Genomic DNA, 84021 nt, shown 5'->3' with positions numbered 1-84021 from the left:
AGCGCCCGGGGCCGGAAGGCCTCGGTGGCCAGGGCTTCGTTGATGCGGTCGAAATAGTCGTCGGCGTTGTCGGGGCCGAAGAACTGCGTGAAGCCGAACACCTGGCTGAACACGTGGTTGAGCCACATCCACGAGGGCGTGCCGCGGAAGAGATAGAAGTTCTCGGCCAGCTTGCGCCACGCTTCGCGCGGGTCGGTGCTCGGGACCCCGGCCTTGGAGCGGACCTTCAGGGCGTCCAGGCTGATCCCCTGGCTGTAGAGCATGCGGAACAGGTAGTGGTCGGGCGCCAGCAAGAGATCAGTGGCGTCCTCGAAGGGCGCGTTGGTGGCGAACCAGGCCGGATCGGTGTGGCCGTGCGGGCTGATGATCGGCAGGGTCTTGACCTGGCCGTACAGCGCCCGCGCGATCTCCCGCGTGCGCCCATCGGCCGGAAACAGGCGGTCGTCGTGAAAAACCAGAGGCCGGGTCATGGGTGTGGTCATGGGAGCAAACCGGGAAAGAGGCGGGGAGGAGGTCGAGACGGTGGGGCGTCACGGTCGGATCAGGGCAGGGGCTTGAGACCCTCTGCGCGGACGGTCCAGCCCGACTTCGGGAAGCCGGGGGCGGGGCCCTTTGAGCCGTCCCAGCCGCCGGCCATCATGCCGACCGCCAGCAGCAGCGAGCCGTTGGACGGGAAATAGGTCTCGGCGGCGCGCCGATAGCCCGGTCCGTCCGGGCCGGCCCCGGCCGCGCCCGGCGTGAAGGCGATGGCGTGTTCGTCGGCATGGACGCGCGGGGTCATGCCGGTGACGCCCCACTGGTTGTTCTTCAGGTCCTTGAACAGCCAGTCGACCGCGTCCTCCGGCTCGCCCAGGCGGGCGGCGGTCATGGCCACCATCGGGAAGTCCCAGCCCCAGGTCTGGCGCAGGTCCCAGTGGTTTTCGGTGGCGCGGAGGGTCCGGCGCATCGTTTCAGGATCGATCCGGTCGCCGCCGATCAGGCCATAGGCCATCAGGAACGACGGGTGGTCGCGGTTCTCGCAGGTTCCGGTCGCGTGGCCGTCGCAGGCGGGCGAGGCGGCCTGGCGCCAGAGGTCGGGCGAACTTTCGGTCGCCAGATAGAGGCCGTCGCGCTCGGCGACCTTCGACATCTTGGCGATCACCTCGTCCCATTGCGCGTCGCGCGGCAGGCCCCGGCGCACGCGCCAGGCCTGGGCCGTCTGCAGGCCGCGCCGGAAGTACTCGACCTCGAAGGTCGGATTCACCGTGGTCAGGGGATCGTAGTTCTCCTGCACCGGGATGATCGGCGGACCCAGCACGTAGCGGCCGGTGGCGGCGTCCCAGCGCGGCCAAGTCGCCAGCAGGCGGGCGGTCTGGTCGACCAGCTCGCCGTAGCGCGCCAGGGTCGCCTGGCCGGGATGGGCCCGGAAGGCCAGCTCGGCCATCAGGATCGGGTGCGGCTGCTGCCACATGATGAAGGGCGAGATCGAGCTGGGGCTGTTGCGGCCCTCGGGCCCCGCCATCTTCGGCCACCAGGCGCCCTCGACCTTGTGCCGGCGGGCCTCGGCCTGGGCCTTGGACAAGTGGGTGAGGTACCAGTCCAGGCCGCGCTCCAGCTCGGCCGGGCGGCCCCAGGTGGCGAAATGGGCCGAGTGCCAGGGGTGCATTTCCAGGTGGAACTTGCCGTTCCAGCTGTTGGAGAACAGGCCTTCCTCCTGGGGCGGCGTGTCGCCAGCGCCGTTCAGGGCCTGCAGGTACTGCGACAGCACCACCCGGCGCTCCAGCTCGGGGGCGCGCGGATCGGTGCTGCCGGTGAAGTCGACGACCCCGCCCTTGGACCAGTAGTCCCGCCAATGGGCGGTGACGGCGTCGCGGGCTTTGGCGTAGTCGAGGGGCGACGGGGCCTTCGCGGTCCTCGAGAAGCCGACCATCACCACCAGCCGGTCGCCCGTCGCGGGGCGCACCGTGAAGGCGTGGGGGCCGTCGGCCGCGATCGTCGCGCCTGGAGCGTCGATGCTGGAGCCGTAGACAGTGCCGTCGAGGCGGCGCGACAGGACCAGCCGGCCCGGGGCGCGGCCCACCACGGTGGTTGTGTGGCGCTCGGGATGGGTCCAGTCGGACGGGTCGGGGTTCAGGTTCGCCGACACGCCGGGATAGCGCACCGTGACGCCCAGCCGGCCGGCCGCCACCAGGGGCGAGGTGATCTCGACCAGGACGACGTCGCGGTCGGACTGGACCCGGGTCTCCACGCTCACCGGCTGGCCGTCATAGACGAAGGTGCTGGTCAGGGCGCCGGTCCACAGGTCAAGGGTCTGGCGGGTCTGGGACAGGTCGGCGAAGGCGGCCGGTTTGCCCTGGCCGTCGCGCAGGTCCAGGGCGATGCGGCCGAGGGAGAAGTGGTGCGGGTTCTCGCGCAGCCAGGCGTCGGCCGGGTTGGGTTTCTCCAGCCCGCCCTTCATCCAGGCATAGGGCTGGCGGCCGCGCCCGGGCACGTCGACCGGCGTCAGACCGTCGGCCTCGGTATAGCCCTTGGGGTTGGGGAAGCTGTGCCACGACCACTGGGCCATGGTCAGCAGCGGGGCCAGGGGCGAGTACGGTTCGGGAAAGGTCTGCAGGCCGGTGATGTCGGCGGTGAACCCCAGGCTGCCGTTGCCGACCATCATCGGCGCGTGCGGATCGACGGCGGTCAGGGTCGGGGCGTGGCGCGAGACCAGGGCGAGGCGGTCGATCGGCTGGGCAAAGGCCAGGCCGGGGGCGACGGCCAGGGCGACGGCGACAGCCAGGGTCCGCAGGCGGATCACGGGTTCACCGCCTTGACCGTCACCCAGTCGAAGTCCGCGACGCCTGGTTTCGCCTGGTTCGGATCGTTGTAGGTGAACAGGGCCGGGCGGGCGCCCTTCCACCAGCTGAAGCGCAGCGGGGCCGCCGCGCCCAGGGTGGTGAAGGTCTTGCCCCCGTCCAGGCTGTAGCTGTAGCGCGCGGTCTGGTCGGCGACCTCGACCCGCAGATCCAGGGCCTTGGCCGGCAGGGTCGGACCGGGGGTCTCCACGCCGGCCGATGAGAAGGTCACGCGCGAAACGCCGTCCCGCCGCGCGACGCCGATCCAGCTGATCCCCTGGCCGAACATCACCAGGCCCGCGCGCTGGCCGTCGACCAGGCCGCCGGCGTCGATGCGCGCGGTGACGATCGAATGCTCGCTCTGCAGAACCTGGGTCAGGGTGTTGCGGGCCGAGACCAGGTTCGGCGCCGGAGCCGAGGTCAGGCGCAGGAAGCCGGGGCGTTTCGTCAGGCTCCAGCGGCGATCGTCGGGATTGTGGTTCCACTCCCACTGCGGGCCCAGCGCCTTGGCCGAGAACGTGTCGGAGGTTTGGGGCTGGACCGGCGGGAAGCGCCCACCGACATCCGGCATGGCGTGCCGCGCCACCGGCTGGCCAGCGGTCTCGTCGGGCCCGGCGCCGGGGATCGGCTCGCCCATCACCGGCCAGTCGTCCTTCCAGGACACCGGCTGCAGGTGGACGATCCGGCCATAGGCGCCGGCGCTGTTGAAGTGGATGAACCAGCCCTGGCCGGACGGGGTCTCGACCCAGCCGCCCTGGTGCGGGCCCTTCCAGGCCGTCTTGCCCGGCGCCAGCACCGTGCGGTGCTCGTAGGGACCCCAGATGTTCCGCGAACGGAGCACGGCCTGCGGGCCGGTCTCGACCCCGCCGATCGGCGCGAAGATGTAGTACCAGCCGTTGCGCTTGTAGAGCTTGGGCCCCTCCAGCACGGGCAGGGCCTTGGCGTCCTCGACGATGACCTTGCCGCCAGACAGCACCGACTTGCCGTCGGGCGCCATGCGGTGGAGGACCAGCGGCCCGGCTCCGACCTTGCCGTGGACCAGATAGGCCTGGCCGTCGTCGTCCCAGAAGGGGCAGGGGTCTTCGAGACCGGCTTCGGCGATCACCGCCACGGGCGCGCTCCACGGCCCCTCGGGCTTGGTCGCCGTCGACATGAACACGCCCTCGTAGGGCGTGGCGAAGTAGACGTAGAACCGCCCGCCGTGATGGCGGATCGACGGGGCCCAGACGCCGCCGGCGTAGCGCTGGCCGAACGTGCGCTGGTCGCGCGGCATCCGCGCGCCGGTGTCGTCGGTGGGGACGGGGCCGGGCAGGTCGTATTCGGGCGCGAAGGTCAGCTTGGGCAGCACGTGGCCCAGGATCGTCCAGTGGACCAGGTCCTTGGACTGCAGCACCGGCAGGCCCGGCGAGAAATGGAAGGTCGAGGCGACCATGTAGTAGCTGTCGCCGACGCGGATCACGTCAGGGTCCGAATAGTCGGCGTGCAGGATGGGATTGCGATAGGTCGCGGCGGGTTGCGCGGCCTGGATCGTCGCGGGCGCGCCGGCCCAGCCCAACGCCAGGGCCGAAAGTCCCGTCAGTCCCAGCTGTTTCACGCGCATCGCACAGACCTTGTCAAAGCGGTCGAACTCAAAGGCGGCTTTCGGGCGCGCGCAGGGCGGGGAAGGACCGCCGAACGCGCGCGCCCGCGCCAGGAGGAAGCGTCGAGCGGTTCCGGGTGATCACGCCCGACGCCGCCCGAACAGAAACACACGCTTCCACCAGACATCTCTAGAACTTCAGCTTGCCGCCCAGGAAGAAGGTGGCGCCCAGCACGTCATAGGTGGCCGCATAGGTGTTGGCCGACGGGGACGAGCTGCCCAGGACGGGCGGATCCTTGTCGGCGATGTTGTTGGCGCCGCCGTACACCTGGACGTTCTCGAGGATGTCGTAGCTGAACGACATGTCGAAGTAGTTCTGGGCCGGCAGTTTCGGGTTGGTCAGGGTGTCGAGGCTGGGAACGGTCCCGCCCGCGCGCTTGGGCAGGAGGTACTTGTCGCTCATGACCTCGCCGACATAGCGGTGCCGCAGGCTGAGGGTCAGCGGTCCCGTGCGCCAGGTCACCCGCGTGCCGCCCTTCCATTCGGGGATCGGCTGGCCGCAGGTCGGGCCGTAGGCGCCCGCGCAGTAGTTCTTGATGTTCGGGAAGGCCTGGACCGGCGTCGAGGTGAACTCGTCGGTCCAGGTCCATTCCGTGCCGATCTCGAAGCGGCTGTCCTGGCTGAGGCCCGGAATGCCGAAGTCCGTGCTGAACCTGTAGTTGGCCACGAAGTCGACGCCGGCGGTCTTCAGGCCGCCGGTGTTGGCGTTGGTGATCGTCGCGTAGTAGGGCGGCGCGATCTCGCCGGTGATCGGGTTGCGCTTGATCGCCTGGCAGAACTCGCTCGAGGCGTTCTGGACGATGTTGTAGCAGAGGTTCAGCGTGTTGTTCAGACCGCCGCCCAGCGCCGAGATCGCGCCGTCCAGGTCGATGTTGAAGTAGTCGACGCTGATCGCCAGGCCGGGGATGGCCCGCGGCGTGATGACCGCGCCGAACGTGTAGGTGTCAGACTCCTCGATGCCGACGTTCGGATTGCCGCCCTGCAGGTTGCCGATGATGGTGTTGGACTGCACGCCGGGCGTGAAGACCGCCGCGGCCGGCACGCCGGTGGCCACGCAGATGGCGCGGACGGCGGCGGTCTGCTGAGCGGTGGGGGCGCGGCTCGAGCACGGATCGGTGGCCGCGTCGAAGCTCTGGGCCAGGCCGCCATACAGCTCACCGACGTTCGGCGCGCGGATGGCGTGCTGGAATTGGCCGCGGAAGTTGACGTCCGAGGTCACCTGCCAGGCGCCGCCGACCGAATAGGTCCAGACCCCGCCGACGCCCTTCAGATTGTAGTCCGAGTAGCGGAAGGCGCCGTTGGCGCTGAGGTTCTTGACGAACGGCAGGTCCGCCAGGATCGGCACGCGGGCTTCGCCGTAGATTTCCTTGACGATCGTGCTGCCGCCGGTGGGCAGGCCGGGGTTGAAGCCGACCACGTCGCCCGAGCGCAGGAACTCGTCGGGGGTGTAGCGGGCGGAGTTGTAGCGCCACTCCGTGCCGGCCGAGAAGTCGACCGGCCCGGCCGGCAGGCTGAAGAGCTCGCCCGACAGTCCGGCCGAGGCGACCTGCTGTTCGGCCTCGGTGATATTGGTGGCCGCGATCGAGATCGCGCTGATCCCGGCCGCCGAGATGTTCTCGCCGAACACGTTGAGCACCGGCGGTGCGCCGCCCACCGAGAGCAGGTTGGCCTGGAAGCGGCTGCGCGAGGCGTTGCCTTCCTGGTGGTCGGTCTCGGAGGTGCGGGCGTAGGTGTAGTAGGCGTCGTAGCTGAGGTTGCGCAGGAAGTTGTCGGAGACGCTGCCCAGGTCGCCGCGCAAGCCGGCCGCCACGCGCCAGACGTTGCGCTCGGCGTTGTTGCGGCGCAGGCCGATCTCGCGGAGGCGGCGCCCGACGTTGATCACGGCCAGGCCGTCGCCGGCCACGGTGGTCCGCGACGCGGTGCCGGTGGTCACCGTCGTGGTCCCCACCTCTTTCAGGTCCATCTGACGCAGCACTTCCTGCATCGGGGCCGAGAGATAGGGGTTGTTGGTGTTGAGCAGGAACGGGCCGTTGATGTTGGTCGGCGCCAGCTGCATGTCGACGACGTTGTTGCTGAAGTGGCCTTCCAGATAGCCGGTGACCTTGCTGTTGAAGTCGTAGTGGCTGAAGGCGTTCATCATCCAGCGCTTCTGCGGGATGATCAGGTAGTTGTCCGGGCCGAGGTTGAAGTCGTCCTGCGGGGTGAGGGCGGGGCGGGCCGTCGTTCCGGCCTTGTCGAAGGTGAAGCCGCGCGAGCCCATCGCGCCCAGGCCCGCGGCGATCAGCGCCGCGTCCAGGCCCGGGGTCGAGCCCGCGCCGCCGACGCTGGGCACGCCGGTGAAGCGGCCGTTGGGGATGTCGCCGCTGCCGCCGGCGATCAGGCCCATGCGGCCGCCGGCCGCCGCGCAGGTCGAGCCGCCTGGAACGGCCAGCGGAATGCCGGCCTTGCTCTTGCTGAACGAGGCGGAGGTGACGCAGCCGTCGGACAGCGAGTCATAGGTCCAGTCCCCACGCATCCCGCGCGAGATGGCGCCGCGATCCAGGTAGTTGACCGAGACGACCGCGTTGCCGCGACCCTCGGCGAAGTTGCCGCCGACCGTCAGATCGAGATTGTAGGTGGGGGTGGTGGTGTGGCTGTCCCAGCTGGTCTGGCCGTTGATCTCCACGCCTTCGAAGTCGTCGCGCATGATGAAGTTGACGACGCCGGTGATGGCGTCCGAGCCGTAGACCGCCGACGAGCCGCCGGTCACCACTTCGGTCTGGCGGATCAGCGAGACGGGGATCGTGTTGATGTCGGTGGTCTGATCGGCCCCGGCGATGGCGAAGCGTCGGCCGTTGACCAGCACCAGGTTCCGCTGGGCGCCAAAGCCGCGCAGGTTCAGCGTGGCGGTGCCGCCGGGCACGGTGTTGGCCGTCTGGCCGTTGTTCTGCGAGCCCACGAACTGCGGCGAGGTGCCCAGCAGCTGTTCGGCGTTCACGGTGCCGGAGAGCTTGAACTCCTCGGCGCTGACGACCGCCACCGGCGTCGGGGCGCTGAAGCCCCGCGAGGCCAGGCGCGAGCCGGTCACGACCACGGTCTCGACCGTCGAGGCCTCGGCGCCCGACGGCGCCGGGGGCGCGGTTTGAGCTTGTGCCAGCGCTGGCACAAGCAGCAAAGCCGCGGCCAGGACAGCGGGCGAAGCCGCGCCGAAGTAGTGTTTGGTGTTCATGTCGTTCCCTCCTGAGGCGGCTCTTTGGGCCGCTCGTTGCGCGCAGTGAGTTTTAGAAAGTCTGGCTGACCGTCCCGTCGAAGCGACGGTCCTCGAGCCAGCGGCTGCCGAAGCTCCGGAAGCCCGTGACCTGGTCCAGCATGAAGGTGGACGGAGCCTTGGGCAGGCGGAGTCGGAAGAGGTCGATGTCCTGGACGTCCCGCATCCAGAAGGCGGGCCGGGCGTCGGCCGCCTCGGCCACGATCTCGACGTTGCTCATCTCGATGTTGCGGGCGTGGCGGATGAAGAAGCCGGTGGCGGGCAGGTCGCCGAACATGTCCGGATCCGGATAGGCCTTGTCGGCCTCGGGCGGCTGTCGCCTGGCCAGCTCGGCCGAGCCGCCACCTAGCTGGTGGAAGTAGACGTCGCTGATCTTGACGTCCTCGACCGGGTGGCCGGCCACGCCCGCGATGATCGACGGCTGCGGCGTGGCGCCGTGGCTGACGATGTTCTGGATCGTGATGCGCCGCAGCTTGCCCACCGGGATCCCGGCCGGGCCGCGCATGCGGCTGCCCAGGCGCAGGAACAGGGGCGGGAAGCCCAGGCCGCGCATGGTGATGTTGCTGATGGCGATGTCTTCGGTCAGCGCCCCGTCCATCGTCTCCAGCGCGATGCCGTAGCAGTGATCGAACACGCAGTTGGTGATCGTGACGTTCTTGAAGCCGCCGTTCGACTCCGTGCCCAGCTTGATGCGGCCATAGCCGTGGAAGCCCGGCGGCATGGTCTTCCACGTGCMGTCGATCACCGAGCCCATCTCGTAGTTGCCGGTCAGCAGGCAGTCGGAGATCGTCAGGTTCTCGGTCGGCCGCGCATAGCCCAGGGCGAATGAGCTCTTGGGGCAGATGCCGTCGTCCCACGGCGAGTTGATCGTGCAGTTGGTGACCCGCACGTTGCGGCAGCAATCGATGTCCAGGCCGTCGCGGTTGGTGTCGACGATCAGACTATCGATAATCAGATTGTCGACGCCGGTGGCCAGCAGGGCGAACCAGCCGCCTTGCAGGACCTTGAAGTCGCGCAGCAGCACGTTGCGGCAGTTCTTCAGGGCGATGGCCTTGTCGCCGACGCCGGGGCCGCTGACGTCCGGCGGATCGTCGGGGAAGCGGTGGCCGCGGGTCAGGCCCTTGCCCCAGATCAGGCCGGTCCCGACGATGGCGATGTCGTGCAGGCCCTCGCCGAAGATCAGGCTGTTGGTCCAGTGGCTGTGGCCGTAGTCCTGATAGGCGTTGCCGGCGCCCGCGCCCGGGTCGTCATAGCCGTTCGGGGCCACGCCGGTAGGGGCGGCGGCCAGCAGCACGGCGCCTTCGCCCAGGTGCAGCGTGACCCCGCTCTTCAGGCGAAGGGTGTAGCAGGCGTAGGTTCCGGGCGGAAAATGCACCACCCCGCCGCCCTGGGCCGCGGCGCGGTCGATGGCCTTGTTGATGGCGGGGGAGTCGATGGCCGCGCCGTCGCCCACGGCGCCGAAATCGCGGATGTTGAACCAGTGCGCCGTCGGGTCGGTCGGCTTGGGCTGGGCGCTTGCCGAACCGGCGGAAAGCGCCGACGCGCCGGCCAGACCCGCGAACACGAGGCCTCTTCGATCCAGTCTCATCCTGCGCGCCCCCTCTTGAAGGCCTGTCTTCCGCAGGCCCGTTGCAGGCAGGAAACATTCGGCGACCAAGGGTGTCAAATGAAATTGGTACCGGTAGCATTCTATTTGCCAGCGCTGGCACGATGGATGCTAGCGCTAGCAACGTTGTCGCAGGCGCGTTATGCCATATCGTGGGAAATGGGAGGGCTTCGGTGGCTCAGGGCGAATTCGGCGCGGCGCTGTCGGTGACGATCGACGATGTGGCCCTGGCGTCGGGCGTTTCGATTCGCACCGTGTCGCGGGTCCTCAACAAGGCCCCCAATGTCGGCGAGGAGACCCGCAAGACGGTCCTGGAGACCATCGCCCGGCTCGGCTACAGCCCCAGCATCCGCGCCCGGGCCCTGGCCTCGGGACGCTCGTTCCTGATCGCGGTGGTGCAGGACGATCCCAACGCCCACGTGATCAGCGCCCTGCAGCGCGGCATCGTCGAGACCTGCTCGCGGCACGGCTATGAACTGGTGGTCCACCCCGTGCGGTTCGGCGACCCCGAGGTCGCGGCCGACGTCGAAAGCTTCGTGCGGCGCTCGCGGGTGGACGGGCTGATCGTCTTGCCGCCCACCTCCGAAATCGCCGCGATCCCCGCGCGCCTGACCCAGCTGGGCGTGCCCTCGGTGGGCATCGCCTCGGTGTCGCTGCCGGAATACCCCTGCATGCTGGTCAGCGACGAGCGGGCCGCGACGTTCGAGCTGGGCCGGCGCCTGATCGAACTGGGCCACCGCCGGATCGCGCTGATCGAAGGCCCGCCCCACTTCCGTTCGGCCCAGGAACGCAAGGCCGGCTTCCTGGCGGCGCTGCCCGAGCCGATGCCGCAGGCCTACCTCCAGAAGGGCGACTACGGGTTCGAGAGCGGCCTGGCCGCCGCCGAGGCGCTGCTGTCCCTCGACCAGCCGCCGACCGCGATCTTCGCCTGCAACGACATCATGGCCGCCGCCGTGCTCAAGGCGGCCCGCGAGCGCGGCGTCCAGGTGCCGGACCAGCTGTCGGTGGCCGGGTTCGACGGCAGCGATCTCGCCGCGATGATCACCCCGGCCCTGACGACGATCCGCCGTCCGCTGACCGAGATGGCCCGGCTGGCGACCGAGACGCTGCTGGCCATGATCGAAGACCGGACCGCCGCCCAGCCCCACAGGCCGATCGGCTTGGACCTGATCCAGCGGCAGTCCATGGGCGCGGCCCCGAAGGCTTGAGGCCCGCTAGAACCGCATCTCCAGGCCGAGACGGAACTCCCGGCCGGTGTGGTGCTGGTAGTTGGCCAGGTCGCTGGTGTCGGAGAACTGGCGGTTGGTCGTGTTCAGCAGGTTGCCGCCCGCCGCGGTCACCCACCATCCGGGCGCGACCCGATAGCGGGCCGAGAGGTCCAGGTTGGTGTAGGCGTTGACGCCGTCGACGTCGGCGCCGGTCGGGGCGGGGATGGCGGTCAGATAGCGGCCGCGATGCGACAGGGTCGCGCGCACGTCCAGGCCGTTGCGGCGATAGGCGGTGGTGATCGTCCCCACGATGCGGGGCGAGCCCAGGCTGTCGTGGGCGATGAACGGCTCGCCCTGCAGGTTCCAGAACCGCATGCGCGAGCGGCTGTAGGTCACGCCGGCGCGGACGTTCCAGCCCCGTAAGGCTGGCGAGGCCAGGTCCAACGGCGCCTGCAGCGCCAGTTCCAGCCCGTCCAGATGACCCCCGCCTTCGTCGGTCCGTGTCAGGAATTGCCAGATCGGCAGGTCCGGCGCGCATCCCGGCAGGCGTCCGCACGCCGCCGTCGCCACGCTGTCGGGCAGGCCGAACGGATTGGCCGAGAACACCGAAGGTGCGGTGGCGGTGACCTGGACGGCGGAATGGATGGTCTTGTGGAAGAACGCGGCCGACAGGACCGCGCCGGGGGCGAAGTACCACTCGACGGCGGTGTCCAGGGTGTCGGCTCGCGCGGGACGCAGGAACGCATCGCCCGCCGAAACGGCCCGCAGGCCGCCGGTCGAGACATTGACGCCGGGGCGCAGGCTGCGCAAATCCGGCCGCGACATCACCCGCGCGGCGGCGAACCGCAGCACCAGGTCGTCGCGCGGTTCGAAGGCCAGGTTCAACGAGGGCAGCAGATCGTCATAATCCCGGGTCGCCGAGATCGGGGCCACGAACCCCGGCGCGTCCGGATCGGTGGTGAAGCCCCGCGACGCCTGGCGGGTGTGGGCGTAGCGCAAGCCGAAATCGCCGCGCGGCGACCAGGGCGCGGACAGCGTGAAGGCAGCCTGCAGATAGGCGGAAGTATCGTGTTCCTCGACCGCGTAGTTGAGGCCCAGAAGCGGTTCGGGGCCCAGCTCCAGCGTCTCGCAGGCGCTGGACCAGCAGGCGGCCCGGAAAAGGGCGGCGGCGGTGGCGACGTCGGGCGCCAGCCAGGCGTCGGGCGTCCCGGCGGCGGTGGTGAAGCGGTTGGACCAGGCCTGGCGCAGATAGCCGGACGGCGCGATCGCCGCGAGGGCGGCCGGGATGTCGGCGTTGAGGTTGGCGATCGAGCCGTCCGAGCGCGCCATGGCGACCGCGTCGGTGCGGTAGATCTTGTGCTGCACCCCGCCGCGCAGGGTCAGGCTGTCCCATGGCGTCCATTCCAGGTCGAGGCCGGCGGTCTTGAAGCTGTTGTCGACCCAGTTGGGTTCGGACCGAAGCTCGGCCAGGGTCCAGTTCGCCGGGCTGGCCAGGTCGGCCGAACCGAAGTCGATAAGCGGCCGCCGGCGGTCGCTGAAGTCGTAGGCGAAGCCCTGGACGTCGTACTGGTCCAACTGAACGGTGGTCTGCAGCGGGTTGCTGAAATCGGAGCGGCTGTAGCCCGCCAGGGCCTTCAGCGTCAGCCGATCCGAAAGACGCTGGCTGACCGACAGGGTGGTCTGGCGGAAAATGGTCTCGAGCCGGTCGAACCGCGACTCCGTGCGGACGTCGACATTGTCGAACCTCCCGGCGATCAGCACCGGCAGGCCCGGCCTGGGCGTGATGATCGTGGCGTTGTTCACCCGGACGGCGGCCAGGCCGCAGTCGGGATTGATCGGCGCGCGGCAGACTCCCGCCGTGCGGAAGGTGAAGCTCTCCAGCAGGTCCTCGCGCCGCTCCGAGGACAGTTCGGAATAGAGGACGTCCAGCGCGACGTCGGTGCGCTCGGACGGTCGCCATTTCAGGCTGCCGGTCAGGCCCAGGCGCTTCTGCTCAATGCGGAACGCTTCCAGACGGGGGATGCGAGGGTGCAGGGCGGCGTTCAGCGTCGCCAGGTCCGGCCCGCCCGAGGCGGCGCTTCCAAAGCCGGGATAGACCGTGGCGCCGGCCTGCCACTGCCCGGCGTTGGTGCCGACATCGTCGACCATCCGCTCCGAATAGGCGCCCGAGATCAGCACCCCGAACCGATCGTCCTGGGTGCGGCGCGACAGGATCGCCGAGACGCGTGGGACCGCCTTGCGGCTTCCGAAATTGTAGGCGCCCTCGACCGTCAGCTGGACCCTGGAGCGCGGGCCGTCCAGGGGCGAGCGGGTCTGCAGGTCGACGGTCGCGCCTAGGGAGCCCTCGTCGATATCGGCCGACGGGGTCTTCTGCACGCGGATTTGGTTGAAGAGGTCCGCCGCGAAGACGTTGAAGTCGAAGGCCCGTCCGCGATTGGTTCCGCCGCCGGCGTTCGAGCCGCCGAACGTCGCCAGGGTCTCCATGCCGTTGATGCGCACGCGGGTGAATTCGCTGCCGACCCCGCGCACGCTGACCTGCCGTCCCTCGCCGCCGTCGCTGGTCACGGCCACGCCGGGCAGTTGCTGCATGGCGCTGCCCAGGCCCGGATCGGCCAGGCTGCGCAGATCGTCGCCCAACAGGATGTCGCTGCTCTCGGCGGACAGGCGCTTCATCCGCAGGGCCTCGCTGCCGGTGTCGCGCGCGACGACCTGGACCGTGCTCAAGGCGGCGGGCTCGCTGTCCTCCGGGGGCAGGAGCCGGGGGCGGGACGGGGCGATCGCGGGGAGGGGCGCGGGCGCCCGGATGCTGATGACCCCGTCGGCGCTGACCGACTGGTCCAGGCCCGAGCCGCGCAGCAGGCGCCGCACCGCCTCGGCCGGTTCCAGGCGGCCGCGCACCGCCGGGGCCGTTCGTCCCCGGACAAGGCCGGCCGGCGCGATGATGATCGCCCCCGTCTGGCGCGACAGGGCCAGCAGGGCGGTCGAAAGAGGTTGGGCGGGCAGATCGACGACCCGGGTCGGCGCGGCTTGGACCACCGTCGGCGTCAGGCCGGGGACCAGCGTCGCCGCAACGGTGACCAGGCCAAGACCGCGCGCGCCGACGCGGGTCTTACCGGGCATGAGGCTCCGGCGCGCGTTTCGGATCGGCGGCGACGAGGATCCGGCCGCCGCGGCCGTCCGAGGTCAGTCGCACGGGAAGCACGCGCGGCAGCTCGGCGACGAAGCGGTCGGCCTGGGCGACGTCGAACGCCGCCGTGACCTTCAGCCGGCCCGTGGCGGCGGAATCGATCGTCAGCGGGCGCTGGCCGTAGCGGTTGAGATCGGCGACGACCTCGGCAAGGGGCGCGTCGTCATAGGCCAGGCGGCCTTGGCGCCAGCCGCCCGCCAGGTCCGACCGGGCCAGCACGCCGACGCTCAGGCCGCGCGCGTCGGCGACCGCCGTCTGGCCGGCCCGCAGGGTGACCGCGCGATCCCGGCCGCCGTCCGAGACCTGGACCACGCCCTGCTCGACCTCGACCCGGACGTCCTGGTCGGCGCCGTGATGGACGTTGAAGCGCGTGCCGATCACCCGGACCATCGCGTCGCCGGCCTGGACCGTGAACGGATGGCCCTCCTGGTGGGCGACGACGAAGAAGGCTTCGCCGCGTTCCAGCGACAGGGCGCGCGGACGCCAGCGCGAGGCGGCCTTCAGGCGCGAGGCCGGGGCCAGGGTGACTTGGCTGCCGTCGCTCAGGGCGATCTGGCGGGTTTCGCCCGGTTGGGTCTCGTAGGTCGGGGCGGGGAGGGCGAAGACGGCGATCGCCAGGCAGGCCGCCAGCAGTCCGCCGGCCGCCATGGCCGGGGCGCGCCACTGCCTAGCCTGGGGCACGGCCGGGCGCGCGATCGGACGCCCGACGGGCTCGGCGAGCGGCGAGGCGCTCAGCCCGCCCAGCATCAGGACCACGCCCTCGGCCTGTTCATAGGCGCGACGGTGCTGCGGGTCGGCGTCCAGCCACGCGCCCAGCAGCCGCGACCGCTCGGGCGGGAAGTCCTCGCCCACCACCGCCAGGGCCCAGGCGCGGGCGGTCTGGCCGATCGGCGAGTCAGGATCGACGGCTTCGTTCACGCGACAGTCCTCGATAATCGGCGGTTCCATGGATCAGGGCGCGCTGGCAGACGGCCAGCGCTTCCTCGACGGTCTTGCGGACGAGCGATTGCGAGACGCCGAAGCGTTCGGCGATCGCCACGAAGCTCTGGCCTTCCAGCCGGTTGGCCAGCAGGTATTGACGGTGCCGGTCGGGCAGGCCCTGCACGACCTGTTCGAGCAGGCCCATCTGCTGCTTGGCGATCAGGGTGCGCTCCAGGTCGGGCGTCTCCTCGCTGTCGATCGCCAGCAGCGGCGCCGAGGCGTCGAGAGTGCGGCTGACCCGCGCCATGCTGCGGCGTTCGTCCAGCATCAGGTTGATCGCCACGCGGAACACGAAGGCCCGGGGGCTTTCGAGCCGCTCGGCGCCTTCCATCTCGCCCAACTTGAAGAAGGCCTGCTGGGCCACGTCCTCCGGGTCGGGCGGCCCCGGGCCGAACCGCGCGCGCAGGAAAGCGCACAGGTCGCGCCATTCGCGGGCGTAGGTCGCCGAGTAGGACGGGCGATCGCGCCACCGACCTTTCGCGGCGCCGTTCGACCCCGCGACATCCGGCCCGACGCTGCTTGGCCTGACGATTCGAAGCTTGGGCGTCTTCGCCTCGAACACCGGTGCTCCCCAGTCACGTCGGTCTTTTTCTTGAGGCGGCGACGATGAGAGGGAACGGGTCCGCGATCAACCGAAACTGAAAAAAATGCGGGGGAGGCGAACTTTCTTGTGCGGATCGGCATGTCGAAATCGTCGTTTCTTGCAGGCCTGAAGAGGGGAAAAATATTCGTCATTTTTCCAATGATACCGCTAACTTTCCCTCTTTTCTCCAGCTTCTTGCCATGTCTATCCTAATGACACCGGTGACAACAGGCCGGGTGAAGAAAGGCGGCCCTCGAACCGCCGGGACTAACTGGGGAGGGAAGTCCATGACCAAGTCCACGCATCTGCACACCTGCGCCTTGCTGCGTAACTCGTCGCGCCTGGCGCTGACGGCGGCGCTCACCGCCGGATTTTCGATCGGCCTCGCGGCGACCGCCGCCCAAGCCCAGAACACTCAGACCGCCTCCGCCGAAACCAATGTGATCGAAGAGGTCGTCGTCACGGGCTATCGCGCCTCGCTGCGCAGCGCGATGGAGACCAAGAAGACCTCGGACGTCATGCTCGACGCCATCAACGCCGAGGACATCGCCGACTTCCCGGACTCGAACCTGGCCGAGTCTCTGCAGCGCCTGCCCGGCATCTCGATAGACCGCGACAACGGCGAAGGGCGCACGATCAGCGTACGCGGCCTGAGCGGCGACTTCAGCCGGGTGCGGGTCAACAACATGGAGGCGCTGTCCACCGGCGCCAGCAACGACGCCGGCTCCAGCCCCAACCGTTCGCGGGCCTTCGACTTCAACGCCTTCGCCTCGGAGCTGTTCAGCTCGGTGCGGGTGAGCAAGTCGTCGTCGGCCGCCGCCGACGAAGGTTCGCTGGGCGCGACGGTCGATCTCTATACGGGCAAGCCCTTCGACTATAAGGGCTCCGCCTTCGCCGCCTCGGCCGAGGACTCCTATTACGAGAACGGCAAGACCCACAGCCCGCGCTTCACCGTGCTGGCGTCGGATCGCTGGTTCGACGGCAAGGTCGGCCTGCTGGTCTCGGGCGCCTACGCCAAGCGCAAGTCCGTGGACGACACCTATGCGCGCGGCGCCGGCTCGTCCGACTACACCTATCGCGGCTCGACCTGGACCGGCGACGAACTGCCCGGCCGCGCCGGCTTCGCCGCGCCGACCGGCACGGTGTTCACGGCCCTGATCCCCACCACTCTGACGGGCGCGGCGTTGGCCGCCTACAAGGCCAATCCGGCCAACTACTACAATCCGATGGCCAATGCGGCCGCCTATGGCGAGATGACCGGCTCGGATCCGGCCGCCTACGCCAAGCTCTATCCGAACTGCGCCGCCGCGGTGGGGCAACCGGTGGCGGGGGTGACCCCGACGTCGCCGGGCTGCAACGACTCCCTGGTCCGCTTCCCGGCCCTGCCGTCGCTGACCCAGAAGGACGTCGACACCGAACGCCTGGGCCTGACCGCCGCGTTCCAGGTCCAGATCAGCGAGCGCACCCGCCTGACGGTCGACGCGCTGTACTCGCGCTTCGAGAGCACGACGACCAACTATGGTCTGTCGCCGGTCGGTCTGAACCGCAACAACACCAACGCCAGCTATTCCTATGGGGGCAACGTGCCCACGGCGACCGCGCGAAACGGTTCGGCCATGACGGACGCCCAGCGCCGGGCGCTCTATCCGGGCACCTGCACCTTCGCCGACGAAACCGAGCTGAACCCCGGCCAGGATTGCGGCCAGTCGCTGTACGGCAACACGCCGCTGCCCGGCTACAGCTTCAGCTACACGCCCTACAACCTCGATCCGTACGAGTACTACACCAACCCGGCGTCGCCCGGTTACGCCGGACCGGCCGCGTCGCTGCCGTTCCGCGGCGACCTGATCGGCCGTCCGTCGGTCAAGCTGCTCGACGCCGAAGTCGTGGGCCAGAACGCCGAATATCTGAAGCTGGGCAACATCGACTGGCGTTCGTACGCCGACCGCGGCGCCTACACGACCGACTTCCGCCAGGTGTCGCTCAACCTGACGCACGAGTTCAGCGACCGCTTCCGCGCTGAATTCAGCGGCGGCATGTCGGAGTCGACGAACAAGAACCAGGGCACCCTGGTCGAGTTCAACTACATGGACGCCCAGGAGCCGTTCATCTTCGACGAGCGCGGCGCCAGCGGCATGCCCCGGTTCGACGCCGGCTTCAATGCCGCGGATCCCAAGAAGTGGGGGATCATCAAGGGCTTCTCCGGCATGCGCAATTACGTGCGCGAGACGGTCAACACCTACAAGGGCCTGAAGGCGGACTTCACCTACGAACTGGACGACAACTGGTCGGTCCAGTTCGGCGGCACCGGCCGCAGGTTCGAGTTCACCACCAACCAGTTCGAACGCAACAACGACCTGCTGAACCCCACCGAGAAGGAGGCCGGCGTCAGCATCGCGTCGTTGGGCCAGGTCGTCGATGTCGGCCAGGGCCTGAATGCGCCGGCCGGTACGACCACCAGCTTCTGGGCGCCCGACATGGAAGCCTTCGACAACGTCTTCGGCTTCACCTGCAACTGCATCAACAAGTACGGCGACTACCGCATCACCCGGAAGCGCAACCGTTCCGCCTCGTTCGGCGTGACCGAAGAGAACCTGGCCTACTACGCCCAGTTCAACTTCAACTACGACGTCCTGGACGGCCGCCGTCTGTCCGGCAACATCGGCGTCCGTCAGGCCCATACCGAGGTGAACGCCCAAGGCGAAACCACCGCCGGCCGGCCGATCTACGGCGACAACAGCTATGACGACACGCTGCCGTCGGGCAACGTGACGTTCGAGGCCTTCCATAACTTCTACATCCGCGCCGCCGCCGCCAAGGTCATGGCCCGTCCGCTGCTGGGCAACCTGTCGCCGGCCGTGACCGGCATCAGCGTCCCCAGCGACGGTTCGAGCACCGGCGGCACGCTGACGGTGGGCAATCCCAAGCTGTCGCCGTTCCGCGGCAAGGCCTACGACGTCGCGGCCGAATGGTACTTCACGCCGGGCGGCCTGATCAGCCTGGGCTATTTCCGCAAGGACATCTCTTCGTATCCGCAGACGATCTTCTACGAAGCCCCGCTGTCGGAATTCCTCGATCCCGAGGCGATCGAAGCGCTGAAGCTGGGCTTCCCCGGCGCGACCGGCGGCGACGTCTTCCGCCGCGCCTATATCGACGCCAACAATCCCTTCCTCGCCCGTCAGGTTCGCGATGCGCCGGGCGGCGTCCTGCAGGGCTGGGAGTTCAACTACCAGCAGGATCTGACCTTCCTGCCCTGGTACTTCAAGAACCTGGGCGTCCAGTTCAACGCCACCAAGCTGGACACCGAGCTGACCTACATCCTGGATCCGGGCTCGGTGAACGCCACGACCGGCGCGGTCATCAAGGCTCCGGTCTACGGCAAGGCGCCGTGGCTGGGCTCCTCGCCCGAGGGCCTGAACTTCACGCTCTACTACGAGACCGAGAAGTTCAACGCCCGCGTCTCCACGGCTTATCGCAGCGAATACAACACGACCTATCCGCTCACCGCGGGCAACTGCGATCCGGGCCTGCAGTCGACCGGCGCGGCCTGCGACAGCCCGCTGATCAACGAGTTCGCCGGCGCCAAGTCGACCATGAACGTCGACTTCTCGATGCGCTACCAGCCGATCAAGCAGGTCAGCATCACGTTCGAGGCGCTGAACATCACCAACGAGATGTCCGAACGGTACGCCTACTCGGACCCGGTCATCTCGTCGTACGGCGGCGCGGGTCCGAACTACCGGATCGGCGTTCGCTACAAGTACTAGCCCCTTCGGCGCGCGGCCGGCCGGTGTTCGCACCGGGCCGGTCGCGGCCGACCCGCGGGGCGCCAGGTTCGCGCGGCGAGCAGGCGATCCCCGGTTGTTAAGCCGCCTCCCGCGGTGACTTTGGCGGACAGCCGGCCTTCCCGGCTGTCCGCCGCCTTTCTCCAGTATCGAGTCCGGAGACGACGGATGCGTTTCACAGCCCTTCTTCTCGGATCCTGCATGGCGACTCTGATCGCCGCTCCGGGCGCCCAGGCCCAGACGCCCGTTCCCAATCCGCCGCCGCACTTCAACGCGATCAAGATCGTGCTGGTCGGCGACTCCACCACGGCGGTGCAGGGCGGCTGGGGCCCCAGCTTCTGCGCCAAGCACGTGACCTCGTTCGCCGCCTGCATCAACCTGGCCCGGGGCGGGCGCAGCAGCGGCAACTACCGGACGGAGGGATCGTGGGCCTTGGCGCTGAACGAGATCAAGTCGGGCGGCTTCAACGACACCTATGTGCTGGTCCAGTTCGGTCACAACGACCAGCCCGGCAAGCCCGGCCGGTCGACGGACTTGGCCATCGAGTTTCCGGCCAATCTGAAGGCCTATGTCGAAGAGATCCGCGCCGCCGGCGGCAAGCCGGTGCTGGTCACCCCGCTGACCCGGCGTCAGTTCAAGGACGGCAAGCTGGTCGACGACCTGGCCCCCTGGGCCGAGGCGACGCGCAAGGTCGCCGCCGAGACGGGCGCGCCGCTGGTCGACCTGCACGCCGACAGCTACGCGGCGGTCCAGGCCATGGGCGCTGCCGAGGCCACCCGCTTCGCCCAGAACCCGCCGCCCGCCCACGTGCTTGAAGCGGCCAGGACGGGCACGACGATCGCGGCCAGCACGCCGGCGCCCGGGACGGCTGGCGCACCGGCGGCCGGGGTTGCTCCGACCGCCCAGAACAACGCCGCCCTCGAGCCGATGGGCCAGGCCAAGCTGTCGTTCGACTACACGCACCTGGGCGAGACGGGCGCCGACTATTTCGCCACCATCGTCACCGCCGACCTGGCCAAGGCCGTCCCGGCCCTGCGCCGGTTCCTGATCCCGTAGTTTCGCGTCCCGAGGACCTCGCCATGCGGCTGACCCGTAGAACGACTTTGGGAACCACGCTGGCCCTGGCGGCCGGAGCCGCGACCGGCGGCCTGACGTCCGCGAGGGCCGCTGCCCCGACCTCGCCGCTGCGCCTCTGGTATCGCCAACCGGCCAACGAGTGGGTCGAAGCGCTTCCGGTCGGTTCGGGCCGCATGGGCGCGATGGTGTTCGGCGGCGTCGCGACCGAACGGCTGCAGCTGAACGAAGACACCCTGTGGGCGGGCGGCCCCTATGACCCGGCCAATCCCGAGGCGCTGAAGGCCCTGCCGGAGATCCGGGCGCTGATCGACGCCGGCGACTACGCCAAGGCGACCGAGATCGCCGACGCCCGCTTCATGGCCACGCCCAAGCGCCAGATGTCGTACCAGACGATCGGCGAACTGAAGCTGACCTTCCCAGGTCTCGATGGTCAGCCGACGGACTATGTCCGCGACCTGGACCTGGACGGCGCGATCGCCACGACCCGCTTCAAGGTCGGCGGAACCGGCTACACCCGCCAGGTCATCGGCAGCTATCCCGACCGGGTCATCGCGGTGCGGCTGAGCGCTGACAAGGGCAGGGCGATCACCGTCGACCTGGCGTTCGACAGCCCGCTGAAATCCAAACCCGTCTCCAGCGTCGAAGGCCCCGACACCCTGGTCCTGTCCGGCGCCAACGACACGCAGCAGGGGATCGCCGCCCAGCTGAAGTTCGAGTGCCGCGTGCGGGTGCTCAACAAGGGCGGGACCCTGAGCGCCAAGGACGGCGTGCTGTCGGTCGCGGGCGCCGACGAGGTGGTGCTGCTGATCGCCGCCGCCACCAGCTATCGCCGCTTCGACGACGTGAGCGGCGATCCCACGGCCATCAACCGCGCGGTGCTGGCCAAGGCCTCGACCAAGCGCTGGCAGGCCCTGTTGGCCAGTCACCAGAACGATCACCGGGCCCTGTTTCGGCGGGTCGGCGTCGACTTCGGGACCACCACGGCCGCGCTGAAGCCGACCGACGAGCGCATCAAGGTCTCGCAGACCACCGACGATCCGGCCCTGGCGGCGCTGTACTACCAGTACGGCCGCTACCTGCTGATCGCCTGCTCGCGTCCCGGCGGCCAGGCCGCCAACCTGCAGGGGATCTGGAACGACAAGACCTCGCCGCCCTGGGGCGGCAAGTACACGATCAACATCAACACCGAGATGAACTACTGGCCGGCCGAGCCGACGGGGCTGGCCCAGTGCGTCAAGCCGCTGATCGAGATGGTCCGCGACCTGTCGGTCACCGGCGCCCGCACCGCCAAGGTGATGTACGACGCCCGAGGCTGGGTCACCCACCACAACACCGACCTGTGGCGAGCCAGCGGACCGATCGACGGCGCCAAGTTCGGGGTCTGGCCGACGGGCGGGGCCTGGCTCTGCAAGCACCTGTGGGACCATTACGACTACAACCGCGACCGCGCCTATCTGGCCGACGTCTATCCGCTGATGCGCGGCTCGGCGCTGTTCTTCCTGGACGCCCTGGTGGTCGATCCGGAGTCCGGCAAGCTGGTCACCAGTCCGTCGATCTCGCCCGAGAACAGCCACGGCCACGGCTCGTCCCTGGTGGCCGGTCCGACCATGGACCAGGCGATCATCCGCGACCTGTTCACGTCCTGCATCAAGGCCGCCGCCATCCTGGGAACCGACGCCGAGTTCAGCGCCCAGCTGGCGACCGCGCGCGACAAGCTGGCCCCCTACAAGATCGGCAAGGACGGTCAGCTTCAGGAGTGGCAGGAGGACTGGGACGCCGACGCGACCGACATCCATCACCGCCACGTCTCGCACCTGTACGGCGTGTTTCCCAGCGACCAGATCGCCATCGACGCGACGCCCAAGCTGGCCGACGCCGCCAAGGTGTCGCTGAACACCCGGGGCGACATCTCGACCGGCTGGGCCATCGCCTGGCGGCTGAATCTGTGGTCGCGGCTGGGCGACGGCGACCGGGCCCACAAGATCCTGTCGCTGCTGCTGGGTCCCGAGCGGACCTATCCCAACATGTTCGACGCCCACCCGCCGTTCCAGATCGACGGCAATTTCGGCGGGACCTCGGGCATGACCGAGATGATCCTACAGAGCCGCAACGACCAGATCCTGCTGCTGCCGGCCCTGCCGTCGGCCTGGCCGACCGGGCGCCTGACCGGCCTGCGGGCCCGGGGCGCGGTCGGCGTCGACGTGATCTGGTCGCGCGGCAAGCTGGAGACGGCGGTGTTCGTCGCCGCCGCCGATGGTCGCCACCACGTGCGCTATGGCGCCTCGAGCATCGATCTCGACCTGAAACAAGGCCAGCGCGTCCGCCTGACGGCGCGCGACGGCGTGCTGCGGAGAGCCTGAGCGTGAAGAGATTGATCGCCGTCGTTTGCGGGCTAGCCGCTCTGATGGTCGGGCTGGACGCCCGGGCCACGACCCTACGCGTCGGGAAGGGCGGAGCCTATTCCAGCGTCCAGAGCGCCGTCGACGCCCTGCCGGAGGCGGGCGGGACCCTGGAGCTGGCGCCCGGCGAGTATCGCGAGAAGCTGACCATCGCCAAGCCGAACGTCCGCCTGATCGGCAAGGGCAAGCGGCCGCAGGACGTGTTGCTGGTCTGGAGCGACGGGGCGATCACCGCCGGCGGCACGTTCAAGTCGGCCTCGGTCAACGTGTCGGGCGATGGCTTCCGGGCCCGCAACCTGACCATCCAGAACGACTATCACCTGAAGGACGCCCGCCCGTCCCAGGCCGTGGCCCTGGCCATCACAGCCGACCGCGCGGTTCTGGAGAAGGTGCGTCTGCTGGGCGCCCAGGACACCCTCTACGCCGCCAGCAAGAAGACCGCCCCCAGCCGTCAGTATTTCAAGGACTGCTACGTCGAGGGCCACGTCGACTTCATCTTCGGCGACGCCAAGGCCTTCTTCGATCGCTGCCACATCCACGGCATCGCCCACGAGACGGTGATGATCACGGCCCAGAGCAAGTCCAAGCCCGAGCAGGACAGCGCCTATGTCTTCGACCGCTGCCGGATCACCGCGGACCCGAAGGTGGGCGAGCTCTGGTTCGGCCGCGCCTGGCGGACCTACGCCACCGTCATCTTCATGCGCACCCGCATCGACGCGGCCCTGCATCTGGAAGGCTGGCGCGAGTGGACGCCGGGCAAGACCGACACCCTGGGTACGGCGACCTACGCCGAGTTCGCCTCGACGGGGCAGGGGGCCAGCCCCAAGACCCGCGAGCCGCGCAGCCGCCAGCTGACCGCCGACGAGGCCAAGGCCTGGAGCCGCGACGTGTTCCTGGCCGGCCCCGACGGATGGCGTCCGTGAGCGCCCTGTTTCAAGACCTGATTGAAGTTCAAGCCCCGTGAGCCGGATGATGCGCGTAGACCGACGAAGCTTCCTGGCCGCCGGCGGCCTGGGCATGGCCGCCAGCCTGGCGCCCGCCTTGGCGAACGCGGCGGAGGCCGATCCCCTGGCCATCGCCGACGAGGGCTGGAGCCTCTGGATCGACCAGGCCGCGTCCTGGAAGGACGACGCCATCCACCTGCCCGGGGCGTTCGACCTGAAGGCCCTGTCGGTCAATCCGCCGACCGGCGGCTGGGCCAGCCTGGGCTCGGGCGACGCCCTGCGCGTGGACCTGCCGACCACGGTCGAGCAGCACCTGTGGGGCAAGTTCGGCACGCGGCCCTACGGCGCGGACGAATACCGCTACGCCGAGGACGACGACGTGCCGCAATACGGCGCCTACAAGGGCGTGTCCTGGTGGTCCAAGGCCATCGACATCCCCGCCTCGGCCAAGGGCCAGCGGGTGATGCTGAACATCCGGGGCGCGCGCCTGCGGGCCGAGGTGTTCCTGAACGAGCAGTTGGTCGGCTATTCGATCATGTCGGAGCTGCCGATCAACTGCGACCTGACCGCCGCCATGCGACCGGGCCAGGCCAACCGCCTGGCGATCCGCATCACCAATCCCGGCGGCCGCTTCGACTGGCGCGACAGCACCACCATGATGTGGGGCAAGGCCAAGCTGTTCGCCTCGCACGGCTTCGGCGGTCTGGACCGCGGCCTGACCCTGAGCGTCCACCCCCTCTCGGCCCGGATCGAGGACGCCTGGGTGCTGAACACGCCGGACGCCCGACGGGTGACGGGCTTCATGGAGGTCGCGTTCGACAAGCCGGTCGTGGCGGCCAGGCTGGCCGGCCTGCGCGCCAAGGCGGGGCTGGAGCTGGTCGACGACCGCACCGGCCGCCTGGTCCCGGCCGAGGTCGGCCTGGAAGCGCTGGAGGCCATCGACGCCGCGCGCGTGCGGGTCCGGTTCAGCCTGGCGGCGCCGAGCGCCAAGCTCTGGGACCTGGAGACGCCCGAACTCTATCGCCTGCGGTTCCGCTGGACCGAGCGCAAGGACGTGGTCGACACGCGCGAGGTCCGCTTCGGCTTCCGCTGGTTCGGCGTCGACGGGGTCGGGACCGACGCGATGCTGCGCCTGAACGGCCGGCGGGTGCGGCTCTATTCGGCGATCTCGTGGGGCTATTGGGGCTTCAACGGCCTTTGGCCGACGCCGGAGCTGGCGCGCCGCGAGGTGACCTCGGCCAAGACCCTGGGCCTCAACGCGCTGCACTTCCACCGCAACGTCGGCAAGCCCGAGGTCTTCACGGCCATGGACGAGATGGGCCTGCTGCGGGTGATGGAGCCCGGCGGCGGTCGCCACGCCATCGGCAAGGACCTTAAGCCGGGCGAGAGCCTGTCGGCGGCCGATACCTTCAGCCGCGACTTCATGGTCGAGAAGTGCAAGGCCATGGCCCGCGCGTTCCGCTCGCATCCGTCGCTGGTCCAGTACACGCTTCAGAACGAGATCGGCGCCAACCTAGCCAATCCCGACGTCCAGGCGGTGCTGAAGGCGATCCACGACGTCGACCCCAGCCGGGCCGTGATCCTCAACGACGGCTTCGTGGCGCGCGGCGCGGCCCAGGCCATGTACCTGCCCTATGACGACCACTACTACCGCTCGGACGTCGAGGAATGGGGCGGCTGGTGGGTCAACCACCAAGGCGCCGGCGACCAGTGGTACGACAAGTTCTACGCGGGCAAGGACGAGTACATCCACCGCCAGACCGGCAAGCCGTTCATCGTCGAGTTCGGCGAGATGCAGGGCTGCGCGGTCGCCGACAACCACGCGGCCATGCTGGTCGAGATCCTGGCCAAGGGCGGCAAGAGCTACGACCTGGAGGACCACAAGGCGGTGGTCGCCCCGACCAACGGCTATCTGGAGCGCTGGGGGTTCAACAAGGCGTTCCCGACCAGCGAGAGCCTGTTCCTGTCGGTCGGCCGCAAGGCCTACGAGGCCTGGCGCGAGTATCTGGAGAACATCCGCATCGGCGACAGCGTCGACGTCGCCGCCATCTCCGGCTGGGAGAGCACGGCGATCGAGAACCATTCGGGCATCGTCGACGTGCTGCGCGGCTTCAAGGCCGATCCGGCCCTGATGAGCCAGAGCCTGCGGCCGGTGCTGGCGATCGCCAAGCCCCGCGCCCGAGCCTATGCGGCGGGGGACAGCGCCGAGCTGGACCTCTATCTGCTCAACGACACCGGCAAGGCCGTGTCGGGCGAGATGGCGCTCAGCCTGATCGGGCCGGATGGAAGCGTCGAGGCCCTGGGCCGCTGGCCGGTCCCGGCGGGGCAGTCGCCCGACGTCTTCAGCCACCTGGTGGCCGAGAGCGTGCGGACCCCGGCGCTGCGGCGCGAAGGGCTGAACGTGATCCGCATCGCCCTGAGCGACGTCGTCTCGGACCGCGAGATCTGGGTGACCGGACCGGCGCCGAAGCCGGCCAAGCCCGCGCGGATCGGCGTCTCGGGCATCGCCCGCAGCCTGCGCGATCAGCTGGCCGCCGTCCCAGGCGTGGTGCTCGAGGACTTCAAGCCGGGCGTCCGCTACGACGGGATCATCGCCTCGGGCCTGAAGAGCGACGAGATCGTTCGACGCCAGGTGGGCGAGCAGACCGGCCTGGAGGCCCAGCCCAAGAAGGGCGACAAGCCCGTCGTGGTCCTGGGCGACCTGCCGCCCGAGGTCCTGGCGGCGGTCAAGGCCGGCGCGCCGCTGCTGGCCATGGTGCAGGAGGACGGCCTGGCCGAAGGCGTCGCCAAGCAGCTATCGGGCCTGGGCCTGTTCGACTACGCCGGCCAGGTCGGCGGCCTGCGCGCCCCCTGGATGGGCAACTGGAACTATGTACGCGCCCATTCCACCTTCGCCGGCCTGCCGGTCGACATGGGCATGAGCGTGCTGCACCAGGTCGAGGGGCAGCCGTCCAACGGGCTGGTCGTCGACGGAACAGGCGTCGAGGTGATCGCCGCCTACAGCCGCGACCACGATCGCAAGAACGGCGCGGCCAGCTTCATCGCGCGCAAGGACGGCATGCGGGTTCTGGTGCACCGTCTGCCCGACATGGCCGGTCCGCTGCAGCGGCGCTGGCTGGCCAACGCCGTCGACTGGCTGGCGCGCGGATCTTGAGGGAGGTCGACATGACGGATCGGACGAAGATCGGACGGCGGGCGATGCTGCTGGGCGGCGCCCTGGCCCTTCCGGCGCTCGGTGCGGTCGCGGCGGACCCCCAGCCGCGGATGTTCGAGCGCCTGGGTTGGGCCGGCGGCACGCCCGGCGGCGACGGCGGTCAGGTCATCCGGGTGACGACCCTGGCCGGCGACGGTCCGGGCTCGTTCCGCGCCGCCGTCACCGCCAAGGGTCCGCGCACCGTGGTCTTCGACGTGGCCGGCGTCGTCGACCTGGGCCGCAAGAGCATCAAGATCGTCGAGCCCTTCCTGACCATCGCCGGCGAGACCGCCCCGTCGCCGGGCGTGACCCTGATCAAGGGCAGCCTGGCCATCGAGACCCACGACGTGATCATCCGCCACCTGCGGGTGCGCGCGGGCCGCGACGGGGCCCCAGCGCGCGGCGGCTGGGAGGTCGACGGCATCACCTGCTGGAAGGCCCGTGACGTCATCGTCGACCACTGCTCGATCAGCTGGGCCACCGACGAGAACCTCTCGGCCTCGGGCCCGCGCTTCACGGGCGGCGAGGATCCAAGGGGGTGGCAGGCGGGGACCTCGCACCGGATCACCTTCAGCAACAACATCGTCGCCGAGGGCCTGTCGAACGCCAGCCACGTCAAGGGCGAGCACTCCAAGGGCAGCCTGATCCACGACAACGCCACCCAGGTGCTGATCGTCGGCAACCTCTATGCCCACAATCGCGAGCGCAACCAGCTGTTCAAGGGCGCGGTCGAGGCGGTGTCGGCCAACAACCTGATCTACGACCCGGGCACGCGCGCCATGCACTACGCGCTCAACGCCTCGGAATGGACGGGCCACACCTGGCGGAACGGGCGCCTGGCCCTGGTCGGCAACGTGGTCAAGGGCGGGGCGTCCACCGACCTGCGCCTGCCGTTCCTGATCGTCGAGGGGCAGGGGGACCTCGACCTCTATGCGCACGATAACCTGGCCAACTACGCCGACGGCCGCCCGATGCCGCCCTCGCGCGTCATCCCCACCGAGCCTCTGCCGAAGATCAACTTGCTCGACAAGCCGCCGGTGTGGCCCGAGGGCCTGGAGGCGATCCCGGCCTGGCGGGTCGAGGCCAAGGTTCTGCTGAACGCCGGCGCGCGGCCCTGGGACCGCGACGCCGTCGACCGCCGGATCGTCCAGGACGTGCGCCACGGAACCGGCCGGGTGATCGACGACGAGAAGGATGTCGGCGGCTATCCGAGCTAGTTCGGTTTCGACGCCAGGATCGTCAGCAGCCCGTCGATCGAATAGGGCTTGCGCACCAACGGGAACCCTCCGGCGCCTTGCTCGACGATGATGTGGCTGTAGCCGCTGGTCAGCACGACCTGCAGCTTGGGCCACCGCTGCTGGATGACCTGAGCCAGTTCCAGTCCGCTGATGCCGGGCATGACCACGTCGGAGAACACCAGGTCGAAGGCGTCGGGGTCGCCGGCCAGCGCCTTCAGCGCGGCCTGGCCGTCGCCGACCCAGGTGACGGTCTGGCCCAGTTCCTTCAGCAGGCCGGCGGCGAACTTGCCGACCCCCTCGTTGTCCTCGACCAGGAGGACGCTGCGCCGGGGCACCGTCGACAGGTCGACCAGGGCGGCGACGGGAGAGGTAGGGGGCAGGGCCTGCCCCTCGGCGCTGGGCAGGTAGAGCGTGAAGGTCGTGCCGACGCCTAGCCGGCTCTCGACGTCGATCTCGCCCCGCGACTGCTTGGCGAAGCCGTAGACCTGGCTGAGGCCCAGCCCCGTGCCCTTGTCGACCGGCTTGGTGGTGAAGAACGGCTCGAAGATCTTCTTGAGCGTCTCGGGCGGCATGCCTGTGCCGTCGTCGGCGATGTCGACGGCGATGAACGCCCCGCTGGCGGCCGCGTGGCCCCGAACCGCGGGGACGCCGTCGACAGTCCTGGCGCTGATCCTGATGGTTCCGCCGCGCGGCATCGCGTCCCGGGCGTTGATGACCATGTTGAGGACCGCGGTGTCGAACTGGCTGGGATCGGCCTCGACGACGTGTTGGGTCTCGGGAAGGTCCGTCTCGATGGTCACCGACGAGCCGATCGTGCTGCCGATGATCCGGTGAAGACCCCAGAGGCGCGCGCAAACGTCGAAGACTTCCGGCTGCAGGGGCTGGCGGCGGGCGAAGGCCAGGAGCTGTCCGGTCAGGGTCGCGGCGCGGTCGGCGGTCTCGGCGATCGCTTCGACATAGCGGACGCGCTTTTCCTCGGGCAGGTTCGGTCGGCGCAGGAAATCGGCCGAGGCGCGGATCACGGTCAGCAGGTTGTTGAAGTCGTGCGCGACGCCCCCGGTAAGCCGTCCGATCGCCTCCATCTTCTGGGCCTGGACCAGCGCCTCGCGGGAGCGCTCTAGCTCCTCCTCGGCCTGGCGCTTCTCGGTGATGTCGCGGGTCACCTTGGCGAAGCCCAGCAGCCGGCCGGTCTCGTCGTGGATGGGATCGATCAGGATGCTGGCCCAGAACCGTTCGCCGCTCTTGCGCACGCGCTGGGCCTCGCCGGAGAACTTGCCCTCGCGGAGCGCCGTGGCCAGGGCTGCGGCCGGCAGGCCGGCCTCACGGTCCTCGGGCGTGTAGAATAGCGAGAAGTGCCGCCCGACGATCTCGCCGGCGGTGTAGCCCTTGATCGCCTCCGCCCCGGCGTTCCAGTTGGTGACGGCGCCGTCCGGGTCGAGCATGTAGATGGCGTAGTCCTTGACGCCCTCGACCAGGAGTCGGAAGCGCTGCTCGCTCTCGTACAGCGCCTGGTCGGTCGCGCGCCGTTCCGAGACGTCGCGGGTGATCTTGGCGTAGCCGACCACCTCGCCTTCATCGATCACCGGGTCGATCACCACGTGGGTCCAGAAGCGCGTGCCGTCCTTGCGCACCCGCCAGCCCTCGGCCTCGAATCGGCCGGCCTCGGCGGCGGTCCGCAGCGCACGCTCCGGCAGACCGGTCGCGCGGTCCTCGTCGGTGTAGAAGGTCGAGAAATGCCGGCCGATGATCTCGTCGGCCGTGTAGCCCTTGAACAGCTGGGCGCCGGTGTTCCAGGTCGCGACGCGCCCCTCGGCGTCGAGCAGGTAGATGGCGTAGTCCTTGACCGCGTCGATCAGCAGCTGGAAGCGCGTGGCCTGGTCGAGGTCGATCAAGCGACGAGATGGCATTAAGTCCGACATGTCCTGGAAGTGCTGCGCTGAAGGTGGAACCCCGAGTTCTCCGATGAGGTTCCGCGAGGCGACGATGTCGCCGAAGGCGCAACATCGCGCGCCTGTGGAGCTGGCGCAACAAGAGCTGGCGATACGTCAAAATCGACCGGCAGGTCTGCTCCGCCTCGGGGGATGGCCTGCCCCGGGCTCAGGTGTCTAACGGATGTCGCGCGAGCTGTGCCGGGCGTACCACCACGGCGACCCTGCGTTGCGAGGGCGCCGCCGCATCGCGGGCCGGGCGCGCGGGCGATGGAGAACGCGCGACATGGATATCCGCAAAGCGATGGCAGCTATGCTCGGGGCGGTCCTGATGGCCGTCCCTGGACTCGGATTTGCCCAGGAGGCCCAAGTCTACAAGGGCATGATCGTTTCGCATGCCGACAACAGTCTCGTCGTCAGGATGGGCGCGGAAGAGCAGACCCTCGCCCTGACGCCGGACACCAAGATCACGGTCACCGCCGGCGCGGGGGTCCTGCAGCGCGAAAGCGGTTCGACCGAGGACCTGATCCGCGGCCTGGCCATCGAGTTCAGGGGGCTGCCGTCCGCCGATGGCCTGGTCGCCCAATCCATCACCTTCAAGAAGTCCGATCTGAAGACCGCCAAGCAGATCTCGGCCGGCCTGTCCCAGACCGAAGCCGGCGTCGCCTCCAACAAGCAGGCGATCGCCGAGCAGGAAGAGCGGCTGAACAATGTCGGCAACCTGGTGCCGGCCGGCCGGGCCAAGGTGTTCTTCGAGGTGGGCAGCGCCACGATCTCGGCCCAAGGCAAGCAGGACCTGCAGGACATCGCCGCGAAGGCCAAGGGCATCAAGAGCGGCTTCCGCCTGGCCGTGGTCGGTCGCGCCGACCCGACCGGCGACGCGGCCGCCAACAAGCGCCTGAGCGCCCGCCGCGCGGCGGCCGTGAAGTCCTACCTGATCGAGAGCTGCGCCATCGTGCCGCCCTACATCGTCCCGGCGACCGCCCTGGGTGAAGACTCCGTCGCCCAGGATCCCGATCCGCCCAAGACCGCGGCCGAAGCCCGTCGCGTCACCGTGACGATCCTGATCAGCAAGGCCAACGCGCCGGCGAACTGAGCCGACGATCGCGATCCCCGAGCCGTCACCGCTCCAACCCCTTGGGTCTGGACGGTGGCGGCGAAGGCGTGTCAGCGCGCGGCCTCGACCAGGGCCTGGGCCGCGCGTTGCAGCAGCCCCTTCGCCTCGGCCGTCGACAGGATCGGCGTGCTGACGAAGGCCCCGTTGATCAGAACCGCCAGCTGTCCGGCCAGCTCTTCCGAGCGGGCGACGCCCATCCGCTGGGCGATGTCGAGCAGCCGACGCCTCAGCTCAAGCTTGTGCGCGGTGGCGACCAGCCTGGCCGGATGCTCGGCCTGGGGAAATTCGGCGGCGACGTTCAATTGCGGACAGCCGCGATATTTGGGCCGCCCGACCCGCTCGCCAATCCAGTCCATATGAGCCTGCAGCTCGCCCGACGGATCGTCGGGGTGTCGCCGCGTGACCTCGTCCCAGGTGCGCCAGAAGTCCTTGTCCTCGCGTTCGAGAAAGGCGGCGATCAGGTCGTCCTTGGTGCGGAAGTGACGATAGAGGCTGGTCTTGGCGACGCCGGCCTCCGCGACTACCAGATCGACCCCGACCGCGCGCACGCCCTCCCGGTAGAACAGGCTCGAGGCCGTCTCGAGAATGCGCTCGCGGACCGCGTCGCCGGTCTTGGCGGCGGCCGGATTGTTGGTGGACGTCGAACGTCCGGAATCTTGCTGCATCACGACACCTCCAGCCCCTCCTAGCACGGCGCCGGTTGACACGCTACAGACCTGTTTGTAGCTATGCGGAACAGACAGGTCTGTAGCGAGGTTGCGCCATGACGAATTTCGAGACTTCCAGGCATCGGGTGGCCGTGTTCGGGGCCTCGGGCCACACCGGGCGGTTCGTGGTCGACGAGCTTCTGCGGCGGGGCCTGGCGCCCGTGGCGGTCGGACGGCGGGCCGAGGCGCTCCGGGCCGCCTTTCCCGGCGGCGACGTCGCGATCCGCACGGCCAGCGTCGACGACGCCGCCGCGCTTGACCGGGCGTTCGAGGGCGTGGCGGCGGTGATCAACTGCGCGGGGCCGTTCATGGACACCGCCGAGGCGGTGGCGTCGGCGGCGCTGCGGGCGGGCGCCCACTACATCGACGTCTCGGCCGAGCAGCCCAGCGCCCAGACGGTGTTCGACCGGTTCGACGGCCCGGCCCGCGCGGCCGGCCTGGTCGCCCTGCCGGCCATGGGCTTCTACGGCGGGTTGGCCGACCTTCTGGCCACGGCGGCCATGGGCGATTGGGCCGAGGCTGACGACATCCAGATCGGCATCGGGCTCGACCACTGGTGGCCGACCGAGGGCACGCGGATCACCGGGGCCCGCAACACCGCGCCACGCCAGGTGATCGTCGAGGGGCGGCTGGCGCCGCTGGCCAATCCACCGCCGCGCACGACCTGGACCTTCCCGGAACCGGTCGGATCCCAGGCCATGATCGCGGTGCCGTTCTCCGAGGTGGTCGTCGTCGCCCGGCACCTGAAGACCGCGCGACTGGACACCTATCTCAGCGAGACGGCGCTGAAGGACATCCGGGACGCGGCGACCCCGCCGCCGACCGCCGTCGACGAGCGCGGGCTGTCGGCCCAGAAGTTCGTCGTCGAGGCGATCGTGCGGCGCGGCGACCAGACGCGGCGCGCGACCGCCGCCGGCCGAGACATCTACGGGTTCACCGCGCCGCTGGTCTGCGAAGCCGTCGAGCGCCTGCTCGCCGACGGCGTTGCGAGCGGCGCCCTGGCGCCGGGCGAGGCCTTCGACGCCGCCGACTTCCTGGCGGCGCTGCCCTTCGACGCCTTTACGGTTGCTTGACGGTCACAGGGCGCTTGAGGACCAGGGGCGCACGGAGGACGGGCTTTTCCGGGCCGGTGTAGGGCAGGGAGGAGTGGTGCAGGATGATGCGCACCACGCCCTTGTCGTCCTTCTTGAAGGTCCAGGTCTTGTCGACCGTGGTGACCTTGCCGTCCTTGTCGGTCATCGAGACGTTGCCCATCGTGTTGGCGACGGCGCCGTTGATCTGGATCCCGACGTTGCGGACCGCCACCGAGCGCCAGCCCTTGAGCGCGAAGCCGTCGTCGTGGGGATAGGCGGGGTCGTGGCCGACGAAATAGGACAGGGCCCCTTCCTTGGTCAGGCGGAAGGTCTGGGGTTCCTGGGTCAGGGTCGGTTTGAACAGCACCGGCCCCATGTTGTAGCCGTAGGCCTTGTCGATCACCTCGCTGGCCAGCGGCTTGGCCTTTTCGATACCGCCGGTCTCATAGGCCTGCGAGATGGCCACCAGCGCGTCGCCCCAGGCCTTCTGCGCGGCGAGGACCTCCGGTTCGGTGATCTGGACGGCGGGCGGAGCCGGGGGCGGGGGCGCAGGCGCGGGCTTGCAGCCCGCCATGGCCGTGACGGCGGTCAGGGCGAAGAGCGAGGCGGTCAGGGACCGGCGGCTGGGAGGGATCATCTTGTCCTACCTCTGTTGCGGATCGACGGGCGAGCGCGAGGAGGGGATCGGGCGGAGATCGTCGCGATGAGGTTTGACAGTTCTGGCGTCATGCTCGGCCCCCCAAGCGTGACCTAGAGAACGACGGAAATCGACGCTTAACAAGACTAAAAGATGAGTGGAGCTGTTGCGCTACTCTTGAGTGCATTCGCCTCGTCGCTGGGCGCATCAGCGTCGAACGGCGACGAACGACGCCGACGGCGCGTGCGGTCCGCGGCTCGAAACAAGTTTCAGGATCATCGGGGGAAATGGTGGATGCTGCAGGGATTGAACCTGCGACCCCCTCGGTGTGAACGAGGTGCTCTCCCGCTGAGCTAAGCATCCGCCGTGTCGGTGAGGTTCAAGGACCTCGCCGCGAGAGGGACGGGCCTATAGCCCGGCGTTTCCGGGACCGCAAGAGGTCAAAAGCGTGATGCAGGCCGACGGGACGTCGGAGAAGGCATCTATCAACAGATCTCCGCCCAGGGTCTCGACCGGCGCCTCGGTGTAGCCGAACGTGACCAGCAGGGTCGGGACGCCGGCGGCCTTGGCGGCCAGGGCGTCGTTGATGCTGTCGCCGACCATCACGGCGCGGGCCGGATCGCCGCCGACCGCCGCGATCGTCGCCAGCACGTGGCGCGGGTCGGGCTTGGCGGCGGGGGCGCTGTCGGCGCCGACCACGGCGTCGAAATACTGGGTCAGGTCCAGGGCGTCGAGAAGGGCGACCGACAGGTGGGTCAGCTTGTTGGTGCAGACCGCCAGTTTCGCGCCCGCCGCCCGGAGCGCGACCAGGGTCTCGACCACGCCGGGAAAGGGCGCGCTCTCGTGGGCGATGCGGCCGAGGTAGAGGGCGATGAAGCGCTCGACCAGGGCCGGGGCCTGGTCCGCGTCGAGCGGCGCGCCGGCGGCCGCGAAGCCGCGCTCCAGCAGGGCCTTGGCCCCGCGCCCGACCATCTTGCGCACGTCGTCGAACGGCAGGGGCGGCAGGCCTTCCTCGGCGAGGATGATGTTCAGCGAGGCCACCAGGTCCGGGGCGGTGTCGACCAGGGTGCCGTCGAGGTCGAAGGCGATCGTCGCGCCGCGCAGAATGTCGGCCTTGGGAATGTCGTTCTGGGCATGCATGGCTCTGGCCTTTCGGCTAAACGCGCGGCTAATGCAACTTTGGTCCGTGCTTCGGGAGTCGCTTCGTCCATGACCAATTCGGTTTCTTCGCCGGCCCGCCCGCGCGCCGCCGTCATCCTGGCCGCCGGCCAGGGCACGCGGATGAAGTCGCCGACGCCCAAGGTGCTGCACAGGATCGGCGGCCGGACCTTGCTGGACCACGCGATCGACACCGCCGAGGCCCTGAACTGCGAGCGCATCGTCGTGGTGGTCGGCGCCCACAGCCCGCAGGTCGGCGAGCATGCCAGGAAGCGCCTGGGCGAGGGCGCGACCGTGCTGCAGGATCCGCCCCAGGGCACCGGCCACGCCGTGCTGGCCGCCCGCGACGTCCTGGCCGACTTCGACGGCGACGTGGTGGTGACCTTCGCCGACTGCCCGCTGTTGAGCGCCCCGACGATCGAGCCGCTGTTCGACCTGCGGGCCGGTTCTTCGCGGGGGGGGGGCGCGGACGTGGCGGTGCTGGGCTTCGAGGCTGCCAATCCCGGCGCCTATGGCCGACTGATCCTTGCCCCCGGCCACGTGCTGCTGCGGATCGTCGAGGCCAAGGACGCCGACGCCGCCGTCAAGCAGGTCAAGCACTGCAATTCCGGCGTCCTGGCCGCCGACCGCGCCCTGCTGTTCGACTTGCTGGCCAATGTCGGCAACGACAACGCCAACCAGGAATACTACCTGACCGACGTGGTCGGCCTGGCGCATGACCGCGAACTGTCGACCCGCGCCGCCTTCGCGCCGGAAGCCTCCGTGCAGGGCGTCAATTCCCAGGCTGAGCTGGCCGCGGCCGAGGCGGTCTGGCAGGCCGCCCGCCGGTCCGCCTTCCTGGTCGAGGGCGTGACCATGCCGGCCCCGGACACCGTGCACCTGAGCTGGGACACCAAACTGGCCGCCGGCGTCACGGTCGAGCAGTTCGTGGTCTTCGGGACCGGCGTCAGCGTCGCCACGGGCGCGGTGATCAAGGCGTTCAGCCACCTGGAAGGCGCGGCGGTCGGCGAGGGGGCCCTGATCGGTCCCTATGCCCGTCTCCGGCCGGGCGCGGACATCGGTCCGGACGCCCACATCGGCAACTTCGTCGAGGTCAAGAAGGTCAAGGTCGGGGCGGGGGCAAAGGCCAACCATCTGTCGTACCTGGGCGACGGCTCGATTGGCCCAAAAGCCAATATCGGGGCCGGCACGATCTTCTGTAACTACGACGGCTTCGACAAGTTCGAGACCCACGTCGGCGCGAACGCCTTCATCGGCTCCAACACCGCCCTGGTGGCCCCGGTGCGGGTCGGGGAAGGGGCGATGACCGGCTCGGGCTCGGTGATCACCAAGGACGTCGAGGACGGGGCCCTGGCCCTGAGCCGCGCGCCGCAGAGCGACAAGCCGGGCTGGGCGGCCAAGTTCCGCGCCCTCAAGCTGGCCAAGAAGGGGAAGAAATGAGCGCCGACGATCAGAAGCGAATTTCGGGCGAGGCCGCTGCCGAACTCGTCGAGGCCGGCATGGTCGTGGGCCTGGGCACGGGCTCGACGGCGGCCTGGTTCGTGAAAGCCTTGGCCGCGCGCAAGCTGGACATCCGCGGCGTGCCGACCTCGGAAGCCACCGCCAACCTGGCCCGCGAGCTGGGCATCCCGCTGGCGGCGCTGGACGACGTCAAGTCGATCGACCTGACCGTGGACGGCGCCGACGAGGTCGGTCCGGGCTTGTCGCTGATCAAGGGCGGCGGCGCGGCCCTGCTGCGCGAGAAGCTGGTCTGGGAGGCCTCCAAGCGCTGCGTGGTCATCGCCGACGCCGCCAAGAAGGTCGATCACCTGGGCAAGTTCCCGCTGCCGATCGAGGTCGTGCGCTTCGGCCATGTCCATACCGGCCATCGGCTGGCCGACATCGCCGCCGAGTTCGAGCTGTTGCCGCCGCGCCTGCGCATGGCCGACCGGGGCATCGTGGTCACCGACGGCGGCAACGTGATCTACGATCTGCCGTCCGGCGTGATCGCCGAACCGGCCGCCCTGGCGGCGGCCTTGAAGACCGTGACCGGCGTCGTCGATCACGGCCTGTTCCTCGACCTGGCGGACGAAGCCCTGATCGGAACCGACCAAGGGGTGGTCAAGCTGGTCCCCTAGACCCATATCCGCCCTCTTCCGGGCTCACGGCTGAGCCCGACCCGACTATGTGATCCCGGAGCGCCGCGATGGCTGAGTACGACTTCGACCTCTTCGTCATCGGCGCCGGCTCGGGCGGCGTGCGTGCCGCGCGCCTGGCCGCCATGAGCGGCGCCAAGGTGGCCGTGGCCGAGGAATACCGGGTGGGCGGCACCTGCGTGATCCGCGGCTGCGTGCCCAAGAAGTTCATGGTCTACGCCAGCGAGGTCACCAGCCAGCTGAAGACGGCCAAGGGCTACGGCTGGACGATCGGCGAGGCCAGCTTCGACTGGAAGGGCTTCCTGCACGACAAGGACGTCGAGATCGCCCGCCTGTCGGGTATCTACGTCACCAACCTGCAGAAGGCGGGCGCGCACCTGCTGCACGGCCGGGCCCAGATCGTCGACAAGCACACCGTCGAGGTTCTGCCCAAGGAGGGGTCGAAAGACGCGGGCCGCTACACCGCCCGCAAGATCCTGATCGCCACCGGCGGCCGGCCCTGGAAGCCGGACTTCCCGGGCGCGGAGCTGGGCATCACCTCTGACCAGGCCTTCCACCTGCCGACCCTGCCCAAGCGGGTGATGGTGGTCGGCGGCGGCTATATCGCCGTCGAGTTCGCCAGCATCTTCAACGGCCTGGGCGTGCAGACCACGCTGCTCTATCGCGGCGCCAACATCCTGCGCGGCTTCGACGACGACGTGCGCATGCACCTGGCCGAGGAACTGGAGAAGCGCGGGATCAAGGTGGTGCTGGGCTGCTCGCACGAGAGCCTGGAGAAGACCGAGACCGGCCTGCTCAGCAAGCTCAACAACGAGCTGACCTTCGAGACCGACGCGGTGATGTTCGCCACCGGGCGGGACCCCTATGTCGAGGGGCTGGGCCTGGACAAGGTGGGCGTGAAGCTCAACGACCGCGGCGCGATCGTGGTCGACGAGCAATCCAGGACGACCGCCGAGAACATCTGGGCGGTGGGCGACGTCACCGACCGCATCAACCTGACGCCGGTGGCGATCCGCGAGGGCGCGGCCTTCGCCCAGACCGAGTTCTACGACAATCCGACCAGCTTCGATCACGACATGGTCGCCTCGGCGGTGTTCTCCCAGCCGCCGATCGGCGCGGTCGGCATGACCGAGGCCGAGGCGCGTCACAAATTCGGCAAGGTCGACATCTATCGCGCCGTGTTCCGGCCGATGAAGAGCGTCTTCTACGGCGGTCAGGACCGCTGCCTGATGAAGCTGGTGGTCAAGCAGGACGACGAGAAGGTGGTCGGGGTGCACGTCGTCGGGCCGGATTCGCCGGAGATCATCCAGATGGCCGCGATCGCCGTGAAGATGGGCGTGACCAAATCCCAGTGGGACTCCACCTGCGCGGTCCACCCGACCCTGGCCGAGGAGCTGGTCACCATGCGCGAGAAGTACAAGCCCTCGGAAATGGGGACCGTATGACCGCGACGTCGCCGATCGAGTCGACCGTTCGAGGGGACGCGTCCGCCGACGCCCCGGCGCGCCGCGCGCCCTGGCTGACCGGGGTCGCGATCTTCGTCACGGTGATGACGCCGTTGCTGGCCTATCTGGCGCCCCTGGGCTTCGCGCCGCTGCTGGCCCTGACCGGCCTGCTGGCCCTGCCGGGCCTGAAGCTGACCCGCGCCGCCGCGCCGCCGCTCCTGATCCTGGTGGCCCTGGCCCTGTGGGCGGCGGTCGGCATGACCTGGAGCCCGGTGGCGATCGACGCGTCGAAGCTCAAGGACTACGGCGACATCGAGACCCTGACCGCCCTGAAGCTGTTCCTGCAGTTGGCCACCTACGGCGCGGCCGTCGTGGCCCTGCGCGGACTGCCGGAGGCCGGCGCGCGGCGCGGGGCGGTGGTGCTGGCCTACGGCATGGTGGCCCTGGCCGTGATCGCCGCGCTGGACTCGTTGAGCGGCGCCGCGGTCTACCAGCGACTGCACGCGCTGACCGGCGAGGCGATCCGCCCGGACCTGGCGATGGTCAAGGTCTCGCTGTCGACCTACGTGCTGGCGCTGCTGTTCTGGCCGGCGGCGCTGATCCTGGCGCGGCTTTCGCGTTTCCCCCTGATCTGGCTGCTGGCGGCGGGCATGATCCTGACCTCCTTGGTCTGTAGCTCGGACGCCTGTCTGGTCGCCCTGGCGGCGGGCGGGGTGATCTGGTTGCTGGTCCACCGCTTCGGACAGACGGCGGCCAAGGTGCTGGTCGGTCTGGTGGCCACACCGTTCGTGGTGGCGCCCCTGGCCGTCCTGATCGGAGTCCAGACGGGCTTCGTCGCGTGGCTGCACAAGCTGGTTCCGGCCTCGTGGGATTCCCGGCTGAACATCTGGACGTTCGCCGCCGACCATGTTCAGAGCCATCCCTTCCGAGGCTGGGGTCTGGACGCCAGCCGCAGCTTCGGCCCGGCCATCCCGCTGCACACCCACAACGCGGAACTCCAGCTGTGGCTGGAGCTGGGCGCGATCGGCGCGGCCCTGGCGGGCGTGTTCTTCTGCTGGCTGGCCTATGGGGTGGTGCGGCTCAGCGAACGATCGCGGGCCGAGGCCGCCATGGCCGCCGCCGCCCTCGTCAGCTATCTGGTGATCGGCGGCCTGAGCTTCGGGGTCTGGCAGGAATGGTGGCTGGCCCTGGGCGCCTTGACCCTGATCGCCTGCGGCCTGGCCCGTTCGCTGGCCCCGCAATGGACCAGCTTGGACGAACTTACCCCGTTGGGCTGATTTTCCCCCTTTCGTCGCAATGATTTTGCCTTTCCATAGCGGTTAGGATAAAAGCCGCTCCCTTTTGAGAAGTTCGAGACCGTCATGACCAGCCGTTGGACCCCGTCGTCGTGGAGAGCCATGCCTGCGAAACACGTCCCGACCGACTACCCGGATGCGGGTGCGGTCGACCGTGTGGAGCAGACTCTTCGTCAGATGCCGCCGCTGGTTTTTGCGGGCGAGGCGCGCCGGCTGAAGTCGGCCCTGGGCGAAGTGGCCGAGGGCCGCGCCTTCCTGTTGCAGGGCGGCGACTGCGCCGAAAGCTTCAAGGAATTCCACGCGGACAACATCCGCGACACCTTCCGCCTGATCCTGCAGATGGCGGTGGTGCTGACCTTCGCCGGCGGCAAGCCGGTGGTGAAGGTGGGCCGCATCGCGGGCCAGTTCGCCAAGCCGCGCTCCGAACCGATCGAGACGATCGACGGCGTGACCCTGCCGTCCTATCGGGGCGACAACATCAACGGCATGGAGTTCACGCCCGAGGATCGGATTCCCGACCCGGACCGCCTGCTGCGCGCCTACGGCCAGTCGGCCGCGACGCTGAACCTGCTGCGCGCCTTCGCCAGCGGCGGTTACGCCGACCTCTACAACATCCACCGCTGGACGCTGGGCTTCGTGGGCGACAGCCCGCAGGGCGCGCGATACCGCGAGCTGTCGGAAAAGATCAGCGAAGCCCTGACCTTCATGTCGGCGGTCGGCGTCACGCCGGAAACCCAGCCCGACCTGCGCCGGGTCGAGTTCTTCACCAGCCACGAGGCCCTGCTGCTGGGCTTCGAGGAAGCCATGACCCGCGTCGATAGCACCTCGGGCGACTGGTACGACACCAGCGCCCACCTGCTGTGGATCGGCGAGCGCACCCGTCAGCTGGACGGCGCCCACATCGAATTCATGCGGGGCGTGAAGAACCCGATCGGCCTGAAGTGCGGTCCGACCATGGAAGGCGACGACCTGCTGCGGCTGATCGACGTGCTGAACCCGCAGAACGAACCGGGCCGCCTGACCCTGTACGGTCGCTTCGGCTCGGACAAGATCGCCGACCGCCTGCCGCGTCTGATGAAGGCGACCAAGGCCGCCGGCCGTTCGGTGGTCTGGGCCACCGACCCGATGCACGGCAACACGCTGAAGGCCTCGACCGGCTACAAGACCCGGCCGTTCGACCGCATCCTCTCGGAGGTGAAGTCGTTCGTCGAGATCGCCAACGCCGAGGGCGTCCACCCCGGCGGCGTGCACCTGGAGATGACCGGCCAGAACGTCACCGAGTGCCTGGGCGGCGCGCGGGCGGTGTCGGAAGGCGATCTCGCCGACCGCTACCACACCCACTGCGATCCGCGCCTGAACGGCGAGCAGGCCCTGGAGCTGGCGTTCCTGGTGGCCGAGAAGCTGAAGTCGGCGCGCGACGACCAGCGTCGCCTCGCGACGGGATAACGTCGGTCTTCGAAGTTCTGGCTAAGGTGTCGAGCAGGGTATAGCCTCCTTCCTCTGGAAGGAGGCTGTTTCCGTGGACAGTCCCGAGTTCTCGCGACGACGGCTGGCGGCGATGCTCGCCATGGCCGGTCTAGCGCCCGCGCTTCCGGCCGCCGCTCTCGATCTGCCGGACCCGCCCGTCGATCCCACCAAGATCCAGGGCTTCACCCGACGCCTGACCGTCCAGGCCAAGATCAACGGGCAAGGGCCGTATCCCTTCCTGGTCGACACCGGCGCCAACGCCTCGGTGATCTCCAGCGAGCTGGCCGCCGTGCTGGACCTGCCGATCAGCGGCTCGGTCAGCCTGCACGGCATCGCCGGCGTCGAGACGGTGGGAACGGTCAAGGTCCAGACGATCGCCGTCGGCCGCCGGGTGCGGCGCGGCCTCACCCTGTCGGTCCTGCCCGGACGATTCGTTCAAGCTCCCGGCGTCCTGGGCCTGGACTGGCTGGGCGGGCAGGGGCTGATCCTCGACTTCGCCCGCGACCAGATGCGGGTGGGGTCGGTCCCGCCGAACACCGACGAATATACCGTGAGCGTGCCGGTGAAGGCGCGCCGCAGCGGCCTGCACCTGATCGACGCGGCCGTGGGGGGCGCCCCGGTGCTGGCCTTCATCGACACTGGCTCGACCACCACCGTCGGGAACATGGCCCTGATGCGCCAGGCGATGCGCAGCCGGAACGTGACCAGCGACTGGGCCGACATCCAGCTGGTCAGCCTGACCGGCCAGACCCTGGAAGGCCGGTTGGCCGCGCTCAAGAGCCTCAGCCTGGGCAGGATCATCATCCGCGACGTGCCGGTGGTGTTCGGCCCGGTCCATACCTTCGAGTATTGGGACCTGGTTCATCGACCGGCGATCCTGATCGGGATCGACATCCTCAACGCCTTCGAATCGGTGGCGCTGGATTTCACCCGCGGCCAAGTGCATTTCCGATTGTCGTCCACTTCGGCAAATCGAGCCGCCGGCACGTCTTGACCGGTCGCTCGTCGCTCTCCAATGGTTGTTTGAACGGAGTGCGTCGATGAGTTTGCCGGCCAGGTTGAAGCGCGAGTTGAAGTTCCTGAAGGGACTCTCGCGAACCCTTAAGCGCGTGAAATCCATCGCGCCGGACAGCACCAACCTGATCTGCGACGATCTGGAGGCGGCGGTCGACAAGTGGCGCGACAGCCAGGCCATCGTCTTCGAAGGCCGGTCGGTGACCTATGCCGAGCTGGACGGTATCGCCAACCGCTACGCCCATTGGGCCAAGGGGCAGGGCATCACCCGCGGTCAGACCGTGGCGCTGTTCATGCCCAACCGCCTGGAATACCTGGCGATCTGGTACGGTCTGTCGAAGGTCGGCGTGGCCACCGCCCTGATCAACAACCAGCTGACCGGCCCGGCTCTGGCCCACTGCCTGAACATCTCCCAGGCCCTGCACTGCATCGTCGATCCCGAGACCTCTCCCTGTTTCGAGCAGGTGAAGAGCACGCTGGGCCGCCACGTCCAGCAGTGGGTGCTGGGCCCGGCTCAGGGCGACCAGCGCGACCTGGCCAACGCGCTGAAGAGCTGCAGCCAGTTGCGCCCCGACCGCCTGACGGCCCGCAACGGCCTGACCGCCAAGGACACCGCGCTCTACATCTTCACCAGCGGCACGACGGGCATGCCCAAGGCCGCGCGCATCACCCACATGCGCGCCCAGCTCTACATGCGCGGCTTCGCCGGCTCGACCGACGCGCGGGCCACCGACCGCATCTACGTGACCCTGCCGCTCTACCACGCCACCGGCGGCCTCTGCGCCATGGGCGCGGCCCTGCTGAACGGCGGGGCGGTGGTGCTGCGCAAGAAGTTCTCGGTCACCGCCTTCTGGGACGACGTGGTCGCCGAGAACTGCACGATGTTCGTCTATATCGGCGAGCTGTGCCGCTACCTGGCCAACCACCCCGAAACGCCCAGCGAGCACGCCCACAAGATCCGGCTGATCTTCGGCAACGGCCTGCGTCCCGACGTCTGGGACCAGATGCTGGACCGCTTCAAGGTCGGCGGCGTGCTGGAGTTCTACGGCGCGACCGAGGGCAACGTCTCGCTGTTCAACTTCGACGGCCGACGCGGGGCCATCGGCCGCGTCCCGGGCTATCTGAAGAAGAAGTTCAACATCCGCATCGTCAAGTTCGACGTCGAGACCGAGACCCCCGTGCGCGGCCCCAACGGCTGCTGCATCGAGGCCGCCCCCGGCGAGATCGGCGAATGCATCGGCCACATCGCCGGCGACGCCCGCTCCAACTTCACCGGCTACGCCGACAAGGCCGCCACCGAGAAGAAGATCCTGCACGACGTCTTCGAGAAGGGCGACGCCTGGTTCCGCACCGGCGACCTGATGCGGTCCGACGGCGACGGCTACCTCTACTTCGTCGACCGGATCGGCGACACCTTCCGCTGGAAGGGCGAGAACGTCGCCACCAGCGAGGTGTCCGAGCGCCTGTCGGCGGTGCCCGGCGTCAAGGAGGTCAACGTCTACGGCGTGACCATCGGCGACCTGGACGGCAAGGCGGGCATGGCCTCGCTGGTCGTCGGGCCCGAGTTCGAGATCGGCGGCCTGGCCGAATATGTCGACCGCGAGCTGCCGGCCTACGCCCGCCCGATCTTCGTGCGCCTGCAGCCCGAGATCGAGACCACCGGCACCTTCAAGTACCGCAAGATCGACCTGGTCCAGGAAGGCTTCGATCCGGCCAAGATCAAGGACCCGCTGTATTTCCGCGATCCGAGCAAGGGCTACATCAAGCTGACCAAGGCGGTCCACGCCAAGATCCTGGCGAGCGGCTACAAGCTGTAGGGCGTCGGCGGCTCACGCACTTCCCCCAAACAGTCGGCGAAGCGACCCGTAGGGGCAAGTGGTCACCCAAGATCGCCCTAGCCGCAGGTCCCCCCGTTCAGCTTGCGCTGATAGGCCTCGGCCAGGCTCATATAGGGCGGCAGGAAGGTGTGCAGCACCACCGGCTTGCCGTCGGTGGTCGTGCCCGCCACGCCGGCCCGCAGCTCGAAGTGCAGGTGGATGGTGGTGGGCGTGCCGCCGAAGTCGTTGGCCACCTTGCCCACCTTCTGGCCGGCCGTGACCGTGTCGCCTTCCTTCACCGCCAGGGCCGCCATCTGCATATGCAGGTAGCGATAGGTGCGGTGCGGCGCGGCCGAGCCCACCAGGGTGACGGTGTAGCTGCCGATGTCGGTGATCACGCCCTTCTCGGCGGCCACCGCCCAGTACTGGTTCTTCTTGCAGGTGGCCGGGCGGATGTCCTGGCCCTGGTGGCCCGTGCCGCCGCCGGCGCACAGCGGATTGTCGCGCGAGCGGGCCTCGCAGAAGTTGTCGCGCCAGGGGAGGGTGTAGTTGGCGCTGTCGCACTGGCTGGTGCCGGCCGGACCCATGCCGCCGCCGTGGCCGTAGACCTGGGAATTGGCGAAGGCGTCGTCCTGCAGCGGCCAGCACATGGCCGGCGACCACACCGTGCGGTCCAGATAGCCGTGGCCCTGGCCGTTCGGCATCACGCCGGGCGGGTTGTGGTTGAAGCTGGCCGGCGAGGGGGCGGGCGGGGTCGCGGGCTCGACCGGCGGGCCGGGCGCGGGCGGGACCGGCTCGCTGGACGGCTGTTCGGCCCCACCATCGGACGGCTGGTCGTCGGGCGTCGGCGGACCGGGCTCGGGCGACGCGGGCGTCTTGACCTCGCCGCCCGGCGCGGGGGCGGCGGGCTTGGTCGTGTCGTCGCAGCTTCCCAGGGCCAGGGCCAGGACCAGCGGCGAGAGGATCAGCAGCTTGCGCATCGGCTCAGCCCCCCAGGCCGGCGGCGGCGCGGGCGGCGGCGCCCATCACCACGGTGGTGGTCTTGGCGGCCAGGCCGCGGGCGTAGTTGTCGTCGGCGCAGCGCGGGTCGGTCGGCGCGTCGCAGCGCACCTCGACCGTGTAGAGCACGCCGTAGCGCACGAAACTGATCAACTGGCCGTCCACCGTGCGCTGCGAGGTCGCGCCTTCCGGCCCCATCGGGGTGATCTTCAGCGGCGAACCGGCGGGCAGGGGGACCACGGCGGTCGTGCCGCTGAGCGAAATCCCCGCGCCCGGCGCATCGGCGGTGATCGTGTAGTAGTCGCCGAACGAATAGATCCGCGCTCCGGCCGTCAGGTCGCCGTCGGCGGGCAGCAGGATCGGAACGCGCGTCATGTCGACGGCGGCCTGGTTGAGGTTGGGCGCGGGATTGCCGCCGCCGCTCTGGCGCAACCCGCCGACCGCCGCCTTCCAGTCGACCTGGCCGCCGCCACGGGGCGGTACGCGGTTCAGCACCGCGACGCCGGGCCGGCGGGTCGGTGTCGTCGTCGTGGCCGGAGCCGCCGTCGGGGCCGCCGCGCCGGGGACCTGGGCCCCCGTCGCCGGGTCGATCCGAGTCTGGGACACCGCCGCCCCCAAGGCGCCCGTGGCCAGGATCCCGCCCAGCACAAAGCCTGTCAGAAGTCGCATGAGAGCCCCCTCGCATCACGCTGTTATCCAGACCATAGGGCGCCCAAGCGTCGCTGTTAACCATTGTTCGGCGAAGGCGGTTTGCCGCCCAAGGTCGCGGGGCGATTGAATGGAAGGCGCTTCCTGTCTATATGGCCGTGACTGATCACGGGTCATGTGTGTGGCGGCCCGGTAAATCCCAATGTGTTTCAAGCGGATAGGGTGATATCGCCATGCTGTTGACGATGATGAAGGCCAAGCTTCACCGGGCCACCGTCACCCAGGCCGACCTCGACTATGAAGGTTCGATCGCGATCGACACCGACCTGCTCGAAGCCGCGAACATCCTGCCCAACGAGCAGGTCGACGTGCTGAACATCACCACCGGCGCCCGTTTCACCACCTACGCCATCGCCGCGCCGCGCGGCTCCAAGGTGATCGGCGTCAACGGCGCTGCCGCCCGCCTGGTGCAGAAGAACGACACGGTGATCGTCGTCACCTACTGCCAGATGCCGGCGGAAGAGGCGCGAAATTACGCCCCGACCGTGGTGCTGCTGGAAGACGGCAACCGCATCAAGAAGGCCGCCTGAGCGTGCGGGCCGCGCCCAAGGCGTTTGGCGTTTTGGTCGCGGCGGGCCTGACGCTCGCCGCTTGCTCGCCCAAGCTGCCCAAGGGCGTCGACGAGCAGCAGCTGTCGAACGCCGTCGGCCGCGCCATCGGCGGGCCCAACACCTGCGTGCTGCTGGCGAACAAGGCCGGCAAGGTGGTCTGGACCGGCGGCGGCTACATCACCTGCTCGCGCAACCTCCCCACCTGCGATGGGGCCACGACCACGGCCCAGACCGTGCTCGAGGGCGCGGTCGGCAAGCCGTCCCGCTTCGTCAGCTGTCCCTCGGGCCCTGGCGTCAACACCGTCGGCTGGGCCATGGGCCCCGTGCCGGTCGGCGCTGGCAAGCCGGACCTGGGCCTGTCCTACGTCGCGGTGATGGAGGGCGAACGCGCCCTGCCGGGCCGCGAGGTGCAGGAGCGGGTGGAAGAGGCCTTCGCCAAGGCGGGGCTGTAGCTCACCCAATTGCCCCCACCTGACCGCTTCGCGGTCTGTCCGCCCCCATAGGGGGGCGGAGGACGCGCGCGGCAGGCCTCTTCCCCCCCTCTGGGGGAAGACGACCGCGAAGCGGTCCGTAGGGGGCAAGTGATCGCCCCCTAGGTCCTAGGGCCTACTTCGCCAGTTCGTACGTCGCCGAGACGTCGATCCGCACCTTCAGCTCGCCGGCCGAGACCGGGCTGCTGTCGGCCATTTCGCGCTTGGCCATGGCGTACATCGGCATCGGGGGCGGCGAGGGGGTGTAGCCGCCGCCTTCGCCCAGGCTGACCAGGCGGACGATCTTGTAGCCGGTGGCCCGGGCGTAGAGGTCCGCCTTGGCCTGCAGGGCCTTGACCGCATCCAGCCGCGCCGCGTCCTCGGCCGCCTGCGGATTTTGCAGGCCGAAGCTGATGCCGCCCACATTGGTGGCCCCGGCGCCGACCGTGGCGTCGACGGTCTGGCCCAGCTTGGTCAGGTCGCGCACCTGGATCGTCACCTGGTTGCTGGCCTGGTAGCCGTTCAGCTTGGGCGGCTCGTTCTGCACGTAAACGTACTGCGGATTGACGTTGAGGCTCGAGGTCTGGATGTCGCGGTCGGCGATCCCGGCCTTCTTCAGGGCCGCGACGACCTTGTTCATCTGGGCGGCGTTGGCGCTCAGGGCGCCGGCGGCGGTCGCGCCGTCGGTCTGGACGCCCAGGGTGATGGTCGCCAGGTCGGGGGTTACCTTGCTCTCGCCGGAGGCCGACAGGTTCAGCGTCGTGGCGCGGAAGGCCGCGTCGGCGGTGTCGGCGTAGGCGGGCAGGGCGGCCGCGGAGGCCAGCAGGGCGGCGGTCAGCGCGAAGGCGGCCGTGCGGGAAATCAGGGCGGTCATAGTCGTCGTTCTCCAAGCGGCTGGGGGCAGGCGCCGCGACCTTGGTGGTCCAGTCCGCCGGTTCCGACAAGCGTAACCGGCGGTGGACGGCTCCTGTGTGACAGGCCCAACCTGAACCGGACCTTTAAGCCGCGTGCAGCCCATGCTAATCGACCCGTCCTCCCGAAGGGGTAGCGCCGCGCGCAAACGGGGGCCTGTAGCTCAATGGTTAGAGCCGACCGCTCATAACGGTCTGGTTGGGGGTTCGAGTCCCTCCGGGCCTACCATCCTCTCTGCGGATATCCCGGGATGCAAACTGGGGGATACCCCGATGGACCGGGGCGGGCGGGACCGCACATTCTCGCGGCGATCGCCAACCGCCGGGAAGCCGCCATGTCCAGCCAGCCGCAGCCGAAGGCCACCCCCAAACGCCCCGCGCGGATCGAGCTGCCGCCCGTACCGCCGCTGCCGCAGGTGAGCGACAAGCCCGACATCGCCTCCGTGCAGTACTCCACGCACCGCACCAAGCTCTCGACGTTCCGGACCTCCCTGTCGGAGCACCGGACCGACCTGTCGGAATACCGCACCGACCTGTCGACCTACCGGACCGACCTCTCCACCCACCGCACCGAGATGTCGATGCGGCGCACGGGCATGTCGTTCCAGCGCACGCGGATGAGCGACGACCGCACGCTGATGTCGGTGATCCGCACCTCGCTGTCGCTGATCGGCTTCGGCTTCACGATCTATCAGACGTTCCAGAAGCTGCATGACGCCGGCACGATCGCCAACCCGAACGCGCCACGGAATTTCGGCATCATCCTGGTGCTGCTGGGGATCGTCATGCTGATCGTCGGCATGGTGCACCACGTGCAGTTCATGATGGAACTGAAGCGCACCCGGCAGGACATGAAGCGTCAGGGCCTGGTCCACGCCGACAGCCGGTTCCCTGTCTCGATCACCTTCATGGTCTCGCTCGGCCTGCTGCTGCTGGGCTTCGCGGCGATCGCCAACATGGTCTTCAAGGTGGCGGTGTTCGGGTGACCGCGTCGGAACGGTCCGCGGACTAGGACGGGCCGTTCGGCTAGGCCCCGAAATCCTCGTTCGTCAGGCCCGAGGTGAAGCGCAGCAAGGCGCGAAGTTCGGCTGGACGGAAGGTGCGTCGCGGCGCGCCGCATTCGTCGGCCGCCGCGTCGAAGGCGCGCTGGAGACGGGTCACGGCGGTCTTGGCGGCCAGATCGCGGCGCTCCAGCGAGGTGGCGGGCGAGGGCGTCAGGGGAGGGGCCTTCCGGCACCACGCGCCGTGGACGTAGACGTGCATGTGGTCATAGGTGCGCCATGCGTTGATCCCGTTGGCGCCCTGCTCGATCCAGATCCGGCATTCCTCATGATCCAGTCCCGACAGCGTGCCGTTCCGCGCGCACCAGACCGAGAACGGGCCGACTTGGCGGGTGTTCTCCGCCCTCGCGCCGCGATACGCCTTCTCCTCCGCCCGGATCGCGGAGGCGGCGAGCAGGCCTGTCAGCAGGACGGCGGCGGCGAGGCGGTGCGACGGGCGGAGCATGTCGCGAGCTTGCCACGGTCAGGCTCGCGGTCAAGTTGAGGCTTATGGGGCGAGGATCTTCGGCAGGGCCGTGATCGGCTCGACCACGATATCGCGGAAGAAGGTCTCGGCGCCTTCCGACTGCAACTGGATCGCGCCGTGGGTCAGCGGGGCGCCGTCGGCCTTGAGGTCGCGGACCTCCATCACCGGCACGCCGTTGACCACGTGGATCGCGCGGTCGCCCAGCACGTAGAGGTCCAGGGTGTTCCATTCGCCGGCCGGCTTCTCGGCGTCGCTGTAGGCCTCGACGTTCCAGTTGGCCGTGCCGCCCTTGACCGTCTGGACGCGGCCGCCGGGCGCGAACCGCAGCTTGGGGGCGATCAGGGCGGGGTCGTTGATGGCCGTGGTCGTGGCGCTGATCGCCTCGCCGACCGGCACGACCATGCCCATCGAGCCGGTCATGATCTCGAACTCCACCGCCTGGCTCCAGGTGCCCCAGACGACGCCCGGCGCGCCGTGCGAGTGGTAGAGCAGGCCGTTGTTGGGCGCCTGGGTCTCGCGGGGCGCCCAGCGGCCCTTGCCCCACTTGTACTGGAGCCGCAGGTGGTAGTCGCGGAAGTCGCCCTTGTGGACCAGGCTGCCCCAGGTCTTGCCGTTGACGTAGATCGCCGGGCGGCCGTCCTCGATCACCGCCTTGAAGATTCCGGCGGCCAGGGGCGTGGCGCCCAGTGGCGCGACGGCCGGGCGCTTGTAGGTCAGGGCCGGGTCGGCATAGCCCAGCCAGGGAGCCCAATCCTGGAGGTCCTTGCCGTTGAACAGCGAGATGGCGGGCCCAGCGGCCTTCGGAACCTCGGTCAGGGCCAGGGGCGCGGCCGGAGCGGCGAGGGCGGGCGCGGCGACGGCGAGCGCCAGGGTGAAGGCCAGGGTCTTGAGCATGCGTCCTCCCGCGCCCGTTCCGGGCCGCAAGGCAGGGTAGCTGACAGCGTTGTCTACGCAAGTCTCGCACCGAGGGCTTGGCGCGGATCAAACAACCGTTAGACTTCACCGCTCAGCGAGAGGAAGCGCCATGCCCAAGGTCGCCGCGAACGGCATCGAGATCGAGTACGAGGTCCATGGACCGGACGGCGGCGAGCCGCTGCTGCTGATCATGGGCCTGGGCCAGCAACTGACCCGCTGGCCGGCCTCGCTGATCGAGCGGCTAGTCGGCGAAGGCTTCCGGGTCGTGCGTTTCGACAATCGCGACATAGGCCTGTCGACCGGGTTCGACGCCGCCGCGACCCCCGACCTGCCGACGGTGTTCGGCGCCCTGGTCGAGGGCCGCGACCCCGGCGCGCCCTACCTGCTGGCCGACATGGCCGACGACGCGGCCGGGCTGCTGGACGCTCTGGGCATCGCCCGCGCCCACGTGGCCGGGGTGTCGATGGGCGGGATGATCGGCCAGATGCTGGCCGCCCGGCATCCTGACAAGGTGTTGTCCCTGACCTCGGTGATGTCGACCACCGGTAATCCGGCCCTGCCGCCGGCCACGCCGGAGGCCCAGGCGGTGCTGTTCGCCCGTCCGGCGGCCACCGATCTGGAAAGCCTGGTCGAGCACGCCCTGAAGGCCCAGATCGCCATCCAGAGCCCGGCCTGGCCGGTCAATCCGGAGACCGAGCGGCCGCTGCTGCGGGCCGGCATCCAGCGCGCCTACCGCCCGATGGGCGTGCTGCGCCAGATGATCGCCGTGATCGCCTCGGGCGACCGCCGCGCGGCCCTGAAGACCATCACCGCTCCGACCGTGGTCCTGCACGGCGCCGCCGACCCGCTGGTGCCGGTCGAGGGCGGCAAGGACACCGCCGCGACCATCCCCGGCGCCGAGCTGCGGATCGTCGAGGGCATGGGCCACGACCTGCCCGAGGGGGTGCGCGGGGCGTTCGTCGACGCCGTGAAGGCCGCGGCGGCGCGGGCGCGACAGCCGGCCTAGGTGACGCGGTTGGGGACAGGCCCATGGGCCTGTCCCCGTCAGTGCACGCGGTAGCGGCAGGGTCGCCCTGAAAGCCCGCCCACGGCGCCGCCCGCTTCCCCGCGCTTCCAATCGGCGCCACCTTGGCCGTCATGGCCTATCGCGCGACCCTGGGCGGAACCACCTGGAGCTTCGAGAGCCTGGCCGACCTGATGGCCAAGGCCTCGCCGCCGCGTTCGGGCGACGCCCTGGCCGGGATCGCCGCGTCCAGCGCCCAGCACAACGTCGCCGCCAAGACCGCCTTGGCCGACGTGCCGCTGAAGACCTTCCTGAACGAGGCGCTGGTCCCGTACGAGGCCGACGAGGTCACCCGCCTGATCCTCGACGGCCATGACGCGGCGGCCTTCGCGCCGGTGGCGTCGCTGACCGTCGGCGAGTTCCGGGACTGGCTGCTTTCGGAACTGGCCACGCCCGCCGCCCTGGCGCGCCTGGCGCCCGGCCTGACGCCGGAGATGGCGGCGGCGGTCAGCAAGCTGATGCGCAACCAGGACCTGATCCTGGCGGCCTCCAAGTGCAAGGTCACGACCCGCTTCCGCAACACCATCGGCCTGCCCGGCACCATGGCCGTGCGGCTGCAGCCCAACCATCCGACCGACGACCCGGCCGGGATCACCGCCTCGATCCTGGACGGCCTGCTCTACGGCTGCGGCGACGCGGTGATCGGCGTCAACCCGGCCAGCGACAGCCTGAACGTCCTGGGCGACCTGACCCGGCTGATGGACGACCTGATCCGGCGGTTCGAGATCCCCACCCAATCCTGCGTGCTCACCCACGTGACCACGGCGATCCAGCTGATCGAGCGCGGCGCGCCGGTCGACCTGGTGTTCCAGTCGATCGCGGGCACGGAGGCCGCCAACGCCAGCTTCGGCGTGACCCTGGACCTGCTGCGCGAAGGCCTGGACGCCGGTCGCTCCCTGAACCGGGGCACGGTCGGCGACAACGTCATGTATTTCGAGACTGGCCAGGGCTCGGCCCTGTCGGCCGGGGCGCACCACGGGGTGGACCAGCAGACGCTTGAGGCCCGCGCTTATGGCGTCGCCCGGGCGTTCGAGCCGCTGCTGGTCAACAGCGTGGTCGGTTTCATCGGCCCCGAATACCTCTACGACGGCAAGCAGATCATCCGGGCGGGGCTGGAGGACCACTTCTGCGGCAAGCTGCTGGGCGCGCCGCTGGGGGTGGACGTCTGCTACACCAACCACGCCGAGGCCGACCAGGACGACATGGACAGCCTGCTGACCCTGCTGGCCACGGCCGGGGTGACGTTCGTCATGGGCGTGCCAGGGGCCGACGACGTGATGCTGAACTACCAGTCGACCTCGTTCCACGACGCCCTCTATGTGCGCGAACTGCTGGGCCTGAAGCGGGCGCCGGAGTTCGAGGCCTGGCTGGAGCGGTCGCGGATCGTCGGGGCCGACGGCCGCCTGGCTCCGCGCGCCGCCGGCCATCCGCTGCTGACCGCCGGCGCCGCAGGATGAGCACGCCCGTCACCCCCGATCCCTGGACCGCCCTTCGCCGCCACACGCCGGCCCGCATCGCCCTGGGACGGACGGGAGCCAGCCTGCCGACTTCCGAGGTGCTGGGCTTCGCCCTGGCCCACGCCCAGGCCCGCGACGCCGTCCATGCGCCGTTCGAGGCCGAGGCGACGGCGGCGGCGATCGAGGTCCTGGGCCTTGAGACGGTGATTGTCGACAGCGCCGCCCCGGACCGGGCGTCCTACCTGCGCCGGCCGGACCTGGGACGGACCCTGTCGGAGACCGGCCGCGCCGCCCTGGTGGCCCGCACGCGCGGCGCCTGCGATCTCGCGATCGTGGTCGCCGACGGTCTGTCGAGCACCGCCGTCCACGCCCACGCCGCGTCCCTGGTCGAGGCCCTGCTGCCGGCGGTGGAGGAGGCCGGCTGGCGGCTGGCGCCGGTGGTCGTCGCTCGCCAGGCCCGCGTGGCGCTGGGCGACATGGTGGGCGAGCTGCTGGGCGCGCGGCTGGTCATCCTGCTGGTCGGCGAGCGGCCGGGCCTGTCGTCGCCCGACAGTCTGGGGGCCTACATCACCTTCGCTCCCAAGGGCGGGCGCAGCGACGCCGAGCGCAATTGCGTGTCGAACATCCGAGGCGAAGGGCTGAGCTACGAAGCGGCGGCGGCCAAGCTGGCCTGGCACGCCCGCGAGGCCCTGCGACTAGGCCTGACCGGGGTGGGATTGAAGGACGAGAGCGACACTGCCGCCCTCCAGGCGGTCACGCCCCCGCGTAGCGTTCCAGCAGGATCGCGATCGCCGACAGGCTGACGCAGGAAACGGCGGTGGTCAGGGCCACGATCCGCGCCCCGCCGCGCTCGAACACGCTGTAGGCCTTGGTCTGGATGAAGACGTTGACGGCGGTCGGGGTGGCGGCCAGCAGGGTCGCGCCCAGGCGGAAGGCCAGGGGCGCGTCGACGATCCCGGTGGCGAACCAGGCCAGGGTCGGCATCAGCAGCAGCTTGCCGACGGCGGCGATGATGATCGGGCCCCAGCGCGGGATGGGCGAGGGCTCTTCGTCGGTCGGCTCGCACGGAACGCCGGCGGCCGGCAGTCCGGTCAGGCCCAGCGCTATGCCCAGGGCGACCAGGGCCACGGGGCTGCCCGAGGCGGCCGCCGCGCCCACCGCGCGATCCAGCACGCCGGGCAGGGCGAGGCCGGCCAGGGCCATGGCCGAGCCGGTGATGGCCGCCAGCACGATCGGGTTGCGCAGGGCCTGCATCAGCGAGCGCCAGGTCGAGCGCCCGCCGGCCCAGCCCAGCAGGCCGACGCCGATGGCGGCGACGACCACGAAGTCGACGGCCACGACTCCGGCCGAAACCCGCGCGGCCTCGGGACCCAGCACGGCGATGGCGATGGGAAGACCCAGGAAGGCGCTGTTGCCCAGGCTGGCCGACAGGGCGCCGCCGGCCCGCTCTTCGCGCGTCCAACGCAGGACGATGCCGATCGCCACCATCAGCGCCACCACCGCCAGGGCGCAGGCGCCGTAGGCCAGCAGGCCCAGGGTCAGGGCCCGGTCAGGGACGCCGACCCGCGACAGCGAGTGCACCAGCAGGGCCGGAAAGCCGATCCAGTAGACATAGGTCGACAGGCCCGCCGACATCCGGGCGTCGAACAACCGCAACCGGGCCAGGGTCACGCCCGCCGCGACCAGCAGGAAGAAAGGCAGGACCCGCTGCGGCACGTCGAGCAGCAGGTCGATCACGGGATCACCGAGGTAGGGCGCAAGCGTTGCGGTCTCCGCCCGAAGGGGCCGGCCGTCGATAGCACCGGTCGCGGTCGGCGGTCAAAGTTCGGCCGTTTTTCGGACAGGGCGGATGGAGCCTATCGTTCGTCCACGGGCAGGCGGATATGCACCAGCCGCCAGGTGAACAGCTTGTCGCGGCGGAAGGTGAAGATCGTCGCCTTGGATGGCTGGCCCGGCCGCTTGACCGAGATGCGGACCCGGTTGGGGTCCCAGTAGGCGATCATCGCGTGCGGACCGGCCACGGCGGCCTTGGCCTTGTCCATGGCGGTGGCGGGCTTGGGTGGGACGGCGGGGGCCGTGCCCGGCTTGTAGCCTCGGGTCAGGGCCGACAGGCCCTGGATGGTGAGATAGCGGTCGACCTTGGGCTCGGGCGGCGCGATCGGGGCGATGGCGCGCTTGAAGACGCCGAGCGGGTCGCGCCAGATCGAGGGCGGCTCGGCCGGGGCGACGGCGGCCGGCGTCTTGTCGTTCAGTTCGGCGGTCAGGCTGCCGCGCACCGCCGGGAAATCGACCAGCTCGCTGATCGCCTGCACGTCCTCGTACTGGGCGGCGGCCTTCAGGGCGCGGAAAGCGAACCAGGGCGCGGTGGCGAAGGCGGCGGCGAAGATCACGATCGCCAGGACCACCAGGTCCCAAAGTCGTTTCTGAAAGGTCATCGCCGCCCCCGCGCGAATAAGGTTAAGGCGGCAAGACACCCTATTCCCCCGCCACGGGCAAGGCTTCTCGCGTGAATGGGGACGCCCGCGGCCCGAAGCAGGCGGTGCGACGTTACGCACCTTGCCGGGGGGCGGTTCGGGAGCGAACGTCCTTGCTCGAGTAGGGGAAAACACGCGTCTCCTAAAGGCGTGAGCCCTCGACAGCCAGTGAGGTGTCCGTGTCCGATAAGTTCCTGTTGGTAGACGCAGACGGAACGCAGGCGCGCTTCGCCGTCGTCGAGGCCGGCGAGCCGCCCTCGACGATCGCGTTGACGCCGGCGAGGTCGCTGGACGAGCTGATCGAGAATCTGGTCGCGGAATTGTCGAAGCTTGGGACGCCGCCGCTGCGGGGCGCGGCCTTTTCGGCGCCTGGCCCGATCTTTGGCAAGACGCTGCAAGTGACCCACGCCAGCCTGAGGCTGGACGAGGAGGTGCTTTCCGAGAAGCTGGGCATAGTCGACGTCCGTCTGTTCAACGACTTCACCGCCCGCGCCATGGCCATGCCGTTGCTGGGGCCCGAAGCTCTGGAGCAGGTCGGCGGCGCTCCGCCGAAAGGCCAGGCGCCGGCGGCCGCCTTGGGGCCGAGCACGGGCCTGGGCGTATCGATCCTGAACCCGGACGGTTTCGTGGGTTGGGTGGCGACGGCCAGCGAGGGCGGTCATGCGGCCCTGGCGACGGCCAACGCCCGCGAGGATGCGGTCCTCCAGCGCCTGCGGTCGGCCAACGCCTACGTCTCGGCTGATCGGGTGCTCTCGGACGACGGTCTCCTGGAGGTGGCGACCGCCATCGCCGACCTGGACGGGCGCGAGCCGCCGGCCGGGGACTTCGCGCGGCTCGTCGAGGCGGCGCGCGCCCAGAATCCGGTCGCGCGGGAGGCCTTCGCGCTGTTTTCGGGCTGGCTGGGGGCGGTGTCGGGCGATCTGGCGCTGGTGGCGGGGGCTCGCAGCGGGGTCTACATCTTCAGCCCGATGATGCTGGGCTGGAAGGACCTGTTTGATCGGGCGCTGTGCCGAAGCCGGTTCGAGGCCAAGGGACGGATGGACGCCTACATGAAGGACATCCCGCTTTATCTGGTCCTCGAGGCCGATTGCGGCCTTCTTGGCCTGTCCGCCCTCTACAGCGGGCGCGGCCCCTTCTAGGCGAGATGGCGGTAGGGCAGGTTCAGGGAAGGGCATGCCGCCTCGCCCGTGAACGTCGCGGAGACCGGAGCGACGATGGGACCGCTGAGGAAGGGCGCCTTCAGGCGTCGGCAGAGGTCCAGCTCCCGGAGGTCCCTGACCCCGGCCATGCCTTGCCAGACCCGCTTTGCTTCGGACATGGGCCCCGGAACGCAAAACGCCTCCCCCTTGCGGGGGAGGCGTCGCGCTGTGCCGAGGCGTTGCGGGGCTTAGGCCGCCATCGCCTTCTTCAGGTTCTCGTCGATCTTGTCGAGGAAGCCTTCGGTGGTCAGCCACGACTGCTTGTCGCCGACCAGCAGGGCCAGGTCCTTGGTCATGAAGCCGCTTTCGACGGTGTCCACGCAGACCTTTTCCAGGGTGTGGGCGAAGTCGGCCAGTTCCTGGTTGCCGTCCAGCTTGGCGCGGTGCGCCAGGCCACGGGTCCAGGCGAAGATCGAGGCGATCGAGTTGGTCGAGGTGCTCTCGCCCTTCTGGTGCTGGCGATAGTGGCGGGTGACGGTGCCGTGGGCGGCCTCGGCTTCCACCGTCTTGCCGTCCGGGGTCATCAGCACCGAGGTCATCAGGCCCAGCGAGCCGAAGCCTTGGGCGACGATGTCCGACTGCACGTCGCCGTCGTAGTTCTTGCAGGCCCAGACGTAGCCGCCCGACCACTTCAGCGCCGAGGCCACCATGTCGTCGATCAGGCGGTGCTCGTAGTGGATGCCGGCGGCCTTGAACTTGTCGGCGTACTCGGCGTCGTAGATCTCCTGGAAGATGTCCTTGAAGCGGCCGTCATAGGCCTTGAGGATCGTGTTCTTCGTGGAGAGGTAGACCGGATAGCCGCGGCCCAGGCCGTAGGCGAACGAGGCGTGGGCGAAGTCGCGGATCGACTCGTCGAGGTTGTACATGCCCATGGCCACGCCGGCCGACGGGCTCTTGAACACTTCGTGCTCGATGGTCTGGCCGTCGTCGCCGACGAACTTGATCGACAGCGTGCCCTTGCCCGGGAACAGGAAGTCGGTGGCCTTGTACTGGTCGCCGAACGCGTGGCGGCCGACGATGATCGGCTGGGTCCAGCCCGGCACCAGACGCGGCACGTTCTGGCAGATGATCGGCTCGCGGAAGATCACGCCGCCCAGGATGTTGCGGATCGTGCCGTTCGGCGACTTCCACATCTTCTTCAGATTGAACTCGGTGACGCGTTGCTCATCCGGCGTGATGGTCGCGCACTTCACGGCAACGCCGTGCTTCTTGGTCGCCTCGGCCGCGTCGATCGTGACCTGGTCGTTGGTGGCGTCGCGGTTTTCGACGCTGAGGTCGAAGTAGTCGAGCTCCAGGTCCAGGTACGGGAAGATCAGCTTATCCTTGATGAGCTTCCAGATGATCCGGGTCATTTCATCGCCGTCCATGTCGACGACGGGGTTGGCGACTTTAATCTTGGCCATTGCGGGGTCTTTCCTCTCGCGGTGGCGCGCCTGTGACTCTTTGGCGCACAGGGCCTGGGAGCGGCGCGGACGGCGTGCCTATAGACTGTTGCGGGCCGGGGGGAAAGCAGGGTGCGCCCAGATCCTGCGACGAAGCCGCAACCGCGGTGTAAGTCTTTGATCCGCGTGTAAATCTCTGTTGAGGCTTGTTGGGGTACGAACAAGGCGTGAAGAACCGGGGAGCCATAGCCGACGTCACTTCGCCGCTCGCGCGGCGGCTGCTGGCGATCGTCGCGATCCTGTCCATCGCGGTGACAGGCGTGGCCACGGCCGTGACCTTCGTCTTCGTGCAGCGCGCCGCCGCCGACGCCCAGATCCGCCATCTGGCCGAATACGCCGCCGAGCGGGTCAAGACCGAGGACCGGTTGTTCTCCGACCTGGTGAAGGTGCACGAGGCGGCCTCCGACTCCCTGGCGCGGCGGCTGGCGGCGATCGACCCCGCCACGGTCGACCGCGAGTTCGACGCCCAGTTTCCGAAGTTCGGGGACGGCACGCGGCGCACCTCCGACACGCTCTACGAAGGCGGAATGGTCGCCGGCGACTACACCTACGGGGTCGGCGGCTATCTGCGCGACGCCGACAAGCTGACCCCGCAGCAGAAGGCCCTGTTCCTGGCCGCCGCCCAGGTGGTCTCGCACACCGGCGAGGCCGAGCTGAACCGCTACGACAACTTCTATTTCTTCACGCCCGACACCCGATTGGTGATGTTCGCGCCGCGCCGTCCGGATCACCTGAGCTACTACCGCCAGAAGGCTCCGCCGACCTTTGATGTCAGCGGCGAGGAGATGACCCTCCTGACGCTGCCGCAGCAGAACCCGCAGCGGGTGATGAAGTGCACCAAGCTGCGCAAGCTGCTGTCGGACCCCAGCGGCCGGGGCCTGAACTCGGCCTGCATGACGCCCTTCGACTATCGCGGCAAGCAGATGGGCGCCTGGGGCTCCAGCCTGTCGCTGGACTCCTATCTGCTCCGGGCCGTCGAGGACGCCCTGCCGGGCGGGCGCAACATGATCGTCTCGTCGGACGGCGAGCTGATCGCCGCTCCTGGCCTGGCCAAGAACGGCGTCGTCGACGCCCAGACCCTGGTGCGGGCCCAGGCCGAGGAAGGCGTCGCCGACGTCGTCCGGCAGATCCGGACGATCGGCGCCGACGTCGGGGCCATCCGCCACGGCGACCGGGTCATCGCCTACGGCCGGCTCAAGGAGCCCGACTGGTACTTCCTGATGAGCTTCCCGTCCGACGGTCTGGTGTGGTCGGCGGTCAAGACGGCCTCTTGGGTGCTGCTGTTCGGCGTGCTGGGGGTGATCGTCCAGGTGTCGCTGCTCTACCGGGTGATGCGCATCACGGTCGAGCGGCCGCTGCGGGTGCTGGCCGACGCCCATGGGGCGGGCGACGTCAGCAAGGCCGAGCCGATCGAGGGCCGCACCGACGAGATCGGCGCCCTGGCCCGCACCCTGCGCAGCCAGCGCGATGGCAATATCGAGCTGCTGCGCTCGCTGGAGGAGCGGGTCGCCGAGCGCACCGCCGAACTGGAGCGCGCCAACCAGGCCAAGTCGCTGTTCCTGGCCAACATGTCCCACGAGCTGCGCACGCCGCTGAACGGCGTCATCGCCATCGGCGACCGCCTGGCCGGAGAGGCCGATCCGGAGCGCCGCCGCGAGCTGGCGGCCCTGGTCACATCGTCGGGCCGGCTGCTCGAGCAGGTGCTCAGCGACATCCTCGACGTCTCCAAGATCGAGGCCGGCCAGTTCCAGCTGACCCCCGCGCCGTTCGACCTGTGCACCCTGGTCGGCGGCGTCGCCGAGCTGCATCGCGCCTCGGCCGAGGCCAAGTCGCTGCATTTCCAATGGACGATCGAGCCGGGCGTCGCGGGCAGCTATCTGGGCGACGGCGGGCGGATCAGCCAGATCCTCAACAACCTGCTGGCCAACGCCGTCAAGTTCACCGCCCTGGGCGAGGTGACGCTGAGCGTCGAGCGCACGGCCGACGGCCTGAGCTTCGTGGTCAGCGACACCGGCGTCGGCTTCGACGACACCGTGCGCGAGCGGCTGTTCAAGCGCTTTGTCCAGGCCGACCAGTCGATCACCCGTCAGTTCGGCGGCACGGGCCTGGGCCTGTCGATCTGCGCGGCCTTGACCGACATGATGGGCGGACGCATCGACGCCCGCGCCGTGCTGGGCCGCGGGGCCATCTTCCAGGTCGACCTGCCGCTGGAGCGGGTCCGCGACGTCGAGGACGTGGCGCCGGACGACGAGGAAGAGGTCTCGCTGGAGGGCATGCGGGTGCTGGTCGCCGAGGACCATCCGACCAACCAGAAGGTGGTCGAGATCATCCTCCAGCCGTTCGACGTGGTCCTGACCATGGTCGAGGACGGCCAGGCGGCGCTGGACGCCTTCACGCCGGGCGCGTTCGACGCGATCCTGATGGACATGCAGATGCCGGTGATGGACGGCCTGACCGCCACGCGCCTCATCCGCGAGCGCGAAGCCGCGGCGGGGGTCCCGCCGGTCTTGCTGATCATGCTGACCGCCAACGCCATGGCCGAGCACATCTCGGCCGCCAAGGCGGCCGGCGCCGACCAGCACCTGGCCAAGCCGGTGCGTCCGGCCCAACTGCTGGAGGCCCTGGCGCGGGCCCGGATGACGCGTGGGCCGACCGAGTTCAGCGCCGCGGGCTAGCCGATCGCCTCGGCCAGCAGGGCGATCGCCCGGTCGATCCGGGCGACGTCGATCTGACCGAAACCCAGCACCAGGCCGGACGGCGCGGGTCGCCTCAGCGCGAAGCCGGACAAGGTCTCGACCGCCACGCCCAGCCGCGCGGCGCGGGCGGCTGCGGCCTCGACGTCCAGCGGCGCGCGGGGCAGGGCGGCGATGTGCAGGCCGGCGGCGGCCGGAAGCGGCGTCAACCGGTCGCCGCAATGGACCTCCAGCGCCCGCAGCAGGGTCGCGCGCCGTTCGGAGTAGACCTTGCGCATCCGCCGCACGTGACGGGTCAGGTGGCCCTCGGCGATGAAGGCGGCCAGGGTGGCGTGCTCGATGGCGGGGCCATGCCAGTCGCTGCGTTCGCGCGCCGCCGTCAGGGCGTCGCGGTCCTGCCCGGGGGCCACGATGAAGCCGATGCGCAGGGCCGGCAGCAGGCTCTGGGAGAAGGTGCCGACGTAGAAGACCCGGCCGTCACGATCCAGGGTGCGCAGGGCGTCCAAGGGCGGCTCATCGAAGCGGAACTCGCCGCCGTAGTCGTCCTCGACGACGATCGCCCCGCGCTCCGCCGCGAAGGCCAGCAGGGCCGCGCGCCGCCGGGGCGACATCGGCACGCCGGTCGGGAACTGCTGCGAGGGCGTGACGCAGACCACCGCCGCGTCGTCGGGCAGCTCGTCGACCACCAGGCCCTCTGCGTCGACCCGCACCGGATGGATCCGCGCCTCGGCGGCGGCGAAGGCCTCGCGAGCGGCCGGATAGCCGGGATCCTCGACCGCCACCACCGGGCGCTCCGGGGTCAGCAGGGTGCGGGCCAGCAGGTCGAAGGCCTGTTGGGCGCCGACCGTGACGATCACGTCGCGCGGCGAGCAGGCGATGGCGCGGGTGAACGACAGGTGGCCGGCGATCGCCTCGCGCAACGCTGGATGACCGGCCGGCTCGCGATAGGGCGCCGCGGCCCGCGAGAACTGGCGCAGGGCCCGTCCGGTCAGCCTGCCCCAGATGTCGTAAGGAAAGCTGGCGGTGTCGGGCCGTCCGGGGCGCAGGTTGTAGAGGATCGGGACGTCAGGCGCAGTCGTGCGCCGGGAGGACGTCTCGCCGGCGGCCGACGGCGCAAGGGCGGCGACGAAGACGCCCGCGCCGGGCCGCGAGACGATCAGGCCTTCGCTGAGCAGCAGGTCGTAGACCGCCATCACCGTGTTGCGCGACAGGCCCAGGCGTTCGGCCAGGGCTCGGCTGGCGGGAAGCTGGACGCCGGGGGCGAGGCGGCCCGAGGCGACGGCCTCGCGAAGCTGCTCGTGCAGCCGACGGCGGACGTCGCGCGAGCCGGCGGCCGGCAGCTGGATCTCAAGTTCGAGCACGGCGTTCATCGCGACGTTTGTGCGCGTGTCCCCGCTGGAGCTCAACCCGTCGATTGGCGCCCCGAAGATCGCCGCCACTGGCTCTCGTCTCGGTGCGCGTCGTGACGATGATCGCCGTCGAGATCAAGGGAGGTTCCGATGGCTCTTAGGCATGGCGCGGTGGCGGCGGCGATCCTGGCGGCGACGATGGCGCTCTGCGGCCCGGCGGCCGCGTCGCAGGACAACGTCAAGCCGCCGGTCGCGGCCAATCTGGCGGGACTGCACGACTTCGACTTCCTGCGCGGCGACTGGAAGGCCCATCATCGCAAACTGGACAAGGCGGGGCGTTGGGTCGAGTTCGACGGCGTCGTCACCCAGCGGGCGCTGGCGGGCGGCTGGGCCAATTCCGGGGACAACCTGTTCCGGACGCCGGACGGCCCGTATCGCGGCGTCAGCCTGCGGGCCTACGATCCGAAGACGGCGCTCTGGGCGATCTGGTGGCTGGACGGCCGCGATCCGGGCGCGAACCTCGGAAAGCCGATCAAGGGCCGGTTCGAGAAGGGGACCGGCCGCTTCGAGGCCGACGAGACGCGGGACGGAAAGCCGGTCCGCGTGCGCGTGACCTGGACCCATACGACCTCGGCCACGCCCCGCTGGGAGCAGGCCGTCTCGGCTGACGGCGGCAAGACCTGGAAGGTCGAGTGGACCACCGACTTCGCCCGGCCCAAGGCGGGAGAAGCCCTCGTCGGGGCCGCCTGGACCCCCGTCGCCGACAAGCACGACGGGCCCAACGCCTTCGACGCCCGGGTGGGCGAGTGGAAGGTGCGCCATCGCCGCCTGAAGGAGCGCCTGGCCGGCAGCACCGAATGGGTCGATTTCGACGCCGACCAGACCTGGTGGCCCACCATGGCGGGGCTGGGCAATCTCGACGACAACGCCCTGGCCATCCCGACCGGCCCCTATAACGGGATCACCCTGCGGTCCTACGATCCCAAGACCGACCAGTGGCTGATCTGGTGGCTGGACGGGCGCAATCCGCACGGCGACCTGGATCCGCCGATGAGGGGGCGGTTCGTCAACGGGGTCGGGACCTTCTACGCCGATGACACCCTGCGCGGAAAGCCGATCAAGGTGCGGTTCATCTGGTCGAACATCACCGCCACCGGCGCCCACTGGGAGCAGGCCTTCTCGCCCGACGGCGGCCAGACCTGGGAGACCAACTGGTTCTCCGACTTCTCCAAGGCGCCGTGAGCATGGCCGATCATCCCGACCGCCGCGCCCTGATGCTGGCGCTGGCCGCCTTGCCAAGCCTGACGGCCCCCTTGGCCGCTACGTCGAGCTTCGCCCAACCCGCCGGGGGCGGCGGATCGATCCACGACTTCGACTTCTTCGTCGGGTCCTGGACCGTGCATCACCGTCGGCTGAAGAAGCGGCTGGCGGGGAACGACGACTGGGAGGAATTCGAGGGGACGACCACCTGCCAGTCCCTGCTGGGCGGCGTCGTGAACCTGAACGAAAGCTCCGCCCGGCGCACCAGCGGACCGTCCAGCGGCCTGGGCCTGCGGGCCTTCGACGCCAAGACGGGCGTCTGGGCCGACTGGTACCTGAGCGCGGCCGATCCGCTGAACCTGGGCGAGCCGGGCCTGGGCCGGTTCGAGAACGGCGTCGGGACGTTCCTCTCCGACGAGACCTTCGAGGGGCGACCGGTCAAGGTGCGCGGGCGGTTCACCTCGCTGTCGCCCGATCTGGCCCAGTGGGAGCAGGCCTTCTCGCCCGACGGCGGCGCGACATGGGAGACCAACTGGGTCATGCGCTACAGCCGGACCGCCTGACGATGGAGATCCGTCTCGCCGCCCAGGACGACTTGCCAAGGCTGGTCCCATTGTTCGATCGCTATCGCCAGTTCTACGGCCGGCCCTCCGACGAAGCCGGCGCCCGCCGGTTCCTGGGCGAGCGGATGGCGCGGGGGCAGTCGGTGATCCTGCTGGCCGTGGAGGACGGCGAGGCCGTCGGCTTCGTGCAGCTGTATCCCAGCTTCTCGTCGATCCGGACGGCGGCGACCTTCATCCTCAACGACCTCTATGTCGAGCCGGGCCGGCGACGTGGCGGAGCGGGCGAGCGGCTTGTGGCGGCCGCCGCCGCCATGGCCCGCGAGGCCGGGGCGGCCGGCCTGTCGCTGGTCACCGGCGTCGACAACCTGCCGGCCCGCGCCCTGTACGAACGCCTGGGCTGGACGCGCGAGACCCGGTTCCTGGAATACGGCCTGGACCTGGCTACTTCGCCGCCTTGATCACCACCCGCCCGACGTCGGCGATGGCCTTTTCCTGTTCGGCGATCGGCAGGGGCGAGCCCGAGACGAAGGCCACGACGGCGAACTTGCGGCCGTCCTTCAGGGTGTAGACGCCGATGTCGTTGACCACGGGCGTGAAGCCCAGGTCGGTGCGGGCCGTGGCCGGCACGTGGGTCAGGCGGGCGCCGTCGGGCAGGGCGGCGCGCAGGCGGCCGGCGCCGCCCCTGGTCTGGCTGATCGTCCGGCCCAGCAGGCGGCGCGACTCCGGCCCCAACAGTTCGGCTTGGTTCACGGCCTCCAGGAACCGCAGGACGCCCAGGGGGGTGGCGGTGTCGCGCGGGTCGCTCAGATAGGCCCGGATCGCGCGGCTGCGTTCGGCGGGCGGCACCTTGTCGAGGGCGGCGCGGTAGGCGGCCTCGCCCTTCCAGCCGGCGCGGAACGAGGCCAGGCCCAGGCTGTCGGGCTGCAGCTGGCGCTGGTAGCGGTCGATGTCCAGCCCGTTGACCTTCCGACCCTGCAGCCAGGCGGTGACCGCGCCGGGGCCGCCCGCCCGCTTCATCAGGATGTCGGCGGCGGTGTTGTCGCCGTCGGCGATCGCGCGCCGCAGCAGGTCCTGGACGGTGTAGCTCGTGGGGCCCGACCAAGCGTCGGCGATGGCGCTGGGGGGCGGGGACAGATCGACGTCCTCGATCAGCAGCACGTCGTCCAGCCGCATCCGCTTGGCCTCGACCTCGGCCATCACCGCCGCGCCCAGCGGGGCCGTGAAAATGGCCTGCAGGGGGAAGCGCTGTTCGCCGTTGAACGAGATGATCTGACCGGTGCCCAGGTCCTCGACCGCCACGCCCAATCGGCCCGGCGCGACGCGGTCGGCGATGGGCTGGAAGTCGGCCGTCATCTTCTGGCGGTCGAACAACGGGTCCGTCTGGCCCAGCATCGGGGGTTCGCCGCAGCCGGCCAGCACAAGGGTCAGGAGAAGGGCGGCGGCGCGTCGGAACATGAGGGTCTCGGCTAGCTTCAGCGGAACTGGACCGTCGCTAAACGCATGAACCGCCATTGTGGGGCTTGCACCGCGCGGCGGTCCGGCGGCAAAGGGTGGCGATGAGCTCTGAATTTCCCCCGCCCTGCGTGATCCTGAACCACCCGCAGATGGCCGAGAACATCGGCGCGGTCGCCCGCGTGATGGCCAATTTCGGCCTCGCCGACCTGCGCCTGGTCAAGCCGCGCGACGGCTGGCCCCAGGAACGCGCCTGGCCCAGCGCCTCGGGCGCCACCTGGCCGCTCGACAACGCCAAGGTGTTCGACACCCTGGAAGAGGCGATCGCCGACCTGAAGCTGGTGTTCGCGACCACGGCCCGCCCGCGCGAGACCCGCCTGCCGGTCTACACGCCGCGCGAGGCCGCCGGCCACCTGGCGGCCGACGTCGCCCAGGGACACGCCGTGGGCCTGCTGTTCGGCGGCGAGCGGGCGGGGCTGGAGACCGACGACATCGCCCTGTGCCAGGCCATCGTCTCGATCCCGATCGACGAGCGCTTCCGGTCGCTGAACCTGGCACAGGCGGTGTCGATCAACGCCTACGAATGGAAGATGACGGTCGACGACCGGCCGTGGTCGCGGTTCGAGTACAACGTCGCCGAGCCGGCCGACCAGTCCAGCCTGCTGGGCCTGTACGGCCAGCTGGAGGACGAGCTGGAGAAGGCGGGCTTCTATCATCCGCCCGAGAAGAAGCCGTCGATGGTCCGCAACCTGCGCGCCCCGCTGGCCCGGGCCCGGCTGACCGAGCAGGAGGTCCGCACCTTCCGCGGCGTGGTCACCGCCCTGTCGCGCGGACGCGGCCGGGTGCTTGCCAAGCTGGCCGCCCAGAAGGCGCAAACCCCTGCGCCGCCTTCCGTTGCGGAAGATGAAACCGGCTCCGAAACCTAGTCGGAACCAAATTCTCCCTGGTCTCGTTTCGGGCTCGAGACGGCCAATGTCGGATGGCCGACAGGGAGGAAGATCAGTGATCAAGGGTCTTGGGACCTGGCTCGCCTTGGGCGTGGCCGGAAGCGTGATGGCCTGCGCCTCGAGCGCGGCGGCGGGGGCGTTCTACATCCAGGAGCAGTCGGTGAAGGGCGCGGGCCGGGCCTATTCGGGCGAGGTCACCGACACGGGCGCGGAATCGATGTTCTGGAACCCGGCGGCCATCGGCCGGCTGGAGGGCAAGGAGGTCTATACGGGCCTTTCGGGCGTGTTCGTCGAGGGCACGGTGACCGACGAGGGCTCGACCCTGCAGCGGCCGACGCTGAACGTCCCGGCCGTGCTGGGGACGCCGATCCCGGGCCTGCCGGGCGGCGTCACGGGCCTGCTCAGCGGCGCGCTGCCGGGCCTGACCAACGGGGTGCTGATCCCCACGCTGAACAGCCTGCCCAACATCGCGCTGCTTCCGCCGCAGCCGGTGGGCGGCAATCCTGTGGCCAAGGACCCGATTCCCAGGTCGGTCGTCCCCAACTTCGCCTTCGCCATGCCGGTCACCGACCGCATCGCGGTGGGCATCGGGATCAACGCCCCGTTCAACGCCATCACCACCTATGACGGCGACAGCTGGGTGCGCTACGGCGCCATCAAGTCGCGGTTCCTGAACATCAACCTGCAGACGGCGGTGTCGATGCGGGTGACCGACTGGCTCAATGTCGGCGTCGGCGGAAACGTCGACTATTTCGACGCCACCTTCAGCCAGATGGCCCCCGACCTGATCGCGCCGTTCCCGGACGGCAAGATCGAGGTCAAAGGCAGCGACACCCGCTTCGGCTGGAACGCCGGGGCCCAGCTGCGCCCGGCCAAGTGGGCGACGATCGGCGGCAGCTACCGCTCGGGCTACAAGCACCACCTGGACGGCGACGTGACGATCTACGGCTTCCAGGGACCGTTCGCCCTGGTCACCAGCAAGCAGGAAGCCACGACCAATTTCGACCTGCCGTGGATCGCCACCGGCGGGATCACCCTGCGGCCGATGCAGCGCCTGGCCCTGCACGCCCAGGTCCAGCGGTTCGGGTGGAGCGACTTCGACAATGTCCGCGTCGACCTGAAGGGCGCGGGCCAGCTGCTGCCCGGCGCGCTGCTGCCCAAGTCGATCACGGTCAAGGAGTTCTATCGCGACACCACCAACGTCGCCGTGGGCGCGGACTTCGCCGTCACCGACTGGCTGACCGTGCGGGCCGGGGCCCAGAAGGACCCCACCCCGACCAACGACCTCTATCGCGACCCGCGCGTGCCGGACGGCGACCGCAAGCTCTACAGCGTCGGCACGACCGTCACGCCCAAGCCCGGCATGCACTTCGACCTCAGCGCCGCCTACATCAAGCTGAAGGACAGCGTGATCCACAGCGACCAGGTGCTGTACGACGGCACGGCGTTCCCGATGAACCTGTCGCTGCGCGGCCGGTCGGAGGGCAAGGGGCTGGTGATCGGCGGCGGGGCGCGGTTCACGTTCTAGCGGCGGTGAAGCAGAGACTTGCGAGCCGCCCGCTTCCGTCGTCTTCTCCGGTCAAACAAGTGTTGGGGAGGGCGGCATGAACCGTCGGAAGTTGCTGCTGAGCGCCGGGGCGGCGGGCGTGTTGGGGATGGGCGGCCTGGCCGTGGCCCAGGGCTTCCAGATCTCGACCGCCGCCGAAGCCTGGCTCTACGCCCTGCCGCTGATCGAGATGGCCACCACCCGGGCGCGAATGCTCAGGGCGCCCGGCGCGGCGATCAACAGGCTGACCCATGGGCGGAGCCTCGCCGACCACAATGCGCGCGCGGTGACCACGCCCAACAACGACACGCTCTACTCCACCGCTTTCCTCGACCTGAGCCAGGGCCCGGTGACCCTGACCGTGCCCGCCACCGGCGCGCGCTACTGGTCGGCGGCGGTGATGGACATGTTCACCAACAACAACGCCGTGCTGGGCCTGCGGACTGTAGGCGGGGAGGGCGGGACCTTCACGCTGGTCGGCCCGGGGCAACCGTCCAGAGGGCCTAATCCGGTGCGGGTGGCCACGCCGCACGCCTGGCTGCTGATCCGCACGCTGGTCAATGACGCGGCCGATGCGGCGGCCGTGCACAGGATCCAGGACGGCTTCGTCCTGACCGGTCCGAAGACGCCGCCGCCGCCGGCCTATGCCGGGCGCGACGCCGACGCCGGCGACTATTTCGACAGCGCCCAGGCGCTGCTGGCCGCCGACCCGCCTCCGGCGACGGACCAGGCCTTGCTCCGCCGAGCGCACGGGCTGCTGACCCAGCCGTTCAGGGCCAAGGACATGCTCGGCCGACCAACCGACGAAACGAAGGCCATGGCGGCGGGCGCCGACCAGGCCCGGATGATCACCCGTTTCGCCAAGGGCCGGCAGACCTTCACGGACGGCTGGGCCTATCCGCGCGCCAATCTCGGCGACTACGGCCAGGACTACATCTACCGCGCGGTGGTCGCCCTGGCGGGGCTGGGCGCGTTGCCCGTGGCCGAGGCCATGTACATGAAGGCGGCCGGCGACGACGGCGCGGGGCTGTTCACCGGCGACGGCCTCTACCGCCTGAGCCTGCCCGCCCGGATGCCGCTGGACGGCTTCTGGTCGTTGTCGATGTACGAGGCCGCCGACGACGGGCAGTTCTTCTTCACCGACAACAAACTGAACCGCTACGCGATCGGCGACCGCACGTCAGGCCTGAAGCGCAACGCCGACGGCTCGCTGGACCTGTGGATCGGCCGGACCGACCCGGGCGGCGACCGCACCGCCAACTGGCTGCCCGCGCCGAAGTCGGGGCCGTTCGCGATGTACCTGCGGACCTACCTGCCGAAGCCTGAACTGCTGAATGGGCAGTTTCGGTTCAAACCGGTGGAGAAGGTCTGAGCTAACCCTCCCACTGGAACACCCGCTCGATCCCCACGCCGAACACCTGGGCGATCCTGAAGGCCGCTTCCAGCGACGGCGAGTACTTGCCCTGTTCGATGGCGGCGATGGTCTGGCGGGTCATGCCGATGCGCAGCGCCAGGTCGGCCTGGGTCATCTCGCCGTGCTCGAAGCGCAGGCGGCGGATGTCGTTGCGGATCGGGGGCGGGGCGGGCATCAGCAGGCCCGCCGGTAACCGAGGATGATCCCGCCGTGCCGGGCCAGCTCCGACACCGCCAGGGCCAGGATCACCGCGTTGGCCATCAGGGCCTTGTCGAAGAAATAGACCGTCACCGCCGCGCCCATCGCCGCCACCTGCAGCACATAGAAGGCGCGGGTCGAGGCGGTCAGGTCGATCAGCCGTTCGCGCTCGTCCTGCGGGCCGCGCGGCTCGCCGGTCATGGCCGCCATCGCGATCTGCAGCCCCACCTGCAGCACCACCAGCACGAAGATGCAGGTGGTCAGCGGCCCGGCGAAACCCACCGGGCGACCGGCGGCCGCCGCCTGGCCGACATAGGCGAAATAGGCCCCATAGACGGCCAGGGTCGTCCAGAACGAAATCCATGCACTCTTTTCGCGCAAGGCCATGATCGGCTCCTGTGATGTAAAATATTTCTAACATTGAGTGCGCCATGCACGTCACAATGTCAATTATTTTTAACATGGAGCGAAGCGGGACGAACGATCGCCGCCGGACGGGACTGGTTCGCGCCGCGAAGCCTTGGCAAGGTGCCGCCGACTCGAAATCCGGAGACCTCGCCATGAAAACCCGCGCCGCCGTCGCCTTCGCCGCCAAGCAGCCGCTGGAGATCGTCGAGGTCGACCTGGAAGGCCCCAAGGCCGGCGAGGTGCTGATCGAGATCAAGGCCACGGGCGTCTGCCACACCGACGCCTACACGCTGGACGGCCTGGACAGCGAGGGCCTGTTCCCCTCGATCCTGGGCCACGAGGGCGCGGGCGTGGTGGTCGAGGTCGGCCCCGGCGTCACCAGCCTGGCGGTCGGCGACCACGTGATCCCGCTCTACACGCCCGAATGCCGCCAGTGCAAAAGCTGCCTCAGCGGCAAGACCAACCTCTGCACGGCCATCCGCGCCACCCAGGGCAAGGGGCTGATGCCCGATGGCACCAGCCGCTTCTCCTACAAGGGCCAGACCATCCACCACTACATGGGCTGCTCGACCTTCTCGAACTACACGGTCCTGCCCGAGATCGCCGTGGCCCGCATCCGCAAGGACGCGCCGTTCAAGACCGCCTGCTACTGCGGCTGCGGCGTGACCACAGGCGTCGGGGCGGTGGTCAACACCGCCAAGGTCGAGCCGGGCGCCAACGCCATCGTGTTCGGCCTGGGCGGCATCGGCCTGAACGTCATCCAGGGCCTGAAGCTGGTCGGCGCGAACATGATCGTCGGGGTGGACCTCAATCCGGACCGTGAAGAGTGGGGCCGCAAGTTCGGCATGACCCATTTCGTCAATCCCAAGACCATCGACGGCGATCTCGTCGCCCACCTGGTGGCCCTTACCGACGGCGGGGCGGACTACACCTTCGACGCCACCGGCAACACCACGGTCATGCGCCAGGCGCTGGAGGCCTGCCATCGCGGCTGGGGCGAGAGCATCATCATCGGCGTGGCCGAGGCAGGCAAGGAGATCGCCACGCGGCCGTTCCAGCTGGTCACCGGCCGGGTCTGGAAGGGCACGGCCTTCGGCGGCGCCCGTGGCCGCACCGACACCCCGAAGATCGTCGACTGGTACATGGACGGCAAGATCCAGATCGACCCGATGATCACCCACGTCCTGCCGCTGGAGCGCATCAACGAGGCGTTCGACCTGATGCACGCGGGCGAAAGCATCCGGACGGTGGTGACGTTCTAGGATGACCGTCGAAACCCTCGCCACCCACCGCACCCAGGGCGGAACACTGCGCTACTGCCGGCACGACAGCGCCAGCACCGGCACGCCGATGAAGTTCACGGTGTGGACGCCCGATACAGACAAGAATGGCGGGGAGGGGTCGTTCCCCTACCTTGTCTGGCTGTCGGGCCTGACCTGCACCGAGGACAACTTCACCACCAAGTCGGGGGTCTACGAGCACGCGGCCAGGCACGGCGTGGCCATCGTCGCGCCGGACACCAGCCCGCGCGGGGAAGGCGTCGCCGACGATCCGGCCTACGACCTGGGGCAGGGGGCGGGGTTCTATGTCGACGCCACCCAGCCGCCGTGGGCCCCGCACTTCCGCATGTACTCCTACGTCACCAAGGACCTGCTGGAGGCCGTCGACGGCGCCTTCCCGCTGGACCCGGCCCGGCGCGGGATCTTCGGCCACTCGATGGGCGGTCACGGGGCCCTGACGATCGCCCTGCGCAATCCGGACCTGTTCAAGTCGGTCAGCGCCTTCTCGCCGATCGTCTCGCCGCTGAACTGCCCGTGGGGCGACAAGGCGATGACCGCCTATCTGGGTCCCGACCGCGCCGCCTGGCGAGCCCATGACGCCACCGCCCTGATCGAGGACGGAGCGGGGACGAGCTTCGACGAGATCCTGATCGACCAGGGCCTGGCCGACAGCTTCCTGGAAAACCAGCTGAAGCCCGAACTGATCGAAGCCGCCGCCGCCAAGGCCGGCCGCAAGGTCACCGTCCGTCGCCAGGAAGGCTACGACCACAGCTATTTCTTCATCGCCACCTTCATCGGCGACCACGTGGCGTGGCACGCGGCCAAGCTCTAGAAGCCGCGTCGGGCCTCGCATTTCCGCATTCCGCGGGGGCGGCTTCAAATGGGTCGCTTGCTTAGCAAGATTATCTGATCATTTTGATCAGTTTATGCGCGATCTGGCGCCAATTAGTTAGTCAACGGTTTGTGTATATCGCCGAATTACTTGGACAATTACGGTCAAGATTGCCTGAAAGTTGCCAAGTCGATCTTTCTGAGTCAACATATCGTTGTGCAAGGGCGTTATTGCACCAGTGCGGTTGCGTACGATGTTGGCTTACCCGATCAGCTTATTTGATCCTTGCCAAGATGTTCCATGGGGCAATCCGGCCCTGACTGGAGAAATCGACCGCAATTGCTTCGAGGGCGTCGCGCCGTGACGCTGCGCAACGCGTTCCTGTTCGGCGCGGGCTTCGGGGCGCTCTGCGGCTTCCTCGTGGCGGCCTACATCGTGGGTTCCAGCGCCAGGGCGCGGGCGGCCCATTGCGCGTCCCTGACCGGCGAGGCGCAACTGCAATGCGTCACCCGCGAAACCAACAAGGCCATCGCGATCACCAACGACCTGGACCACTACGGGGTCGACGATGTCTGGGTCGAGAATCCGCCGGACGGCAAGGGCGACTGCGAGGACTACGCCCTGACCAAGGCCCGCATCCTCCAGCGGCTGGGCTGGAGCAGCTCGCGCATGCAATTGGCGGTGTTCGGCTACGGCAAGCAGGCCCACGCCGTGCTGGTGATCGACGACAGGTACGTGCTCGACAATCTGACGCCCTGGGTCGGGCGCTGGAAGGGCTACAGCCCCCGGGCCATGGGCGTCTATCCGATCGAGGTGGCCCGATCGCTGACGCGGTTCACGCCGGGCCTGATGAACACCGCCGTCGCGACCGGCCGTTGACTCCCCGCCGCCCCTCCGTCATAAACCGCCCCTTCTCGCCGCCGGCTTGCCGGACGGCGCGAAAAACGCATGACGGAATGACCCGAAGCCGCCGTTGAGATCGCACCCTCTCGAGGGCGCCGGCCCGGATCGAACTAAAAGAGTGACTTATGTCCAAGCGCCATAGCGCCAAGTACAAGATCGATCGCCGTATGGGCGAGAACCTCTGGGGTCGGCCGAAGTCGCCGGTCAACCAGCGGTCCTACGGCCCCGGCCAGCACGGCCAGCGCCGCAAGCAAAAGGTTTCGGACTTCGGTCTGCAGCTGCGCGCCAAGCAAAAGCTGAAGGGCTACTACGGCAACCTGACCGAGAAGCAATTCTCGCGCACCTACGAAGAAGCCGCGCGCCGCAAGGGCAACACGGCTGAAAACCTGGTGGGCCTGCTTGAGTCGCGCCTGGACGCCATCGTCTACCGCGCCAAGTTCGTCCCGACCGTGTTCGCCGCCCGCCAGTTCGTGAACCACGGCCACGTGACCGTGAACGGCAAGCGCGTGAACATCGCCAGCTACCGCGTCAAGATCGGCGACGTGATCGCCGTTCGCGAAAAGTCGCGCAACATGGCGCTGGTGCTGGAAGCCGTGGCTTCGGCCGAGCGTGACTTCTGCGAATACATCACCGTCGACGCCAAGGGCCTGTCGGCCACCTACGTGCGCGTGCCGGAACTGTCGGAAGTGCCGTACCCGGTGAAGATGGAACCGAACCTCGTCGTCGAATTCTACGCTTCGTAAGCGTCGACCTCGAAGACGATCGGAAAGGCCCCGGAGAAATCCGGGGCCTTTTTCGTTTTTGGCCCTTGAACCGCCACAACGGGCCCCTAACTTTCAAAAGCGGGCCGGGCCCCTCTGGCGAGTGATGCAAGCACTCGTGATGTCGGACCGCATCGGGTGTTCTCGATGTCTGGGTCCGGTTGTCCCCCTCCCTCCACCGCCGGCTCAGCTTCGAGGACACCCGTCCATCAACAGGACAGGGACCGCCCGATGCCGCTTCTGATGTGCCCCAATTGCGACGCGTCCATGCAGGCCGTGCAGCGCGCCAGCGTCGAGTTCGACATGTGCCCCCAATGCCGGGGCGTGTGGCTGGACCGCGGCGAGCTGGAGAAGCTGATGGCCATGGAACGGGGCGAGCCCCAGGCCGCGACGCCGCGCCTGCCTGACTACGAGCGGCCCCGCGAGCGTTCCGACCATCGCCCCGACTACCGTCACGACGACGAGCGCCGCCATCAAGGCCAGGGCCACTATGGCAAGAAGAAGCGCTTCGACCTGTTCGACATCTTCGACTGATCCCCGGATCTCAAGCTAGAGCCATGAACCACTTCAAGACCTTCGTCCTGCTGGCCGGCCTGACGGCGTTGTTCGTCGGGGCCGGCTACATGATCGGCGGCCCGACCGGCATGCTGATCGCCCTGGTGTTCGCCGTGGGCATGAACCTGTTTTCGTACTGGAACGCGGACAAGATCGTGCTGCGCATGTACGGCGCGGTCGAGGTCGACGCCGGTCACCCCGTGCCGATGGTCCGCCAGTACGTCGCCGACGTCGAGGACCTGGCCCGCCGGGCCGGCCTGCCGCGGCCGCGCATCACGGTGATCGACAGCGAGCAGCCCAACGCCTTCGCCACCGGCCGCGACCCGGCCCACGCCGCCGTCGCCGCCAGCACGGGCCTACTGGGCCTGCTGGACCGCGACGAGATCCGCGGCGTCATGGCCCACGAACTGGCCCACGTGAAGAACCGCGACACCCTGACCATGACCGTGACGGCCACCATCGCCGGCGCGATCTCGGCCCTGGCCAATTTCGGCCTGTTCTTCGGCGGCTCGCGCGATGACGAGGATCGTCCGGGCGGCATGATCGGGACCATCGCCCTGGCCATCCTCGCGCCGATCGCCGCCATGCTGGTGCAGATGGCCATCAGCCGCTCGCGCGAGTACGAGGCCGACCGCATCGGCGCGGAGATCGCCGGTGACGGCCGGGCCCTGGCCCGGGCGCTGGAGAAGATCGAGGCCTACGCCCGCGGCGGCGCGGTCAATCACGAGGCCGAGCGCAATCCGGCCACAGCGCACCTGTTCATCATCAACCCGCTGGCCGGCAAGGGCGCCGACAACCTGTTCTCGACCCACCCGGCCACCCACAACCGGGTCGAGGCCCTGCTGCGGCTGGGCATCGGCCAGGCCACGCGGGGGCGGGTGGGCACGGCCGTGCCGACGGCGGCCCCGAGCCGCACGCCCGGCCCCTGGAGCTGAGTTTCGCGACAATCCGTCGCCCCGGCCCAGGTTTCCCCCGGCCTTAACCATGCGACAAGGCCCCACGCGCTATCAGGTTGAAACGCTTGGGGGAAAAGCCATGACCATCACGCTTGAGAAGACCACCGGCATCGTCGGCCTGCTGGAGGCCCTGTCGGCCGAGATGTCGATCGCCGCGGTGTCATGCGGGCACCTGGACAGCGCCCTGGGCCAGCTGCTCGAGGCCGTGCCGCTGGAGAGCCGCCTGAAGGTCATGCAGGAGCTGCACATGGTCGACATGCTGGCCCAGCACATCACCGCCATCACCGATTTCACCGCCGGCCTCGCCACCTCCATGGCCGCCGAGGGCGCGCCCGACGTCGACGCGGCCCTGTCGCGCATCACCCTGGGCGACGTGGCCGCCCGCCTGCGCGAGACCCTGAAGGCCGCCTAGGGCGCTTCGGGCAGCAGCGGCGAGCTGTACTCCCACGTCCACGGCATGCCCGTATCGCCCAGCGCCGCCTTGACCAGCGGCGGGAAGATCCGCGCCCCGACGCCGCTGTTGGTCAGCAGCACGATGCATCGCTCGCCGCGCTCCACGCAGATCAGCTGATTGTCGGTGATGTCGTTGTGGCCGCCCTTGTTGAAGCCGTGGCCCTGAGGGCCGTCGAACACCACCACGCCGATGCCGGCCGCCAGGCCGATCCTGGCGTTGTCGGGATTGTCGACGATCAGGAAGGGCGGGAACTGGTTCTTGCTGACGATCGGGAAGCTGGGCTTGGTCCGCTCGGCCCGCGCCTTGGCTGACAGCCCCCGGCCCGAGACCATGGCGGCGGCCAGTTGGGCCAGGTCATGGATCGAGGTGTCCAGCGAGCCGGCCGCCTTGACGCTGCCGCGCGCGTCATGCTCCTCGAACGAGCCGTCGGCCTTGTAGCCGTCCGCCAGGTTGCCGGCGAAGTCGTCGCGCCAGATCATGCTGCTGCGGGTCATGCCCAGCGAGGCGAAGATCCGCTTCTGCATCTCGTCGCCGACGTTCAGGCCCAAGCCTTGCTCGATCACGAACTGCATCAGGTTGATCGCCTCGCCGGAATAGGCGTAGCGGGTCCCGGGCTCAAGGTTGAAGCGCAGCTTGTTGTCCGGGTCGTAGAACCGCTGGTCCGCCAGGCCCGAGGTGTGGGTCATCAGCATGCGCGGGGTCAGCTTCTCCCAGCGCGGATCGCCGGCCAGGTCGGCGTAGCGCGGATACTCCGGCAGGGGCTTGGGCAGGTAGGCCTTGATCGGCGTGTCCAGGTCCAGCTTGCCGTCGTCGACCAGCATCAGCACGTACTGGCCGAAGGCGGCCTTGCTGATCGAGGCGGCGTACAGGATCGTGTCGGTCGTCAGGGGCAGCTTCTTGTCGACGTTGCGCCAACCCTGGGCGCTGACGTGGACGACCTTGCCGTGCTCGATCACCGCATAGGCCAGGCCCGGGACCTTGCCGACCGCCATCAGCCGGGCTGCCTGGGCGTCGAGGGCCCCATAATCCCTGAGGGGAGCGTCGGCGGAAAGGGCGGGGGAGGCGGTCAAGGTCACGGCCGCGATGACCGTCAAAGCGAAATTACGGAGCACTCGGGGTCTCGTCGGTTGCGCGCGGCTGAGCCGTGGGCAAACTAGGGCTCAGTTTCCCTTCCTTGCCAAGGCTCGCATGATCCTCCACCGACGCCGACTGCTGGCCGCGGGGCTGTTTCTGGCCTTGGGTGGCTGCGCGGGGCGCGGGGGCGTGACGCTGGTCGCCGGCGGACGCAACGCTCCGGCCGAACTGGAGGCCCTGAGCGCCCTGGAGGCCGACGCGACGGGGCTGACCTTGAAGGTGGCCTCCACCGGCTGCACGACGCGGGAGGATTTCACCTTCTATGTCGACCGGTCCGGTCCCCAGCCGACGGTGGCCTTCGCGCGCAAGCGGCTGGACCTGTGCAAGCGCGCGCCGACAACGGCGGCCGTGCGCTTCAGCTATCAGGAACTGGGCGTGCCGGGGCAGGGGCGGCTGGCGGTGCTCAATCCGGTGAGCATGCCGCGCTAGCTTGGTTCAGCCCTTGGGCGTGAACCGCTCGACCATCCAGGGCAGCACGCGGGCAGGCCGTTTGGCGGCGATGTCGATCAGCACCCAGTCGGTGCGGCTCTGGGCGCACATCTCGCCATCGGGGCCGTCGATGCGGAAGAAGCGCTCGAAGCGCGGGCCCTTCAGCTCGCCCACCCAGGTGTAGCCGGTGGCGATCTCGTTCGGCAGCAGTTCGCGGCGGTAGTCGATCTCGTGGCGGCGGGCGACCCAGCTCCACGGAGCCCGTTCCGCCGGCGTGGCCCAGGCGTCCCAATGGGCGATCGCCAGGTCCTGGCCCCAGGCCAGGTAGACCACGTTGTTGACGTGGCCGTTGGCGTCGATCTCCGACGCCTTCGGTTCGAAGGTCAGTTTGAACGCGTCGCCCGGCGGGACGAAGACCTTGCTCACAGGCGCCCCCCGAAAGTGTTGGCGGTTTCGGGGTGAGGGCGCGCGTTCTCTAGAAGAAGTGAGCCCTCCGTAGGAGGGTTCACGCCTCGATCAGGCCTTGCTCGGCCAGCAGGGTCTTCAGCTCGCCCGACTGGAACATCTCGCGGACGATGTCGCTGCCGCCGATGAACTCGCCCTTGACGTAGAGCTGGGGAATGGTCGGCCAGTCGGTGAAGGTCTTGATGCCCTGGCGCAGCTCGTCATCCTGCAGCACGTCGACGCCGATGAAGCTGACGCCGAGGTGATCGAGGATCTGGACGCTGATCGACGAGAAGCCGCAGCGCGGCTGGTCCGGCACGCCCTTCATGAACAGGACCACGGGGTTTTCGGCCACGGTCTTGGCGATGAAGTCGATGGCGGGGGAGGAGGCGACGTCGGTCATGGAAGGAAATCCTTGGGCGTAGGCTCTCAGCTAGGCGCCGCGACCCTCCGGGTCAAGCCTTGGGGCCGTCGTCAGCGTCAGGCGCGACGCTTTGCCTTCGCCGCTTCCTGGGCCGAGAAGCGGGCCATCTCGATCTGGGCGGCGCAGCCGGTGGGCAGGTCGCGCTCGGCCATGGCGGCCAGGGCCTCGATCTCGGCGGGCGTGCTGGCCGTGACCTGGACGGTGGCCAGGGACGGCTCGGTCAGGGCGTAGGCCAGGCAGATCTGCTGGGCGTTCCAGCCCGGCGTGTTGCGCAGGAAGTCATAGCCGCCGACGTCGGCCAGCGGGTCGGTGCGGCGTCGCCACAGCGACGGCTTGGGCAGGAAGCTGGCCTTGTGCTCCTCGCGCAGCACGTCAGGCCAGTAGTCCTGGCCGATCACGGCCATCTCGCGGGTCATGGCGGCGCGCACGCGATTGCGCTCCACCCAGCCCGAGGCCAGGTTGAACGGTGTGGCCATGGCCTCGAACTGGCCCGAGGCGACATAGGCGTCGAAGTTTTCGCCGGCCCCGGCCACGCCCAGCAGGCGGATCAGCCGCGCGCCGCGCAAGGCCTTCAGCTGCTCCAGGGTCTCGGCGGGAAAGGCGTTCTTGTCCGGGTCGTCCAAGGTGGCCAGGTCCAGGTGGCCCAGGCCGGTGCGATCCAGGGCCTGGTCGATCATGTCGTGGACGGCCTGGGCCCGCAGGGCGCGGTCGCTGGAGCCGCGCAGCCGCCAGCCGATGAACAGCAGCCGTCGTTCGACCGTCGAGAAGGCCTCGGTCGCACCCTCGATCAGGGCCGGCGAGACGCCGTCGATCTCGAAGCTGTTGATGCCGCTTTCCAGCGCCGCGAAGATCAGCTTGCGCCAGTCCGCGCCCCGCAGGCGAGGCTGGTCCTCGAGCCTCAGCGAGATCGCCGAGACCGCCACGCCCGCGCTTCCGAAGGGGCGATAGCGCATGGCGTCTACTCCGTGGGAGCGGCGGTTTCGAGGGCCAGGGCGTGCAGCGTCCCGCCCAGCACGTCGGCCAGGGCGCGATTGACCATCTGATGCTGCTTGACCCGGTTCAGGCCGCGGAAGGCGGGCGAGACGATCCGCGCCTTGTAGTGGTCGCCGTCGCCGGCCAGGTCGGTCAGCACGATCTCGGCGTCCGGAAAGGCGTCGTGCAGGCGGGCTTCGAGGTCGGGGAAGGACATGGGCACGGCGGAAGACTCCGAATCTCTCGACCTTGGGTATGCCGTGTAAACCTTAAGAACGGGCATACGGAAAAATGCGCGCTCCGGCCGAAACGTTGCTTTCTCGACTTGCGCGATAACGGAATCTCACGGAATGATCACGGTGGCGTGATAATTCCGTGAGGTGGCCGTGAGCTTGTTTCGCATCTTGCTGATGACCTTGGCCGCCGCCGCCCTGTCCGGCTGCGATCTGGTGGTTTCCAAGACGCCGCTGATCTCGCCGGCGGACACGCGGGGCGCGGTCATGCCCCGGGAGGGTTGGTGGGTTCGAGTCGACGACACTTGTCGGTTCGACGCCCGCAAGCCGGTTCGAAAATGGCCGCGCTGCGTGGACAGCGCGCTCGTCCGTCCGGCCGCGACCGCCGGCTTCAACGCCGTTCAGGGCTTCAACACCGAGCTTGGCGCCTGGGAGTCGTACCCCTTCCTGATGACGCCGGGGGATCCGCAGTTGGTCCAGTACGAGGACCGGCGGGACGGATGGTCGGTCTATTACTACTACGGCCTGAAGCCCGTGATGCGGGACAATGAGGGCCGCATGACCGAAGCGCTGATCTGGTTCGCTCAGTGCAACCGGTCCGATGACGCCATCGGTGGCGAAGTCGCGGAACCGCGATTGCCTCCCGGGCTTGGCCCCGACGGCGCGACGAACGACTGCGTCGCGGCCGACGTCGCGACGGTTCGGGCGGCGGTCGTCGCCAGCCACGGGCCGGACGATATGCGCCTGCGCTGGGCCCGCGACGCGCGCCCGGACGATTTCGCCAAATGAGCTCGGCGAAAAATGACGATGAATTCATTGCGGAATTCAGGCGACGCGCGGCATGAAGGCCGGATCAACGAGGTCCCGCATGCGTCTCTTCCTGGCTTCCGCCGCTCTCGCGCTCGTCTTCACGGCCCCTGCCCACGCCGCGCCCAAACCCGGCGCCCACGCGCTGGACGACGTCCGCATCCTGTCCGCCGACAACATGGAGGGCCGGGGCGTCGGCACGCCGGGCGGGGCCAAGGCGCGGGCCTATATCGTCAAGCGCTTCGAGCAGATCGGGCTGAGGCCGCAAGGCGCGACCTTCGAGCGGCCGTTCACCTTCAAGCCTAGGACCTTCGGCAAGGACGTCACCGGGGTGAACCTAGTGGCGCGGATCGAGGGTACGTCCAGCTCGGACAAGGTGCTGGTGGTCTCGGCCCATTACGACCACCTGGGGGTCCGCAAGGGGCAGGTCTATAACGGGGCCGACGACAACGCCTCGGGGATCGCCGGCCTGCTGGCCGTGGCCGAGGCGTTCAAGGCCAGGCCGCMGCGCCACGACGTGCTGATCGTCGCCTTCGACGCCGAGGAGAGCGGGCTGAAGGGCGCCAAGGCGTTCGTCGCCGATCCGCCCGTGCCGCTGGCAAAGATCGGACTGGCCGTCAATTTCGACATGATCAGCAAGAACGCCCGCAACCAGCTCTATGTCAGCGGGGCCGGCCCACAGCCCTGGCTGAAGCCGGTGCTGGACGGCGTGGCCAGGGCCGCGCCGGTCAAGCTGCTGCTGGGCCACGACACCGACGCCCACGGCAAGGAAAACAACTGGACCCAGCAGTCAGACCAAGGACCGTTCGCCGAAGCCGGAGTGCCCTGGGTCTATTTCGGCGTCGAGGACCACCCCGAATACCACCAGCCCACCGACGACTTCGCCACCGTGCCGCAGGACTTCTTCAAGCACGCGGCGGCCACCGTGGTCGCCGCGACCCGGGCGCTGGACGACGACCTGGACGGGATCGACCGGGCGGCGGGGCGGTAGAATGCAGCGTTCCGGGAGGCGATCACTTGCCCCCTACGGACCGTTTCGCGGTCGTCTTCCCCCACAGGGGGAAGAGGGCGCCGGGGTTCTCGTCCTCCGCCCCCTATGGGGGCGGACAGACCGCGAAGCGGTCAGGTGGGGGCAAGTGGGTGAGCCTACCCGGCGCTCTCTTCTTCCGCCTCGTCGTCGGCCTCCAGGCCGAACACCTCGTCGATGACCTCGACGATCTCCTCCAGGTCGTCCAGCGTGACCCGCAGCTTCAGGGTCTGCTCGTCATCGCCGGTGACGGTCAGGAAGATCCCTTCGGCGGTTTCCTCGAGAATGAACTCGTCCAGGTTCGGAATGGCGGCCATGTCGGTTTCCTCGGTTGGCGGACAAGCGACCGGGAGCGGCGTTCGCTCCCGGTCATCTCTCGTCGTCACGCGATAGATAGTGTCGCGATGCGCCAATGTCGTGACGGCTTTAGTTAGGCGGGAACGGCCGTCCGGTAGCGCTCGGCCGAGCGGTTGCGCGACAGGTTCGGCAGCAGCTTGGCCCGGGCCGCGTCATAGGCGGCGAAGTCGGCCGGGTCGGGCAGGGACGGGATGGTGATCAGCTCGCCCTGGAAGAAGCCGGCCAGGGCCGAGTCGACCAGGTCGTCCAGCTCCATCAGCATGTTCGGGTCTAGCACCTCGGCGCCGCCGTGGCCCGAACGGTCCCAGATCTCGGTGCGGGTCGCGCCCGGCAGCACGGCCTGGAGGTGGATGTTGGGGCTCAGCTGCAGGCGCAGGGTCTGGGTGAAGTAGGTCACATAGGCCTTGGTCGCGCCGTACACGGCCATCTGCAGTTCTGGGGCCAGGCCGACCACGGACGAGATGTTGACGATCGCGCCGCGGTCGCGCGCCGCGAAGGCCTTGGCGGCGGCGTGGGCCAGGCGGGTCACCGAGACGATGTTCAGCTGGATCATGCTGTCGATCCGCTCCAGATCCTGTTCCACGAACGGTCCGGAGAGGGCGACGCCGGCGTTGTTGATCAGGATGTCGATCGCGGCGTCGTCGGCCAAGCGGGCCTCGACCTTGGCCAGGTCGGCCTTGTCGGTCAGGTCGGCGGTGATGATGTCGACCTTCACGCCGGTCGCGGCCTTCAGCTTGGCGGCCAGGGTTTCCAGCCGCGCGGTGTCGCGGGCCACCAGCACCAGGTCGTGGCCGGCGCGGGCCAGGCGGTCGGCATAGGTGGCGCCGATGCCGGTGGAGGCGCCGGTGATCAGGGCCGCGCCGCGAATGTCTTGCTTGCTCATCGTCTTCGTCCCGAAGGGGTTGGGCGAGGCCCCATGGCCCTGCCGTGACGCTGAAATGGTATGTCACTTTCAAAACGCAAGTGACTAACTTTCGATTTGCTAGCGAAGGCCTATATTAGCGTCATGACACGACGCGCCTTCGATCCTGGACAATGCCCCGTGGGCCGTACGCTGGAGCGCGTCGGCGACACCTGGAGTCTGATGATCCTGCGCGACGCCCTGCAAGGCGTGTCGAAGTTCGATCAGTTCCAGAAGAGCCTGGGCGTGGCGCCCAACATCCTGACCCAGCGGCTGGCGGCCCTGGTCGAGACGGGTTTCCTGGAGCGTCGGCCCTATCAGGAACGGCCGGTGCGCCACGAATACGTGCCGACCGACCTGGCGCGGGATTTCGCGCCGGTGCTGACGGCGCTGATGGCGTTCGGCAACCGCCACTTTGCGGCCGAGGGCATAGCCAGTCAGATGGTCGACGCCGTCACGGGCTTTGCCGCCGAGCCGGTGCTGGTGGATCGCCGCTCGGGCAAGCCGATGGATGATCCCGACTTCGTCTACGCCGCCGGTCCGGCGGCCGGTCCCGTGGTGTTGGAGCGCGTGGCCCAGGTGGCGCGAGGGCGAGGCCGCTAGGAGAGCGGAGACCACCTTCGATAGTGCGTGGTCAGGTTTCGGCTTTTGAGTGTAGGTTTCCCGCAAGGTCCGCCGAACGCCGGGCCATCAGGGTGGGGCGCATGGACATCAAGCTGAACTTCATCAACGATTCCAACGATGTGAATAACAGCGAGGCCGTGATCTTCGCCAAGAACGCGGCGACGGGCGTCAGCGAGATCGCGGTGGCTTGGCTGGTGATCCAGAACTGCGGCCGGGGCGATCACCACCCGTTCGTCTATCCGATGACCACCCAGGTCGGGGCCAGCGACAGCTTCGGCAACTACATGCCCCTGTTGGACGCGACCAACGGCCAGCAGTTCCTCGTGGTGCGCGACACCTCGGGAGACGTCCTGAAGCAGAGCACGGAGAGCGCCGTCAGCTCGAAGCAGATCGAGGTGCTCAACGCCCTGACGGCGGGGGCGATCAATGCCGGGATCTACAAGAGCGGCAAGCTCTACGCCCAGGTCACCAGCGTCGCGCCGCAGCAGAAGGCGGTGTTCCAGTTCAAGCCGACGATCTGGATCGGGGTGGTCTCACAGGCGGTCGAGGGAGAGGTAATGGACTCGGCCATCGTCTCGTCGGTCAACACCGAGCTTTCCCTGCTGGGCATAGCCGGCGCCGACATCGTGATGACCGGTGGCGGCGCGGGTTCGAGCGCGAAGCCGTTCATGTTCACCCTGGCGAACGTCACCTACGCCTAGGCTGGAGGGCGCGATGATCCTGACCCTGATCTGGAAGTGGCTGCGCGGCCTGTGGCGGGACGCCCATGCGGCGCCCGCCCTGGAGGCCCCCAAGCCGGGCCTGGAAGGCGAGGCGGCGCTCGACTTTCGCAATCAGTCGAACGACACGAACAATTCCGGCGTCGTCATCTTCGAAGGCGACGGGCCCCGGCCCGCGAAGTGAGCGGGGCCCGTCTCTTGGATCAGCCCCAGGTTCCGGCCGCGGCTTCGGCCTGAGCCGGGACGTCGTCGCCGTCGGTGGTGACCGACAGGTCCTTCCAGGCGTCCAGTTCGGCCTGCAGGCTGGCGATCTTGCCGCCGATCATCGCCACGGCGTCCGAGCCGGCGGCGAAGCGCAGCGGCGGGGCGGCGCGCTCGGCCAGGTCGACCAGCACGCGGCCCAGCTTGGCCGGATCGCCCGCCTGGGCGTGGTTGCGGGCGTCCCAGAAGGCCTTCATCTGGGCCGACAGCGCGGCATAGTCCTCGATCTGGCGCGAGCCGTACTGGACGGAGGTCTGATCCAGGAAGTCGGTGCGGAAGAAGCCGGGCTCGACGATCGTCACGTGGATGCCGAACGGCGCGACCTCCCGGGCGATCGATTCCGAGAAGCCCTCGACCGCGAACTTGGCGGCGCAGTAGAGCGAGCCGCCTTCGCCGCCCAGCAGGCCGCCGACCGACGAGATGTTGAAGATCCGACCCGAGCGCTGGCGGCGCATGGCGGGCAGGACGGCGCGGGTCACGTTGTAGAGGCCGAAGACGTTGGTGTCGTACTGGGCGCGGGCCTCGGCGTCGGTGGTCTCCTCGAACAGACCCAGATTGCCGTAGCCGGCGTTGTTGACCAGCACGTCGATCCGCCCGAAGCGGGCCAGGGTCGCCTCGACCGCCGCCAGGGCGTCGGCCTCGCGGGTGACGTCGAGGGTCAGCGAGAGCAGCGTTTCGCTGTCGGGACCGAACGCGGCTTCCAGCG

The 84021-nt window shown here is 69.2% G+C and carries 76 protein-coding genes and 2 tRNA genes (1 of these 78 cut by a window edge); 44 read left to right on the top strand and 34 right to left on the bottom strand.

What is annotated here, in order from left to right; translation table 11 throughout:
* The 5 genes from AC1DMQ_RS17175 to AC1DMQ_RS17155 all read right to left on the bottom strand — a co-directional run.
* A partial coding sequence (locus AC1DMQ_RS17175; protein ID WP_477034767.1) for a glucuronate isomerase occupies window positions 1-470 on the bottom strand: 470 nt, incomplete at its 3' end.
* Between the two features lie 71 nt (window positions 471-541).
* Window positions 542-2779, bottom strand: a complete 2238-nt coding sequence (locus tag AC1DMQ_RS17170) for a hypothetical protein (protein WP_477034766.1) — start codon at window positions 2777-2779, stop codon at window positions 542-544.
* A complete protein-coding gene (locus AC1DMQ_RS17165; protein ID WP_477034765.1) occupies window positions 2776-4416 on the bottom strand; it encodes a glycoside hydrolase family 43 protein in 1641 nt (546 codons plus the stop codon). Before AC1DMQ_RS17165 ends, AC1DMQ_RS17170 begins: the two co-directional genes overlap by 4 nt.
* A gap of 169 nt (window positions 4417-4585) precedes the next feature.
* Complete coding sequence (locus AC1DMQ_RS17160) at window positions 4586-7663, bottom strand: TonB-dependent receptor domain-containing protein (RefSeq protein ID WP_477034764.1); 3078 nt, start codon at window positions 7661-7663, stop codon at window positions 4586-4588.
* Window positions 7664-7715: 52 nt separating this feature from the next.
* Window positions 7716-9266 (bottom strand): rhamnogalacturonidase, encoded by a 1551-nt coding sequence (locus tag AC1DMQ_RS17155; RefSeq protein ID WP_477034763.1) that lies wholly within the window; start codon window positions 9264-9266, stop codon window positions 7716-7718.
* 215 nt (window positions 9267-9481) lie between these two features.
* Here AC1DMQ_RS17155 and AC1DMQ_RS17150 point away from each other — a divergent pair, with 215 nt between their 5' ends.
* On the top strand, window positions 9482-10516 hold the full coding sequence (locus AC1DMQ_RS17150) for a LacI family DNA-binding transcriptional regulator (RefSeq protein ID WP_477034762.1): 1035 nt from the start codon (window positions 9482-9484) through the stop codon (window positions 10514-10516).
* 6 nt (window positions 10517-10522) lie between these two features.
* On the opposite strand, the gene AC1DMQ_RS17145 is transcribed toward AC1DMQ_RS17150, so the two are convergent.
* From AC1DMQ_RS17145 to AC1DMQ_RS17135, 3 genes are read right to left on the bottom strand one after another with little or no spacing between them, the layout of a single operon-like run.
* Window positions 10523-13636, bottom strand: coding sequence for a TonB-dependent receptor (locus AC1DMQ_RS17145; RefSeq protein ID WP_477034761.1), 3114 nt, complete (start codon window positions 13634-13636; stop codon window positions 10523-10525).
* Window positions 13626-14621 carry a FecR family protein gene (locus tag AC1DMQ_RS17140; RefSeq protein WP_477034760.1) on the bottom strand — a complete coding sequence of 332 codons (996 nt, stop codon included), beginning with the start codon at window positions 14619-14621 and terminating at the stop codon, window positions 13626-13628. Before AC1DMQ_RS17140 ends, AC1DMQ_RS17145 begins: the two co-directional genes overlap by 11 nt.
* A complete protein-coding gene (locus AC1DMQ_RS17135; protein WP_477034759.1) occupies window positions 14599-15246 on the bottom strand; it encodes a sigma-70 family RNA polymerase sigma factor in 648 nt (215 codons plus the stop codon). The genes AC1DMQ_RS17140 and AC1DMQ_RS17135 overlap by 23 nt, the downstream gene beginning before the upstream one ends.
* 308 nt (window positions 15247-15554) lie before the next feature.
* Between AC1DMQ_RS17135 and AC1DMQ_RS17130 the strand changes: the two genes are divergently transcribed.
* The 6 genes from AC1DMQ_RS17130 to AC1DMQ_RS17105 all read left to right on the top strand — a co-directional run bounded on the left by AC1DMQ_RS17130 (window position 15555) and on the right by AC1DMQ_RS17105 (window position 27882).
* Entirely contained in the window at window positions 15555-19034 is a 3480-nt protein-coding gene (locus tag AC1DMQ_RS17130; protein ID WP_477034758.1) for a TonB-dependent receptor domain-containing protein, read from the top strand.
* Window positions 19035-19253: 219 nt separating this feature from the next.
* A complete protein-coding gene (locus tag AC1DMQ_RS17125; protein WP_477034757.1) occupies window positions 19254-20108 on the top strand; it encodes a rhamnogalacturonan acetylesterase in 855 nt (284 codons plus the stop codon).
* A gap of 23 nt (window positions 20109-20131) precedes the next feature.
* The gene (locus AC1DMQ_RS17120; protein ID WP_477034756.1) at window positions 20132-22489 is read left to right on the top strand and encodes a glycoside hydrolase family 95 protein; all 2358 of its coding nucleotides are present in this window, start codon (window positions 20132-20134) and stop codon (window positions 22487-22489) included.
* Window positions 22490-22491: 2 nt separating this feature from the next.
* On the top strand, window positions 22492-23451 hold the full coding sequence (locus tag AC1DMQ_RS17115) for a pectinesterase family protein (RefSeq protein ID WP_477034755.1): 960 nt from the start codon (window positions 22492-22494) through the stop codon (window positions 23449-23451).
* Between the two features lie 49 nt (window positions 23452-23500).
* Entirely contained in the window at window positions 23501-26626 is a 3126-nt protein-coding gene (locus tag AC1DMQ_RS17110; RefSeq protein WP_477034754.1) for a glycoside hydrolase family 2 TIM barrel-domain containing protein, read from the top strand.
* Window positions 26627-26637: 11 nt separating this feature from the next.
* A complete protein-coding gene (locus tag AC1DMQ_RS17105) occupies window positions 26638-27882 on the top strand; it encodes a pectate lyase family protein (RefSeq protein ID WP_477034753.1) in 1245 nt (414 codons plus the stop codon).
* Here AC1DMQ_RS17105 and AC1DMQ_RS17100 read toward each other — a convergent pair.
* On the bottom strand, window positions 27879-29810 hold the full coding sequence (locus AC1DMQ_RS17100) for a hybrid sensor histidine kinase/response regulator (protein ID WP_477034752.1): 1932 nt from the start codon (window positions 29808-29810) through the stop codon (window positions 27879-27881). The genes AC1DMQ_RS17105 and AC1DMQ_RS17100 overlap by 4 nt on opposite strands.
* 352 nt (window positions 29811-30162) lie before the next feature.
* Between AC1DMQ_RS17100 and AC1DMQ_RS17095 the strand changes: the two genes are divergently transcribed.
* Window positions 30163-30927: an OmpA family protein gene (locus AC1DMQ_RS17095; RefSeq protein WP_477034751.1), complete on the top strand. Its 765-nt coding sequence runs from the start codon at window positions 30163-30165 to the stop codon at window positions 30925-30927.
* 71 nt (window positions 30928-30998) lie between these two features.
* Here the strand turns inward: AC1DMQ_RS17095 and AC1DMQ_RS17090 are convergent, their stop codons facing one another.
* Complete coding sequence (locus AC1DMQ_RS17090; protein WP_477034750.1) at window positions 30999-31613, bottom strand: TetR/AcrR family transcriptional regulator; 615 nt, start codon at window positions 31611-31613, stop codon at window positions 30999-31001.
* Window positions 31614-31711: 98 nt separating this feature from the next.
* Between AC1DMQ_RS17090 and AC1DMQ_RS17085 the strand changes: the two genes are divergently transcribed.
* A complete protein-coding gene (locus AC1DMQ_RS17085; protein ID WP_477034749.1) occupies window positions 31712-32728 on the top strand; it encodes a saccharopine dehydrogenase family protein in 1017 nt (338 codons plus the stop codon).
* Here AC1DMQ_RS17085 and AC1DMQ_RS17080 read toward each other — a convergent pair.
* The 3 genes from AC1DMQ_RS17080 to gph form a co-directional block, all read right to left on the bottom strand.
* Window positions 32715-33365: a hypothetical protein gene (locus AC1DMQ_RS17080; protein WP_477034748.1), complete on the bottom strand. Its 651-nt coding sequence runs from the start codon at window positions 33363-33365 to the stop codon at window positions 32715-32717. The genes AC1DMQ_RS17085 and AC1DMQ_RS17080 overlap by 14 nt on opposite strands.
* A 288-nt stretch (window positions 33366-33653) precedes the next feature.
* Window positions 33654-33728: transfer RNA gene (locus AC1DMQ_RS17075), tRNA-Val, on the bottom strand.
* Between the two features lie 45 nt (window positions 33729-33773).
* On the bottom strand, window positions 33774-34505 hold the full coding sequence (gph, locus tag AC1DMQ_RS17070; RefSeq protein WP_477034747.1) for a phosphoglycolate phosphatase: 732 nt from the start codon (window positions 34503-34505) through the stop codon (window positions 33774-33776).
* A gap of 69 nt (window positions 34506-34574) precedes the next feature.
* Here gph and glmU point away from each other — a divergent pair, with 69 nt between their 5' ends.
* From glmU to AC1DMQ_RS17035, 7 genes are all read left to right on the top strand, one after another.
* Window positions 34575-35963: a bifunctional UDP-N-acetylglucosamine diphosphorylase/glucosamine-1-phosphate N-acetyltransferase GlmU gene (glmU, locus tag AC1DMQ_RS17065; RefSeq protein WP_477034746.1), complete on the top strand. Its 1389-nt coding sequence runs from the start codon at window positions 34575-34577 to the stop codon at window positions 35961-35963.
* The gene (gene rpiA, locus AC1DMQ_RS17060) at window positions 35960-36640 is read left to right on the top strand and encodes a ribose-5-phosphate isomerase RpiA (RefSeq protein ID WP_477034745.1); all 681 of its coding nucleotides are present in this window, start codon (window positions 35960-35962) and stop codon (window positions 36638-36640) included. The genes glmU and rpiA overlap by 4 nt, the downstream gene beginning before the upstream one ends.
* Window positions 36641-36708: 68 nt before the next feature.
* Window positions 36709-38103: a glutathione-disulfide reductase gene (gene gor, locus AC1DMQ_RS17055; protein ID WP_477034744.1), complete on the top strand. Its 1395-nt coding sequence runs from the start codon at window positions 36709-36711 to the stop codon at window positions 38101-38103.
* Window positions 38100-39380 carry an O-antigen ligase family protein gene (locus AC1DMQ_RS17050; protein WP_477034743.1) on the top strand — a complete coding sequence of 427 codons (1281 nt, stop codon included), beginning with the start codon at window positions 38100-38102 and terminating at the stop codon, window positions 39378-39380. Before gor ends, AC1DMQ_RS17050 begins: the two co-directional genes overlap by 4 nt.
* 84 nt (window positions 39381-39464) lie before the next feature.
* Window positions 39465-40844 (top strand): class II 3-deoxy-7-phosphoheptulonate synthase, encoded by a 1380-nt coding sequence (locus tag AC1DMQ_RS17045; protein ID WP_477034742.1) that lies wholly within the window; start codon window positions 39465-39467, stop codon window positions 40842-40844.
* A gap of 73 nt (window positions 40845-40917) precedes the next feature.
* Window positions 40918-41859, top strand: a complete 942-nt coding sequence (locus tag AC1DMQ_RS17040; protein ID WP_477034741.1) for a retroviral-like aspartic protease family protein — start codon at window positions 40918-40920, stop codon at window positions 41857-41859.
* Between the two features lie 46 nt (window positions 41860-41905).
* Entirely contained in the window at window positions 41906-43696 is a 1791-nt protein-coding gene (locus tag AC1DMQ_RS17035) for a long-chain-acyl-CoA synthetase (RefSeq protein WP_477034740.1), read from the top strand.
* Window positions 43697-43773: 77 nt separating this feature from the next.
* Here the strand turns inward: AC1DMQ_RS17035 and AC1DMQ_RS17030 are convergent, their stop codons facing one another.
* Both AC1DMQ_RS17030 and AC1DMQ_RS17025 read right to left on the bottom strand, forming a co-directional pair.
* Window positions 43774-44676 (bottom strand): M23 family metallopeptidase, encoded by a 903-nt coding sequence (locus tag AC1DMQ_RS17030; RefSeq protein ID WP_477034739.1) that lies wholly within the window; start codon window positions 44674-44676, stop codon window positions 43774-43776.
* A gap of 4 nt (window positions 44677-44680) precedes the next feature.
* Window positions 44681-45364: a hypothetical protein gene (locus AC1DMQ_RS17025; RefSeq protein WP_477034738.1), complete on the bottom strand. Its 684-nt coding sequence runs from the start codon at window positions 45362-45364 to the stop codon at window positions 44681-44683.
* Window positions 45365-45576: 212 nt separating this feature from the next.
* Here AC1DMQ_RS17025 and panD point away from each other — a divergent pair, with 212 nt between their 5' ends.
* Entirely contained in the window at window positions 45577-45933 is a 357-nt protein-coding gene (gene panD, locus AC1DMQ_RS17020) for an aspartate 1-decarboxylase (RefSeq protein ID WP_056756452.1), read from the top strand.
* Window positions 45934-45935: 2 nt separating this feature from the next.
* Window positions 45936-46406, top strand: a complete 471-nt coding sequence (locus AC1DMQ_RS17015; protein WP_477034737.1) for a hypothetical protein — start codon at window positions 45936-45938, stop codon at window positions 46404-46406.
* A 154-nt stretch (window positions 46407-46560) separates the two neighbouring features.
* On the opposite strand, the gene AC1DMQ_RS17010 is transcribed toward AC1DMQ_RS17015, so the two are convergent.
* On the bottom strand, window positions 46561-47298 hold the full coding sequence (locus AC1DMQ_RS17010) for an SIMPL domain-containing protein (RefSeq protein WP_477034736.1): 738 nt from the start codon (window positions 47296-47298) through the stop codon (window positions 46561-46563).
* Window positions 47299-47488: 190 nt separating this feature from the next.
* Between AC1DMQ_RS17010 and AC1DMQ_RS17005 the strand changes: the two genes are divergently transcribed.
* Together AC1DMQ_RS17005 and AC1DMQ_RS17000 are read left to right on the top strand one after the other, a co-directional pair.
* Window positions 47489-47564, top strand: a tRNA-Ile gene (locus tag AC1DMQ_RS17005).
* A gap of 106 nt (window positions 47565-47670) precedes the next feature.
* Window positions 47671-48321, top strand: a complete 651-nt coding sequence (locus AC1DMQ_RS17000) for a YidH family protein (protein ID WP_477034735.1) — start codon at window positions 47671-47673, stop codon at window positions 48319-48321.
* Between the two features lie 40 nt (window positions 48322-48361).
* On the opposite strand, the gene AC1DMQ_RS16995 is transcribed toward AC1DMQ_RS17000, so the two are convergent.
* Together AC1DMQ_RS16995 and AC1DMQ_RS16990 are read right to left on the bottom strand one after the other, a co-directional pair.
* On the bottom strand, window positions 48362-48841 hold the full coding sequence (locus AC1DMQ_RS16995) for a hypothetical protein (RefSeq protein WP_477034734.1): 480 nt from the start codon (window positions 48839-48841) through the stop codon (window positions 48362-48364).
* A 42-nt stretch (window positions 48842-48883) separates the two neighbouring features.
* Entirely contained in the window at window positions 48884-49756 is an 873-nt protein-coding gene (locus AC1DMQ_RS16990; RefSeq protein ID WP_477034733.1) for a 3-keto-disaccharide hydrolase, read from the bottom strand.
* A 130-nt stretch (window positions 49757-49886) separates the two neighbouring features.
* Between AC1DMQ_RS16990 and AC1DMQ_RS16985 the strand changes: the two genes are divergently transcribed.
* From AC1DMQ_RS16985 to eutC, 3 genes are all read left to right on the top strand, one after another.
* The gene (locus tag AC1DMQ_RS16985; RefSeq protein ID WP_477034732.1) at window positions 49887-50783 is read left to right on the top strand and encodes an alpha/beta fold hydrolase; all 897 of its coding nucleotides are present in this window, start codon (window positions 49887-49889) and stop codon (window positions 50781-50783) included.
* A 131-nt stretch (window positions 50784-50914) separates the two neighbouring features.
* Window positions 50915-52297 carry an ethanolamine ammonia-lyase subunit EutB gene (locus AC1DMQ_RS16980; RefSeq protein ID WP_477034768.1) on the top strand — a complete coding sequence of 461 codons (1383 nt, stop codon included), beginning with the start codon at window positions 50915-50917 and terminating at the stop codon, window positions 52295-52297.
* Window positions 52294-53100 carry an ethanolamine ammonia-lyase subunit EutC gene (eutC, locus tag AC1DMQ_RS16975; protein WP_477034731.1) on the top strand — a complete coding sequence of 269 codons (807 nt, stop codon included), beginning with the start codon at window positions 52294-52296 and terminating at the stop codon, window positions 53098-53100. The genes AC1DMQ_RS16980 and eutC overlap by 4 nt, the downstream gene beginning before the upstream one ends.
* Here eutC and AC1DMQ_RS16970 read toward each other — a convergent pair.
* Complete coding sequence (locus AC1DMQ_RS16970; RefSeq protein WP_477034730.1) at window positions 53051-54034, bottom strand: AEC family transporter; 984 nt, start codon at window positions 54032-54034, stop codon at window positions 53051-53053. The genes eutC and AC1DMQ_RS16970 overlap by 50 nt on opposite strands.
* A 119-nt stretch (window positions 54035-54153) precedes the next feature.
* Window positions 54154-54732, bottom strand: coding sequence for a DUF2939 domain-containing protein (locus tag AC1DMQ_RS16965; protein WP_477034729.1), 579 nt, complete (start codon window positions 54730-54732; stop codon window positions 54154-54156).
* 218 nt (window positions 54733-54950) lie between these two features.
* On the opposite strand from AC1DMQ_RS16965, the gene AC1DMQ_RS16960 reads away from it, so the two are divergent.
* Entirely contained in the window at window positions 54951-55910 is a 960-nt protein-coding gene (locus tag AC1DMQ_RS16960; RefSeq protein ID WP_477034728.1) for a glucokinase, read from the top strand.
* Here AC1DMQ_RS16960 and AC1DMQ_RS16955 read toward each other — a convergent pair.
* Both AC1DMQ_RS16955 and AC1DMQ_RS16950 read right to left on the bottom strand, forming a co-directional pair.
* Window positions 55907-56089 (bottom strand): hypothetical protein, encoded by a 183-nt coding sequence (locus tag AC1DMQ_RS16955; RefSeq protein ID WP_477034727.1) that lies wholly within the window; start codon window positions 56087-56089, stop codon window positions 55907-55909. The two genes, AC1DMQ_RS16960 and AC1DMQ_RS16955, sit on opposite strands and share 4 nt — an antisense overlap.
* A gap of 69 nt (window positions 56090-56158) precedes the next feature.
* Complete coding sequence (locus tag AC1DMQ_RS16950; protein WP_477034726.1) at window positions 56159-57373, bottom strand: NADP-dependent isocitrate dehydrogenase; 1215 nt, start codon at window positions 57371-57373, stop codon at window positions 56159-56161.
* 206 nt (window positions 57374-57579) lie between these two features.
* Between AC1DMQ_RS16950 and AC1DMQ_RS16945 the strand changes: the two genes are divergently transcribed.
* Window positions 57580-60087: an ATP-binding protein gene (locus tag AC1DMQ_RS16945; protein ID WP_477034725.1), complete on the top strand. Its 2508-nt coding sequence runs from the start codon at window positions 57580-57582 to the stop codon at window positions 60085-60087.
* Here AC1DMQ_RS16945 and pdxR read toward each other — a convergent pair.
* On the bottom strand, window positions 60084-61475 hold the full coding sequence (pdxR, locus tag AC1DMQ_RS16940) for a MocR-like pyridoxine biosynthesis transcription factor PdxR (protein ID WP_477034724.1): 1392 nt from the start codon (window positions 61473-61475) through the stop codon (window positions 60084-60086). The two genes, AC1DMQ_RS16945 and pdxR, sit on opposite strands and share 4 nt — an antisense overlap.
* A 129-nt stretch (window positions 61476-61604) precedes the next feature.
* Here pdxR and AC1DMQ_RS16935 point away from each other — a divergent pair, with 129 nt between their 5' ends.
* From AC1DMQ_RS16935 to AC1DMQ_RS16925, 3 genes are read left to right on the top strand one after another with little or no spacing between them, the layout of a single operon-like run.
* Window positions 61605-62696, top strand: a complete 1092-nt coding sequence (locus AC1DMQ_RS16935; RefSeq protein ID WP_477034723.1) for a hypothetical protein — start codon at window positions 61605-61607, stop codon at window positions 62694-62696.
* Window positions 62697-62698: 2 nt separating this feature from the next.
* Window positions 62699-63277, top strand: coding sequence for a DUF1579 domain-containing protein (locus AC1DMQ_RS16930; protein WP_477034722.1), 579 nt, complete (start codon window positions 62699-62701; stop codon window positions 63275-63277).
* A gap of 2 nt (window positions 63278-63279) precedes the next feature.
* A complete protein-coding gene (locus tag AC1DMQ_RS16925; protein WP_477034721.1) occupies window positions 63280-63735 on the top strand; it encodes an N-acetyltransferase family protein in 456 nt (151 codons plus the stop codon).
* Here the strand turns inward: AC1DMQ_RS16925 and AC1DMQ_RS16920 are convergent.
* Window positions 63719-64732, bottom strand: a complete 1014-nt coding sequence (locus tag AC1DMQ_RS16920) for a serine hydrolase (protein ID WP_477034720.1) — start codon at window positions 64730-64732, stop codon at window positions 63719-63721. The two genes, AC1DMQ_RS16925 and AC1DMQ_RS16920, sit on opposite strands and share 17 nt — an antisense overlap.
* A 101-nt stretch (window positions 64733-64833) precedes the next feature.
* Between AC1DMQ_RS16920 and AC1DMQ_RS16915 the strand changes: the two genes are divergently transcribed.
* The 3 genes from AC1DMQ_RS16915 (at window position 64834) to AC1DMQ_RS16905 (ending at window position 68594) form a co-directional block, all read left to right on the top strand.
* Window positions 64834-65655: an RNA methyltransferase gene (locus AC1DMQ_RS16915; protein ID WP_477034719.1), complete on the top strand. Its 822-nt coding sequence runs from the start codon at window positions 64834-64836 to the stop codon at window positions 65653-65655.
* 76 nt (window positions 65656-65731) lie between these two features.
* Window positions 65732-67204 carry an OmpP1/FadL family transporter gene (locus AC1DMQ_RS16910; RefSeq protein ID WP_477034718.1) on the top strand — a complete coding sequence of 491 codons (1473 nt, stop codon included), beginning with the start codon at window positions 65732-65734 and terminating at the stop codon, window positions 67202-67204.
* Window positions 67205-67280: 76 nt separating this feature from the next.
* Window positions 67281-68594 carry a DUF1254 domain-containing protein gene (locus AC1DMQ_RS16905; protein WP_477034717.1) on the top strand — a complete coding sequence of 438 codons (1314 nt, stop codon included), beginning with the start codon at window positions 67281-67283 and terminating at the stop codon, window positions 68592-68594.
* Between the two features lies 1 nt (window position 68595).
* Here AC1DMQ_RS16905 and AC1DMQ_RS16900 read toward each other — a convergent pair whose 3' ends face one another.
* Window positions 68596-68811: a helix-turn-helix transcriptional regulator gene (locus tag AC1DMQ_RS16900; RefSeq protein WP_477034716.1), complete on the bottom strand. Its 216-nt coding sequence runs from the start codon at window positions 68809-68811 to the stop codon at window positions 68596-68598.
* Window positions 68811-69221 (bottom strand): hypothetical protein, encoded by a 411-nt coding sequence (locus AC1DMQ_RS16895; RefSeq protein ID WP_477034715.1) that lies wholly within the window; start codon window positions 69219-69221, stop codon window positions 68811-68813. Before AC1DMQ_RS16895 ends, AC1DMQ_RS16900 begins: the two co-directional genes overlap by 1 nt.
* A gap of 173 nt (window positions 69222-69394) precedes the next feature.
* Between AC1DMQ_RS16895 and AC1DMQ_RS16890 the strand changes: the two genes are divergently transcribed.
* The 7 genes from AC1DMQ_RS16890 (at window position 69395) to AC1DMQ_RS16860 (ending at window position 74941) form a co-directional block, all read left to right on the top strand.
* A complete protein-coding gene (locus AC1DMQ_RS16890; protein WP_165191677.1) occupies window positions 69395-70504 on the top strand; it encodes an S-(hydroxymethyl)glutathione dehydrogenase/class III alcohol dehydrogenase in 1110 nt (369 codons plus the stop codon).
* A gap of 1 nt (window position 70505) precedes the next feature.
* Window positions 70506-71354, top strand: a complete 849-nt coding sequence (gene fghA, locus AC1DMQ_RS16885; RefSeq protein WP_477034714.1) for an S-formylglutathione hydrolase — start codon at window positions 70506-70508, stop codon at window positions 71352-71354.
* Window positions 71355-71714: 360 nt separating this feature from the next.
* Complete coding sequence (locus AC1DMQ_RS16880; protein WP_477034713.1) at window positions 71715-72233, top strand: transglutaminase-like cysteine peptidase; 519 nt, start codon at window positions 71715-71717, stop codon at window positions 72231-72233.
* Between the two features lie 149 nt (window positions 72234-72382).
* The gene (gene rpsD / locus AC1DMQ_RS16875; protein WP_477034712.1) at window positions 72383-73000 is read left to right on the top strand and encodes a 30S ribosomal protein S4; all 618 of its coding nucleotides are present in this window, start codon (window positions 72383-72385) and stop codon (window positions 72998-73000) included.
* 249 nt (window positions 73001-73249) lie between these two features.
* Window positions 73250-73552: a TFIIB-type zinc ribbon-containing protein gene (locus AC1DMQ_RS16870; protein WP_477034711.1), complete on the top strand. Its 303-nt coding sequence runs from the start codon at window positions 73250-73252 to the stop codon at window positions 73550-73552.
* Between the two features lie 23 nt (window positions 73553-73575).
* Entirely contained in the window at window positions 73576-74508 is a 933-nt protein-coding gene (htpX, locus tag AC1DMQ_RS16865; RefSeq protein WP_477034710.1) for a zinc metalloprotease HtpX, read from the top strand.
* Window positions 74509-74608: 100 nt separating this feature from the next.
* The gene (locus AC1DMQ_RS16860; protein ID WP_477034709.1) at window positions 74609-74941 is read left to right on the top strand and encodes a hypothetical protein; all 333 of its coding nucleotides are present in this window, start codon (window positions 74609-74611) and stop codon (window positions 74939-74941) included.
* Here AC1DMQ_RS16860 and AC1DMQ_RS16855 read toward each other — a convergent pair.
* Window positions 74938-76095: a serine hydrolase domain-containing protein gene (locus AC1DMQ_RS16855; RefSeq protein ID WP_477034708.1), complete on the bottom strand. Its 1158-nt coding sequence runs from the start codon at window positions 76093-76095 to the stop codon at window positions 74938-74940. The genes AC1DMQ_RS16860 and AC1DMQ_RS16855 overlap by 4 nt on opposite strands.
* A 76-nt stretch (window positions 76096-76171) precedes the next feature.
* Between AC1DMQ_RS16855 and AC1DMQ_RS16850 the strand changes: the two genes are divergently transcribed.
* Window positions 76172-76546 (top strand): hypothetical protein, encoded by a 375-nt coding sequence (locus AC1DMQ_RS16850; protein WP_477034707.1) that lies wholly within the window; start codon window positions 76172-76174, stop codon window positions 76544-76546.
* 6 nt (window positions 76547-76552) lie between these two features.
* Here AC1DMQ_RS16850 and AC1DMQ_RS16845 read toward each other — a convergent pair whose 3' ends face one another.
* The 4 genes from AC1DMQ_RS16845 to AC1DMQ_RS16830 form a co-directional block, all read right to left on the bottom strand.
* Window positions 76553-76972 (bottom strand): acyl-CoA thioesterase, encoded by a 420-nt coding sequence (locus AC1DMQ_RS16845; RefSeq protein WP_477034706.1) that lies wholly within the window; start codon window positions 76970-76972, stop codon window positions 76553-76555.
* A 79-nt stretch (window positions 76973-77051) separates the two neighbouring features.
* A complete protein-coding gene (gene grxD, locus AC1DMQ_RS16840; protein WP_477034705.1) occupies window positions 77052-77393 on the bottom strand; it encodes a Grx4 family monothiol glutaredoxin in 342 nt (113 codons plus the stop codon).
* Between the two features lie 77 nt (window positions 77394-77470).
* Entirely contained in the window at window positions 77471-78367 is an 897-nt protein-coding gene (locus AC1DMQ_RS16835; RefSeq protein WP_477034704.1) for an aldo-keto reductase family protein, read from the bottom strand.
* A gap of 5 nt (window positions 78368-78372) precedes the next feature.
* On the bottom strand, window positions 78373-78609 hold the full coding sequence (locus AC1DMQ_RS16830; RefSeq protein WP_477034703.1) for a BolA/IbaG family iron-sulfur metabolism protein: 237 nt from the start codon (window positions 78607-78609) through the stop codon (window positions 78373-78375).
* 163 nt (window positions 78610-78772) lie between these two features.
* Here AC1DMQ_RS16830 and AC1DMQ_RS16825 point away from each other — a divergent pair, with 163 nt between their 5' ends.
* Both AC1DMQ_RS16825 and AC1DMQ_RS16820 read left to right on the top strand, forming a co-directional pair.
* Window positions 78773-79408 carry a hypothetical protein gene (locus AC1DMQ_RS16825; RefSeq protein ID WP_477034702.1) on the top strand — a complete coding sequence of 212 codons (636 nt, stop codon included), beginning with the start codon at window positions 78773-78775 and terminating at the stop codon, window positions 79406-79408.
* A gap of 79 nt (window positions 79409-79487) precedes the next feature.
* Entirely contained in the window at window positions 79488-80417 is a 930-nt protein-coding gene (locus tag AC1DMQ_RS16820) for a M20/M25/M40 family metallo-hydrolase (protein ID WP_477034701.1), read from the top strand.
* A 155-nt stretch (window positions 80418-80572) separates the two neighbouring features.
* Here the strand turns inward: AC1DMQ_RS16820 and AC1DMQ_RS16815 are convergent, their stop codons facing one another.
* On the bottom strand, window positions 80573-80770 hold the full coding sequence (locus AC1DMQ_RS16815; protein WP_165188850.1) for a hypothetical protein: 198 nt from the start codon (window positions 80768-80770) through the stop codon (window positions 80573-80575).
* 113 nt (window positions 80771-80883) lie between these two features.
* Window positions 80884-81693, bottom strand: a complete 810-nt coding sequence (locus AC1DMQ_RS16810; RefSeq protein ID WP_477034700.1) for an SDR family NAD(P)-dependent oxidoreductase — start codon at window positions 81691-81693, stop codon at window positions 80884-80886.
* A 159-nt stretch (window positions 81694-81852) separates the two neighbouring features.
* On the opposite strand from AC1DMQ_RS16810, the gene AC1DMQ_RS16805 reads away from it, so the two are divergent.
* From AC1DMQ_RS16805 to AC1DMQ_RS16795, 3 genes are all read left to right on the top strand, one after another.
* Window positions 81853-82314: a winged helix-turn-helix transcriptional regulator gene (locus tag AC1DMQ_RS16805; protein WP_477034699.1), complete on the top strand. Its 462-nt coding sequence runs from the start codon at window positions 81853-81855 to the stop codon at window positions 82312-82314.
* 101 nt (window positions 82315-82415) lie between these two features.
* Complete coding sequence (locus AC1DMQ_RS16800; protein WP_477034698.1) at window positions 82416-83036, top strand: hypothetical protein; 621 nt, start codon at window positions 82416-82418, stop codon at window positions 83034-83036.
* A 13-nt stretch (window positions 83037-83049) separates the two neighbouring features.
* On the top strand, window positions 83050-83238 hold the full coding sequence (locus tag AC1DMQ_RS16795) for a hypothetical protein (RefSeq protein WP_477034697.1): 189 nt from the start codon (window positions 83050-83052) through the stop codon (window positions 83236-83238).
* Between the two features lie 19 nt (window positions 83239-83257).
* On the opposite strand, the gene AC1DMQ_RS16790 is transcribed toward AC1DMQ_RS16795, so the two are convergent.
* Window positions 83258-84021: the 3' portion of an oxidoreductase gene (locus tag AC1DMQ_RS16790; RefSeq protein WP_477034696.1), read on the bottom strand. It continues 112 nt past the right edge of the window; 764 of the gene's 876 nt are visible here — the last part of the coding sequence; its start codon lies off the right edge, out of view; the stop codon is at window positions 83258-83260.

It is taken from the genome of Caulobacter sp. 05L422 (assembly GCF_056397765.1).
Note: the sequence above shows the minus strand (reverse complement) of the source record. Positions and strands in the feature narration are given on the sequence as shown.

Coding starts and splice junctions, on each gene's coding strand:
- AC1DMQ_RS17090 (WP_477034750.1), bottom strand. CDS start 31,613: ATGCAGCAAGATTCCGGACGTTCGACGTCCACCAACAATCCGGCCGCC.
- rpiA (WP_477034745.1), top strand. CDS start 35,960: ATGAGCGCCGACGATCAGAAGCGAATTTCGGGCGAGGCCGCTGCCGAA.
- AC1DMQ_RS17035 (WP_477034740.1), top strand. CDS start 41,906: ATGAGTTTGCCGGCCAGGTTGAAGCGCGAGTTGAAGTTCCTGAAGGGA.
- grxD (WP_477034705.1), bottom strand. CDS start 77,393: ATGACCGACGTCGCCTCCTCCCCCGCCATCGACTTCATCGCCAAGACC.
- AC1DMQ_RS16980 (WP_477034768.1), top strand. CDS start 50,915: ATGGCCTATCGCGCGACCCTGGGCGGAACCACCTGGAGCTTCGAGAGC.
- AC1DMQ_RS17050 (WP_477034743.1), top strand. CDS start 38,100: ATGACCGCGACGTCGCCGATCGAGTCGACCGTTCGAGGGGACGCGTCC.
- AC1DMQ_RS17045 (WP_477034742.1), top strand. CDS start 39,465: ATGACCAGCCGTTGGACCCCGTCGTCGTGGAGAGCCATGCCTGCGAAA.
- AC1DMQ_RS16985 (WP_477034732.1), top strand. CDS start 49,887: ATGCCCAAGGTCGCCGCGAACGGCATCGAGATCGAGTACGAGGTCCAT.
- fghA (WP_477034714.1), top strand. CDS start 70,506: ATGACCGTCGAAACCCTCGCCACCCACCGCACCCAGGGCGGAACACTG.
- AC1DMQ_RS16930 (WP_477034722.1), top strand. CDS start 62,699: ATGGCCGATCATCCCGACCGCCGCGCCCTGATGCTGGCGCTGGCCGCC.
- AC1DMQ_RS17120 (WP_477034756.1), top strand. CDS start 20,132: ATGCGGCTGACCCGTAGAACGACTTTGGGAACCACGCTGGCCCTGGCG.
- rpsD (WP_477034712.1), top strand. CDS start 72,383: ATGTCCAAGCGCCATAGCGCCAAGTACAAGATCGATCGCCGTATGGGC.
- AC1DMQ_RS17095 (WP_477034751.1), top strand. CDS start 30,163: ATGGCCGTCCCTGGACTCGGATTTGCCCAGGAGGCCCAAGTCTACAAG.
- AC1DMQ_RS17010 (WP_477034736.1), bottom strand. CDS start 47,298: ATGACCGCCCTGATTTCCCGCACGGCCGCCTTCGCGCTGACCGCCGCC.
- AC1DMQ_RS17100 (WP_477034752.1), bottom strand. CDS start 29,810: ATGCCATCTCGTCGCTTGATCGACCTCGACCAGGCCACGCGCTTCCAG.
- AC1DMQ_RS16795 (WP_477034697.1), top strand. CDS start 83,050: ATGATCCTGACCCTGATCTGGAAGTGGCTGCGCGGCCTGTGGCGGGAC.
- AC1DMQ_RS17105 (WP_477034753.1), top strand. CDS start 26,638: ATGACGGATCGGACGAAGATCGGACGGCGGGCGATGCTGCTGGGCGGC.
- pdxR (WP_477034724.1), bottom strand. CDS start 61,475: ATGAACGCCGTGCTCGAACTTGAGATCCAGCTGCCGGCCGCCGGCTCG.
- AC1DMQ_RS17085 (WP_477034749.1), top strand. CDS start 31,712: ATGACGAATTTCGAGACTTCCAGGCATCGGGTGGCCGTGTTCGGGGCC.
- AC1DMQ_RS16835 (WP_477034704.1), bottom strand. CDS start 78,367: ATGCGCTATCGCCCCTTCGGAAGCGCGGGCGTGGCGGTCTCGGCGATC.
- AC1DMQ_RS16870 (WP_477034711.1), top strand. CDS start 73,250: ATGCCGCTTCTGATGTGCCCCAATTGCGACGCGTCCATGCAGGCCGTG.
- AC1DMQ_RS16905 (WP_477034717.1), top strand. CDS start 67,281: ATGAACCGTCGGAAGTTGCTGCTGAGCGCCGGGGCGGCGGGCGTGTTG.
- panD (WP_056756452.1), top strand. CDS start 45,577: ATGCTGTTGACGATGATGAAGGCCAAGCTTCACCGGGCCACCGTCACC.
- AC1DMQ_RS17165 (WP_477034765.1), bottom strand. CDS start 4,416: ATGCGCGTGAAACAGCTGGGACTGACGGGACTTTCGGCCCTGGCGTTG.
- AC1DMQ_RS16995 (WP_477034734.1), bottom strand. CDS start 48,841: ATGCTCCGCCCGTCGCACCGCCTCGCCGCCGCCGTCCTGCTGACAGGC.
- eutC (WP_477034731.1), top strand. CDS start 52,294: ATGAGCACGCCCGTCACCCCCGATCCCTGGACCGCCCTTCGCCGCCAC.
- AC1DMQ_RS17130 (WP_477034758.1), top strand. CDS start 15,555: ATGACCAAGTCCACGCATCTGCACACCTGCGCCTTGCTGCGTAACTCG.
- AC1DMQ_RS16810 (WP_477034700.1), bottom strand. CDS start 81,693: ATGAGCAAGCAAGACATTCGCGGCGCGGCCCTGATCACCGGCGCCTCC.
- htpX (WP_477034710.1), top strand. CDS start 73,576: ATGAACCACTTCAAGACCTTCGTCCTGCTGGCCGGCCTGACGGCGTTG.
- AC1DMQ_RS17000 (WP_477034735.1), top strand. CDS start 47,671: ATGTCCAGCCAGCCGCAGCCGAAGGCCACCCCCAAACGCCCCGCGCGG.
- AC1DMQ_RS17025 (WP_477034738.1), bottom strand. CDS start 45,364: ATGCGACTTCTGACAGGCTTTGTGCTGGGCGGGATCCTGGCCACGGGC.
- AC1DMQ_RS16920 (WP_477034720.1), bottom strand. CDS start 64,732: ATGTTCCGACGCGCCGCCGCCCTTCTCCTGACCCTTGTGCTGGCCGGC.
- AC1DMQ_RS17160 (WP_477034764.1), bottom strand. CDS start 7,663: ATGAACACCAAACACTACTTCGGCGCGGCTTCGCCCGCTGTCCTGGCC.
- AC1DMQ_RS16860 (WP_477034709.1), top strand. CDS start 74,609: ATGACCATCACGCTTGAGAAGACCACCGGCATCGTCGGCCTGCTGGAG.
- AC1DMQ_RS16915 (WP_477034719.1), top strand. CDS start 64,834: ATGAGCTCTGAATTTCCCCCGCCCTGCGTGATCCTGAACCACCCGCAG.
- AC1DMQ_RS16965 (WP_477034729.1), bottom strand. CDS start 54,732: ATGACCTTTCAGAAACGACTTTGGGACCTGGTGGTCCTGGCGATCGTG.
- AC1DMQ_RS16815 (WP_165188850.1), bottom strand. CDS start 80,770: ATGGCCGCCATTCCGAACCTGGACGAGTTCATTCTCGAGGAAACCGCC.
- AC1DMQ_RS16890 (WP_165191677.1), top strand. CDS start 69,395: ATGAAAACCCGCGCCGCCGTCGCCTTCGCCGCCAAGCAGCCGCTGGAG.
- gph (WP_477034747.1), bottom strand. CDS start 34,505: ATGCATGCCCAGAACGACATTCCCAAGGCCGACATTCTGCGCGGCGCG.
- AC1DMQ_RS16990 (WP_477034733.1), bottom strand. CDS start 49,756: ATGCTCAAGACCCTGGCCTTCACCCTGGCGCTCGCCGTCGCCGCGCCC.
- AC1DMQ_RS16900 (WP_477034716.1), bottom strand. CDS start 68,811: ATGCCCGCCCCGCCCCCGATCCGCAACGACATCCGCCGCCTGCGCTTC.
- glmU (WP_477034746.1), top strand. CDS start 34,575: ATGACCAATTCGGTTTCTTCGCCGGCCCGCCCGCGCGCCGCCGTCATC.
- AC1DMQ_RS16935 (WP_477034723.1), top strand. CDS start 61,605: ATGGCTCTTAGGCATGGCGCGGTGGCGGCGGCGATCCTGGCGGCGACG.
- AC1DMQ_RS16895 (WP_477034715.1), bottom strand. CDS start 69,221: ATGGCCTTGCGCGAAAAGAGTGCATGGATTTCGTTCTGGACGACCCTG.
- AC1DMQ_RS17030 (WP_477034739.1), bottom strand. CDS start 44,676: ATGCGCAAGCTGCTGATCCTCTCGCCGCTGGTCCTGGCCCTGGCCCTG.
- AC1DMQ_RS16955 (WP_477034727.1), bottom strand. CDS start 56,089: ATGTCCGAAGCAAAGCGGGTCTGGCAAGGCATGGCCGGGGTCAGGGAC.
- AC1DMQ_RS16925 (WP_477034721.1), top strand. CDS start 63,280: ATGGAGATCCGTCTCGCCGCCCAGGACGACTTGCCAAGGCTGGTCCCA.
- AC1DMQ_RS17145 (WP_477034761.1), bottom strand. CDS start 13,636: ATGCCCGGTAAGACCCGCGTCGGCGCGCGCGGTCTTGGCCTGGTCACC.
- AC1DMQ_RS17080 (WP_477034748.1), bottom strand. CDS start 33,365: ATGATCCCTCCCAGCCGCCGGTCCCTGACCGCCTCGCTCTTCGCCCTG.
- AC1DMQ_RS17110 (WP_477034754.1), top strand. CDS start 23,501: ATGCGCGTAGACCGACGAAGCTTCCTGGCCGCCGGCGGCCTGGGCATG.
- gor (WP_477034744.1), top strand. CDS start 36,709: ATGGCTGAGTACGACTTCGACCTCTTCGTCATCGGCGCCGGCTCGGGC.
- AC1DMQ_RS17125 (WP_477034757.1), top strand. CDS start 19,254: ATGGCGACTCTGATCGCCGCTCCGGGCGCCCAGGCCCAGACGCCCGTT.
- AC1DMQ_RS16850 (WP_477034707.1), top strand. CDS start 76,172: ATGATCCTCCACCGACGCCGACTGCTGGCCGCGGGGCTGTTTCTGGCC.
- AC1DMQ_RS16950 (WP_477034726.1), bottom strand. CDS start 57,373: ATGGCCAAGATTAAAGTCGCCAACCCCGTCGTCGACATGGACGGCGAT.
- AC1DMQ_RS16800 (WP_477034698.1), top strand. CDS start 82,416: ATGGACATCAAGCTGAACTTCATCAACGATTCCAACGATGTGAATAAC.